General features: G+C 37.0%; 113 protein-coding genes and 2 tRNA genes (2 of these 115 cut by a window edge). 64 read left to right on the top strand and 51 right to left on the bottom strand.

Annotated features, from left to right (window positions below; genetic code table 11):
• From asnB to NU09_RS13785, 4 genes are all read right to left on the bottom strand, one after another.
• Positions 1-1337 carry the 5' portion of an asparagine synthase B gene (asnB, locus tag NU09_RS13800; protein ID WP_129751883.1) on the bottom strand. Its footprint begins 280 nt before the window's first position, so the window shows 1337 of its 1617 coding nt (coding positions 1-1337); its start codon is at positions 1335-1337; its stop codon lies beyond the left edge, outside the window.
• Positions 1338-1578: 241 nt separating this feature from the next.
• Positions 1579-2031: a hypothetical protein gene (locus NU09_RS13795; RefSeq protein ID WP_129751882.1), complete on the bottom strand. Its 453-nt coding sequence runs from the start codon at positions 2029-2031 to the stop codon at positions 1579-1581.
• Between the two features lie 83 nt (positions 2032-2114).
• On the bottom strand, positions 2115-3884 hold the full coding sequence (locus NU09_RS13790) for a TonB-dependent receptor (protein ID WP_129751881.1): 1770 nt from the start codon (positions 3882-3884) through the stop codon (positions 2115-2117).
• Between the two features lie 27 nt (positions 3885-3911).
• Complete coding sequence (locus NU09_RS13785; RefSeq protein WP_129751880.1) at positions 3912-6926, bottom strand: tetratricopeptide repeat protein; 3015 nt, start codon at positions 6924-6926, stop codon at positions 3912-3914.
• Between the two features lie 194 nt (positions 6927-7120).
• On the opposite strand from NU09_RS13785, the gene NU09_RS13780 reads away from it, so the two are divergent.
• From NU09_RS13780 to NU09_RS13760, 5 genes are all read left to right on the top strand, one after another.
• A complete protein-coding gene (locus NU09_RS13780; RefSeq protein ID WP_129751879.1) occupies positions 7121-7804 on the top strand; it encodes a cell division ATP-binding protein FtsE in 684 nt (227 codons plus the stop codon).
• Between the two features lie 2 nt (positions 7805-7806).
• Positions 7807-8037 carry a hypothetical protein gene (locus tag NU09_RS13775; protein WP_129751878.1) on the top strand — a complete coding sequence of 77 codons (231 nt, stop codon included), beginning with the start codon at positions 7807-7809 and terminating at the stop codon, positions 8035-8037.
• Positions 8038-8272: 235 nt separating this feature from the next.
• Positions 8273-9574: an ArnT family glycosyltransferase gene (locus tag NU09_RS13770; protein WP_129751877.1), complete on the top strand. Its 1302-nt coding sequence runs from the start codon at positions 8273-8275 to the stop codon at positions 9572-9574.
• 28 nt (positions 9575-9602) lie between these two features.
• Positions 9603-10484: a glycosyltransferase family 2 protein gene (locus NU09_RS13765; protein ID WP_129751876.1), complete on the top strand. Its 882-nt coding sequence runs from the start codon at positions 9603-9605 to the stop codon at positions 10482-10484.
• Positions 10485-10487: 3 nt separating this feature from the next.
• Entirely contained in the window at positions 10488-11219 is a 732-nt protein-coding gene (locus NU09_RS13760) for a class I SAM-dependent methyltransferase (RefSeq protein ID WP_129751875.1), read from the top strand.
• On the opposite strand, the gene NU09_RS13755 is transcribed toward NU09_RS13760, so the two are convergent.
• From NU09_RS13755 to NU09_RS13745, 3 genes are read right to left on the bottom strand one after another with little or no spacing between them, the layout of a single operon-like run.
• A complete protein-coding gene (locus tag NU09_RS13755; RefSeq protein ID WP_129751874.1) occupies positions 11216-12319 on the bottom strand; it encodes a glycosyltransferase family 4 protein in 1104 nt (367 codons plus the stop codon). The two genes, NU09_RS13760 and NU09_RS13755, sit on opposite strands and share 4 nt — an antisense overlap.
• Positions 12316-12729, bottom strand: coding sequence for a sugar 3,4-ketoisomerase (locus NU09_RS13750; RefSeq protein WP_129751873.1), 414 nt, complete (start codon positions 12727-12729; stop codon positions 12316-12318). The genes NU09_RS13755 and NU09_RS13750 overlap by 4 nt, the downstream gene beginning before the upstream one ends.
• Complete coding sequence (locus NU09_RS13745) at positions 12726-13538, bottom strand: glycosyltransferase family 2 protein (RefSeq protein WP_129751872.1); 813 nt, start codon at positions 13536-13538, stop codon at positions 12726-12728. The genes NU09_RS13750 and NU09_RS13745 overlap by 4 nt, the downstream gene beginning before the upstream one ends.
• Positions 13539-13582: 44 nt before the next feature.
• On the opposite strand from NU09_RS13745, the gene NU09_RS13740 reads away from it, so the two are divergent.
• Positions 13583-14722: a glycosyltransferase gene (locus tag NU09_RS13740; protein WP_129751871.1), complete on the top strand. Its 1140-nt coding sequence runs from the start codon at positions 13583-13585 to the stop codon at positions 14720-14722.
• Here the strand turns inward: NU09_RS13740 and NU09_RS13735 are convergent.
• The 5 genes from NU09_RS13735 to NU09_RS13715 are packed head-to-tail and all read right to left on the bottom strand — an operon-like array spanning position 14719 to position 19999.
• Positions 14719-15990 carry an O-antigen translocase gene (locus NU09_RS13735; RefSeq protein ID WP_129751870.1) on the bottom strand — a complete coding sequence of 424 codons (1272 nt, stop codon included), beginning with the start codon at positions 15988-15990 and terminating at the stop codon, positions 14719-14721. The two genes, NU09_RS13740 and NU09_RS13735, sit on opposite strands and share 4 nt — an antisense overlap.
• A gap of 20 nt (positions 15991-16010) precedes the next feature.
• A complete protein-coding gene (locus NU09_RS13730) occupies positions 16011-16949 on the bottom strand; it encodes a FemAB family protein (protein ID WP_129751869.1) in 939 nt (312 codons plus the stop codon).
• 2 nt (positions 16950-16951) lie between these two features.
• Positions 16952-18433 carry a hypothetical protein gene (locus NU09_RS13725; protein WP_129751868.1) on the bottom strand — a complete coding sequence of 494 codons (1482 nt, stop codon included), beginning with the start codon at positions 18431-18433 and terminating at the stop codon, positions 16952-16954.
• A gap of 2 nt (positions 18434-18435) precedes the next feature.
• Positions 18436-19818 carry a class I SAM-dependent methyltransferase gene (locus tag NU09_RS13720; RefSeq protein WP_129751867.1) on the bottom strand — a complete coding sequence of 461 codons (1383 nt, stop codon included), beginning with the start codon at positions 19816-19818 and terminating at the stop codon, positions 18436-18438.
• The gene (locus NU09_RS13715; RefSeq protein ID WP_129751866.1) at positions 19802-19999 is read right to left on the bottom strand and encodes a hypothetical protein; all 198 of its coding nucleotides are present in this window, start codon (positions 19997-19999) and stop codon (positions 19802-19804) included. Before NU09_RS13715 ends, NU09_RS13720 begins: the two co-directional genes overlap by 17 nt.
• A gap of 153 nt (positions 20000-20152) precedes the next feature.
• On the opposite strand from NU09_RS13715, the gene NU09_RS13710 reads away from it, so the two are divergent.
• The 3 genes from NU09_RS13710 to NU09_RS13700 are packed head-to-tail and all read left to right on the top strand — an operon-like array spanning position 20153 to position 24469.
• On the top strand, positions 20153-22618 hold the full coding sequence (locus NU09_RS13710; protein WP_129751865.1) for a gliding motility-associated C-terminal domain-containing protein: 2466 nt from the start codon (positions 20153-20155) through the stop codon (positions 22616-22618).
• 10 nt (positions 22619-22628) lie between these two features.
• Positions 22629-23915, top strand: coding sequence for a MutS-related protein (locus tag NU09_RS13705; RefSeq protein WP_129751864.1), 1287 nt, complete (start codon positions 22629-22631; stop codon positions 23913-23915).
• Entirely contained in the window at positions 23912-24469 is a 558-nt protein-coding gene (locus NU09_RS13700; protein WP_129751863.1) for a hypothetical protein, read from the top strand. Before NU09_RS13705 ends, NU09_RS13700 begins: the two co-directional genes overlap by 4 nt.
• On the opposite strand, the gene NU09_RS13695 is transcribed toward NU09_RS13700, so the two are convergent.
• On the bottom strand, positions 24466-25071 hold the full coding sequence (locus NU09_RS13695) for a trimeric intracellular cation channel family protein (RefSeq protein WP_129751862.1): 606 nt from the start codon (positions 25069-25071) through the stop codon (positions 24466-24468). The two genes, NU09_RS13700 and NU09_RS13695, sit on opposite strands and share 4 nt — an antisense overlap.
• Positions 25071-25802, bottom strand: coding sequence for an RDD family protein (locus NU09_RS13690; protein WP_129751861.1), 732 nt, complete (start codon positions 25800-25802; stop codon positions 25071-25073). The genes NU09_RS13695 and NU09_RS13690 overlap by 1 nt, the downstream gene beginning before the upstream one ends.
• Positions 25803-25824: 22 nt before the next feature.
• On the opposite strand from NU09_RS13690, the gene NU09_RS13685 reads away from it, so the two are divergent.
• The 18 genes from NU09_RS13685 to NU09_RS13600 all read left to right on the top strand — a co-directional run bounded on the left by NU09_RS13685 (position 25825) and on the right by NU09_RS13600 (position 46123).
• On the top strand, positions 25825-26805 hold the full coding sequence (locus tag NU09_RS13685) for a stage II sporulation protein M (protein ID WP_129751860.1): 981 nt from the start codon (positions 25825-25827) through the stop codon (positions 26803-26805).
• The gene (locus NU09_RS13680; RefSeq protein WP_129751859.1) at positions 26789-27709 is read left to right on the top strand and encodes a hypothetical protein; all 921 of its coding nucleotides are present in this window, start codon (positions 26789-26791) and stop codon (positions 27707-27709) included. Before NU09_RS13685 ends, NU09_RS13680 begins: the two co-directional genes overlap by 17 nt.
• The gene (locus tag NU09_RS13675; RefSeq protein WP_129751858.1) at positions 27702-28463 is read left to right on the top strand and encodes a DUF4129 domain-containing protein; all 762 of its coding nucleotides are present in this window, start codon (positions 27702-27704) and stop codon (positions 28461-28463) included. The genes NU09_RS13680 and NU09_RS13675 overlap by 8 nt, the downstream gene beginning before the upstream one ends.
• A 1-nt stretch (position 28464) precedes the next feature.
• Entirely contained in the window at positions 28465-29661 is a 1197-nt protein-coding gene (locus NU09_RS13670) for a DUF4350 domain-containing protein (protein WP_129751857.1), read from the top strand.
• Positions 29661-30734 carry an AAA family ATPase gene (locus tag NU09_RS13665; RefSeq protein WP_129751856.1) on the top strand — a complete coding sequence of 358 codons (1074 nt, stop codon included), beginning with the start codon at positions 29661-29663 and terminating at the stop codon, positions 30732-30734. The genes NU09_RS13670 and NU09_RS13665 overlap by 1 nt, the downstream gene beginning before the upstream one ends.
• Entirely contained in the window at positions 30734-32062 is a 1329-nt protein-coding gene (locus NU09_RS13660; RefSeq protein ID WP_129751855.1) for a DUF58 domain-containing protein, read from the top strand. The genes NU09_RS13665 and NU09_RS13660 overlap by 1 nt, the downstream gene beginning before the upstream one ends.
• A gap of 42 nt (positions 32063-32104) precedes the next feature.
• Positions 32105-32899, top strand: a complete 795-nt coding sequence (locus tag NU09_RS13655) for a TrmH family RNA methyltransferase (RefSeq protein ID WP_129751854.1) — start codon at positions 32105-32107, stop codon at positions 32897-32899.
• Positions 32900-32985: 86 nt separating this feature from the next.
• Positions 32986-33474: a hypothetical protein gene (locus NU09_RS13650; RefSeq protein WP_129751853.1), complete on the top strand. Its 489-nt coding sequence runs from the start codon at positions 32986-32988 to the stop codon at positions 33472-33474.
• Positions 33474-34022, top strand: a complete 549-nt coding sequence (locus NU09_RS13645) for a cupin domain-containing protein (protein ID WP_129751852.1) — start codon at positions 33474-33476, stop codon at positions 34020-34022. The genes NU09_RS13650 and NU09_RS13645 overlap by 1 nt, the downstream gene beginning before the upstream one ends.
• 100 nt (positions 34023-34122) lie before the next feature.
• Positions 34123-36345, top strand: a complete 2223-nt coding sequence (locus NU09_RS13640) for a RelA/SpoT family protein (RefSeq protein WP_129751851.1) — start codon at positions 34123-34125, stop codon at positions 36343-36345.
• Positions 36345-36686, top strand: coding sequence for a hypothetical protein (locus NU09_RS13635; RefSeq protein ID WP_129751850.1), 342 nt, complete (start codon positions 36345-36347; stop codon positions 36684-36686). Before NU09_RS13640 ends, NU09_RS13635 begins: the two co-directional genes overlap by 1 nt.
• Before the next feature lie 51 nt (positions 36687-36737).
• Positions 36738-37190, top strand: a complete 453-nt coding sequence (locus tag NU09_RS13630; RefSeq protein WP_129751849.1) for a Fur family transcriptional regulator — start codon at positions 36738-36740, stop codon at positions 37188-37190.
• Between the two features lie 111 nt (positions 37191-37301).
• The gene (locus tag NU09_RS13625; RefSeq protein ID WP_129751848.1) at positions 37302-38573 is read left to right on the top strand and encodes an adenylosuccinate synthase; all 1272 of its coding nucleotides are present in this window, start codon (positions 37302-37304) and stop codon (positions 38571-38573) included.
• Between the two features lie 133 nt (positions 38574-38706).
• Positions 38707-40371 (top strand): OstA-like protein, encoded by a 1665-nt coding sequence (locus NU09_RS13620; RefSeq protein ID WP_129751847.1) that lies wholly within the window; start codon positions 38707-38709, stop codon positions 40369-40371.
• A 25-nt stretch (positions 40372-40396) separates the two neighbouring features.
• Positions 40397-41584, top strand: a complete 1188-nt coding sequence (locus NU09_RS13615) for an aspartate aminotransferase family protein (RefSeq protein WP_129751846.1) — start codon at positions 40397-40399, stop codon at positions 41582-41584.
• Between the two features lie 107 nt (positions 41585-41691).
• Entirely contained in the window at positions 41692-43089 is a 1398-nt protein-coding gene (locus tag NU09_RS13610) for a tetratricopeptide repeat protein (protein WP_129751845.1), read from the top strand.
• 90 nt (positions 43090-43179) lie between these two features.
• Complete coding sequence (locus NU09_RS13605; RefSeq protein WP_129751844.1) at positions 43180-43941, top strand: shikimate dehydrogenase family protein; 762 nt, start codon at positions 43180-43182, stop codon at positions 43939-43941.
• Between the two features lie 157 nt (positions 43942-44098).
• On the top strand, positions 44099-46123 hold the full coding sequence (locus tag NU09_RS13600) for a DUF349 domain-containing protein (RefSeq protein ID WP_129751843.1): 2025 nt from the start codon (positions 44099-44101) through the stop codon (positions 46121-46123).
• Positions 46124-46185: 62 nt separating this feature from the next.
• Here NU09_RS13600 and mazG read toward each other — a convergent pair whose 3' ends face one another.
• The 3 genes from mazG to def form a co-directional block, all read right to left on the bottom strand.
• The gene (mazG, locus tag NU09_RS13595) at positions 46186-46959 is read right to left on the bottom strand and encodes a nucleoside triphosphate pyrophosphohydrolase (RefSeq protein ID WP_129751842.1); all 774 of its coding nucleotides are present in this window, start codon (positions 46957-46959) and stop codon (positions 46186-46188) included.
• A gap of 126 nt (positions 46960-47085) precedes the next feature.
• Entirely contained in the window at positions 47086-47523 is a 438-nt protein-coding gene (locus NU09_RS13590) for a DUF5606 domain-containing protein (protein WP_129751841.1), read from the bottom strand.
• A gap of 59 nt (positions 47524-47582) precedes the next feature.
• Positions 47583-48170: a peptide deformylase gene (gene def / locus NU09_RS13585; protein ID WP_129751840.1), complete on the bottom strand. Its 588-nt coding sequence runs from the start codon at positions 48168-48170 to the stop codon at positions 47583-47585.
• Between the two features lie 170 nt (positions 48171-48340).
• Between def and NU09_RS13580 the strand changes: the two genes are divergently transcribed.
• Positions 48341-50572, top strand: coding sequence for an FUSC family membrane protein (locus NU09_RS13580; RefSeq protein ID WP_129751839.1), 2232 nt, complete (start codon positions 48341-48343; stop codon positions 50570-50572).
• Positions 50573-50617: 45 nt separating this feature from the next.
• Here the strand turns inward: NU09_RS13580 and NU09_RS13575 are convergent, their stop codons facing one another.
• The 4 genes from NU09_RS13575 to NU09_RS13560 form a co-directional block, all read right to left on the bottom strand.
• The gene (locus NU09_RS13575) at positions 50618-52129 is read right to left on the bottom strand and encodes a malate:quinone oxidoreductase (protein WP_129751838.1); all 1512 of its coding nucleotides are present in this window, start codon (positions 52127-52129) and stop codon (positions 50618-50620) included.
• Between the two features lie 107 nt (positions 52130-52236).
• Positions 52237-52653 (bottom strand): Holliday junction resolvase RuvX, encoded by a 417-nt coding sequence (ruvX, locus tag NU09_RS13570; RefSeq protein ID WP_129751837.1) that lies wholly within the window; start codon positions 52651-52653, stop codon positions 52237-52239.
• Position 52654: 1 nt separating this feature from the next.
• The gene (locus NU09_RS13565) at positions 52655-53203 is read right to left on the bottom strand and encodes a hypothetical protein (protein WP_129751836.1); all 549 of its coding nucleotides are present in this window, start codon (positions 53201-53203) and stop codon (positions 52655-52657) included.
• 126 nt (positions 53204-53329) lie between these two features.
• Entirely contained in the window at positions 53330-54064 is a 735-nt protein-coding gene (locus NU09_RS13560; protein ID WP_129751835.1) for a class I SAM-dependent methyltransferase, read from the bottom strand.
• Between the two features lie 133 nt (positions 54065-54197).
• Here NU09_RS13560 and NU09_RS13555 point away from each other — a divergent pair, with 133 nt between their 5' ends.
• On the top strand, positions 54198-55013 hold the full coding sequence (locus NU09_RS13555; RefSeq protein ID WP_129751834.1) for a 2,3,4,5-tetrahydropyridine-2,6-dicarboxylate N-succinyltransferase: 816 nt from the start codon (positions 54198-54200) through the stop codon (positions 55011-55013).
• A 44-nt stretch (positions 55014-55057) separates the two neighbouring features.
• Here the strand turns inward: NU09_RS13555 and NU09_RS13550 are convergent, their stop codons facing one another.
• Positions 55058-55825, bottom strand: a complete 768-nt coding sequence (locus NU09_RS13550) for a lipopolysaccharide kinase InaA family protein (RefSeq protein WP_129751833.1) — start codon at positions 55823-55825, stop codon at positions 55058-55060.
• A gap of 58 nt (positions 55826-55883) precedes the next feature.
• Between NU09_RS13550 and NU09_RS13545 the strand changes: the two genes are divergently transcribed.
• The gene (locus tag NU09_RS13545; RefSeq protein WP_129751832.1) at positions 55884-56945 is read left to right on the top strand and encodes a glycosyltransferase family 9 protein; all 1062 of its coding nucleotides are present in this window, start codon (positions 55884-55886) and stop codon (positions 56943-56945) included.
• Between the two features lie 17 nt (positions 56946-56962).
• On the opposite strand, the gene NU09_RS13540 is transcribed toward NU09_RS13545, so the two are convergent.
• The gene (locus NU09_RS13540; protein WP_165357698.1) at positions 56963-57781 is read right to left on the bottom strand and encodes a glycosyltransferase family 2 protein; all 819 of its coding nucleotides are present in this window, start codon (positions 57779-57781) and stop codon (positions 56963-56965) included.
• Positions 57782-57838: 57 nt separating this feature from the next.
• Between NU09_RS13540 and NU09_RS13535 the strand changes: the two genes are divergently transcribed.
• Positions 57839-58576, top strand: a complete 738-nt coding sequence (locus tag NU09_RS13535) for a glycosyltransferase family 2 protein (protein WP_129751831.1) — start codon at positions 57839-57841, stop codon at positions 58574-58576.
• Here the strand turns inward: NU09_RS13535 and NU09_RS13530 are convergent.
• The gene (locus tag NU09_RS13530; RefSeq protein ID WP_129751830.1) at positions 58568-59278 is read right to left on the bottom strand and encodes a polysaccharide deacetylase family protein; all 711 of its coding nucleotides are present in this window, start codon (positions 59276-59278) and stop codon (positions 58568-58570) included. The genes NU09_RS13535 and NU09_RS13530 overlap by 9 nt on opposite strands.
• A gap of 72 nt (positions 59279-59350) precedes the next feature.
• Here NU09_RS13530 and NU09_RS13525 point away from each other — a divergent pair, with 72 nt between their 5' ends.
• A complete protein-coding gene (locus tag NU09_RS13525) occupies positions 59351-60103 on the top strand; it encodes a glycosyltransferase family 2 protein (RefSeq protein WP_242501884.1) in 753 nt (250 codons plus the stop codon).
• Positions 60104-60107: 4 nt separating this feature from the next.
• Here the strand turns inward: NU09_RS13525 and NU09_RS13520 are convergent, their stop codons facing one another.
• Positions 60108-60893: a glycosyltransferase family 2 protein gene (locus tag NU09_RS13520; RefSeq protein WP_129751828.1), complete on the bottom strand. Its 786-nt coding sequence runs from the start codon at positions 60891-60893 to the stop codon at positions 60108-60110.
• A 95-nt stretch (positions 60894-60988) separates the two neighbouring features.
• On the opposite strand from NU09_RS13520, the gene NU09_RS13515 reads away from it, so the two are divergent.
• On the top strand, positions 60989-61912 hold the full coding sequence (locus tag NU09_RS13515) for a glycosyltransferase family 2 protein (RefSeq protein WP_129751827.1): 924 nt from the start codon (positions 60989-60991) through the stop codon (positions 61910-61912).
• A 28-nt stretch (positions 61913-61940) separates the two neighbouring features.
• On the opposite strand, the gene NU09_RS13510 is transcribed toward NU09_RS13515, so the two are convergent.
• On the bottom strand, positions 61941-62849 hold the full coding sequence (locus NU09_RS13510; protein WP_129751826.1) for a hypothetical protein: 909 nt from the start codon (positions 62847-62849) through the stop codon (positions 61941-61943).
• A 169-nt stretch (positions 62850-63018) separates the two neighbouring features.
• On the opposite strand from NU09_RS13510, the gene NU09_RS13505 reads away from it, so the two are divergent.
• The 7 genes from NU09_RS13505 (at position 63019) to NU09_RS13475 (ending at position 69534) form a co-directional block, all read left to right on the top strand.
• The gene (locus NU09_RS13505; protein ID WP_129751825.1) at positions 63019-63987 is read left to right on the top strand and encodes a hypothetical protein; all 969 of its coding nucleotides are present in this window, start codon (positions 63019-63021) and stop codon (positions 63985-63987) included.
• Complete coding sequence (locus tag NU09_RS13500) at positions 63988-64935, top strand: hypothetical protein (RefSeq protein WP_129751824.1); 948 nt, start codon at positions 63988-63990, stop codon at positions 64933-64935.
• A 26-nt stretch (positions 64936-64961) separates the two neighbouring features.
• Positions 64962-66074, top strand: coding sequence for a DegT/DnrJ/EryC1/StrS family aminotransferase (locus NU09_RS13495; protein ID WP_129751823.1), 1113 nt, complete (start codon positions 64962-64964; stop codon positions 66072-66074).
• 2 nt (positions 66075-66076) lie between these two features.
• Positions 66077-66652, top strand: a complete 576-nt coding sequence (locus NU09_RS13490) for an L-threonylcarbamoyladenylate synthase (RefSeq protein WP_129751822.1) — start codon at positions 66077-66079, stop codon at positions 66650-66652.
• Positions 66652-68094, top strand: coding sequence for a CCA tRNA nucleotidyltransferase (locus NU09_RS13485; RefSeq protein ID WP_129751821.1), 1443 nt, complete (start codon positions 66652-66654; stop codon positions 68092-68094). The genes NU09_RS13490 and NU09_RS13485 overlap by 1 nt, the downstream gene beginning before the upstream one ends.
• A 105-nt stretch (positions 68095-68199) precedes the next feature.
• Entirely contained in the window at positions 68200-69240 is a 1041-nt protein-coding gene (locus NU09_RS13480; RefSeq protein ID WP_129751820.1) for a COX15/CtaA family protein, read from the top strand.
• Positions 69241-69351: 111 nt separating this feature from the next.
• The gene (locus tag NU09_RS13475) at positions 69352-69534 is read left to right on the top strand and encodes a CsbD family protein (protein WP_129751819.1); all 183 of its coding nucleotides are present in this window, start codon (positions 69352-69354) and stop codon (positions 69532-69534) included.
• An 81-nt stretch (positions 69535-69615) separates the two neighbouring features.
• Here the strand turns inward: NU09_RS13475 and NU09_RS13470 are convergent, their stop codons facing one another.
• From NU09_RS13470 to NU09_RS13435, 8 genes are read right to left on the bottom strand one after another with little or no spacing between them, the layout of a single operon-like run.
• Positions 69616-70371 carry a LytR/AlgR family response regulator transcription factor gene (locus NU09_RS13470; protein WP_129751818.1) on the bottom strand — a complete coding sequence of 252 codons (756 nt, stop codon included), beginning with the start codon at positions 70369-70371 and terminating at the stop codon, positions 69616-69618.
• A gap of 36 nt (positions 70372-70407) precedes the next feature.
• The gene (locus tag NU09_RS13465) at positions 70408-70734 is read right to left on the bottom strand and encodes a 2TM domain-containing protein (RefSeq protein WP_129751817.1); all 327 of its coding nucleotides are present in this window, start codon (positions 70732-70734) and stop codon (positions 70408-70410) included.
• An 8-nt stretch (positions 70735-70742) separates the two neighbouring features.
• A complete protein-coding gene (locus NU09_RS13460) occupies positions 70743-71048 on the bottom strand; it encodes a 2TM domain-containing protein (RefSeq protein ID WP_129751816.1) in 306 nt (101 codons plus the stop codon).
• Between the two features lie 2 nt (positions 71049-71050).
• Positions 71051-71368, bottom strand: a complete 318-nt coding sequence (locus tag NU09_RS13455; protein WP_129751815.1) for a 2TM domain-containing protein — start codon at positions 71366-71368, stop codon at positions 71051-71053.
• A gap of 2 nt (positions 71369-71370) precedes the next feature.
• Entirely contained in the window at positions 71371-71694 is a 324-nt protein-coding gene (locus NU09_RS13450) for a 2TM domain-containing protein (protein ID WP_129751814.1), read from the bottom strand.
• Positions 71685-73031 carry a 2TM domain-containing protein gene (locus NU09_RS13445; protein ID WP_129751813.1) on the bottom strand — a complete coding sequence of 449 codons (1347 nt, stop codon included), beginning with the start codon at positions 73029-73031 and terminating at the stop codon, positions 71685-71687. Before NU09_RS13445 ends, NU09_RS13450 begins: the two co-directional genes overlap by 10 nt.
• Positions 73015-73437, bottom strand: coding sequence for a hypothetical protein (locus NU09_RS13440; protein WP_129751812.1), 423 nt, complete (start codon positions 73435-73437; stop codon positions 73015-73017). Before NU09_RS13440 ends, NU09_RS13445 begins: the two co-directional genes overlap by 17 nt.
• A gap of 21 nt (positions 73438-73458) precedes the next feature.
• Complete coding sequence (locus NU09_RS13435; protein WP_129751811.1) at positions 73459-74082, bottom strand: hypothetical protein; 624 nt, start codon at positions 74080-74082, stop codon at positions 73459-73461.
• A 136-nt stretch (positions 74083-74218) separates the two neighbouring features.
• On the opposite strand from NU09_RS13435, the gene NU09_RS13430 reads away from it, so the two are divergent.
• The 3 genes from NU09_RS13430 to NU09_RS13420 are packed head-to-tail and all read left to right on the top strand — an operon-like array spanning position 74219 to position 76087.
• Complete coding sequence (locus NU09_RS13430; protein WP_129751810.1) at positions 74219-75070, top strand: fructosamine kinase family protein; 852 nt, start codon at positions 74219-74221, stop codon at positions 75068-75070.
• Positions 75071-75075: 5 nt separating this feature from the next.
• Positions 75076-75597 (top strand): STM3941 family protein, encoded by a 522-nt coding sequence (locus NU09_RS13425; RefSeq protein ID WP_129751809.1) that lies wholly within the window; start codon positions 75076-75078, stop codon positions 75595-75597.
• Position 75598: 1 nt separating this feature from the next.
• Positions 75599-76087 (top strand): hypothetical protein, encoded by a 489-nt coding sequence (locus NU09_RS13420; RefSeq protein WP_129751808.1) that lies wholly within the window; start codon positions 75599-75601, stop codon positions 76085-76087.
• Here the strand turns inward: NU09_RS13420 and NU09_RS13415 are convergent, their stop codons facing one another.
• Complete coding sequence (locus NU09_RS13415) at positions 76088-78241, bottom strand: TonB-dependent receptor (protein ID WP_129751807.1); 2154 nt, start codon at positions 78239-78241, stop codon at positions 76088-76090.
• A gap of 164 nt (positions 78242-78405) precedes the next feature.
• Here NU09_RS13415 and NU09_RS13410 point away from each other — a divergent pair, with 164 nt between their 5' ends.
• The 12 genes from NU09_RS13410 (at position 78406) to NU09_RS13355 (ending at position 92913) form a co-directional block, all read left to right on the top strand.
• The gene (locus NU09_RS13410; RefSeq protein ID WP_129751806.1) at positions 78406-79578 is read left to right on the top strand and encodes a porin family protein; all 1173 of its coding nucleotides are present in this window, start codon (positions 78406-78408) and stop codon (positions 79576-79578) included.
• Between the two features lie 74 nt (positions 79579-79652).
• The gene (locus NU09_RS13405) at positions 79653-80027 is read left to right on the top strand and encodes a VOC family protein (RefSeq protein ID WP_129751805.1); all 375 of its coding nucleotides are present in this window, start codon (positions 79653-79655) and stop codon (positions 80025-80027) included.
• 2 nt (positions 80028-80029) lie between these two features.
• Positions 80030-80419, top strand: coding sequence for a VOC family protein (locus NU09_RS13400; protein WP_129751804.1), 390 nt, complete (start codon positions 80030-80032; stop codon positions 80417-80419).
• A gap of 107 nt (positions 80420-80526) precedes the next feature.
• Positions 80527-81066 carry an IS1096 element passenger TnpR family protein gene (locus NU09_RS13395; RefSeq protein ID WP_129751803.1) on the top strand — a complete coding sequence of 180 codons (540 nt, stop codon included), beginning with the start codon at positions 80527-80529 and terminating at the stop codon, positions 81064-81066.
• Between the two features lie 64 nt (positions 81067-81130).
• A complete protein-coding gene (locus tag NU09_RS13390; protein WP_129751802.1) occupies positions 81131-82189 on the top strand; it encodes a nucleoid-associated protein in 1059 nt (352 codons plus the stop codon).
• Positions 82190-82328: 139 nt separating this feature from the next.
• On the top strand, positions 82329-84212 hold the full coding sequence (locus NU09_RS13385) for a hypothetical protein (protein WP_129751801.1): 1884 nt from the start codon (positions 82329-82331) through the stop codon (positions 84210-84212).
• A gap of 85 nt (positions 84213-84297) precedes the next feature.
• Positions 84298-85197, top strand: coding sequence for an ABC transporter ATP-binding protein (locus NU09_RS13380; RefSeq protein ID WP_129751800.1), 900 nt, complete (start codon positions 84298-84300; stop codon positions 85195-85197).
• 6 nt (positions 85198-85203) lie between these two features.
• Positions 85204-86043 (top strand): ABC transporter permease subunit, encoded by an 840-nt coding sequence (locus NU09_RS13375; RefSeq protein WP_129751799.1) that lies wholly within the window; start codon positions 85204-85206, stop codon positions 86041-86043.
• A 69-nt stretch (positions 86044-86112) separates the two neighbouring features.
• Positions 86113-88872, top strand: a complete 2760-nt coding sequence (locus NU09_RS13370) for a T9SS type B sorting domain-containing protein (protein WP_165357697.1) — start codon at positions 86113-86115, stop codon at positions 88870-88872.
• 57 nt (positions 88873-88929) lie between these two features.
• On the top strand, positions 88930-91425 hold the full coding sequence (locus NU09_RS13365; RefSeq protein WP_129751797.1) for a T9SS type B sorting domain-containing protein: 2496 nt from the start codon (positions 88930-88932) through the stop codon (positions 91423-91425).
• Between the two features lie 125 nt (positions 91426-91550).
• A complete protein-coding gene (locus tag NU09_RS13360) occupies positions 91551-92282 on the top strand; it encodes a hypothetical protein (protein ID WP_129751796.1) in 732 nt (243 codons plus the stop codon).
• A gap of 346 nt (positions 92283-92628) precedes the next feature.
• Positions 92629-92913 (top strand): DUF6252 family protein, encoded by a 285-nt coding sequence (locus NU09_RS13355; protein ID WP_129751795.1) that lies wholly within the window; start codon positions 92629-92631, stop codon positions 92911-92913.
• 63 nt (positions 92914-92976) lie between these two features.
• Here NU09_RS13355 and typA read toward each other — a convergent pair whose 3' ends face one another.
• Complete coding sequence (gene typA / locus NU09_RS13350) at positions 92977-94776, bottom strand: translational GTPase TypA (RefSeq protein WP_129751794.1); 1800 nt, start codon at positions 94774-94776, stop codon at positions 92977-92979.
• Positions 94777-94975: 199 nt separating this feature from the next.
• On the opposite strand from typA, the gene NU09_RS13345 reads away from it, so the two are divergent.
• Positions 94976-96025, top strand: a complete 1050-nt coding sequence (locus NU09_RS13345; protein WP_129751793.1) for an endonuclease/exonuclease/phosphatase family protein — start codon at positions 94976-94978, stop codon at positions 96023-96025.
• A gap of 64 nt (positions 96026-96089) precedes the next feature.
• Here the strand turns inward: NU09_RS13345 and rpsT are convergent, their stop codons facing one another.
• From rpsT to proS, 4 genes are all read right to left on the bottom strand, one after another.
• Positions 96090-96341 carry a 30S ribosomal protein S20 gene (gene rpsT, locus NU09_RS13340; RefSeq protein ID WP_129751792.1) on the bottom strand — a complete coding sequence of 84 codons (252 nt, stop codon included), beginning with the start codon at positions 96339-96341 and terminating at the stop codon, positions 96090-96092.
• A gap of 35 nt (positions 96342-96376) precedes the next feature.
• Positions 96377-96448 (bottom strand) — tRNA-Glu (locus NU09_RS13335).
• A gap of 67 nt (positions 96449-96515) precedes the next feature.
• A tRNA-Glu gene (locus tag NU09_RS13330) sits at positions 96516-96587 on the bottom strand.
• 81 nt (positions 96588-96668) lie between these two features.
• Positions 96669-98144, bottom strand: coding sequence for a proline--tRNA ligase (gene proS / locus NU09_RS13325; RefSeq protein WP_129751791.1), 1476 nt, complete (start codon positions 98142-98144; stop codon positions 96669-96671).
• Between the two features lie 103 nt (positions 98145-98247).
• On the opposite strand from proS, the gene NU09_RS13320 reads away from it, so the two are divergent.
• From NU09_RS13320 to NU09_RS13305, 4 genes are all read left to right on the top strand, one after another.
• Complete coding sequence (locus NU09_RS13320) at positions 98248-99333, top strand: hypothetical protein (RefSeq protein ID WP_129751790.1); 1086 nt, start codon at positions 98248-98250, stop codon at positions 99331-99333.
• A 66-nt stretch (positions 99334-99399) separates the two neighbouring features.
• Complete coding sequence (locus NU09_RS13315) at positions 99400-100896, top strand: OmpP1/FadL family transporter (protein WP_129751789.1); 1497 nt, start codon at positions 99400-99402, stop codon at positions 100894-100896.
• A gap of 148 nt (positions 100897-101044) precedes the next feature.
• Positions 101045-102373, top strand: a complete 1329-nt coding sequence (gene rimO / locus NU09_RS13310; RefSeq protein WP_129751788.1) for a 30S ribosomal protein S12 methylthiotransferase RimO — start codon at positions 101045-101047, stop codon at positions 102371-102373.
• A gap of 82 nt (positions 102374-102455) precedes the next feature.
• Positions 102456-102902 carry a hypothetical protein gene (locus NU09_RS13305; protein ID WP_129751787.1) on the top strand — a complete coding sequence of 149 codons (447 nt, stop codon included), beginning with the start codon at positions 102456-102458 and terminating at the stop codon, positions 102900-102902.
• A 6-nt stretch (positions 102903-102908) separates the two neighbouring features.
• On the opposite strand, the gene NU09_RS13300 is transcribed toward NU09_RS13305, so the two are convergent.
• Complete coding sequence (locus NU09_RS13300) at positions 102909-105110, bottom strand: B12-binding domain-containing radical SAM protein (RefSeq protein ID WP_129751786.1); 2202 nt, start codon at positions 105108-105110, stop codon at positions 102909-102911.
• A 91-nt stretch (positions 105111-105201) separates the two neighbouring features.
• Between NU09_RS13300 and NU09_RS13295 the strand changes: the two genes are divergently transcribed.
• The 3 genes from NU09_RS13295 (at position 105202) to NU09_RS13285 (ending at position 109117) form a co-directional block, all read left to right on the top strand.
• Positions 105202-106881, top strand: coding sequence for a T9SS type A sorting domain-containing protein (locus NU09_RS13295; protein ID WP_129751785.1), 1680 nt, complete (start codon positions 105202-105204; stop codon positions 106879-106881).
• A 147-nt stretch (positions 106882-107028) separates the two neighbouring features.
• Positions 107029-108618 (top strand): bacillithiol biosynthesis cysteine-adding enzyme BshC, encoded by a 1590-nt coding sequence (bshC, locus tag NU09_RS13290; protein WP_129751784.1) that lies wholly within the window; start codon positions 107029-107031, stop codon positions 108616-108618.
• Positions 108619-108697: 79 nt separating this feature from the next.
• Positions 108698-109117, top strand: coding sequence for a nucleoside-diphosphate kinase (locus NU09_RS13285; RefSeq protein WP_129751783.1), 420 nt, complete (start codon positions 108698-108700; stop codon positions 109115-109117).
• A 53-nt stretch (positions 109118-109170) separates the two neighbouring features.
• On the opposite strand, the gene NU09_RS13280 is transcribed toward NU09_RS13285, so the two are convergent.
• Together NU09_RS13280 and NU09_RS13275 are read right to left on the bottom strand one after the other, a co-directional pair.
• Positions 109171-109467, bottom strand: coding sequence for a DUF721 domain-containing protein (locus NU09_RS13280; protein WP_129751782.1), 297 nt, complete (start codon positions 109465-109467; stop codon positions 109171-109173).
• Positions 109467-109886 (bottom strand): lipocalin family protein, encoded by a 420-nt coding sequence (locus NU09_RS13275; RefSeq protein WP_129751781.1) that lies wholly within the window; start codon positions 109884-109886, stop codon positions 109467-109469. The genes NU09_RS13280 and NU09_RS13275 overlap by 1 nt, the downstream gene beginning before the upstream one ends.
• Before the next feature lie 121 nt (positions 109887-110007).
• Here NU09_RS13275 and NU09_RS13270 point away from each other — a divergent pair, with 121 nt between their 5' ends.
• Positions 110008-111090, top strand: a complete 1083-nt coding sequence (locus NU09_RS13270) for a serine hydrolase domain-containing protein (protein ID WP_129751780.1) — start codon at positions 110008-110010, stop codon at positions 111088-111090.
• A 47-nt stretch (positions 111091-111137) separates the two neighbouring features.
• Here the strand turns inward: NU09_RS13270 and ftsY are convergent, their stop codons facing one another.
• The 8 genes from ftsY to NU09_RS13230 form a co-directional block, all read right to left on the bottom strand.
• Entirely contained in the window at positions 111138-112091 is a 954-nt protein-coding gene (gene ftsY / locus NU09_RS13265) for a signal recognition particle-docking protein FtsY (protein WP_129751779.1), read from the bottom strand.
• 97 nt (positions 112092-112188) lie between these two features.
• Positions 112189-112341 (bottom strand): DUF4295 domain-containing protein, encoded by a 153-nt coding sequence (locus NU09_RS13260; RefSeq protein WP_129751778.1) that lies wholly within the window; start codon positions 112339-112341, stop codon positions 112189-112191.
• A gap of 9 nt (positions 112342-112350) precedes the next feature.
• Positions 112351-112533 carry a 50S ribosomal protein L33 gene (gene rpmG / locus NU09_RS13255; RefSeq protein WP_026981158.1) on the bottom strand — a complete coding sequence of 61 codons (183 nt, stop codon included), beginning with the start codon at positions 112531-112533 and terminating at the stop codon, positions 112351-112353.
• A 30-nt stretch (positions 112534-112563) separates the two neighbouring features.
• A complete protein-coding gene (gene rpmB / locus NU09_RS13250) occupies positions 112564-112800 on the bottom strand; it encodes a 50S ribosomal protein L28 (RefSeq protein WP_129751777.1) in 237 nt (78 codons plus the stop codon).
• Positions 112801-112879: 79 nt separating this feature from the next.
• Positions 112880-114127: a competence/damage-inducible protein A gene (locus NU09_RS13245; protein WP_129751776.1), complete on the bottom strand. Its 1248-nt coding sequence runs from the start codon at positions 114125-114127 to the stop codon at positions 112880-112882.
• Positions 114128-114132: 5 nt separating this feature from the next.
• Positions 114133-114477 carry an Hpt domain-containing protein gene (locus NU09_RS13240; protein WP_129751775.1) on the bottom strand — a complete coding sequence of 115 codons (345 nt, stop codon included), beginning with the start codon at positions 114475-114477 and terminating at the stop codon, positions 114133-114135.
• Positions 114477-115088 carry a fumarylacetoacetate hydrolase family protein gene (locus tag NU09_RS13235; protein WP_129751774.1) on the bottom strand — a complete coding sequence of 204 codons (612 nt, stop codon included), beginning with the start codon at positions 115086-115088 and terminating at the stop codon, positions 114477-114479. Before NU09_RS13235 ends, NU09_RS13240 begins: the two co-directional genes overlap by 1 nt.
• 28 nt (positions 115089-115116) lie before the next feature.
• Positions 115117-115343, bottom strand: the 3' portion of a protein-coding gene (locus NU09_RS13230) for a 3'-5' exonuclease (protein WP_129751773.1). Its footprint extends 550 nt past the window's final position; 227 of the gene's 777 nt are visible here — the last part of the coding sequence; the start codon falls outside the window, past its right edge; it ends in the stop codon at positions 115117-115119.

Below are 115343 nucleotides of genomic sequence, written 5' to 3'. Positions count from 1 at the left end.
CCTACACCATCCGAAAACTGTTCTTTTTGCCTCCAAAGCACACTATCCGGAAGATAGGGCTGCTGCGGAGTATCAAAAGCCTTTCTTAAAATGTATTTTTCTATGCCATCATAAGTCTTAGGTTGTTTCTCTTCCGGCTTTATGGTAATGGCAAGCTCAAGAAACTTCTTATCCAGGAAGGGAACCCTTGCTTCTATGCCATGAGCCATTGTCGACTTATCTGCACGCAGTAAATCGGCCGTAAAGAGCTTTTGTACCCTTTCTATTGTTTCTTTCTGGAAATCGGCCTCAGAAGGCGCATTACGAAAATACAGGTAACCCCCGAAAATCTCATCTGCCCCTTCACCCGATAATACTACTTTAATTCCTTTTTGAGCAATAGCTTCGGAAAGGAAGTACATAGGCGTACTCGCCCTTACAGAAGTAACATCATAAGTTTCCAAATGCCATATAAGCTTATCCAGTATTTCTATACCCTGCTCTATTGTAAAATATATTTCATGATGTTGTGTACCTAAAAACTCAGCCACACGTTTTGCAGCAACAGTATCGGGAGCATTAGCATCAAGACCTATAGAGAACGAATGGAGTACTTGCCCTTTTTCTTTCATTAATCTTGCCGCTATGGATGACGTTAACGAAGAGTCAAGCCCACCACTAAGCAATACCCCAACAGGAACATCGCTCATAAGCCTTTTTTCTACAGCCTGGGTAAGCGTTTGTCTTATTGCCTCATAATTCACTTCTTCAACGGCATTGGCAGCATTTTCCCATTTTGGCCTATAGTATTTTACAAACCCTGTTTGAGGGGTATAATAATGCCCCGGAGGAAAAGTAGAGAACGTCTGGCACTGATCGGACAATGCTTTCATCTCAGAAGCAAAATAGATTCTTCCTCTTTCATCCAGTCCGTAATACAATGGTTTTACCCCAAGCGGGTCGCGCCCTGCTATATAATCGTCGCCGTTAACAACAACAAAAGCGAACATACCATCCAGTAAATGACAGAAATCATAACCAAACGTCTCATACAGATGCACTATAACCTCTGAATCAGAATGCGTCCTGAAAGTATGTCCTTTAAGCACTGTATCCCTAAGTTCCTGATGATTGTATATTTCACCATTATGCACCATCCACGCCTTATCAGTACCCTGTATAGGCTGCTTACCTGTATTAAGGTCTATTATGGATAACCGCTCATGACTTAATATATGCCCGTTTTCTGTTACATGTAGATCACTTTCATCCGGCCCGCGATGGGACATTCTTTTAGAAAGCTGCTTAACAAGAGCTTCATCTTTTCCTCTTCCGATAATTGCTAAAATTCCGCACATACTCTTCTGTTTTTATCTCATTCAACTGTTTTAAGTTGCTTTATATAAGACAAATTTGAGTTTTAACTTTCATTTTAAAAACGTAAAATAAATTTCAACTTACATTTTTAAAGAAAAAGAATTTAATTAAAACAATTTTAAAAGTAAAAAGTAAAAATTATATGTTCTCAGATTACAGATTTAAAAAAAAGCCACCCCTTCAGGTAGCTTTTTTTCATTTTATAACATGCCTTTTTGCTATTTAAGCAATTTCTTCGATACTATATTTTGTATTATTGACTTCAATTTCATTTCCTTTCTCACTCCCTAAAAGTTTACTCCCCAGCGGTGACTGAGGCGAGAGTGCAAAAATGGCAGTACCTTCCACCACTATTTTAGGTAGTGCAGCACTTAAAAACAAATACATATTATTTGCCTTTACAAGGCTCCCCAATATAATTTTTGAAGAAACAGTATCAGGTTCTATTTTATCCAATACTGATTTTTGTTCCAAGATTTCCTTTAGCTTATGGTTCAGTTTTTCCTGTTCAAGGTGCATCATTGAAAGGGCTGTTTCATGCTTATCCCCCGCCGATCCCTTCGCGTCGTTAGCGGCTCCTTCTGTAAGGGCATCTATCATATCCCTGAAAGCGTCTTCCTTATCCTGAACCTGTTGCTTATAGTAGTTTAAAACCTTTTGTTTTAATTCTTTCATATATCCCTTATCCCTTATAAAGCAGCAAAGCTACACAGGATTTACTCCCATATAGCCTTACATGTATTTTTTATTTCTTATCCTTAGAAATTAAACTTGTATGATGCCCCTAAAAGGAACTGAAACCCCTGTACAGGATAATTAACCCATTTCTGATAGTTTTGTCCTGCAATATTATTTAGTTTCAAGAAACCTGTAAGCCTTTCATTATACCTGTACCCTACATGAGCATTAGCATCAAAATAGCTGTCTAATGTTACTACTGCACTTGTAGCCAGCGGATCTACAAATTCAGGATTGTTTACAGCAACAAAATCTTTTCTTTCACCTACAAAAAACACGTTAGCACCAGCATACCATTTCTCAGTAATATCCACATCAAGGTTAGCACCTATCTGCATTGACGGCAGGTTCCATGCCTCATCAAGATTTTCTGTAGTATAACTGCTAAATGTACCGTTTACACCAAAAGCTACGCTTTTAGAGATATCGGCCTTAAGCTCACCAAAGAAACTTACCGTTTGCAGTTTATCATATACCAGACCGAATGAATTACCATAATTGTAATTTGCTCGTGGTTCAGCTGGCTGAGGCTGAGGCATACTCATCATATTATTCATAAAGAACGCTCTGTTATCCTCATTCATGTATGAACCGCGTATGTTATAAGCCACATTGCTAGCCAACTTACCTTTTAAACCAACATAAATATCATACTGCTGATCTGTTGGCGAAATTATAAGGTTTGGCGCTAAAAAGTGATTCTCGTCTACAAAATCGGCATACGAGTTTTGTTTTAATGTACCTTCAGCACCTGCATAAGCAATCATTAAGTCGCCCACAACTTTGTAAGATGCCTTAACCTGCGGATATACATAGAACTTGTTATCACTTTCACCCATCAGCTTACTTATACTGTAAAACAATCCGGCACCTAATTGTACCGATAAATCATCGCTCTGGAAAAGCACACTTGGTTGTATTCCTAAGTTAAAATAACTGTAATCTATTTGAGAAGTTAAAAAATCTGCTTCCTCAAAAGTACCACCTACATAATCGGCAATAAAGTCAACTTTTATTTTCTCTTCAAGCACATCGATATCTAAAGAAGGCTTTATATAAAAACGGTTTTCTGCTGAATCATATCCATCCCAAAAACGCTTATATAATACCGAAGCATCCCTAAAGAAACTATCTTCTGCAGCTATCTTGCCTCCTAAATAAAACGTATTATAAGTTTGCTTAGGATCTATCGCAGCGATTTCCTCATCAGTAAACACCTGATATTCTAATGGCAATCCGTACCAGTTATAAACCTGGTTCTGATAACCCATATCGGCATTCCAGCTATAATCTTTCTGCCTGTTACCGTAAGTTAAGTCTAAACCGGTGTTATAGTACTTATCATCCAGCACAACACCATCTATACCTCCCTGTGAAGATATGTGACGAAGCATACCTCCCACATACTCATTACGGTTAAGGTTTTCGGTAACAAAAAGTTCTGCATTAATAGTACCATAGTTACCTATACCTAATGACGCATAATTGTTAAAGGCTGTTTCCTTTTTAGCCCTTTTTACTCCCGCCGCTTTACCTTTTGCAGGGGTAAATGTAGAGGCAACAGGAAAAGAGAATATATTGTATTCAATCTCTTTTTTCTGAGCATTATCCTCATCCTCCATTACAGGAGTTTCCTTTACTTTAAAAGCATCCGAAATTGTTGGTGTATATGGTTTAACCACATTTACCACTTCGGTTCCTATGTTCTCGTCTTTCTTTTGGGCCGTGGCTGCCTGAAAACCTGCCAGGGCTAAAACAAAAGCTATTTTATATTGAAATCTGATTGTCATAACTAAATTTTAAAAGGCTGGTTATACTTAATTTTGGATGGATGAGTTTGTTTTAGACTCTTCTCCTTTAATCCTGTTCAGTTCGGCTTTTGCCTCTTCCACTACATCAGGATAATCTGTAAAGTTCTTAATTACACTCTCCAATATATAAGTAGCCTGGAAACTGTCTTTTAAGCCATAAAAGTTTTTAGCCATAACCACAAGGCCTTTAGCGCCAAAATATTTATAACCCGAATAGTCTTTAGAAAGTTTTTGTATTGCCGCATTTGAAGCGTCATACTTACCTTCTTTATTTTTAAAATAAGCATCATAATAAAGTGCTTCTGCTGCCAACTCACCTTTAGCTATGGTTTGCAGTTTAGCGTAAGCCGCTTTTGCTTTTTCCTCATTATTGGTCTTAATGGCCGAACGTGCAATGATAATCTGTGCATCGCTTTTAATCCTGTCTTCTGTTTTACTGTTTGCAAGCACCTTATCGGCATACACAACCGCATTAGCATAGTCTTTTTGGTCGTAGTAGCACTTCATAAGGTTAGACTGTGCAAAAGTTACATTTTGAGGAAAATCTGCCTCTGTTTCCAATCTCTTAAGCACCGGCAGCGCTTTTTCATAGTTCTTATTCTTAAGATGTATTTCTGCAAGCCTTGCCAGTGATGGCTCTGTAAACTCGTTTCTTGATTTAGAAATCACATAATCATAATTAGGCACCGCGTTGTTTTCAAGCTTCTCTGCATAGTACGACTGTGCTAAGTAGAAGTTTGCCTTTAATGCAGATATGCCGTTAGGGAATTGTGCCAAATAACTTGTTAGTGCAGATATGGCCCCTTTAGTATTGTTTTGAAGGTATTGCTTTTCTGCAGCTTCAAAAGCTGTATTATCAAGGTCAGAATCGCTTACATCAACAAAATCAAGTGTTTTTACCCATGCTGCATATTCTTCCGTCCTTCCGCTGTCTACATAAATAAGGCGAGCCGTACTTACAGCCTCCATAGCCTCAGGAGTATTAGGGAATTCGGCAACTACCTTCTTAAACTTATCAAGCGCCTGTTTATCGTTTTCTGCATTATAATAAATAAGTGCCTGACGCATCATTGCTTTAGATACATAAGAACTGCTTTTATATTCACTTATAAGCCTGTCATACGTTTGAAGGGCTTTTGTTGTATTTTTTTCGGTTACATAAGTATTACCCAGTTCATACAATGCATCATCAGCATATTTAGATTTAGGATACGACTGTACAAATTTGGTAAGATCTTCAATCTTTTTCTCATTTCTGCCTACATAACCATAACTGATACCTTTTTGAAAGAAAGCATAATCGGCATCAATACCTTTCATGTCGATTGCCTTGTTGTAGGCTTCCATTGCGGGCCAGTATTTTGTAGAAACAAAGTAACTGTCTCCCAAACGCAGATAAGCATCGTTAAGCCTTACCTTATCGTCTTTAGCAGCATCGGCATATTTCTGGAAAAACTCTGCAGCCTTTTCATACTCCTTTAGTTTGAAGTAAGTATATCCAAGGTTATAGTTTATATGCTTGTACTCAGGCGTAGATGCAGCCTCATTAAAACCTGTATACTGCTTAAAGCTTAATAAGGCTTCATTAAACAAACCTAATGTGTACTCGGTTTCCGCTTTCCAAAAAGTAGCTCTGGCAGTAAACCTTGGGTCACGCTGCTCTGCAATAGATTTTTTAAACAGGTCTAATGCATCGTGATAACTACCGTCTGTATATAATTCAAGTCCGCGATAAAAAGCCACTTTCTGATAAGCCAGCCTGTTTTCAGGCGACTTGTTCTTTTCAAGCAGCGTTAACGCCTCCTTGTAATTTTTTGACGTAATATAAGAGTCGATAAGTAGCCCCTGTATTTCCTGTTTAAAAGGAGTTTGCGGATACTTATCCATAAAGGCCTTAAGCACTTCCGGAACACTTTGATAAGGGTTACCTATTTCGTAACTCAGCTTAGCATAGTTTAGATAGGCATCTTCCTGAATCTTAGCATCAAAATCCATTTCTGATGCTGTTTTAAACGCATTTAGTGCCTGTTGTTTCTTATCTGTTTTAAGATAACTTTCTCCTAAATGGTAATAAGCGTTTTGAGCTACAAAATCATTACCGTCTATAATTTTATTAAACTGCGCAATGGCATTTTCATAATCTCCCTGCTTGTAGTAGGCATACCCTAACTGATAGTAGTCGGTATTATTCCATTTTCCTTTTTTGCCACGATATTCTTTTAAATAAGGAATTGCCTTATCATATTGCTTAAGGTTAAAGTAACTCTCCCCTATTATCTTATTAAGTTCGGATTTTTCCATAGCGCTTGATTTGGCAAGTTGCGGCTCGCCTAAATCGATAGCTTTTTGGAAATTCCCCAGTTTAAAATTCATGTCAGCCTGAAAATAGGACATTTTCTCTTTGTATTCGTCCTGATCTTCTACCTGCTCAAAATACTCGTTGGCATTTTTATAGTTATCGCTCTCATAAGCCAAATACCCCAAATAATACTTTGCCTGAGAACCATATTCTTTTGAGTTAACTACCTTGTTAAGGTATTTTTCTGCCTGCTTTTTGTCGCCGGCATTAAAAAAACTATACCCTTTCTGGAAGTTATATCTTTCCCTGTCGGCATTAGACATGGAAGCCTCATCGGCTTTGTCATACCATTTTAAAGCCTGAGGATATTTACCCTGATTAAAGTAATAACCCGCCACCTCAATGTAAGCCTGATTTTGCTTGGTACTGGTAGGATAATCTTCCACAAAGTTTTCCATAAGCATATCGGCATTCATCTGCTCCAGTCTTATGGCACAATTTGCTATGTAGTAAGCACAGTCTGCCTGCACTTCCATTTCACTGTTAGTACTCTTGGTTTTTTCAAAAAGAATCTGGGCAGCCTGATACTCCTTTTCGTTGTATAAGGTAACAGCCTTATCAAAGTCTTTAAGGTCGTTTGTGTAGATTTTAGATTGCTGTGCCGATAGACTAAGGGCACAAAACGGTACTGAAAATAATAGTAACCTGTTTAGTTTGCGCATATTGGTTTTTTATTTTATGGGTAGCCAAATATATCAATTCTTATTTTTATTTAACGCGTAAATAAAGAGTTTTAGTATTACTTTAATAAAATGGATACATGTATAGAAAAGGTTAAATTGTATATTGCAAAAAGAATAATTTTTTGAATAAAACCGTTTACTTTATTACTTTTACCAAATAAACAACAAAGACTATGTCTCAACCCGTTCTATCGTTAAAAAACGTAAATGTATACCAGGATAATAATGCCGTACTTACCGATATAAACCTTGATGTTTATCCGGGTGAATTTATCTATATAATAGGTAAAACAGGATCGGGGAAAAGCAGCTTTATGAAAACCCTATATGCCGACCTTAAACTAAGGGAAGGTTACGGCACTTTTGTAGACTATGATCTCGCGAAACTTAAAGAACGTAACATTCCTTATTTAAGGAGAAAAATAGGTGTTGTTTTTCAGGATTTCAAACTACTACCGGACAGGACTGTTTTTGACAACCTGCTTTTTGTACTTAAAGCTACAGGTTGGAGTGAAAAAAGGGAAATGGAAGTAAAGATAAATGAGGTGCTTGATAAGGTAGGCATGAAAAATGCCATACACAAAATGCCTCACCAGATATCCGGTGGTGAACAACAAAGGGTTGCTGTAGCACGTGCCCTGCTTAATGACCCCGAAGTTATTATTGCTGATGAGCCAACCGGTAACCTTGACCCACAAACCAGTGTAGAGGTTATGCAGCTGCTTAAAGAGATTAACCAAAATGGTAAAACCATTATCATGGCAACACACGATTATGCCCTGCTGATGAAGTTTCCTTCCAAAACGCTTAAATGTGATAGCGGTACCCTTTTTGAGGTAGTACAACGAACGGTATAATTATGGACAAAAAGCTATCGCTTACTATTCCATTCTACAACGAAGTGTCCAGAATTGAAAGATATACTTTTACACAGGCTTTTACTAGTAATGCCGACTGTGATTTCTTATTGGTTAATGACGATAGCTCTGACAATACATTTTTAATCCTTAATGAACTTAGCGTCCCAAATTCTAATTCAACTGCTTTAGACCTGAAAAAGAACGGCGGAAAAAACTGGGCAGCGATATAGCCCGCAACTCTTACAGGCATTATTCAGGAAGGGCATTTGCAACCCATTTCCAGCAAACCTATACTTAAAGCCCTTATGTATTATACCCAGTGTGTGCAATATAAACCATAATTGCTTAAAAAACCATTTAGATATTTTAATACGGCCTTAGCATATGGACAGAAAGAGGAGACAGCAAAATAACCTTAAGATTTATTGGGCTTCCTTTTTCAGCTTGTAAAAATATACTTCGTCTATGATAAGTAATATAGTAAATAACCTCACTAAAAAGCCTATTGCTACTATTATCGCTTTTTGCTTTATCAGCAGGCTGATTATTGTATTGCTTTATCAAAACATAACTATTTTTTCCGATTCATCAGGATATACAGAACTGGCAGAACGCTTAGCCAATTTTAGTCTGCAAGGTTATCTGGGAACACACAGTCCCGGGTACCCTATACTTCTTGCTCTTAGCGGAAATTCATTAATTGTAGCCGTAGTTCTTCAGTTTGTTTTAGGAACTATAAATGCCGTTTACCAGTATAAAACTTTACGACTACTAAACTTTACAACTAAAACATCGTTAATTACAACACTGTTATTTAACAGCTTGCTTCATGTAATTTTTTATGAAACCAATATCCTGACAGAAAGCTTTACATTGTTTTTTGTTACACTGATATTTTACTTTATTATAAAAGGACTATATACAGAGTATAAACTAAAAAACAGCATCATATTAAGCCTGCTTATAGGCTTTCTTATACTTATAAAACCGCTCTATATCTTCCTGCCGTTTTTAATTTACGGATTTTATACCCTGAAGAATTTCAGTTTTTCAAAAATCATCAATATTCGCCTTACTTTACTTATCTTCCCTCTGGTTTCTTTTTTAGGTTGGTCATATGTAAATAAGGTTAATACCGGCTACTTTGTTTCAACAACTTTTTGGGGAATTAACATAGCCCAAAACTGCGTATATTTTGCCGAAAAGTGTCCTGAAGAATATAAAGAAATAGGTGATACTTATGCCGATTACAGAGAAAAAATTATAGCTGCAGACAAAGATGTAGCCATGACCATTTGGTTTGCCGGGCCGGAACTTATGGGTATAACCAAATTATCTTACCTGCCCGACTTTTCTGCTAAATTAAGTGAATACAGTAAAGCAACAATAAAGAAAAATCCTATTGACTATTCTAAGCAGATGTTTGTATCATGGAGAGATTTTTGGGACACCTCCATTTACTGGAATTATAAAAGCTTTAAAGTACCACATGCCAATCAGGTATTAAACCTTTTATGGTTGGCACAAAGCTTTTTGCTCTATTTAATTAAGCTAATCTTTGTATTACTTATACCCTATCATATAGTACAGTTTTTCCGTAAAAAAGAAATCACTACTGTAATTATTATTACAACAGTAATTTTTGCTGCATCTATATTACAGGCTATGGTTACTTACGGTAGTAATTCAAGATTTAGCTACCCTTTTGAGTTTTTAATGATTGTTGTTTTACTATTTACTTTTGGAAAAAGGTTTAGACTAACGTAATCTTATTATTTTTGCTAAAACTCTTTTTATGCTATCCATATTAATCCCTGTATATAATTATGATATTAGCCTTCTTCTTCAAAAGATATACGCTGAGGCTAGTTCTTTAAATATACCTTTTGAGATAGTTGTAATAGATGATAAATCTGAAAAGTCGTTTTTAGAAAAAAACAAGACGCAAACCGAACTTATAAATTGCAGGTTCATTGAAAACAAAATTAATTTAGGACGTACAGAGTCCCGTAAAATTCTTGCCGAATCAGCACTTTACAGCAAACTACTATTTTTAGATTCCGATGTTATACCTGTATCAGATAGCTTTATAAAAAACTACATTGACGTTATTAATGAAGCTCCCATTATTTTAGGAGGTTATGAATATCTCAAAAATTCATATTCAGACGAAAATTCTTTAAGATACTGGTATGGGAAAAGCAGGGAGGAAAAAATGGCTGAAGAAAGGAACCTGTCACCATACAGCTCTGTCTTTTCGGGCAATCTGTTAACTGATAAAGTAACTTTTCTAAAAAACAATTACCCTGAAAACCATAACATTTACGGACTAGATATTTATTTTGCCTATAACCTTTATATAAACAAAGTACCTTTGCTGCATATTGACAACCCTATTTATCACTTAGGGCTTGAAAACAATGAAACCTTTTTTAAAAAATGCCTTGAGTCTGTGGACATCCGAAAAAGGCTTTTAGCAGATAAACAGAACATAGAAAAGGTAAATTCCCTTTTAAAGCATTATAAAAACCTAAAGGAATATCATTTAACCGGTTTAGTTTCATTTGGATTTAAAATAACTGAGCCTCTTTTAAAAAAACTTATTTTCCGCAAAAAACCTAACCTATTAAGTCTTGACTTATATAGACTGGGTTATATTTGTTCTTTAAAAGATTAATTAATGTACAGGCTTGCTAAAAAACTTATCTCAAAACTTATCTCAAAACAAACCTTGTTTCGTTATGAATTAACTTTACGCAGGGCTTATGCTACAATATATAGCGGAGATAAACATGAATGCGGTATATGTCATAAAAAACTTAGCAGGTTTATAGTTCTTGAAAACAATAATATACTTTGCCCTAACTGTGGTAGCCTTGCCAGAGACAGAAGGTTAGTAAGCCTCCTAAATAGTGGTTTTCTTGATAAAGGGATAACCGTACTTGATTTTTCACCTTCCAGATCAGTTTATAGAGAATTAAATAAAAATAGTTCCATAAACTATCTGAGCACAGACCTATCCGGAAACTTTTTTGCGAAATATAGTTTCGATATAACTAACCTCGATTTGGAAGATGAATCAGTTGATTTGATAATATGCTATCATATTCTTGAGCATATAGAAAATGACAGTAAAGCCATGAGTGAACTTTACAGGGTTTTAAAGCCTAAAGGAAAATGTATAATCCAAACACCGTTTAAAGACCGAGATATTTATGAAGACTTTAGCATAACTTCTCCCGAAGAACGCGAAATCCATTTTGGACAGGACGATCATGTAAGGGTATATTCCGTTAACGGATTGAAAGAAAGACTAGAAAAAACAGGTTTTTCGGTTTCTGTAAACGAATACAAAGAAGATAACTACCTTGGTTTAAAAAAAGAAAACATTTTAATTACTGCTAAAAATTAAATAAATTGTCTCTCAGAAAGTTTTTTAAATAAACTTTCCCATTTATCCATTATACTATTCAATTCAAACCTTTTAACACTGTCTTTTGCATAAACACCTAATAATTGTCTATGTTTATAGTCCTCTATAAGAAGGTTCAGCTTCTCTGCAAAAGCCTCTTTATCTCCATCCTGTATAAGATAGCCGTTTAAACAGTCTTCAATAATATCAGAAGGTCCTACAGGACAATCATATCCAACACATGGCACGCCACAGGCCATAGCTTCGATTAAAACCATCCCAAAGCCTTCCGATCTCGAAGTAAGTAAACATATAGAGGCTTCCTGATATGCTTTTATGATATTACATTGTGGTTGCTCAAAAACTACATTTTTACTTATATTATAATGTTCTGCCAAAGCCTTAATATCATAATCAGGATTATCCTTTCCATATATTTTTAATATCCAGTCAGGATGTTCTTTTATTACATTACTCCATATCTCAAACATACGGTCATAACCTTTTTCATAAACATGGCGTCCTACCGCTATAGCAATTTTTTCATCTAATGGAGAAAGATTGGTTACCTTAAACCATAAAGGGTTTGGTATTACATCGATGTCTTTAAAACCCCACTCTTTCTTTGCCGCTTCATTAAGCACAACAATTTTATCAAATTTAGAAGCCATATATCCAGTTAAATAATAACTGACTTTTCTGTTAATAGCTTTCAGTATTCCTCGCCCCGTTTCTTCAAGCTCTAAAAGTCTGGAACCGTGTCGTTCATAAATAAGAGGTATTTTTTTTAGTATAAGAGGTACCAAAAACCCTTTAAAACCATTATCACATACAATAACAATATTAGGAGATATTTTATCAGTTAGGCTTTTTATATGTTTTTTATATGAATTAAAGTAATGTAGTTTATTACGATTAGGTGTAATAGTGATGATTTCAACCCTATCGTTAAAATTATATATCATTTCATCATCATCAGCATTTGTGACAACTATTACTACTTCATATCCCTTTTTTACAAGATAATCCGTTTTTACAGACAATATCCTTTGTAGCCCCCCTGCCCCGCTAATACGTGTTGTAATATATAAAAGTTTCATTTTTTGAATTCCAGAAATTCATTAAAATCCCTTATATAGTCTTCTTCAAGGTATACTTCAGAGGCTATAACCAAGCAAACTGCCCCCGATGAGAAATTCTTAAGCTCACGCCATATACCCTTAGGTATAAGCAATCCTTTATTTGGAATATTAAGACTTATAGTTGTTTCATTTTTACCATCATGCAATACCACATCAAAACTGCCACTAAGAGCTATTAAAAACTGTTGCAGATTTTTATGAGCATGTCCTCCCCTTTCTGCACCACCGGGAACGTCATATAAATAATAAACCCTTTTGAATTCAAAAGGAAGAATATCTTTTTCAATTACTGAAAGGTTACCCCTCCTATCCTCAATTCTTGGTAATGAAATTATCTGTAAATCGTTAATTGTTATATCGGTTTTCATAATTGATTCAAGTCTTTTTTTCCCTCCGCAGCAGCCTTTAATGCAGTTTTTATATCTCCAAATTTAATTTTTCCCTGTTTCAGGTCAAAAAATATCTTAACAAATAACCATTTAAAATAATTCCTAGGAAATATTTTATATATAAAAGCACCCTGTATATAATACTTTTCGAAAACTGATATTTTTAAATTAGTATGCTCTTTAGGGTGCTGCAACAAAACCTCCGGTTCCATTATAATTTTAAACCCTTGATTTTTTAAGCTAAAAACAAAGACTCCTTCCTCCCCCATTGTAAACTGAGCACCTAAGCCAAACCTTTCATCAAACTTCGCTTCATCATGCATAACTGTTTTATTCAACACCATTTCTACCGACATTATACTTAAAAGCTGTAATATATCAGGGTTTATTAATCTTGCTTTAGGATATTTTTTAAACACAGTTCCTTCGGGATTTACAACCCTAAAGCCAGCAATTGCAGTATCAGGATTTTCATTAAACACCCTAAGTATCTTTTCCTGAAAATCATCATTATATTTTATATCGTCATCAGCTATAACACATAGCTTCCCTTTTGTATTTTCCAGGGCCAGGTTACGGCTTTTACTGAGTCCTTTTTCAAAAGAATTAATTACCCTTACGTTTGGATAATCAGACTGCAATAAATTGTCCTGGTTTGTCTGGTTAACAACCAGTATAGAATAATCAGAGAAATGAGAAGGAAACATCGGTTTTAAGAAGTCAAGAGAGTTCCGGTTCATGGTAGAGACCAAAATTTCAATATCCGATTTTTTAAAACCTTCCTGCAATTGTTTATATATTTACACAAATATAAAAATTTCCCTACTCACTAATGAAAATACTTTTACTTGGCGAATACAGCAGGCTTCATAATTCCTTAAAGGAAGGGTTAACCACTTTAGGCCATGAAGTAATTATAGTAGGAACAGGGGACAGTTTTAAAAAATTCAATACCGATTACTCAATATATCCAAAGCTTTTTAACGATTATTGGTTTTTGAGAAAATTCAAAAATCTTATATACAAATTAAGTGGATACAATTTAGAGGAGACTGAAAAAGGATATCGTTTTAATAAGCTACTACATAAGTTAAAAGGTTTTGATCATATTCAGCTAATTAATTCCGATGCTATTGAAACACAGCCTAAGCAGGCGTTAAAACTCTACAAAAAGCTCTTAAAGCAAAACAGGCAAATGAGTCTGCTAATTTGTGGTGACGACACCCCTATTATAGAATATTGCCTTAACGGAGATCTTAAATATTCCATTCTTACCCCTTATCTGCAGAAGAAAGCCCCGGCCAACTATTTTAAATACTCTTTAAAATATCTCAAACCCAATTATAAAAAACTTTTTGAATGGGTAAAAAACAATTCCGTTTGCATAGTAACTTCAGATTTGGATTATGAAATACCCATGAAAGCAATGGGATATGAGACCCATTTTATCCCTAACCCCATAAATACTGACACTATAACGTATAACCAACCGGAAATAACCGATAAGATTATTATCTTTTTAGGTATTAACCGATTGAGCTACATAAAAAAGGGAATCAACTTTTTTGAAGAAGCTCTAACCATAATACAGGAAAAATACAGAGACAAAGTAGAGATTATAATTACCGAGAACGTACCTTATAACGAATACATAAAACTCTATGACAGGGCACATATTTTACTGGATCAAACTTATGGTTATGACCAGGGGTATAATGCCTTAGAGGCGATGGCAAAAGGAAAAGTAGTTTTTACAGGTGCAGAGACCGAGTTTACCCAGCAATATAATCTTACAGAGAGAGTAGCAATAAATGCATTACCCGATACAAAGGCAATTGTTAACGAACTATCTTACCTTATTGAAAATCCAAATGAAATAAAAGCGATAAGCCTAAGAGCCAGAGTTTTTATAGAGAAAGAGCATAACTATATTAAAATCGCAGAAAAATATATTGAGGTGTGGAGTACTTAAATAAGTTTCTTTCTAAATACCATCAATAGAAGTACAAAGTATAAAGCATAGGTAAAGGCATGCGCCATTACTGCGCCTTCTACACCATATTGCTTTATAAAGTATGTTGCAGATAAATACAGTGTTACAAATGAAAAAATCTCAGTTGCTATAAATGCCTTTGTCATTTTCTTGGCAAAAAACTCATATCCCAAAATAATAGAACAGGCTTTTAGAAAATCCCCTACTAACTGCCATTTAAAAAGTGGGCCAACAGGTAAAAACTCATCACTTAAAAGAACCTGTATAATTACATACCTTAAAAAAAAAATCAGAAAAAGTCCTACAGCAAAAAGCGGAATCACAGTTTTATAATAACTGTAAATTACAGTTTTAGTTTCTCTTTTGGTTATTGCCGTACTTAGCTTTGGTAAAAAATAAACTGTTAGTAAAGTGGAAATAAACATAAGATAATAGGAAGAAAAGCGGTTCACCGCTTCCCAGTACCCGCCCTCAATCTCTCCGTACATATTGATAATAAGATTTCTTATATACAATGTAAGCACTGTACCTGTTACTATGGTAACAAGAGTCATTAAACTATAATAAAACAGGTTTTTAAGCATTGTAGCCTTAAAAAAAGGCCTCCTGATAAAAGTTATAAGGGATATTTCTCCTCTTATCATAATAAAGGAAAACATAAAAAGTAAAGCCGGGCTGAGAGCTACAGCTATTAACGCTCCACTAAGCTGATGGTAAATAATAAGTACAGCCGAAAGCAATACCCCAAAAACATTTCCCGAAATATTAACCTTTATTACTTTTTTATAATTACCTAAACCATTTAATATAGAAATTAAAAATATATTCCCTGCATACCATGGCATAGCAAAGGCTATCATTTTAAAGACCCATTTATAAGCTGCATCCTTAAAAAATACTTCGCTAAAATAGCCGGCACCAAAAAAAACAATGATACTCAATACTGCTACTACTCCTAACAAAACAAAAAAAACAGTACTTAAAATCTCTTTAAGTTTATTTTCGTTTTTTTGATGCTCAGCCACGTACTTAACAATACCGTTTTGAAAGCCAAGTGTAGAAACTGAATCGGTTATGGAAAGTACATTTCTTAAATTACCTACAAGCGCTAATCCTGCAGGTCCTAAAAATTGAGCTACGATTTTTGAAATTATTACACCTCCTGCCAACCTTACCCCTACACTAAGTGAGTTAAGGGAAAAAACCTTAATGACAGGGTTGCCTTTTATCTTATTGATTAACTTCAAATTCCAAATAATTTTTAGAGCTATTCAGTTATTGTCACCTCATAAAAATCCTGGACATATACACTACAGCCCAGTTCTTCTTTCTGTTTAAGTAATCCGGCATTATATCCGTTTCCTTCTGTAACTGTACCCATATCAAAAAAACGCTTCGTATTACTAAGCTTTTCAATAAGGGTTATAAAAAGGTAGTCCAACGCTCTTAACTCTTCGCCCTTATCGGTAGTAGCACCGTATTGCGACTTTACAACTGTTCCTGAATCAAAAAGGGTTATTCCTGCTACTATCTCATCATTATAATAAACATTATACTGAAATATGTTTTCAGGAAAACGGCTTTGCAATAACTCTATCTCTTCAATAGTATGTACAGGCTTTGTGTTATGTCTCTTTTCAAGTCTTGGAACAAGAACGTCTTTCCAAAAACCTTTAAAGTTATTATCCTGCTTTATCTCCATTCCCAAACTGCTTACCCTCCTGTAATGTTTCATTTTGCTTTTAGAAATTGTAAGCGGAAACGAATAATCAATCGCCAGGTTCATATCCCTGCGGATAATACTAGCCCCTTTCCTAAAAAGAGCATAATCAGCTTCAAAAACAGGATATTTGTGGTATATGGGCAATATCTGTTTTATAATACCTTTTTTAAATCCTTTTTCATTCAAAAATTCAAAGGCAACATTAATAATCTGCTCTGTTTTTTCTCCTCCTGTTTTATTCTCTAACAGAAACCCTCCATATGTAAGCCCCTGATGGGAATATATTATATCGTCTTTACTGTTAGCCGGAAAAAGCGCTACCAGCTTATCATTTTCAAATACAAGTAATGAGAAATCTGTAAAACGGTCGCTATGATACTCCATAAAATCACGATGAAACAAAAACGTACCGTTTTTAGAACTGTTTACGAAATCATTCCATTGTGTATAATAATCAACCGTATATTTCTCAACTCTGTACATGCTTATTTTTCTATCTTTTCAAATACATGTTCTCCTTTATCGTTTATATAAAGATAAAGTCCCGGGGGCTCTTTAAGGCGTAAATAGCTCGCATCTTCCTGCAAATTATTAAGGTAAGACTTATCCTGAGCCAGATAAGAAAACAATACCCTGAAAATATTCACGTTCGTTTTCAGTTCCTTATCGTAAGCAGCAGCTCCGGCATCATTCCACTTTATTGCCAGCAATGCCCCAAACATAGAGTTTATTTTATACTTATTGGTCGTTTTGTAACTGGACTGCAAACTATAGGCAAAACCTGCAAAACCACCATGATCAGCCCCAATAATTATTATTGCATCAGGGTCTTTTTCCTCAAGATAAACTATAACCTTTTCTAACCATATATTAGCTTCCTTAACTCCGCTAAGATACTGGTCCTTTTCTTCCTGTATTGCCTGCTCTTCAGCTATTGGGCGCTGATAGACACTTATATGCCCCGGAGTGAATTTTTCAATAAAGAAAAAGTTACCTTCATTGCTAATATTTTCAGTATTCTTTTTAAGCGATTCAAAAACATCATAATTATCAACCCAACCATCCTTAATAATAGGTATTTCAGAATAAGATATATTACAGTAATCATATCCTAAATCAGGCCTGTTCATTATTAAATAAGGCTTTTCGCTTATAAGATGAGTCTTGTAGTTATTATTCTTAAGTGTTCGTAGTACAGCATTATCTCCCACTATTATTTCCCTTGCCCTGTATTTTTCAATATCGGCTGCACTATAGTGATGTTTCATAGAGAACATTGAGGAATTGGAAAGTAACGTAGAATAATAATTAGACCTTTGATTTTCATACAACTTAAAGCCTTCCTTATCAAGATAACTCCAAAAGGCAGTATTGTCAAAATTATAAATACTATCCCTAAAATTTACGGGGTTAGTATATCCGTCCGGCTGAATGAAATAAATGTTTGGTCGCTTCTTAAAAACTGCCATTTCTATATTATCAGGTTGTTTTTGCCATTCTTTATCGACTTTGGAGAAAACAATCCTTAAAATTTGCATCAGATTAAAAAAGGAAAGGAAAATAAGCAGTATGATAAAAAGCTTGTAATATTTTTTATATTTTCTTGATATAAACCATGCTGCTATTATTATTAGCAACAGCGTACCTTTTTCGGTAAACTTTAAAACGATTAGGTCAAAAATAAAGTAAAACAACATGCCCAGCATCCCAACGAACAGAAAGTTTCTTCTATAATCGCCAAGTTTTACAAGAGGAAGAATCTTGTAACCCACAAATAAAACCGTAACGGGTATAAGTATATAAAATGCCGCAAATAATGAAAGTTGTACTAATGAATTAGCTAAAGCGAAGTTCTTAGAGTAATAGAATAAAAGCAGGTATAAGCCTACGCTAAATCCCGCCAGTATGGGAGTATCCTTTTCAGAATTGATAAAATCTAGAATCTTTTGCCTTAGTTTTTCAATCATGTTTATTTTCTTTTTAGTAAATACATCGTCCTTTTTGTATTAGGGATAAGCTGTTTTTCTTCTATATCAAAATATACACTATACTCTTTTTCAAAATCTGTAATGTTATAACCGTCAAAATGTCCCTTAAACTCACGTTTACTGTTTAAAAGGAAATCTACCCAAGAGTCACCTCTATCCGGAAACTCAATAATAAGATAAGGCGTTAACGAAGCAAACAGCTTTGCCGACATGCTAAACGGTACATTTCCGGTAAGCGATATATGGTGTATAAGGGCCAGTGCCATAGCTACGTCATAATTGCCTTTTTTAATCCTGTCCAGTAACGAATCCCTTTCGGCATTGTTAAGTCCTATTCCGGGAACCGGATTTACCAGGTCACTAACCAACGGGAGTATATTACTTTCTTTGTTTTTTAATACCTGTAGGTAATTTTGGTCTACAGCATTTGGGTCAATATCGGTTACCAGTATTTCTTTTGCCATATCCTTAAGCACTCGTGAAAAAGTACCGTCATTACCACCAAAGTCAATAAGCTTAGAAGCATTTATACCTCCATACCACTTTCTTACCAAATCTTTTTTGTATTCAAAAGCTTCAGCATCATAGTTGGTTATAGTATAATAGTCTTTCCACTCTGTCTTTTCATTAAGTTCAAGATCTTTAATGTAATTGTAGAGTGAATCTAATATTTTGATTTGTGCCTCTTTAGAAATGTTTATTTTCCTTTCTTTTTCTGCACCAACGCTATTACTATATCTGGCATCATACTTAGCCGTAAGATAAATATTGGTATAAATAACCGGGCTAAACCTGCATTTAAAAGGTAACATTTTTGCAGCCTTATCCAGCGGAATACCATCAATATACTGCATAAGCAGTTTAAGCATATCATTACCATGATATTTTGCCAAAAGCAATGGGGCGAAAAAGTGCATTAAAAACTGCCTGTAAGCCCTCCACGGCTCACCATCTGTATAAAAATCAAGAGAAAGGCTGTCTACAAAAACAGGTTTTCCTTTGTAAAATGTAATATTAAATGCTGTGGCATCCTTAAGTGAATAACCGTTTTGAATACAGTATTTCTGCAGTTTTAAGGTATGTAAAGCAGCATGTTTATATTGATTAAAACTCCATTCGTAGGGATAAGAAAAAAACGGAATATTTTCAGGCTTAATTACAATTCCTTTGTCGTCGGCCTTTACCTCTTGATGAGGAATAAGAAGACCTGCTTTAAAAAGCTTATCGTAAAACCCTTTATTTTTAAGCGAATTATATTGCTTAAAGTAAACAGGATTTACCTGTCTTAATACAGTGTCATTGTCTGTAAAAATATATCCCGACGGATCCCTGAACGAAGAAGCATGCCTATTTTGTGTCTGCATCAGATTTGTCTTCTATATCAATATCTCCCATTAGGTCCTGCTCCTGTTTTTTACCAAAAACAGATTTTATTTTTGTGGTAATCCTTTTATAAAATAAAGCTATGGAAGCTCCAACCGCAACAAGCAGCTGCACTATTAAAGCGCCTGTACCGGGATCGAAGTATAAAAATATATGGCTCATAATTCTCTTTTGAACTGGTAAAAATAGAAAATTATCCGTCACATAAGGAATTTATGAGGTTTAATAATCTAAAAGGCTGTATTTGTTATACATTTAAGTAAAAAAAGACAGCTTTATCAAATATTTTCTATTTTTAAGCAAAAATAATATGCCGTGAAAATAAAACTACTCTCCGTTTTTTTAATGTTGTTTGCTGTACCATCGCTATACAGTCAGGTAGATATTGAATTATACGAGCAGTTTAACGGAAAATATGATTTTACTTTTGTAGGTAATACACTCAACCCTATCCCTAATGGTGCCGGGCTAGACTGTAGCATATTAACCTCATCTTCGGCTGAGCTTAACCTAAATCCGGATGACCAGATACTTAAGGCATATCTTTATTGGGCAGGTTCAGGTACGGGTGATTTTGAAATACAACTTAACGGACAGGATGTAGTGGCAACACGTACTTTTCCTGTGGTGTTTGTTAGTACTTCCGATTTAATTCCCCGTGATTTTTTCAGTGCGTTTGCTGATGTTACCTCTTTGGTTCAAACCACAGGTAACGGAACCTATACGGTTTCTGAGCTTGATCTTACTGATGTAATTAATAATGATGTCCCTTCTTCCTCTAACCTGTATTGTCAAAACGGGACAAATTTTGGAGGGTGGGCTATTTTTGTTGTTTATGAAAATGAAAATCTCCCATTAAACCAACTTAATCTTTATGATGGGCTACAGTTTGTCCCTACATCTATAGATATTACTCTACCCAGTCTTAACGTAATAGACAATATTGGGGCAAGCATAGGCTTTATTGCCTGGGAAGGCGATGCTAATATCGCTAACAATGAAATACTTTCCATTAACGGAAACGTATTGGGCAATCCACCATTAAACCCGTCAAATAACGCCTTTAACGGCACTAATAGTGTTACGGGAGCCAGCGATATGTACAATATGGATCTTGATATTTATAATATCCAGAACATGATACAGATTGGTGATGAATCGGCAGAGATAAGCCTGCAATCAGCACAGGATTTTGTAATGGTAAATGCCATTATAACCAAGCTTAACAGCCAGCTGCCCGATGCTACTATTGAAGTTACCGATGTAAGACAACAATGTAATTCGCTAAGTATTGATATAGATTATACCGTTTACAACACAAACAGTACCGATCCGCTCCCGGCAGGAACTCCCATATCAATTTATGCAAATGGCGTTTTGGTTGGCAATACGCAAACTCAAACGGAGTTACCTATAGATGGTAGTGAAAATGGCACTATTACCATAAACCTCCCTCCCGATACACCTGTTAATTTTGAACTGGTGTTTGTGGTGGATGACAACGGAGACGGAACAGGAAACGTTACCGAAACCAATGAAAACAATAATTCCTTTACGGTTAATGTAACACGATGGGTGTCTCCTCCACTACAGCAACCGGAAGACATAACTGTTTGTGAAACTGCTAATAACAGCGGTATTGGTATTTTCGATTTTTCGGCTTATGAAGAAGACCTGAAAAATTTGCCAACGGATATTGTTCGTTTCTATACATCACAGGATAATGCCGATAATGATATTAACCATATTACCAATCCGGAGAATTATACATCAAACGGACCTGCACAGGAAATTTTTGTTCGACTGGAGGATGAGCACGGTTGTTATACCATTGGCTCATTCTTTCTTTATGCAGTAGACTGCCTTTTCCCCGATGCAACCATAACAGCGTATGATGTGGTTAAAACCTGTGACTCCAGGATAATTGAAGTATCTTATACTGTTTACAATTTAGACAGCGACGATATACTGCCAGCCGGAACACCAATATCTATCTACGCAAACGGACAGTTTATAGAATATACCGAAACCTTACTGAATATCCCTATAGATGGCAGCGAAGAGGGTACTATAACACTTACCATTCCTGATGCCCTGCCTATGGATTTTGAACTGACCTTTGTAGTAGATGATACAGGCGATGGCACAGGCATAATACAGGAAACAGACGAAACAAACAATACATATACTATATCTGTATCTTTAGTTGCATCACCAACTATTACAGGACTGGAAGATATTATCTCCTGTAATGAAGGTTACGGACTGGGTACTTTTGATTTTTCTGATTACGTACAGTCATTAAAAAATAACCCTGATGATACGGTTAATTTCTACCTTACCCAACAGGATGCAGAACAGGGTGTTAATCCTATAACTAATACTACAGGTTTTGTTACTACAACTAACCCTCAGGAAATTTTTGTTCGCTTAAATGATGAGTTCTGTTACACTATAGCATCATTTTTGTTGTATACAAAGAACTGTCCGCCGCAAACCTATAATTATGTTACCCCTAACGGCGATGGTATAAACGATACATTTTTTGTAAGAGGACTTAGAAATATATTTCTCAATTTTAAAATGAAAATTTATAACCGTTGGGGAAGGCTTGTATGGGTAGGCGATCACAGTATGGAAGACTGGGACGGGGTTGCTACCGAAGAAAAAGTAGGTTCTGACAATAATACCGTACCGGTAGGCACTTATTATTTTGTGCTGGAACTAAATGATCCTGATTACCCTGAACCTATTGTGGGCTGGGTATATGTAAGCAAATAAACCACACCCGATGGAAATTAAAGACCTGAGTATTAATGAGGACATCCTCAACCTTTTTAATTATACGCTAAACGACGACGCTAAGGCAACCGTAAAAAGCCTGTTGCTTAAGCCTCTCGAAACAAAAGAAAAAATACTTTACAGACAGCAGGTTATAAAGGGTTTCCTGGAAAATATTTCCCTTTTTGAAACCTATTCTTATTCCCGTATAGACTTTAGGCAGGTCTACATTTTTTTGCAGAGCTTTGATGATGAGGAATTCCTTGAAAAAGGGCTAAAGTTAAAACTTCATTTCTCCAAACAGAAACATTCTGATTACCGTAGCCGTTGTGTACAGCTTATCATGCTTTTTCACAGGCTGCACAACCATTATATAAAAAGGATTGTTACAGCCCCTTTCCCTGAAGAGTACAAAAACGACATAAGGCTAATTGATGATTTTTTAAATAGCTTTAAACTGGATTATTATGAAAACCTTATCAGGTCAAATAAGTTTGGGGTTAAGCACATCATCCAGATTATCAATCTTATTTCGGTTAAAAAGAGAAAAAAGGAAATAACAGCTTTTCAGGATGCCTATACCCTGTTTGAAGCCTATATATCTATTGCAAAAGGAATAAGACAACATAAATTTGTCTTTCCTGAAATAACCGGGAAACAGGTAGCCCTTACCCAATTCTATCATCCGTTATTGGCTAATCCTGTAAAAAACTCCTTTGAGGCAAATAACAATGTAATACTAATTACCGGCCCTAACATGTCGGGCAAGTCAACACTTTTAAAAGCAATCAGTATTTGCATTTATTTGGGCAACATAGGCTTTGCAGTACCGGCACAGGGAGCGAAGATACCTAAGTATGATAATATATCGGTATTTATCAATCTCAACGACGACCTGCAAAGCGGCTACAGCCATTTCATGACCGAGATTATAAACCTGAAGAAAGTGGTAGAGCTGTCGGGTACAGATAAACCGCATTATGCCGTTTTTGATGAACTATTCAGAGGAACCAATATTGATGATGCCCTTGAAATAAGTAAAACCACACTAAAAGGCTTGCTTAATTTTAAAAACTCATTGTTTTTTGTTTCGAGCCATCTCCACCAGCTTACCGAAATGGAAGAGATACAGGACGGAAGTATAGCAACCTATTACTTAGACTGCAACCTTAAAGAAAGTACTCCCGCTTTTACTTATGAGCTTAAACCGGGATGGAGCGATATTAAAATAGGCCGTATCCTTTTCGAGAAAGAAGGCCTTAATGAACTCTTACAGCACAAACACACTTTATCATGAATACAAAAAAGTGGCAGGAATTTGCCGAACACATACAGGGAGAATTTGTAAAAAAAAGTTTTTGGCATACCTCAAAAGTAGAAAAGAACTACAAGGGAAACAGAATTGTATTTGAAAACTACACTACCGGAGACGAAACAAGCCAGACCTGCACAAAAGTAACAGCGTTTCTTTATTTGAAGAAAGATTTTATATTTCAGGTATACAACAGCAATTTTTTTACAACTATTGCTAAATACTTCGGGATGCAGGATATACTTGTAGGCAATCCTGAATTTGATGAAAAGTATATCGTAAAAAGTAATGACGGATTTAAAATAAAGCAGTTATTAAGAACTCCTGAAGTGAGAAATGAAATTGAAAACTTTAAGTATATCTATATAACTCTGTCTAACAGCAAAACCTTTTGGAACAGAAAAGCTCCCGAAAACCTATATGAGCTATGTTATAACACCCAGAAAGACATTAAGGATTTTAGGGAACTGGAAACCATTTACCATTTACTTACTGTGGTAATAAATCAGCTGCAGGAAATGTATCTTATTGAAGATTAATCCCTGCTTAAAGGTGGCAGTGACCATTTAAACACAACCGCCATAAGCCTCGTAGCTATAATAACTCCCGATGTAAGTATATAAAGTAATCCGTCGGGTACATGCAGTGCTTTTAGCAGGAAGAAAACACAGCCTCCCAAAATACAGATGGTGGCATATATCTCTTTCCTGAATATTACAGGAATCTCGTTACACAATATATCCCTGGTTACTCCGCCAAAACATGCTGTCATGGTACCCAGTGCCACACATATTACAGGATGCAGGTTTACTTCCAAACCTTTTTCCAAGCCAATAAGTGTAAACACCCCAAGGCCTATGGTATCAAAAAAGAAAAGCGATGTGCGCAGCTTGTCCAGTTTTTTCCTGAAAATAACCGCCAAAAAGAATCCCGCAATAATTACATATACATAATTAAGATCCCTCATCCATCCTACAGGCGACCTTCCTATCAAAACATCACGCAGGGTTCCTCCGCCTACTGCGGTAACAAAGGCAATAACAAAAACCCCAAAAGGATCCATTTTTTTATTAAGCGCGGTTAAAACTCCGGATATGGCAAATGCCATAGTCCCAAAAACATCAATGAGGTAAAAAAACATTACATTTTTTGTGTATAGTAGTTGTAGTCTTTTATAATAGTATCAATAAAAGCCATTGGGCTTTTAGAAACCGATTTAATTCCGGTAACTGCCCCTATCTTATATTCCAGTTTATTGATAACATCAAAATCAGCACTCTTAACGGCTGTTTCATAAGTCTCTTTAATAATCCTCATATCATTATCACTAAGTCTGATAACTAACGGATAAGTAGGCACATAGTCGTCCTTAAGCTCTTTAAGTATGGTATGGTCTATTGTAATTTTGTTTTTAAGATCTATAACGGCTGTACCGGCAGCCATATCTCCCAATCTTTGGGTTTTGTTACTCACTATCATTATAACAAGCCCTATAAAGCTTAGTGGCGGTGTAACCTCTATAATCCTGAAAATCCATCGAAGCACATAGTCTATAAAACCCGACTGATAGCCATCTATTTTAATCACCTTAATTTTTAAAACCTTCTTCCCTACTGTCTGTCCTTCCAAAAGGCTTTCAAGAGTTAGTGCATAAAACAACACCGGTAAAGATATTAGTCCGTTTATAGCTGCGTTTACTGCACGATCATCTCCCTGATACCAGTCTCCGGCATGTAAAACCCCATACATTATAATGTAATAAGCTATAAAAATAACAAAGTCAATAAGATAAGCCAGTATCCTTTCGCCAACAGAGGCCGTGTTAAAATTTATATTTACATTTTGTGTTGTGGTTATGGATAATTCTGACATATTTTTTTATTTTAGCTTCCCTATGAGAGAAGCAGCATTTATAAAACAAAATAAAGAAAAATGGCTTGAATTTGAACAGGCTATTTTTGGTAAAGCTAAAAAAAATCCTGATGAGTTAGCCAGCCTGTATATACATTTAGTTAACGATCTCTCTTATGCTCAAACCTATTACACTAAAAGTAAGACAGTTACTTATCTAAATCATTTAGCTGCAATTACCTATCAAAAAATTTATAAGACCAAACGTGAAGAAGGCAATAGGTTTATAAGTTTCTTTAAGACCGAAGTACCACTTATTGTTTACGAATACAGGAGATATGTACTTTATGCCTTTATCATGTTCTTTATATTCACCGGAATAGGCGTTTTATCGGCCATGAACGATGGTAGTTTTGTAAGGCTTATTTTAGGAGACGGTTATGTAAACATGACTCTGGAAAACATAGAAAACGGCAACCCTGTTGCGGTTTATAAAGATGGTAGTAACTGGGGAATGTGGTTTTACATTACCCTAAACAACCTAAGAGTAGGAATTACATCTTATGTACTGGGGGCTTTTGGAGGCCTTGGCACAGGCTATGTATTGCTATCAAACTGTATCATGTTGGGCTCTTTTCAGTATTTCTTTTATGAGCATGGCGTGTTTTGGGAAAGTGTACGCGGTATATGGATACACGGTTCTATGGAAATTTTTGCTATGGTTATAGAGGCCGCTGCCGGTTTGGTATTAGGGGCGTCTATACTGTTCCCTAAAACATATTCAAGAATGGCTTCCTTAAAAATCGGAATAAAAAACAGTCTGAAAATAGTAATAGGTACCATGCCTTTTACCATAATGGCAGGTATACTGGAAGGGTTTATAACCCGCTATTCACCCGATATGCCTAATTTTCTTAGTGTTGCCATAATACTGGTTACATTATCGTTAATATCATTTTATTTTTTAATATACCCTTATTGGGTTTACAAAAAAACACACCTTAAAGATGTTTCAACTATATAAACAACGTAATTTTAGTGCTCTTATTAATGATACTTTCTCTTTTTTTAAGACACACGGCAAAAACTATCTTAAAAGCTATTTTATTATAAGCGGCAGTATATTACTGGTAATATCACTTGTTACATTTTTGTTAGCTAAGTTCTTTTTAGGTTATACCGAAGGAACAATTTCTATGATAGGTAAAAGCATGTTTGTTATTTTAGGGGCTTTAGCTTATTTTCTTTTCATAGTACTATCTCTTGTATGTTATAGTGTTGCGGTATTCTACCTAAAGGCAATACAGGAAAAAGATGCTCCGGAAACTAAAGATGTGGTAGCTCTGTTGAAGGCTAAGCTGGGAAAAATAATTCTTTTCCCTATAGCTTCACTTATCTCTTTCCTTCCATTAACATTCTTGGTATTCTTTATAACAGCTTTTGTTATGGGGCTTATATTTGCTGCTTTAGGACTTTTCGGTTCTATTTTAGGATTCTTTGTATTTGCTGTAATGGGGTCTTTCATGGCCAGTTGGGTACTGCTTTCTTTTTATGACAACCTAACTAAAGATAATGGCTTTTTTACCTCTATGGGTAATGGGTTCACTATGGTACTTAACGGCTTTTGGAAAAATGTGGGTGCAACTGCTATAATGGGTATTATAGTCTTTGCTGTTATGTTTTGTGTTACCGCTCTTCCGGGACTAATAGGAACCTTTACATTACTGGACCAGGCTAACCCTGAAATGTTTGACGAGAGCATAAGTATTCTTTCCATAATAGGTACAATCTTCTCTGTACTTTTAAGCTTTGCAATAACAAATCTGGCTTTAATAGGCCAGGGAATGATTTACTATAGTAATGAGGAAGAAAAAGGAAACAATTCTCTTCATTCTCAAATAGATTTAATAGGAGGCGAAAGTGAATAAACTGCTTATTTATATTGTTTTAATCTGCTTCCCTGTATTGGTATCGGGTCAGGCTACCGTAAATGACTCTGTTTCTGTAACAACAGAAGTAGCTCTATCGGTTTCTGATACCGTTAACTATACACAAAGGGAATTTGAACCCGGCTTTAAAGAGCGCTATAAGGCCGATGAATTTATTTATGAAATAAAACCTAAACCTAAAACGGCATGGGACCGATTTTTAGAATGGTTAAGAGATTTGCTGGACAGCATTTTCGGGCCTTCAGATGAAGAAGCTGTAGAAGAAAAGAACGGAATAAGCTGGGGAGAAATAATAACTAAATTAGTTGCTGCCATACTTATCATTTTTGTGATTTATGTTGTAGCCTCATCTATTGCCGGTAAAGAAATCTTCTGGATATTTAAACGTTCGGGCAAAAAGATATCAATTAATGAGATTATGAGCGAAGATCTCGCTCAGGTTAACTTTAAGGATCTAATTAACGAAACCAAACAAACAGGTGATTACAGGCTGGCAACACGCTATTACTACCTATGGTTACTAAAATTGCTAACCTACAGGGAAATTATAGAATGGCATCCTGATAAGACCAATTCAGACTATCTGTATGAAATTAATAACCCTGGCCTGAGAAAAGATTTTGAATACCTGTCCTATGTATACGAATATATATGGTATGGAGAATTTGCAATAGATGAAGAAGCTTTTACTAAAGCCGAAAAAGCTTTTATTAAAACCTTAAATACGCTGTAATATGAAGAAACCAATTATTATATGTAGCGTATTGCTTGTTATTGTCATAACACTTATTATCTGGGCAGAAAACGCTGGGCCAAAGTCTATAGACTGGACACCCTCTTACCAAACCAATGAAAAGATTCCTTTAGGCCTTTATGTAATGAATAAGGAATCTAAAACGCTGTTTAAAAACAATAAAGTAACTAAATTCTCAGAAACACCTTATGAGTTTTTAAATGCGCTTTACGATTATGATGTAAGTGATTATACCGAAACCGGAACTTTTATCAATATTGAAGGATATAACTCCATCGATATAGAGTCGGCACAGGAACTATTGTACTTTGCAGAATACGGTAATACCGTTTTCCTTAGTATGAAAGATTTTCCAGAAGTGATATTAGACTCCCTTAAGATAGGAACCTCTTCAGGATATCACAAAAGGGATTCTATACCTTTAACTTTTGCAAACAAGAAACTTTCTTATAAAACCCAATCGCTTTCCGAAGGGATAAGCTTTTTCCATTTTAATAAGATTGACACTTTAAACACTACAGTATTAGGGTATCAGGAAGTAAATGAAACTACTAAGCAGGCAAACTTTATAAAGGTAGCCTACGGCAATGGTTATTTTATACTACATACACAGCCCGCAGTTTTTACTAATTTCCATTTGCTTAGGGGAAAACACTATACATATGCCGAAAATGTCATATCATACCTGCCTCAGGAAAATATTTACTGGTATTCGCATTCTTTCTTTAATAACGGACAAAGCAACTCTATTATAAGATATATACTGTCTCAGCAACCATTAAAGAATGCATATTACCTGAGCCTTTTGGGAATTTTGATATTCATGATATTCAATGCAAGGAGAAAACAAAGAATAGTACCTATAGTACCTCCGGTTAAAAACACTACCATAGATTTTACAAAAACCATAGGTAACCTTTATTTCCAGGAAAGGAACCATCATACCATTATAGATAAGAAAATTATCTATTTCCTTGAACATATAAGAACTGTTTACCTTATAGATACTTACAGCCTTGACAGCACTTTTGTAGAAAAACTTCACCAAAAAACAGGCAAGCCTGTAGAAGATATTGAAAAAGCCGTAAGTTTGATAAAAAGGCACAGGCATAATTTTGACAGCACCGAAGCCGACTTAATAGAAATAAATAAAGCAATCGAAAATCTAAGATTATAATGGAATCATTCGAAAACAATAACGCAGAAAACAATCCGGAGAACCTTACAAACACCGAAAACCTTACTCCGGATACAACAAATACAAACACTCAAAGTGATAATATAAACTTTAGTACAAGGCTTGATTTAACCGAATTACAAAACAGTATTGCACAGGTTAAAGAAGAAATAGGCAATGTAATTGTTGGCCAGCACAAAATGATAGACAGGCTGCTTGTAGCCATACTGTCTAACGGCCACGTATTACTTGAAGGTGTACCGGGTGTTGCAAAAACAATTACTGCTAAATTACTGGCAAGAACCCTTACGTTAGGATTCAGCAGGATTCAGTTTACACCAGACCTTATGCCGTCTGATATTTTAGGAACTTCGGTATTCGATCTTTCAAAGTCTGAGTTCAACTTTAAGAAAGGGCCTATCTTTTCAAACTTCATCCTGATTGATGAGATTAACAGGGCGCCTGCTAAAACTCAGGCTGCTTTATTTGAAGTAATGGAAGAAAGACAGATAACCATAGAAGGAAAAACTCAGTTAATGGAATCACCTTTCCTTGTAATAGCTACCCAAAACCCTATTGAGCAGGAAGGTACTTACCGCCTGCCTGAAGCACAGCTTGACCGTTTCCTGTTCAAGATAACTATTGATTATCCTAAGCTTGAAGAGGAGATTTCTATACTACAAAGAGAAAATGCACTTCAAAACAAGGAGAAGCTGCAGGATGTGAAAAAAATACTTTCTCAGCAAGACATCATTAAATACCAGGGATTGGTAAAACAGATCGTTATAGAACCAAACCTAATAGAATACATTGCTAAAATAGTGGCAAATACACGTGATAACGCTTTCCTTTACTTAGGGGCTTCTCCGCGTGCTTCTATAGCAATACTTAATGCGGCAAAAGGTTATGCTGCGCTAAGAGGAAGGGACTTTGTTACTCCTGATGACATTAAAGATTCTGCCGTACCTGTATTACAGCACCGTGTTGTTGTAGCTCCTGAAAGAGAAATGGAAGGACTTACAAGCGAGCAGATAATCAAACAGATAATTGACAGTGTAGAAATTCCGCGTTAATGAAGTGGCTTAAACAAATATATCTTAACAATTTCTTTTTCTATGTGTTTTCAGGACTCATGGTAGTCTTCATACTCGCATATTTCTACCCTGCACTGTACCGTGTGGCGTGGTTGCTGTTTTATATTTTCCTTGGGTTTACTGCCATCGATTTCCTGATGCTTTTTACCAATCAGAAATTCAGCGCATCCAGAAATACACCTGAAAAATTTTCTAATGGTGACGAAAATCCGGTTACGGTGAGTATTACCAGTGGTTATACATTTCCTGTGTCTGCAAAGGTTATAGACGAGATTCCTTTACAATTCCAGATACGTAATTTTGAAATAAAAAGAAATTTAAGCACCGGTAAGGAAGACATATTTGAATATTCATTAAGACCTGTAGAAAGGGGTGAATACCACTTTGGAAAACTAAATGTGTTTGTAACATCTCCGCTTAAACTGGCGTGCCGCAGATTTTCTTTTGATGAAGGGCAAATGGTACCCACCTACCCTTCTTTCATCCAATTAAGAAAGTACGACCTTATGGCTTTTTCCAATACGCTAATGCAATACGGGTTAAAAAAGATAAGACGTATAGGTCATACCATGGAGTTTGAACAGATAAAAGAATATGTTTCGGGAGATGATATACGTACCATAAACTGGAAAGCCACAGCAAAGAAAAACCAGCTGATGGTGAACCAGTTTCAGGATGAGAAGTCTCAAAACGTTTATATGGTTATAGACAAGGGGCGTGTAATGAAAATGCCTTTTGAAGGCCTTAGCCTTTTAGACTATGCCATTAACGCTACACTTGTACTCTCTAACGTAATCCTTAAAAAACAGGATAAGGCCGGTATGTTTACTTTTTCTAAAAAAGTAGAAAACCGTGTAGCTTCTGAAAGGCGCAACTCTCAGATGCAGAAAATAATGGAAAACCTGTATAATGTAGGCACCGACTTTTTTGAAAGTGACTTCAGTACGCTATATGGAGACATTAAGAAAAATATTAATCACAGGAGCCTCATAATGCTGTACACAAACTTTGAGACTATGGACGGCCTTAAAAGACAGCTTCCATACCTTAAAGGAATAGCAAAAAACCATTTGCTTGTAGTTGTATTTTTTGAGAATACAGAGCTTGATGCTTTTGTACAGAAAAAAGCCGAAAACGTTCAGGAGATATATGATCAGGTAATAGCTGAGAAGTTTGCTTTTGAAAAAAGGCTTATTGTTAGCGAGCTTAGAAAATATGGTATCTACTCTGTACTAACCAAGCCGGAGAACCTTACCATAGAAAGTATAAACAAATATCTGGAGATAAAAGCAAGGGGTATTTTGTAATACTTATACTTTGTACCTTTGCTGCTTTATACGACTGCTAATATGAAACAGATTTCCAGTACTCAAAACCCGTTTATAAAATCGTTAGTGCAGCTTCAGGAAAAAGCTAAGGCACGCAGGCAAAGCGGTACTTTTTTAATAGAAGGCCAGCGCGAAATAATGCTTGCGACAAAAGGCGGCTATGAACTGGAATCGGTACTTTTTGTACCTGAAATGATTAGCGAGGCAGAGGTTAAACAACTGGCAGGAAGGCAGGCTAATCTTACCGAAATAAACAGGGAAGTCTATCAAAAACTGGCTTACCGCGATACTACCGAAGGGATTTTGGCAGTTGCCAAATCAAAATCTTTACGCCTTGAGGATCTACAGTTAGGTGACAATCCGCTTGTACTTGTGGCCGAAGCTACCGAAAAGCCAGGTAATTTAGGGGCTTTATTACGTACTGCCGATGCCGCAAACCTTGATGCAGTAATTATTGCCAATCCTAAAAGTGATATGTACAATCCTAATATTGTACGTTCAAGCGTAGGCTGCCTTTTTACTAACCAAATTGCTACTGCAAGTACACAGGAGGTTATAGATTTTCTTAAATCTAAAGGAATTGCCATTTATTGTGCTACGCTTCAGGATTCAACTTATTACCATACACAGGACTACTCTGCTCCAACCGCACTGGTTGTAGGAACCGAAGCCACTGGGCTTACTCAGGAATGGAGGGATGCGTCTACCAAAAATATTATTATCCCCATGCAGGGCGAGATAGATTCTATGAATGTATCTGTCGCTGCAGCCATACTTATTTTTGAAGCCAAAAGACAAAGAGGGTTTAACCTGTAATTGAATAGTATTTGTATCTTTGAGAAGTAACTATTTTTACTATGCGCTCAAAATTATTAGCTTTATTTATTCTTTTCTGCCTTACTATGTCAGCTCAGGAAAATGAGGGTATCTCATGGAAAGAAGCTTCCATTAATGATAAGATAAAACTATCGTTATCACTGGCAGAATTTGAAGACAGATATAAAAAAGCCGATAGTATAATAGATGGCTACGCCTACAGTTGTGCTGAGAAAGCTGAAGCTGAAGTAAAGCTTTATTACTACAAAGGGATATGTTTTGAACTGCAAAAAGACAACACACTTAAATTCAGCCGTATTGACTTTTCTGTTCGCAAGGCTATGTACTTTGCCATTGATGACGACTGGTTTGACCATACCACCAGCCTTAAAAGTTTTCGCCGTTCTTTCCCTGAACAGGCAGAATATGTGGAAGACGTTTATGATGACCTGACCGGAGAAGAATACCAAAGTGTGGTTATTTTTCCGCGTGACCTTTCGGAAAACTACGAATGGAACTTTAATTTCAAAAACGGAAAACTACACTCTATTACCTATATTGAGAGCTGCAAATAATGCCCGAGCCCAAAGCCTATTACAACCCTGTAAACGGGGAATACACCAAAATACTGGAGAGCGCTGCCGATACCAATGGCGAATATTCGCATCTGGAAGTTTGTCTGAAACCGGGAGGAGGCAATCCGCCCCATTACCACAAAAAATTTACAGAAGAGTTTTTTGCAGTTAAGGGCTTGCTGGGTTTACAGTATGAAAAAGAAGATCTTCACCTACAACCGGGAGAAAACAGATTGGTGCCTATAGGTACGGTACACCGCTTTTTTAATGATACCAACGAAGAAATAATCTTCAGGATCATTTTGCGAAAGGGACAGCCGGGTTTTGAAAACTTTATAAAATCGTTGTTTGGATTGGTAAACGATGGTAAAACAACCAAAAGACAGACACCTAAGAATCCACTTTATGCGGCATTGCTTTTAAAATGGGGCGATACCCACTTAAAAAACCCTTTTTTTTACCTGCTTACACCATTTGCAGGAATGGCATATTTTTTGGCTAAAGTAACAGGTGCAGACACCCGACTGAAAAACAGGTATTGCCGTTAAACACTATAAATTCAGGCTATTGAATTATCAGATATTGTGATGGCAACCCTATTGCAGATGTTAATTTATTTAGTTATTTTTAAGCATATTGTACAGGACTATGATAGAGATAGATATAGAACAGGAAAATAAGGCAATTGCCAAGGAATATAAGGAACTACTCCGAATCAGTTACCAGATACTTACCGAAGAGGACAAGAAGCTGATACGCAAAGCTTTTGACGTAGCAGTAGACGCGCACAAGGACCAGCGAAGAAAATCGGGCGAAGCCTATATCTTCCACCCTATTGCCGTTGCAAAAATTGTAGCTGCTGAGATAGGTTTGGGTGCAACTTCTATTGCCTCTGCCCTGTTGCACGATGTTGTAGAAGATACCGACCTAACTGTTGAAGACATCGAGAGGATGTTTAATCCTAAAATTGCTCAGATTGTTGAAGGGCTAACCAAAATAGCACAGGTTAAAACCGATCAGGAAATATCGATACAGGCAGAAAACTTCCGTAAAATGCTGCTTACCCTTAATGATGACGTGAGGGTAATACTTATTAAGATTGCCGACAGGCTGCACAACATGCAGACTATGGAGTCTATGGTAGACTACAAGCAGGCAAAAATAGCATCGGAAACACTTTATATCTATGCTCCGCTGGCACACCGCCTGGGCTTATATAACATTAAGACTGAGTTGGAAGATCTGGGCCTTAAATATACCGAACCGGATATTTACAATGACATTGTAAGTAAAATGAAGGAAAGCAAGGAGGAACAGGATGCTTACATTAAATCCATTTCTGATGTACTTAAAGATTCGCTTAACGGCGAAGGTATAGACTATGCTATAAAGGGAAGGCCAAAATCCATCTATTCCATAAGAAGGAAAATGCTGGCTCAGGGTGTTACTTTTGATGAAGTTTACGACAAGTTTGCCCTGCGCATTATTTATAAGGCACCACCACAGGAAGAAAAATTCCTGGCATGGAAAATATATTCTATAGTTACCGATCATTACAGACCCAGTCCTAGCCGTTTAAGAGACTGGATATCTTCACCTAAATCTACCGGATATGAAGCCCTGCACATTACTGTTATGGGGCCAAAAGGCCGCTGGGTTGAAATACAGATACGTAGTGAGCGTATGGACGAAATTGCCGAAAAAGGTTATGCTGCCCACCACAAATACAAAGGTGTGGGAGGTGAAGAACACGGGCTTGAAACATGGCTTAACCTTTTAAAAGAAGCACTTGAAAACACATCAGGAAGTGCGGTGGATTTTGTAGAGGACTTTAAACTTAACCTTTACTCTAAGGAAATCTATGTATTTACCCCTAAAGGAGACATCAAATCGTTACCTAAAGGAGCCACATCACTTGATTTTGCATTCAGTATACACTCAGAGATTGGGGTTAAAACAAGAGGTACCCGTGTAAACGGTAAGCTTGTACCGTTAAACCACGTGCTTAACAGTGGTGACCAGGTAGAGGTTATTACATCGGCTAACCAAAAGCCTAATCCGCACTGGTTAGATTATGTAACCACATCGCGTGCCCGAAATAAAATTAAGAACGTACTTAACGAGAGTACCAAGAAAATTGCCGAGGAAGGTAAGGAACTGCTTACCCGTAAACTGCGCCATCTTAAGGTAACGCTTAACGAAACCATAGTAAACGAGCTGGTAAACTACTTTAAGCTTAAAACCAGTCTTGATTTGTTTTACCGTGTGGGTGTTGGTACTATAGATAACCAGCAGCTTAAGGATTATGCCGCGCTTAAGAGCAATACCTTTATGAATTTCTTTAAGGGTAATAAAATTAAGCGTACGCCAAATGTACCGCAGGAACAAGTAACTAAAGACGAGATAAGCAGGAACTATGACCTGTTAGTTTTTGGTAAAGATCAGGACAAACTGGATTATAAGCTGGCTAACTGCTGTAACCCTATTCCGGGAGATGATGTATTTGGTTTTGTAACCATAAACGAAGGGATAAAGGTTCATAAAAAAGACTGTCCTAATGCCATCAGGCTACAATCTAATTATGCTTACCGTATTATGCCTGCAAAATGGATAGACTCATCTCAGGAAGAGTTTAAGGCTACCCTTAAAATTACAGGTATGGATACACTGGGGCTAGCCAACGAGATTACACAGGTAATTTCAAACAACATGCATGTTAATATCCAGAGTATTTCCCTTAGCGGTAATGCCGGCATATTTAACGGGCAGGTTTCGGTAATCGTTCAGAACAATACTATTCTTAAAAAACTTATGGAAAACATTAAGAAGATAGACGGTATTGACAAAGTGACCAGGATACCTAATAATTAATGTGGTTTACTAAAAAACATAGAGAACCTATAAATCCATTTTCTTATCATGAAAGTGGATTTAGTTTCAATGAAGAACACATTAACTGGAATGACATACGCAGAGTAATCGCTTTTAAGGAAGACCTTATAACTGTAGACTGCATATATATTACCATTGAACTGGAAACAGATGAATATTTCAGCATACATGAAGACACACCCTGGTATGATGAATTTATGAAAAAGCTTGAAGAAAATATACAAATAAGTCAAACGTGGTTTTCTGATGTGGCTTTTCCTCCCTTTGAGAGAAACGAAACCGTAATTTATGATAAGAGTAAAATCACTTTTAATCAATAACCTTTTACTTCACAAAATTTAGCTTATCTTTGCACTTTGATTCACAAACTGATGGAAGAAAATAAAAACCAGGAGATTGTAAAAAATGTTTTCACGAAGTTCCTTGAGGATAAGGGACATCGCAAGACCCCTGAGCGTTATGCCATACTTCAGGAAATATACAACAGCCAGGAACATTTTGATATAGAATCGCTTTATATCAAAATGAAGAATAAAAACTACCGTGTAAGCCGTGCCACGCTATACAATACCATAGAACTTCTTTTAGACAGTGGTCTTGTTAGGAGGCACCAGTTTGGCCAAAACCAGGCACACTACGAAAAATCATATTTCGACAAGCAACATGACCACATCATCATGACTGATACAGGAGAGGTTATAGAGTTTTGTGACCCAAGGATACAAAGCATAAAAAAAACCATAGAGGAAATATTTGGTATTGAAATTCATAACCATTCTTTATACCTTTACGGCCAGAAAAAACAGCCTGCAGCCGAAAATTAAATTGCAGTAAAATACGGCATTGGCAAACCAACTCCTAAATAAAGAGGTTGGTTTTTATTTTGTAAAGAACACGACAATAACAGCATAATATAAACAAACAAATAATACGGAATGACTGTAGATTTGCTACTTGGATTACAATGGGGCGACGAAGGCAAGGGAAAAATTGTTGACGTACTCACTTCAAAATATGATATTATAGCCCGTTTTCAGGGAGGGCCAAACGCTGGGCACACTCTTGAATTTGACGGTATAAAACACGTTTTGAGAACAATCCCATCAGGAATTTTCCATAAAAACTCCATCAACATTATTGGTAATGGTGTAGTTATGGATCCGGTTGTTTTTCAAAAAGAACTGGAGGGCCTTGAAAAATTTAATATAGATATTAAAACAAGACTGCTTATTTCCAGAAAAGCACATCTTATTTTGCCTACACACCGTTTACTTGATGCTGCATCTGAAGCTTCAAAAGGTAAGGCAAAAATAGGTTCTACATTAAAAGGTATCGGTCCTACTTATATGGACAAGACCGGAAGAAACGGTATCCGTATCGGTGATATTGAATTAGCTGATTTTGAAGAGCGTTACAGAGCTTTAGCTGATAAGCACGAGGCGATGATTGCGTTTTATGATGTAAACCTTCAGTATGATCTTAAAGAGATGGAACAGGAGTTCTTTGCTTCTGTTAAAGCATTAAAAGAACTTACATTTATAGATAGCGAAGAATACCTTAACAAAGCACTTAAAGACGGAAAATCTATCCTTGCAGAAGGTGCTCAGGGATCGCTTCTTGACATAGACTTTGGTACTTACCCGTTTGTTACTTCATCTAACACTACTGCTGCAGGTGCTTGTACCGGTTTAGGTATTGCTCCAAACAGGGTTAAAGATGTTTTTGGTATCTTTAAAGCATACACTACTCGTGTGGGTAGCGGACCTTTCCCTACTGAGCTTTTTGATGAAGTAGGCGCTACTATGGCAAGAGTTGGTAACGAGTTTGGCTCTGTTACAGGACGTGCAAGACGTTGCGGATGGTTAGACCTTGTTGCACTTAAATATGCAGTACAGGTTAATGGTGTTACCCAACTTTATATGATGAAAGGTGATGTCCTTTCAGGATTTGATACCCTAAAAGTTTGTACAGCTTACAAATACAAAGGACAGGAAATAGACCACCTTCCGTATAACATTGAGCCGGAAAACGTTGAGCCGATTTATGTTGAGAAAAAAGGCTGGAAAGCTGATCTTACAGGAATGACTACTTATGAGGAACTTCCTGCAGAGCTTAAGGAATACATTGAGTTTATTGAAAAAGAACTGGAAGTGCCTATCAAAGTTATTTCGGTAGGACCGGACAGGACTCAGACGATAACAAAATAATACAGTAAGCGCTTTGGGAAACTAAAGCGCTTTTTTTATACACTTTGGTTCGGTTATTGCTTTTACCCAACAGTTATAAACACCTAACCTATTGTATTGTATTTTGCGTAAATTTGCATCAAATTTTTACACCTTGAAAAAACTGTTTTTTACTATTATCTGTCTTTTGATACTTAGCAATACCTCAATATTTGCTCAGGATAAGATCAAGATAATTCATACAGACTTTACAGACCGAAACCAAAAAGATATACCTGGTGCCGCTGTACTCCTTGCAGGTAATGTGCAGGTAGAACACAACGGCTCTAAAATATGGTGCAACAAAGCCTATATTCTTGAAAACGAAAACTACCTGAAAGCTTTTGGTGATGTAAGATTTAACCAGGGGGACACTCTTCATATGAACAGTGAATATGCCGAGTATAACGGAAACAAAAACTTCGCTTATGCTTCAGGCAAGGTGGTTATGCGTTCACCGGATATGACACTATCAACAGATACTATTTATTTTGACAGAAATAAACAGGAGGCCTATTACAACTCATACGGCACTATTGTTAGTGGAGAGAACACCCTTAAAAGTAAATCAGGAAGGTTTTATGCAAACCAAAAGAAATACCAGTTTTTAACAGCTGTTACACTTACTAATCCTAAATATGTATTAAAATCAAATCATCTTGATTATTATACAAACTCAGGACATGCTTATGTTTTTGGACCGTCTACAATAACGAGTAAAGAAAACTATATCTATACCGAGAACGGTTTTTATGATACCAAAAAGAACTTTGCACACCTGCTGGACAACTCTTATATAAAGAACGACACCCAGATTATTAGAGGAGACAGCATTTATTATGACAGGAACAGAGATTTTTCTTCTGCCACCAACAACGTTAAGGTAACCGATACTGTAAACAAGTTTATAGCAAAAGGACATTATGCCGAAGTATACAAAAAACAGGACTCCCTTTTCCTTACCAAAAGAGCCCAAGTGATTACTCTGGTGGAAAAAGACTCGCTATATACCCATGCAAAACAAATAGTTATTACTGGTAAAGAAGGAGAAAGAATTGTAAGAGGATATAACAACGCCCGTTTCTATAAAGTAGACATGAGTGGTAAGTGTGATTCTATCCACTCATCAGAAAAAACAGGGCTTACCCAACTTATTGGCAGACCAGTAATTTGGAATGGAGAAAGCCAGCTTACAGGTGATGTTATGCACCTCATTTCCGACACAAAAACCGAAAAACTCGATTCCCTAAAGGTGCTCAACAATGCTTTTGTTATTCAGTTAGACACCATATCTGCCCGAAAGAATCCGTCTAACCCTAATTTCAATCAGGTAAAAGGACTAAATCTTTACGGTAAGTTTAAAGACAATAAACTACACATTGTAGACCTTATAAAGAATACCGAAAAGATATTATACAATTATGACAAGGAAGACTTAATAGGTATCGACAAAAGTAAAAGCAGCAAGATAAGAATGATATTTGAAGACAACGAGCTGGTTAATGCTATATCGTATACTACTGTTGACGGAACCACATATCCTGAAAAAGATTTTCCTGAGAACGTAAAAAAGTTCAGGGGATTTGAATGGCGGGGCGATGAAAGGATAAAAAACAAAGAGGATATTTTCCCTCCGGAAGAGCAGGAACTGCACGAGCAGATAGTAAAAGAAAGCGAAGAAAAGAAAAAGGAGGAAATAAAACCTATGGAAGTACTTCAGGAAACACTTGACTATGACAAGAACAATCCTAAGCCCAAGCCTCCTGTAACAAAAGAATAAGCGGCATCTCTAAAAAGTTACCACAATGATCAACGATTTTTTTAAGTATCAGGCGCAAACTTCCCCTTACCCGTTAGGAATGGAAGTTTCTCACGCCAAAGGCTCCTATATATATGACACTAACAACAAAGCCTATCTTGACTTTGTTGCCGGTGTTTCGGCCACAAGTCTTGGCCACCAAAACCAAAGGGTTAACAATGCGATTATAGATCAGCTGAATAAATACTCGCATGTTATGGTATATGGGGAGTATGCACAACATCCCGCTACGGAATTGTGCAGGCTGCTAGCAGAAAACCTCCCTCCCAGCCTTAATAAAACATACCTTACCAATTCGGGTACAGAGGCTACCGAAGGCGCTTTAAAGCTTGCCAGAAGAGTTACAGGCCGCAGTCAGCTTATTTCCTGCTATAATGCCTATCACGGCAATACCATGGGCTCTATGAGCGTTATGGGATTTGAAGAGCGCAAGCAGATTTTCAGGCCATTAATTCCGGATGTGGACTTCATTACATTTAATAATGAGGAAGACCTGCAAAAGATAACCACAAAAACCGCAGGTATAATACTGGAAACCATACAGGGAGGTGCAGGATTTGTACAGCCTCACAACGATTTTCTTAAAAAAGTAAGACAGCGTTGTGACGAAGTAGGTGCCGTAATGATACTCGACGAAATACAACCCGGGTTTGGCCGTACAGGAAAACTGTTCGGTTTTGAAAACTATGACGTTGTTCCCGACGTAATTGTTATGGGTAAAGGCATGGGTGGCGGCATGCCTGTAGGCGCTTTTACAGCTTCAGAAAAAATGATGGACCTATTGAGTCACGACCCTAAGCTAGGGCACATAACAACATTTGGCGGACATCCGGTAATTGCAGCTGCGTGTTTGGCTACTTTACAGGAACTGACAGAAACAGACATAATGGCACAGGCACTGGAAAAAGAAAAACTCTTTAGAGAATTGCTCGTTCACCCTCTTATAACCGAGGTGCGCGGAAAAGGGTTAATGCTGGCCGCAATGACGCCAAGACCTGATATTACTGACAGAGTAATATTAAGATGCCAGGAAAAAGGGCTTATTTTATTTTGGCTGCTTTTTGAAGGCTGTGCCATAAGAATTACACCGTCGCTAACTATCTCAAATGAAGAGATTAAGGAAGGATGTGGCATTATTATTGAAGTATTAAATGAGATTTTAGCAGAACAATAACAGGATTAAAATTGTTAATTAAATTGTTCAAAACAAATCGACACATATTCTTATTTAGTGTTACATTTCGTAACTTTAAGAAGGATAATTATTAAACTATTAGGCGTATGAATTTGAGTCACGAAGAAGAAGATCACAGTTTATCCTTATCAAAGTTCGAATCGATGTTGAAAACCAACAAAGTATTCTTCTTTGACTCCGAAGAGTTTGAAGATATTATACTTCATTATCTCGATACCGGAAAAATTAATTTAGCTAAGAAGGCCTTAAAATTAGGTTTGGAACAGCATCCCAAATCAACAGGCTTAAAATTAGTACAGGTTGAGCTTTTAGTGTTCGATGACAAGCTCGATATAGCCGAAAGGCTTTTAAACGACCTTTATGCAATCGAACCTACAAACGAAGAAATTTACATCCAAAAAGCCAATATATATTCTAAAAGGGATCAGCACGACAAGGCTGTTGAGCTTTTAAATGTTGCCCTTAAGTATACTGATGATTATGCCGACGTATATTCACTTATTGGCATGGAGTACCTGTTTATGGATAACCTGGAACAGGCAAAAGAAAGTTTTATAAAGTGTCTTGAAGAAGATACTGAAGACCACTCTGCATTATACAATGTAGTGTATTGCTTTGACTTTTTAGACCAAAACCTTGAAGCAATTGATTTCCTTAACGGATTTATAGACCGAAACCCATACAGCGATGTGGCATGGCACCAGTTAGGCCGCCAGTATTTTGCCGTAAACAATTTTGAAAAAGCTTTATGGGCGTTTGAATATGCCACACTTATAGACGAAAGCTTTCTTGGTGCTTTTCTTGAAAAAGCAAAAACCCTTGAAAAGCTTAAACGTTATGAAGAAGCTATCGCCTGTTACAACATAACAATGGAGCTGGATGACCCAACATCGTTTGCATTACTACGTGTAGGAAAATGTTATGAGCGTTTGGGCAATCATGAAAAAGCTCTTAAGTTTTATCTTAAAACCGTTCATGAGGATCCGCTTTTAGACAAGGCATGGATTGCGATTACTGATTTTTATATCCGTCGTCAAAACTACCAGAAAGCACTATACTACGCTAACAAGGCTATAGGTATAGATAATGAGAACAAGCTTTACTGGAAACGCTATGCTGTAATCAACAAAGCGCTTAATTTTCATGAAGAAGCAGAAGAAGGTTACAGAAAGGCTGTTGAATATGGTGATTACCAACTTGACACATGGTTATTCTGGACAGACACGCTTCAGTTCTTAGGAGAGTATGAAACAGCTATTATTACTTTATTACAGGCTGCCGAGTACTTCCCGGAAGAGTATGAAATAGAATACCGTCTTGCCGGACTGTACTTTTTACAGCATCAGGAAGATAAAGGTACATTTCACCTTAGTAATGGTTTAAGGCTTAATTACAAAAACCATGTATTGCTTGAGGAATTCTTCCCTACCATTTGGGATACTGAAGCGGTACAGCAAACCATTAAAAAGAACAGAGCTAAATAAGTGCTATAAATTAACAATTAAGATACAGCCTGATAACAAAGAAATAGTAATCTTTGTTATCAGGTTTTTTTATATTGAGCCAACTAAAAAATGAAGGGTATTTTGAAATCGAAGTCCAAAAAAATATATGGTCTTGTAGGCAGGGGAATAAGCTATTCTTTTTCCGCTAAATATTTTAATGACAAGTTCACTAAAAAAGAGATGGATAATTGTTATTATCAGAATTTTGATCTGGAATACATAGGTGAACTTCGAAATGTCCTGGACGAAACCAAAAAACTTAAAGGCCTGAATGTAACAATACCATACAAGGAAGATATTATCCCTATGATGGATTCACTTTCTAAAACGGCACGTATTATAGGGGCAGTTAATACCATAACCATATCTAAAAAAGGTAAGCTTAAAGGATATAACACGGATTATTTCGGGTTTAAAAAAGCGCTTAAGCCATTACTGGAATCACACCACGAAAAAGCATTGATACTGGGTACCGGTGGGGCATCAAAAGCAATAGCCTATGCGTTAAGGAAACTTAAGATTGAATACGATTTTGTTTCGAGAACAGCAACAGATGTCATTTTTTCTTATGATGACCTTGATAAGGAAATTTTTGATGAGTACCAGATTATTATCAATACCACCCCTGTAGGCACCTATCCTAATGTAAACGAGTATCCGGCTTTAGACTACAACCTGTTTACCGAAAAGCATATTGCTTTCGATCTTGTTTACAATCCGGAAGAAACTGCCTTTTTAAAGAAAGCTGCAGCTCATGGAGCCACAACTTCAAACGGTTACAAGATGCTTGTTTACCAGGCAGAGAAAGCATGGAAAATCTGGAATAAATAATATTTCAAATAAACGGAATCATTTTATAATCAAAAACTTAACTAAATATTCAAAAACAGACTATATTTAACATAAAATCCTGTTTTTTTTTGAATTTACAAGAGGCTTTACTATCTTTCGGGTGTAAAGCGCAATATAAACCTTAAGCATTTAAAAAATGTTAGAAGAAAAGAATGATAACCTGCATGATGCAGATGGACAGGAACTAAAACAACTGAACAGTGCTATAAACAAAAATGAACTGGCCAACGAACCTAATGCCGAAAACAAAGGCCTTGATGAGTTAGGCGACATTCATGAAACCGAAGGACAAATGCCGTTTGCACCACAAGAAGTGCTAAACGCAGGCCTGGAAGAAGATGGCACACCTAAGAAAAAAACAGCCGTTGAAGCAATAGAAGATTCTAATGCTGAAGACAGTGAAGATGATTCTGCTGCTGACAGGCACGATATACCTATGCAGAATTATGAAGCTTTTTCAATGGAGAAACTTACCGATGAGCTGGAAAAACTCGTTGCTCATGAAAAAGTAATGTCTGTTAAAGATCATGTTGAGGAAATAAAAAAAGAATTCTACTCAAAATACAATCACCTGATTGAAGAAAAGAGAGATGAATATAGCCATGATAATGATGGCGACACATCGGGCTTTGATTATCATTTTCCTTTAAAAAACAGGTTTGACGCTTACTACAACCAATACAGAGAAAAAAGAAACGCTCACTATAAAAGACTTCAAAACGACCTTAAAGGTAATCTTGAAACCAGACTTGCACTTATTGAGGAACTTAAGAACCTTATAGACGGAGACGAAAACATAAGTGATGCGCTTAAGCATATAAATGACATACGTGAACGCTGGAAAAATGCGGGGCCTATACCGCGCGACAAATACAACCACGTTTGGAATAACTTCCATTTTCATATAGAGCGTTTTTATGACCACCTTCACCTTGACAGGGAAGCAAGAGACTTAGACTTTAAACACAATCTTGAGCAAAAGCAAAAGATTATTGCTCGTGTTGAAGAATTGCTTCAGGAAGAAGACATAAACAAAGCCTTTAGGGAGCTACAATCGCTTCACAAAATATGGAAAGAAGAAATTGGCCCTGTATCACGTGAACACCGCGAAGAGATATGGAACCAGTTTAGCGACCTTACAAAACAACTTCACGACAAACGCGAGGCTTCTTATGCTAAGGTAAGAGAGAAGGAAGAAGAAAACCTTAAAAACAAAAAAGAGATTATAGCCAGAATTGAAGAGATTGCTAAAGAAAAAGTAAGCTCTCACAATGCATGGCAGGGACAAATAGAAAAAGTTGAGGCTTTAAGGACTGCATTTTTTGAAGCAGGTAAAGTACCTATTGAAGTTAACGAAGATACCTGGGCAGCCTTTAAAGGTGCCGTTAGGGATTTTAACGCTAACAAAAACGCTTTCTATAAGGACATCAAAAAAGAACAGCAGGATAATCTTGGCAAAAAGATGGCTCTTGTTGAAAAAGCTGAATCATTAAAAGACAGTGATGACTTTAATGCAACCACTCCTATAATGAAACAGATTCAGGAAGACTGGAAGAAGATAGGCCATGTTCCAAGAAAGTATTCTGACAAGGTCTGGAAAGAATTTAAGGCTGCATGTAACCATTATTTTGACAGGCTGCATGCTGTAAGAAACGAAGCCAACAAAGAGGAAATTGATGCGTTTGACAAGAAAAAAGAATATCTTGACAACCTTAAAAGCTTTGAGCTTACAGGCGATCATAAAACTGACCTTGATGCTATTAAACAACACATCGAGAACTGGAAAAACATCGGTCGTGTACCACAATCAAGGCGCCATATTGAAGGTAAATTCAATAAGATTCTTGATGCACTATTTGACAAACTAAGCCTTTCTAAGAAAGATGCAGAGATGGTTAAGTTCAGTAACCGTTTAGAGCAGTTGGCAGACAGCGACGATTCGCGCAGAATTGAAAATGAACAGATTTTCATTATGCGTAAAATTGACGAAGTAAACAGCGAAATCCTCCAGCTTGAAAATAATATTCAGTTCATCTCTAATGCTAAGGCCGACAATCCTTTTATAAAAGAGATTAACAAAAACATTGAGCGCCATAAGGAAGAGCTTAAAACCTGGAAAGAAAAGCTTAAACAGATAAGAAATATCCAACAGGATAATTAAAAAACAAAAAACCTTCTCAAATTGAGAAGGTTTTTTGTTTTTTATAAATAGACACTATCCTTTTACAACTTTTTGGCTTCGTTCCAAAATACATCCATTTCGGCCAGGGTCATATCGGCTAATGATTTTCCTAACTCACCGGCTTTACTTTCCAGATAGGTAAAACGTTTTATAAATTTTTTATTGGTGCGCTCCAGGGCATCTTCAGGGTTAACATTAAGAAAACGGGCATAATTTATCATTGAAAACAATACATCACCAAATTCCGATTCAATTTTATCCTGATTGCTGCCCTGTACCTCATCGTGGAGCTCCTGCAGTTCTTCCTGTACTTTTTCCCAAACTTGTTCCGGTTCTTCCCAGTCAAACCCAACTCCTTTTGCCTTATCCTGAATACGGCTTGCCTTTACAAGTGCCGGCAGGCTTTTAGGCACGCCTTCCAGTACTGATTTTTTTCCTTCCTTAAGCTTAAGCTTCTCCCAGTTTTGCTTAACCTCTTCTTCGTTCTCCACCTTTACATCACCATATATGTGGGGATGGCGGTGTATCAGTTTTTCACATATTTCGTTAGCTACATCGGCGATATCAAAATCACCTGTTTCACTACCTATTTTGGCATAAAATACAATGTGCAGCAAAATATCGCCCAGTTCTTTTTTCACCTCCTGAAGATCGTTATCCAAAATGGCATCACCCAGCTCATAGGTTTCTTCAATAGTAAGATGGCGCAGGCTTTGCAGGGTCTGTTTTTTGTCCCAAGGACAATTTTTCCTTAAATCATCCATTATATCCAGTAACCTGTTAAAAGCCTCTAATTGCTGCTGTCTTGTATTCATAAATAGTATGTTTTAAACAAAGATAAGGGTTTATAAAAAGCTATTTTAGGAGATTCCTAAAAATAAAAAAATCCTGCCGCTTTATGGGATAGCGACAGGACTTCGTTAATTTAGTAAGATAACTTTTTATTCTTCTGATTTAACTTCTTCGGCAGCCGGAGCTTCCTGTGCAGCAGGCTCATCTTTAGAAACAAGACCTTTAGCCTGAAGCGTGTTATACCAGTTAAGTATTTTTTTGATATCTGAAGCATATACCCTGTCTTCATCAAACTCAGGAAGTACTTCCCTAAAGTAATCAGTAAGGGTTGCATTATCTTCTTTATGAGAAATTGCAGGACCGTTATCTTCTTTAGCAGCGATAGCTCTGAATACTTCACTTAAACGAACCTCTCCGTCATAAGTATAAACAGATATCTCTGATAAAAGGCTAACATTGCTTCTTAAACCTACAGTTACTTTTTTACCGTCTGAAAGAGATTCGGCAACAAAGCCTGTACGTGTTTGTAATTTAAGGGCATATAAACCCGGTTTTCCTGAAATTGATAATATTTTTTCGATGCTCATTGTTCTAATTTTTTTTTAAAGGGAGACAAATATCTAATCTTTGGTCATAAAAACAAAAATTATCTGCCTTTTTTGGCAACAAATTTCATTTTATAATCAGGTCTTGTTTTGCCTTCCATTATATTTTGCAGTTTTTTCTGAATAAGTCTCTTTTTAAGCGACGAAATCCTGTCGGTAAAAAGTATACCTTCAATATGGTCATACTCATGTTGTATTACACGGGCTGCAAGTCCGTCAAATACATCAGTATGCTTATTAAAGTCTTCGTCATAATATTCTATCGTAATCCTTTCGTGACGGTATACATCCTCACGAACTTCCGGAATACTCAGACAGCCTTCGTTAAAGCCCCACTCTTCTCCTTCTTCTTTAAGGATAGTAGGGTTTATAAATGTTTTCTTGAAATTACTTAATTGCTCCTGCTCTTCTTTAGAAAGCTCCTCATCCTCTGCAAACGGACTGGCATCAACAACAAAAATCCTTATACCAAGCCCTACCTGAGGCGCTGCAAGCCCTACCCCGTAAGCATTATACATCGTCTCATACATATCAGCAACTATTTGCTTAAGGTTTGGATCGTCCTGAGCCACATCAACACATTTTTTCCTTAAAACCGGATCGCCATATCCTATAATCGGTAATACCATAATCTTATCCCTAATTTATTTTGGATTGAGCGCAAAAATAATAAATAAAAACGATACTCCCTTCTATAAGCCGTTTATAATGGAAAATGCTAAAGTTTTGTGAGAATTGACTCCTAAAGAAATAGAATGAATAAAGCATTTAGTACCTTTGCAAAACCATCCTACAGCGCATGATCGAGAAACTAAGACGCTTTGCAGACAGCACTAATTTTACTAAAGCAGTTATAGTAACCATAGCTTCGGCCATGCCGCTTGTTATACTTTCTCAGTTAGGTTATTTTGAATACGGTATTGCAGTAGCATTGGGTGCCTTCTTAACTTATCCTGCCGATATTCCCAGCAATTTACAGCACAAAGTAAGAGGATTACTTATTACAACCCTTATCGTATCGGGATGTACATTAATGGTAAGCCTTCTGCACCCTATACCCTGGTTATTTTATCCATTTGCCGTAGCAATTATTTTTTTCCTGTCGATGATTTCGGTTTATGGACAAAGGGCTACCATGGTATCTTTCTCAGGATTACTGGCTGTTGCATTATCTACAGGGCACTTGCGTGAAGGTTGGGACATTCCCCTTTATACAGGGTTATCACTAGCCGGAGGACTTATATATACAGGTATATCCGTTTTATTTAAATTGGTAAGTCCGCACCGCTATACCGAACTACAAATGGTAGAATGCCTTAAGCTTACCGCTAAATACATGAAGCTTCGCGGAGACCTTTGGGACAAGGACGCCGACAGGGAAGGTATAATAGAAAAACAGCTTAACCTGCAGGTCGAGATAAACACCATACACGAGAGTTTAAGGGAAATACTTATCCGCAACCGTTCTAATGCGGGTAGTTCAAATCGTAACCGTAAAATGCTGCTGGTTTTTATTTCTTTGGTCGACATATTAGAGTTAGCACTTTCTACCTCGTTTGACCACAGTAAGCTGCAAAATAAATTCAGTGAGCATCCCAAAGTACTGGATACTTACCAAAACCTTGCCTACAATCTAGGTGCATCACTTAAAAAGATTGCCAAAAGCATAGAAAACAGAAAGAAATATATTTCCAAACACAACCTTATAGAAGATTTAGAAAGCGTAGACAAGGCTATAACATCCTATCGTGACGCACTGAACGAGGAAGAAGCCTCCGAAGGTGTATGGATGCTGTCTAACATGCTTCACTATGCTGAAAAGCAGGTTGAAAAAATCAAGATAATAGAGCGTGCTTTTACCACAACAATTAACTTTAAGGATATAAAAGAAAGGGACAAGGACCTTCAAAAATTCCTTACACCGGAATATTACCCTTTCAGGATACTAAAGGAAAACCTAAGCATGTCGTCTACCATATTCAGGCACTCACTAAGGTTAACACTTACTATAATAATAGGCTTTATAATCGGCATTGTATGCAGTTCTGTACTTAAGCTGCAAAACCCGTACTGGATATTACTTACCATTATAGTGATTATGCGCCCGGGATATGGGCTTACAAAACAACGTTCCTTCCAAAGGATTATAGGCACGGTTGTAGGCGGTATAATAGCTTTCGCCCTACTTAGTGTAATTAAGAGTACATCTGTTATTGCTGTACTGGCCATTACCGCTATGGTACTTGGGCTTGCCTTTACCTCTATCAATTATAGTATTGGTGCAACCTTTGTAACCATATATGTGGTATTCCTGTACGGTATGCTTACCCCTAACATTAGGGAAGTAATACAGTACAGGGTGTTTGATACCGCCATAGGAGCAACCCTTGCCTTTATAGCCAACTATTTCCTTTGGCCGGCATGGGAATTTTTAAGCCTGCCTATGTACATCAAGAAATCTATAGAAGCTAACAGGGATTATCTTAATCAGATATCTGTTTTCTATAATGAGAAAGGAAGTGTATCTACTTCTTATAAACTGGCCAGAAAAAGTGCCTTTGTAGAGTTAGGAAACCTTATGTCGTCTTACCAGAGAATGATACAGGAACCTAAGTCCAAACAGAAACAGGTACAACAGGTGTACAAACTGGCCGTACTTAACCACACCCTGTTGTCGTCACTGGCATCATTAGGTACTTATATACAATCACACAAAACCTCTAAAGCTTCCGAAGCCTTTAACGTAGTGGTCGATGCGGTTATTAAGAATCTTGATCATGCCGTAACACTTTTAACGATAGATATGCAGGCCGAGGCTGCATATATCTCTGACAAGGAGGAGTTGGCATTGCGTTTTATAGAACTGAAAAACCTGAGGGCCCGCGAGCTAAAGGAAAACCATATTACTGATGAACAAGAATTCCGTCTTAAAATTGAAGAAGCCCATCTTATAATAGAGCAACTGGTTTGGCTTAACGGATTATCGGAAAAAATCGTGAAGGCAACAAAACAGCTGGAACTTAATAAATAAAAAAATCCCCATGAAAACATGGGGATTTTTTGCAACTGTGAATTTCTATTTTTCATCAAGGCTTTCAAGCCCTAACATCTTCTCAGAATGTTCTCTTACTTCTTTAAGCAGCTCTTCGTTATTGTTAAGCGACTGTCCGTAAGAAGGTATCATTTCTTTAAGTTTAGCCTGCCATTCTGCAGAAGCCACCTCTTCAGGGAAACAACGTGCCATTAGGTCCAGCATGATAGAAACCGCTGTAGAAGCTCCCGGAGATGCTCCTAAAAGCACTGCAAGCGAGCCATCAGCACTGTTTATAACCTCTGTACCAAACTCAAGTTTACCTCCTTTTTCCTCATCTTTCTTGATAACCTGTACACGCTGTCCGGCAGTTTCAAGAACCCAGTCTTCCATTTTTGCATCAGGAAGGTATTCTCTTAACGCCTCAAGTCTGTCTTCCTTAGATTGTGTTACCTGCTCGATAAGGTACTTGGTAAGCGACATATTATGGTAACCCGCAGCAAGCATAGGGCCTATGTTATTTGCTTTAATTGAAGTAGGTAAATCAAAATAAGAACCATGCTTAAGAAACTTAGTACTGAAACCTGCGTATGGTCCGAATAAAAGCTCTCTCTTACCGTTTATCATACGGGTATCAATGTGAGGAACCGACATTGGCGGTGCTCCTACTGATGCCTTACCATAAACTTTTGCATGGTGTTTTTTAATTACTTCTTCGTTTACACATTTAAGCCACTGTCCGCTTACAGGAAAACCTCCAAAACCATTTCCTTCAGGGATATCAGCCTTTTCTAACAGGTGAAGCGATCCTCCTCCTGCACCAATAAATATAAATTTGGTGTATTGTCTGAATTTATCACCCGTTTCAAGGTTCTTTATCTTTAGTTTCCACTTGCCGTTGCCAAGACCTGAACGTCTCATGCTTTTAACATCGTGGCCATAGTGTATGTTTACCCCTTCCTGCTGAGACAGCCATGCAAACATATCGCGTGTAAGTTCGCCAAAGTTCACATCGGTACCTATCTTCATATTAGTAGCGGCAATAGGCTGCTTTTCGTCACGGCCTTCCATTACTAATGGCATCCATGATTCTATGGTTTTCTTGTCGGTAGAAAACTCCATCCCTTTAAAGATTGGGAATTTTTGTAATGCTTCAAACCTTTTTCTAAGGTACTCCACATTTTCCTCACCCCAAACGAAACTCATATGCGGAATACTCCTCACAAAATCCTCAGGGTTAGTAATTCTGTTCTTTTCTACCAGGTAAGCCCAAAATTGCTTTGATACTTCAAACCATTCGGCAATTTTTACAGCCTTTGCAGTATCTATAGAGCCGTTAGACAGCTCTGGGGTATAATTTAGTTCACAAAAGGCAGAATGCCCCGTTCCTGCATTGTTCCATGCATCAGAACTTTCGGCAGCTGCCACATCCAGCCTTTCATAAATATCTATCTTGACCTCCGGCATAAGTTCTTTAAGAAACATACCAAGAGTGGCGCTCATAATTCCTGCGCCAATAAGAACCACATCCGGTTCGTATTGTATTGTAGTGGACATTGCGTAAAATTTGAGAGTGCAAAGTTACTTTGAATCCGTCAAAAAACTATCATAAAGCAACGTCAGTCTTTTGTTAAACTTAATTTTTATTAAAAGCCAACAAAAAGTTATATTTTTTTTCTCACTAAATAATCCTGAAGCAAAATTGTTGCGGAAATCTCATCAATTAAAGATTTATTTTGACGTTGCTTCTTTTTAAGACCACTGTCTATCATGGTTTGAAAAGCCATTTTGCTTGTAAAGCGTTCGTCAGCCCTTTCTAATTCCATATCAGGAAATTGCAGTTTAAATTTCTGTACAAAATCGTTTATCATGGCCGCACTTTGCGAAGGCTCGTTATTCATCTGTTTTGGTTCTCCAACAAGAACTTTTCCTACATTTTCTTTAGCAAAATAATCCTTTAAAAAGTCGATTAGTTTTGGGGTATCAACAGTAGTTAATCCTGATGCTATAATCTGCATTTCATCGGTTACTGCTATACCTGTTCTTTTTTGACCGTAATCTATAGCTAATACTCTTGACATACTATTTTTTCTTTTTAGAACGAATTACCAAAACAACAACTATTATAATTATAACTAAAACAGCAGACAATTCACCTAACATTTCTCCTAATCTATATGCAGAAGACACGCCCGTAAACTGCCCTGGATTATTTTCTGAAATTGAGATACTTTTAAAAAAAATCTCTTTCTCTTTTTCATTAAACTCATCCTGATTAGTATAGCTAATAATATAATTTGCAGTTCCAAGTACTAAAAAAATCGCCTCTACAGCTTTCTTCTTTTTAAACCCGGCTCTTATTTTTAAAGCTTTATAACCCTGAATATCAACCCGGGTTGTATCTATTAGCTTATACCCGCTATTAGCTTCAAGGGTATTGATAAATCCTTTACTCATATACCCGTAATACTTATAAAGACTTTCCTCATCACCAGGCATTATACCTTCTTCTTCTGAATTTAAAATTATCAATTTTTGAAAAACATAATATGAGCCTTCAAATAAAGCGGTTCTCGATTTCATGTCATACATACCAAGTATACTATCCGTTTTTGTTATTTCACCCTGCATTTTTACAGATACAAAATCATCAAATTTTTGTGTAGACAAAGTATCCTGTTGGGCAAAACAGGAAAGAGTAATCATAAAAAAGAATAACACCTTTAATTTCATTTTTTAATATTTTCCCCAAATATATCATTTTAATTGCCCTACCCTTAACAGTAAAGGAAAATAAACCTTTCTATCTCCTTTTCCCCAAACTTCTTTGAGCTCATCCCTTATAATATCAACAGGATTTGTATTATGCTCTTTAATATAATGCTGCACTGCCGACCATGTTTCTAAATACCCTGTAAGCTGCTCAAACTCCCATGTAAACTCATTTACAAACTGAGGGACTTCCTGCTCTTTAAAAGGGAAAGGTATTGTTGTGTAGTTCTCATCAAGATAACGTCGCTCAGGATCCCAATACGGCCCGGTTATATCCTCATAAAAATAGCGGAGTATCTTATCGGCTTCTGCATTGGTATAAAGTAGCCCGTAACCCATTACCGCAAAAACACCATCAGGCTTTAATATGCGGTATACTTCCTTATAAAAAGCATCAAAATCAAACCAGTGTATAGCCTGTGCAACAGTTATAAGGTCGAAGCTATTATAATCGAACTCCGTTTTTTCAGCAGAACTCACACTGTAAGTTATATTTTCTTTTTTGGCAGCATTATCAAGCTGCTTTTGGCTAATATCATTAGCAAAAACTTTTGCAAAATACCCTGATAACAGTGCTGCAACCTGTCCGTTTCCGGTGGCTACATCAAGCGCAAGCTCCCTGTTGTTAACCTGCGAAACTATATATTCAATCATTTCCTTCGGATAGGAAGGGCGAAATTTGGCATACTGACCTGCCTGAGTGGAAAAATTGTCTTTCATAGTATTCAAATGATATATAAAGATAGTGAAACCACCAATAATTTAATAGAATGTGATTAGTTTGTGATATTTGTTTATTCGCTTTTAGTATTGAAAAGCCTATTATTATCTTTGCACAAAATAAATTTTTAAAATGAGCAACTTACAAACCATTATAGAGCAGGCCTGGGAAAACAGAGCGCTGTTACAGGAAGAAACAACTACCAGTGCGATTCGTGAAGTTATTGAACTGCTTGATGCAGGAAAACTTAGGGTTGCAGAGCCTGTTGAAGGCGGATGGCAGGTAAATGAATGGGTTAAGAAAGCAGTGGTTATGTATTTCCCTATCCAGAAAATGGAAACCCTGGAAGCAGGTATTTTTGAATACCACGATAAAATGCCTTTAAAGCGTAACTATGCCGAAAAAGGTGTTCGTGTGGTACCAAATGCAGTGGCACGTCACGGTGCTTTTATCTCTTCAGGTGTTATCCTTATGCCTAGTTATGTAAACATTGGCGCTTATGTAGATGAAGGTACAATGGTAGATACATGGGCAACAGTAGGTAGCTGTGCACAGATAGGTAAAAATGTTCACCTTAGTGGCGGTGTAGGTATTGGCGGTGTATTAGAGCCATTACAGGCTGCTCCGGTTATTATTGAAGATGGTGCTTTTATAGGTTCTAGATGTATTGTGGTAGAAGGTGTAAGAGTAGAGAAAGAAGCTGTATTAGGAGCTAATGTTTGCCTTACTGCCTCTACAAAGATTATTGACGTTACAAGAGACACTCCGGTAGAAATGAAAGGTATTGTACCTGCACGCAGTGTGGTAATACCGGGTAGCTATACCAAAAAATTTGCTGCAGGTGAATATCAGGTTCCTTGTGCACTTATTATTGGTAAGCGTAAAGAATCCACAGATTTAAAAACATCCCTTAACAATGCGCTAAGGGAGTATGACGTAGCAGTATAAATATTATATATAAACTAAAAGGGATTGCTAAGCAGTCCCTTTTTTTATTTCTTTTTACCCTTAAGCTTGCGCTTCAGATATTTCTTTTTGGTTATTTTTCGTTTAAACTCGAGTGTTTTACCAAGCAATATACCGTAAAGTTTATCGGCCGGCTGTCCGCTAAGTTCTGCATACTTTTCGGCAATAATTTTTACCATAGTGCGTGACGGCCAAAGCTTTTTAAAGTTATCCATACGGGTCTCAATGTCCATATCCTCAAACTTCATCCTATTAAGGTCTATCAGGTAAAAATCATATTGTGCATTACCCTTATTCACAATTAATGTATTACCCGGCGAATGATCTAAAAAATTAACCCTGCTTTCATGCATCTTAAAGGTAAATTCAGTAAACTGTTCCAGTATCTCCCTTCGGTTTTCAAACATGGGGTCGTGTATAAGTTCTCTAAAGGTAAAGTCATAATCTATATGCCTGCAAATGTAAAAACTCTCTTTTAGCCCTGTTGCGGTACGTTCTTCTATATAGGCAATAGGAAACGGAGTGAGTATATCGTGCTGTAAAAGGTATTGGGCATACTCAAACGAGCGCCTCGCTTTAGATGGCCTTAGCAACGAATATACTACCGAATTCATGGCATTAGGCCTTTTAAAGTACTTTAAATTGACCTTTTCGTCTCCTAAAAAATTGGTTTTTATAATGTTTCGTGAGCCTTTAACGAGCATTTCCCCTTCGTTGTGGAACTGCTGTACCAAATTGAGTATTAAGTCTTTTTGGGAAGCATAATCGGGATGGGTGTAGATGTTTAAAGGCATAGGATAATTTTGCCTTAAAAGTAGAAAAAAAGTATTACTTTGCAATAGATTTAGTTGTATGAAGAAAGTACTTATTATCCAAAATAAGCGTATAGGCGATGTTTTAATCGCATCGGTAATTGCCAATAATTTTAAAGCAAAATACCCCGACAGTATAATTCACCTTATGGCCTATGATTTTACTGAGGGTGTGGTGATGAACAATCCTAACATTGACAGGTTTATTTCGGTTAAGGAAAAAGAACTTAAAAAATTCCCTGTGCTTTTAGAAACCATACAACAAATAAGAGCTGAAAAATATGATATTATTTTTGACTCTTACTCAAAAACACAAAGCAGGATAATCTGTAAATTCTCGGGAGCTAAAATGACAATCGGCAACAAGAGCCGTAAAAAACTGGGCAATTGGGGGTATTACACCCACCCTACCCGCCCGCTTAAGGAAGGCAACCACATTTGCGGCAAAGCCATAGAAGACCGTATTCACCTATTACAGATAGCAGGTAATTTTGAACCTATAGATTATGAGCCACATATTTTCCTTTCGGAAGAAGAGAAAAAAGAAAACTGGCTAAATAAGTATAGTGACAAAAAAGTTATAGTTTTGGGTGTTTTAGGCAGTACTCCGCAAAAATCGATGCCTTATGAGTATGTAGCGGAAATGTGTGACTTTATAGCCGAACACTACAATGTATACATCTTCTTTAACTACGCACCTCATCAAAAAGAGGAGGCCATGAAGATTTATGAGATGTGCAAATACAAAGAGAATATAATACTTGACGTATACCCGGAAACCATACGTGATTTTATAAAGGTAATGTACCAAGCCGATGCCCTTGTGGCAAATGAAGGTGGAACGGTACATATCGCCAAGGCTTTAGGCAAGCCAACATTTACTATTTTCTCCCCTTATGTAAACAAGGCACACTGGGCCAGTTTTGAGGACGGAAAGTTTCATAAAAGTGTACATCTGCTGGAAATGAAGCCTAACTTGTATGACAGCTTTACCTACGAGCAACGCAAAAAAATAGAGAAAGATCCTCACGAACTGTATAAACAGCTAACCCCTGAAATGATACTGCCAGAGCTGGATACTTTTCTTAAAAACAATCTATAGAGCAAAAAAAAGCATCGTTATTTAACGATGCCATATTCTGTCCATTTTCTTTTCTCGGTTCGGGTCACTTTCCTTATCGATCTGTTTTTGTTTATCGATTCCGGTGTGGCATAGCCTCTTGGGTGATCCAGGTGCAGGCATATAGTACTGTAACGAATCTGTTTTGGTATAATACCATAGTTAACTAGCCTTTCGCCCAGTTCCCTGTCCTGTCCGCCATACTGCATTCTTTCGTCAAAACCGTTAACCGCTTTTATATCCTTAATCCAACCGGATGAGTTATGTCCGTTCCAGCTTGGTTTAGTAGTAGTCAACATATTAAACAGGGCGCTTTTAATACCCATAGCATCTACCTTATTATTTTTAAATGAAGCAGACATACCGTTCTTTTTAAGCCATTCCACATCAAAACACCTGCCTGAGTAGATATCCTCTTTACTAAGTGATTTAGAAAGCTCCATCGGCAGTTTATGGTATCCTCCCGAAAGGAAGTATCCCTCTTCACGATATTTGATGTGCTGCTCCACAAAATCAGGACGCGGTATACAATCGCCATCACTCATTAAAACATAATCAGTAGTACAGGCAAGAAGTGCTTTATTAAGTATTTGCGATTTTTGAAATCCGTTATCTTCGTGCCAAACGTGAATTATAGGGTAAGAAACCTCTTCCCTCATTGCATCAATCATCTCCTTGGTGTCTTCACGAGACCCATCATCTGCAATAACCATCTCAAACTCCTTATAGGTTTGAGTGTTATAACCCCATAGTACTTTCTTCAGCCATTCTACCGAATTATAAGTACTAATTATTACAGAAATATTCTTTTGCATCATGCCGCAAAGATAATTCAATTTTTTTTAGTTTTGTGAAATTCAAACCCACCATAGCTAATGAATAAACTTTCTGTAATTATCCCGGCATATAACGAAGAGGCCTACATAGCAGATGCAATCAAATCGGTAAGGGAAGCATACGAGATTATTGTTATTGACTCTTACAGTACCGACAGCACTAAAGAAAAGGCACTTGCACTGGGATGTAAGGTTATAGAAAGGAAGTTTGATAACTTTTCAGCACAAAAAAACTTTGCCCTTCCTTATGCTACAGGAGACTGGATTTTGTTTATGGATGCCGATGAACGCGTTACACAAAAGTTATGGTTTGAAATTCTGGACACTATTGCCAATCCTAAGCATGAAGGATATAAAATAAAATTCCTGCATTTTTACATGAACAGGTTTTTATACCATAAGGTTGACCGTGTAACCCGACTCGTAAGAAACAAGGACATTAAGTTTACCGGAGATGTTCATGAAAAACTAAATGTAAACGGCAGTATAGACGAACTTAAAAACTTTATGGTTCACTATACCTATAAAGGCTTTTTTAACTGGCTGCAAAAAAAGGATTCTTATGCATGGTTTCAGGCAGGCATGGGTTTCAAAAAAGGAAAAAAAGTTACTTATTTCCACTTGGTATTTAAGCCGATGTACCGCTTTTTTCATACCTACATAATTAAAAGAGGCTTTTTAGATGGTATACCGGGACTTGCACTGGCAAGCATTAATGCCTATGGGGTTTTATCACGTTATGCAAAGCTGCTTTTACTCCAAAGAGGACTAAAATAATTTAAGCTTACCAAACTTTAGTTTTAGCTTAAACTTAAACAGGCTGTCTTCCCCTTTTACGTCTATACGTTGAATTTCATACTTTTCCTTTAACGGAAAAACATTTATACGATTACCTATCTTAAGAGCTATTTTTATTCCGTTTAGCTCCAGCAATTGCCTAAAGTGCGATTTAGCAGGTTCTTTTTTAGGATAGTTGCCATAAGGATAAGCCACGGCAGGATATACCTCAAGGTTATTCTGACTGATAAATTCCTTACAGTTTTTAAAATCCTCATTAATCTCCTCATCACTCATTTGGGCATAGCGTCTGTGCATAAAAGAGTGGTAACCCAGTTCTATCAGTTCGCTGTCTAAAGACTGGAGCTGCTCTACGGTCATAATAGGCTCTGAACCCTTATTCCACAGGTCCGATTTACCCACATAATTAAACGGTATAAAGAACGTAGCCTTAAGGTTATATTTTTTTAATAAGGGCACGGCAAACTTCAACTGATTTACCGTAACATCATCAAAAGTTATAACCATACTTTTATCAGGAATATTTTTATTTTTTTCGAGTTCGGATAAATGAAAAGTAGTATACTTGTATGCGATATAGCTAAACTGCTCTTCCAGCTTTTGTTGCGAAATTGTCAGTCCTTTGCTTTTTTCATTGAAAGCGGACACGTTATGATACATTAAAACTGGTAATTTAGCCATTATTTTTTAAAATTTTAATTGTGTAAAATTATTACATTTGCCAATATATACCATTTTATGCCACAAAATAATTTGAGTCAGAAAATAACCGCACTAGCTATTACTTTTAATGAGGAAGACAATATAAATAGATATGTGAAGAGTTTATCGTTTGCAGACGAGATTATTGTAGTGGATTCTTTTAGTACCGACGCTACTAAAGAACTGGCAGAACATTTAAATGTAAAATTCATCCAAAACGAGTTTAAGGACTTTTCCAGCCAAAGAAACTTTGCCATTGAGCAGGCATCAAACGACTGGATATTATTTTTTGACCTTGACGAGATTGTTACTCCTTCCCTTGAAAATGAAATAAAACAGGTAGTTACCAGTAATGACGGATCTGTAGCTTATTTTGTTAAACGTAAGTTCCACTTTATGGGTAAGCACATACGCTTTGGGGGATGGAGAACCGATAAGGCCATAAGGGTATTTAATAAACAACATTGCAAATATACAGGGCTGGTTCATGAGGTTATAACTGCCAAAGGAAAAGTATCTACCCTAAAGGAAAAAGTTGACCATTACAGCTACAAAAGCTTTGACAATTATAACGGTAAGCTAAACCTGTACAGCAAACTACAGGCAGAGAACCTGTACAGCAAAAAAGTAAGACCAAATGCCTATCACTTTCTTTTCAGGCCATTTTACCGTTTTTGCTGGCAATATTTTTACAGGCTTGGTATACTTGACGGAAAAGAAGGCTTTATACTGGCTTATATACACTCATTTTCGGTATTTAAGCGATACCTGCAGTTATGGATGAAATACAGGAAAGTAGACTAACAAACTACAGGTACTGATCTATACCTTTTTCACAGCGTATTATTTTCTTTTCTATCGTTTCCTGCTGTATCCTGTCGTTTGCCTCAAAATTGTCCCGTGAGTTTATCTTATGGTGAATGTGGAAAACAATACCCGCATAACGCAGCCTTTTTGCCATAACACCATTATTACCCATACGAATAACAAGATCGGAGTCTTCCCTGCCCCAACCTTCAAAACTTTCATTATAGCCGTTTACAGCTATAAAATCATTTTTCCGGTAAGACACATTACATCCCCTGAATTTATCTGAGTATTCTTTATGAGGTTTATACATACCGGCCAAAAAAGGAATATGCAGGCTACGGGTCTTATTTTTTATCAGCTTGGATGAAAAACCAAAGGAGGTAATCTTATTTTCCAACACCTCTTTTACAGCACCTTCAAGTATATTCACTCTAGCTCCGTATAAATACATATTTGGTGCTGCCGCATTAATGTGGTCCTCAATAAAATTGCGGTGCATAATACAATCACCGTCAATTTGTATAATATAGTCGCAGTCACTGCCCGCAACTGCCTTGTTAAGTATCTTGGATTTCCTGAAACCATTATCCTCCTGCCAAAAGTGTTTTACAGGTATGCTTATCTCAGTTTTAAACTGCTCAATAAGCAATTTCGTTTCTTCTTTAGAGCCGTCATCGGCAATAAGCACCTCATCAGGAAGTACTGTTTGCTCTTTAAGGCTTTTAAAAACCACTTGCAGGGCCTGTGGCCAGTTATAAGTAGATATTAATAAAGAAGTACGCATAATCATGTTTTAAAACGGGCTTTTGCAAAACTATTGTTTTTTTTGTTATTACTTTACAAAAAGAATAAATTGCAGTACCAAAAACACCCTCATATATGTTTGATATAGCAGTTATACTTATCCATTATAACTCAGGAACGCTTACTGCCGATTGTGTGAAATCGATAATTAAAAATACTTCCGGCACATTAAATTATCAGATTATAATCGTAGATAATTGTTCTGAATATCAGGATTACCAAAATCTTAAACAGACATGTGAGGCAATTGACTTCACTAACATTCAGTTAGTAAGAAGCAGAATTAATACCGGCTTTGGCGGAGGAAACATGATTGGTGTCCAGCATGCAAACGCAAAATACCTAGCCTTTATCAATAACGACACATTATTTAAAAATGACTGTCTTAGCATATTAAAAGACAATTTTGAAAAAAACAGTGACATTGGTATTGCAGGCGGGCAATCGTTCAAACCAAATGATGACTTTATGATTTCACTGGATCACTTTGCCTCACCAGCCCGTGAAATTTTCGGACGCAGTTTTCTTGAGAAAATAAACCCAAAGCACTATCCTAAACGTAAAAAAAAGTATACCGAACCAGTAAAGGTTAATTTTATTCCGGGTAGCTTTATGTTTGTACGTTCAGTAGACTTTAATGAAGCAGGTGGATTTGATACTAACATCTTCCTTTACTATGAGGAGACCGACTTATGCAAACGCCTAAAGGCAAATGGCAAATATGCATACCTTATCCCTTCGGCAGAGTTTATTCACTATCACGGGGCAAGTACCGGAAAAACGATAGCAATAAAAAAGGAGCTGCGCATTTCGCTGCTTTATACTATGCGCAAACACTATGGCATGGCAGGTTATTTTTCGGTATTGCTGTTTCTGCTTGTCAAATATTTTTTCAGCAGTATTTTTAAACCTAAAAACTGGCCTGTGTTTTTCCTTCTGCTAAAAGGCGCACCACTTTTAGATTCACTTAAGTTAAAACAGAAAATAGCAACAAATTAGCCATAAAAAAACAGGTTAGTAACCTGTTTTAATCATTAAAATACTTTTCGTAATAAGGTTTATAGCCTGGCTTTTTAATTTTGGAATGTTTAAACCACTGACCGAAGTTTTTAAAGAACAGTTTTGTTTTAGACAATTGCAGATTTTCATCTTTAGCAACAAATTCTTTTAAATCTGTAAGCGACTTAGTAGGTAAGTAGCCTAACTCTTTCCATATTCCCGGGTCAAGATAAAAAACATCTTTAATTGTATGGTAATTATCTTTATTAGCCATTTTCCATTTATCAAGGAAAGTCATATTTATTTCGTGCATATGCCCCCAGTTAGCTAATTTAAGCTCAAGTTCCTCTTCGGTTCTGGCAAGCCCTTCGTGCAGAATAAAAGTATCGTGATATATTATCCTTTCTTTTGTGTTCTTGGCATTTTTGTAATTAGGATAATTAGTTGCCAACAATAACTTAGTAGGTTTATTTACATAAAGCAGCCCGTCTTCGAGATATTTATATAAATTAATATGGAAACCGGCAAACTGTATAGGGTGCTTTTCCGGATTATCCAGATAACTGTCATACTTTCTAAGTTTTTTTACAAATCGGTCGAAATCTATAAAATACTCATCGCTATCTACCTGAATAAGCCAGTTGCCTATACCCATTTTTAGTCCCAATAAATGCCTTTCACGTGTATCATTTTGTATGGCATTAAGGGTAGGTATATAAAAGTTGTCTTTATAAAACTCAATTTTATTATCAACATCAAACTCCTCTATCCATTTAAAAAAAGAAGGATCTACCTCAAATTTGTTTCCTGACCAGGTATTAAAATTTTCATCGAGCGCAATAAAAATCCTGTCGGCTCCCTTATACACTGGAGGAATAGCCAGTTTGAGCTTCTCATAATCATATGACAATAGAAATCCAACGTGAATATTCTTCATAATAACATATTTTTAACTTGCCTACAAATGTTAAGGTGGGCAAAAATACCAAAATAATAATGGAATCATAATTTGTTTTAAATTATTATTTTTTAATCAAATACACAGTTAAAAACAATATTTTTGCAGTAATTTATGAATTTAAGCCTCTCTTTAAACACTATTAATAATGAAAATATGTCTTATAAGCTTTGACCATTGGGAATATGACAATCACATCATTAAAACACTTGAAGACAAAAATATTGAGGCACATCATATAAATACCGGTAAGTTTAAGTATAAATATCCGACTCCTTTACACAAGGTTACTAATTTTTTAAGTAAAGTTATTTTAAAGAGGAATATAAAAAAGATAAAACAGCACCAATATATTTTAAATGAGCTTAATAAGTTAGGTACACAGGACAAAATACTGGTTATTAACCCGGAACTTATACCTGTAGCTATTCACAAAAAAATAAAGAACTATACTAAAGAGTATATTGCTTATCTGTATGACAGCTCCAAACGCTACCCTATAGACCATTTGCTTGATAATATTTTTGACAAAATATTATCTTTTGACAGTGATGATGTTGCACAATACGGTTTTTCGCCAATAAGCAACTATATCTATATGGACAAAAAACCGTTACAGCAGCCTAATGAAGCTACTTATGGGGCATTTATGATACTTTCAATAGATGAAAGGCTGCAGACGCTTAACGCTATAGCAAACAGACTTAACATCATAAACATAAATTATAACTTTATACTGGTAGGTAAACATAAACCCGCCGGCCTTAACATTAATATTAATCACCAAAGGGATATTATAAAGCTGGACAGGCTTGATGAATACATGAGTGATGCAAAGGTTTTTGTAGATATTGTGAGGGTTAACCAAACCGGACTCAGCTTTAGGGTATTTGATGCCTTATGCTACCAAAAGAAACTGATAACGACTAACAAAACCATAAAGGATTATGATTTTTACAATCCGAATAATATACTGATTGTAGATGCTGACAATCCTATAATTGAAGCTTCCTTTTTTGAAACGCCTTATGAGCCGTTAGACGAAAACATATACTATAAATACACTATAGACAACTGGGTTAATACTGTATTTTTTGAAAAAGGTGACACTATATAAATGGAAAAGAAACTATTATTTTTAAGTAACGGACGCTACGACCTTTATAAAGTTTTTGAAGAGGGATTCAAAAAATATTCGGGGTGTGAGGTAACCACTGTTTTATATAAAAACTACAAGTACAGGAATACATGGGAAAAAGTACAAAACTTTCTGTTCAAAATATTCCTGAACAAAAACCTTAAAAAAATTAAGGCCAGTGAACAGAACCTATACGGACTGGAAGCTCATTATGATTATCTGGTAATGATTTCTGCCGAACTGGTATTACCTCAGCATTTAAAAAAACTGACTCAAAAAGCCAGTCATAGTGTAGCCTACTACTGGGATTCGTTTGACCATATCCCTGCAGCCCATACCATACAGTATTTTGATGAGGCATTTACCTTTGAGCCTAAAGATGCCAAAGATTATAACATTAACCTTATCACTAATTTTTACTTCCACGAGGAAAGGATAACCGATTATGACTACGACCTTTTCTTTCTGGCGTCATACGATTCAAGATATCCGCTTATAGCTAAAATAGCTACTGCACTGGAAGCCCAAAACCAAAAAGTAGTGATAAAGCAGTATGCCGAAACATTACCCGATATTACGGATGCGCCAAAATCGGTTGAATTTATCGACAAACACATCTCTTTTAATGAAACAAAAGAGTACATGAGAAAATCCCGTATTATACTTGATATACACAAGGATATACAACGCGGGCTATCCTTTAGGGTATATGAAGCCATGGGACTTGGCAAAAAACTGATTACCACCAATCCTGATGTAAAGGATTATGATTTTTACAACCCAAATAATATTTTTATCTGGACTACGGAAACAAAAGCACTGCCTTCAGAATTTCTAAACACGCCTTATGAGGAGCTTCCGGAACATATCTATAAAAAGTACAGTCAGGAAAACTGGGTTAAAACACTACTCAATATTAAGGATTAATAGTATTTTTATATAAAATTTAATCAATGATAAAATTCCTCGACATACAAAAAATAAACCTGCAACATCAGCAGGAAATAGAGGAACGCCTGCTTAAAACCTTTAGAAGCGGGTGGTATTTATTAGGTGAAGAAGTCAAGGCTTTTGAAGAGAAGCTTAGTAATTACATAGGCTGTAGCCATGCCATAGGCGTCGCTAACGGGCTGGATGCACTTCGACTTATTTTTAAGGCTTATATAGAGCTTGGCATAATGCAGCCTGGAGACGAAGTTATAGTGCCTGCAAATACATACATTGCATCAATACTGAGTATTACAGATAACGGGCTTGTACCTGTTTTTACAGAACCCGACATCGATACTTACAATATAGACTTTTCACTAATTGAAGAAAAAATTACCGAAAAGACAAAAGCCATAATGATTGTTCACCTGTATGGTCAGGTGGCATATAGCAATGTGCTAACAGAATTAGCAAAAAAACATAACCTTAAAATTATAGAGGATAATGCCCAGGCCATCGGCGCTAATTGGAATGGTACAAAAACAGGAAATCTGGGAGATGCTGCCGGGTTCAGTTTTTATCCGGGTAAAAACCTTGGTGCATTAGGCGATGCAGGGGCTATTACCACTAATGATGATAAACTGGCAAAAACCGTACGCACACTGGCTAATTACGGTTCGCAGCAAAAATATGTAAACCGATATAAGGGACTTAACTCAAGACTGGACGAAATACAGGCTGCCGTGCTTTCGGTAAAGCTTAATTATCTTGAAACCGAAAACCAAAAACGCAGGGAAATAGCACAATACTATATTGATAATATTACCAACGGGGATATTATCCTGCCAAAAGTCAATTCAGTGATAACAAATCCCGAACATGTTTGGCATTTGTTTGTTGTACGCACTGAAACCAGGGATAAGCTGCAAAAATATTTATCTGAGAATGGCGTGCAGACACTTATCCACTACCCAATACCTCCTTATAAACAAGAAGCTTATATGGAATACAGTGATTTATCTTTCCCGATAACCGAACAGATACATAATGAAGTACTGAGCTTACCAATAAGCCCCGTACTTACCGATGAAGAAATAAAAAAGATTGTTGACATTTTAAACAGTTATTCAAATTAGCCATGAGCACAGATAATATAAATGAAGAGGTACACAATGCCTATGAGATAATTAAAAACGGAGGCATTATACTTTATCCTACCGATACCGTGTGGGGAATAGGATGCGACGCTACAAATGAGGAGGCCGTAAAGAAGATATATGCCCTAAAGCAACGTGAGGAAAGCAAGAGTATGATTGTACTTATGAATGGCGAACGCATGCTTTACAATGTGTTTAATGAAATTCCCGAAGTGGCGTGGCAAATACTGGATCTTTCAGACAAGCCTACTACACTTATACTGGACAACCCGAAAAATGTAGCTAAGAATATCGTAGCATCAGACAATACTTTAGGTATGCGCCTGGTAAAAGAACCGTTTTGCTACAAGCTTATGGAACGCATGAAAAAACCTCTTGTTTCCACTTCTGCCAATATAAGTGGGATGCCAACCCCTAATTCTTTTAAAGAAATAGACCATCATATTTTGGACGGAGTAGACTATATCGTAAATTTGCACCATGATAAAGTTGCCGCAAAGCCCTCTACAATTATCAAGCTTGGCAACGATTTACAGGTAAAAGTGATAAGACCTTAATGGAAAATAATACTTCATACAAAGAAGCTCTAAATAACAGGATATTTGAAATCGCCTCACAGGCCGCTGCCCAACTTAACTTAGAAAGTTATGTAATAGGCGGGTTCGTAAGGGATTTTCTTTTAAAAAGGGACTTTAAAAAAGATATAGATATCGTTGCTGTAGGCAGCGGTATTACACTGGCAAAAGAGGTTTCTTCCCTATTGCCTAACACTCCTAAAGTTCAGGTTTTTAAAAACTATGGTACAGCCATGCTTCGTTTTGAAGAAAAGAAAGGCGACTTTATAGATATTGAGTTCGTAGGTGCCCGTAAGGAATCATACAGCAGCGAAAGTCGCAACCCTGTTGTTGAAAACGGTACACTTGAAGACGACCAGAACCGCAGGGACTTCACCATTAATGCACTGGCATTATCACTTAACAAAAATGACTACGGTAGGCTTGTAGATCCTTTTAACGGAATTGAAGACCTTAAAAATAAAATTATACGCACACCTTTAGACCCCGATATTACCTATTCGGATGATCCGTTGCGCATGATGCGTGCCATACGCTTTGCCGCACAGCTTGACTTTACGATAGAAGAAGAGTCACTGAAAGCGATAAGCAGGAATAAGGAACGTATTAAAATAATATCAGGAGAGCGTATTGTAGACGAGCTTAATAAGATATTGATGACACCTGTGCCGTCTATAGGCTTTAAACTGCTTCATGAAACAGGATTATTACATATTATTCTTCCTGAACTTACCGCACTACAGGGTGTGGAAGAAGTGGAAGGACAAACCCATAAAGACAATTTTTTCCACACACTGGAAGTAGTAGATAATATTGCTCCGAATACAGACGATGTTTGGCTGCGTTGGGCAGCATTACTGCATGATATAGGTAAAGCACCAACAAAGAAATTCAGCAAAAAACACGGATGGACATTCCACGGGCATGAGTTCCTTGGAGGGAAAATGGTAAAGAGGTTGTTTGAAAGGCTGCACATGCCATTAAACCACAAAATGAAATATGTGGCAAAAATGGTTATGCTTAGCTCCCGCCCTATTGTACTGGCTCAGGATATTGTAACAGATTCGGCAGTACGCAGGCTGATTTTTGATGCCGGTGAAGACGTGGATGATCTGATGACACTTTGTGCAGCAGACATCACCACTAAAAATGCTCAGAAATTTAAAAAGTACCACAATAACTTTAAGATAGTACGACAAAAAATAGTAGAGGTTGAAGAAAGAGATCATGTACGTAATTTCCAACCCCCTATATCGGGCGAAGAGATTATGGAAATATTTAACCTGAAGCCTTCCCGTGAGATAGGCCAGCTTAAGGAAGCTATCAAAGAAGCCATACTTGAAGGTGAAATACCTAACGAATATCAGGCGGCACATGACTTTATGATGGCAAAGGCTAAAAAGATGGGGTTAATAAAAAAATAACTGAGCAGCAGAGTAGCTTGTACATGATATAAATCATATAAGCCAAACCGTACTAAAAGTAACTTTGCGACTTTGTAAATCAGAAATTTTGAAACTCAAAGAAAAATGAAACTAAACTTTATAAAAACTGCAAAAACTGCCCTGGTATTGGTTTACCTTGTAATTGTGGCAGGTGCTTTAGTACGTATGACAGGTTCGGGTATGGGGTGTCCCGACTGGCCAAGATGTTTTGGCTATTACATACCCCCTACCGACGTGACCGAGCTTACCTGGAGTCCTAACCATGAATTTGATAAAGGACAGGTCATTATAAAGGATGAGAAACTTTGGGTTGCAAAAGAAACGTTTACTACAGGCGAGAGTTATAACGAAGGTAACTGGGAAGCATACACCAAACACGATTATGCTGAGTTTAATCCTTTTCATACCTGGGTTGAATATGTAAACCGTTTAGTGGGAGCCCTGGCAGGATTAGCTGTATTTATAATGGCTATAATGGCCTTAGTTGTCTACAACAAACAGAAAACAAACATCATACTTCTTTCTTGGATTACCGTATTCCTAATGGGCTTTCAGGCATGGTTAGGGGCTACAGTGGTATATTCAGTACTAAACCCCATAAAGATTACCATTCACATGGTTATGGCTTTAGTAATTGTGGGTATTATTTTATACATACTGCACAAGGCTAAAGAAAATGCGGGCAGCTTTAAGCAGGATAAACTGTTTAAAACCCTTTTGGTAGTATCTATTATGCTTACTATGATTCAGGTTGTTTTAGGTACACAGGTACGCCAGTTTGTTGACGAGCAGATAAAGTCTTTGGGCTACGACAACATGAACATGATTCTTAATAGCCCTGAAGTAACATTCTATATTCACAGGACTTTCTCTTTTGTTGTTTTTGGTGTTAACCTATGGCTATACGTTCGTAATAAAAAGCTTAATCTTGGCTACAGTAAAATAAACTGGATTATGTTGTTGCTGTTGGTTGAAATAGCATCGGGTGTTGCAATGTATTACCTTGACTTCCCATTCGGATCTCAAACTATACATTTAGTAACAGCATCTATACTGTTTGGTATACAATATTACCTTTGGCTGGAAACTACCAGAAAAAAGGTTGTATCTCAACAGGTATACTAAAGCTTTCACATACTTTTAAGGCGGGGTTAAAGTTGTACTAAACCTCTGGTATTAAAAATATTAAGTTGGTAACTTTATGCTAAATAAAAAACAACTTAAAATAAAAAAGCTATGCCTAACAAAGAAGAAATTAAAGGGAACTGGAATGAGTTTAAAGGAAAACTTAAACAAAAATATGCCGAACTTACAGACGATGATCTAATGTATGAAGAAGGCAAAGAAGATGAAATGTGGGGGAAGCTGGAAAAGAAATTAGGTAAAGCCAAAAAGGAGATTTTATCAGTTTTTGAGTAAGCTTATTTCCTTTTAGGAAACTACACATTTTGAAACTGTTCTGTAATCAGAAGATGATTTGCAGAACAGTTTTTTATGTGGTTATCCCAACCATTCCCTAAAATCGTTAACGCGCTCGCGGCTTACAATTACCTCATCTTCATTATAGGTGTTCAGGACCAGTTTAAGGCGGGAATTGGTATACATCACAATATCCTTAATTGCATTTACCGAAACTATGAACTTACGGCTTACGCGATAGAATTTTGAAGGATCCAGTTCGCTTTCCAGTTGTTCGAGAGTACCGTCAAGAAGATAGTCCCTCCCGTCGTTAGTATGGATATACGTGCCTTTATTTTCACTGTAAAAACATTCGGCATCGTCTATATTGATCATTTTAAGGCGCTGCCCCATTTTTATGGTAAAACGCTTTTTATAGTTTTTTTCAAGAGGGTTAACCAGCATCTGTTTTATCTGGTTAAAATCAAACGAAAACTCCTGGCTTGCCGGAATCCTTTCGCGATATTTATTTACAGCTACTTCTAAGTCTTCCTCATCTATTGGCTTTAGTAAATAATCTATACTATTAAGCTTAAAGGCCCTTAAAGCATACTCATCATAAGCGGTAGTAAAAATTATCGCACTGCTTATAGGCACGGCATCAAATATTTCAAACGATAGTCCGTCCGAAAGCTGTATATCAAGAAATATCAGGTCAGGGTGTTCGTTGTTCTGAAACCAGTCTATTGCTTCCTCTACAGAGTGCAGCATGGTACCTGCTTCAAGATTAAGTTTTTGAAGTTTTCTTTGCAACAGCCTTGCAGCAGGCTTTTCGTCTTCTATAATTAAAACATTCATTGGTTGGCGGTTAATTTGTTATAAAAGATTGTATTGTTACTCCCAGCGGTTTTCTTTTTTAGTCTTCTTATTCTTTTCCAATATTTCATTAAGCTTGCGCTCTTCCCAGTCTGAACCAAAAAAGATAGTAGTCCCAAAAACACTGGCAGCATGAAGCATTAATCCCATACCCCAAAAAAGGGCAGTACTAAAGGTACCCCATCGCCAAAAATCCTCACCCGGTTCCATACCAATTGCACGTGATATCAATATAAATGCATTAACAAACAGATAAACGGTAAGGTGCCTGTAAAACCCTTTAATAGATTTTACTTTCTTTTTGGCACGCTCTAACCTTTCTCTTTCTTCAAATGAATTTTCCATAATTAGATTTAAGACTCTTTTTTGTTTTTAGACATTATTTTTTTTATTTGCTTTTCTTCCCAATCTTTTGGCAAAATATATTTTGCTCCAAATACAAACAATCCATGGGCTAATACTGCCGAACCCGCTATAACAATCATGATGAAAAAAGAAGGCTTCCAAAATGTTTTTGGCATCCAGGAGTCGACACACCAAAATATAAAAAACAGGATATTTACTGTTAGGTATATCGCCAGGTGCATGTAAAAACCCTTAATGCTTTCAACCCTTTTATGCACTTTATCTATCTGCTGTTTTTCAGAGGTATCTTTCATAGCTATTCATATTTTGCACGATCCTGTCTTTCCTTTTCCATGAGTTCCCTCAGTTTTCTATCTTCCCATCCCTTACCTAAGAACGGATTGTAACCAAATACCTCCATGGCATGAAAACCAAGCCCCAGCCCCCAACCTATAAGCGAGAAAAAGAACCATAAAAACTCAGGACTAAATCTAAGGTTAATAAAAATTAGTAACGGCATTATTACTATATAGCAGGTTAAGTGATAATAAAACCCGCGAAGCTCTTTTACTTTCTTTCTGGCTTTTCTGTACAATAGCCTTTCCTGTTCTGATTTGTCATAAAAATTATCCATAACTATTGTTTTTTATCGGATTTCTCCTTTTGTATTAATTCTTTCATTTTTTTCTTCTCCCATTTCTTCCCTAAAAAAGGATAAAAGCCAAATACTTTCATCGCATTTAAAAAGACTCCTAATCCCCAACTGGCTGTTATTATAAAAAACCAGTACAGTAATGGCTTGAAAGTGAGATCCAGTAGCACCAGCAAGGCAACAATACTTATCAAATAACAAATAAGATGAATATAAAAAGCTCTTAGATCTCTTACCTTTCTTTTGGTTTTCTGATATAAAACACTATTCTTATCAAATTCGTCGTAATACCTCATTCTTATTGCCATTTGTTGGATTTCTCCTTATCTATAAACTCTTTGATCTTTTTCTCTTCCCAATCCCTTCCTAAAAAAGGCATGAAGTTAAACACATTAAAACCGTGAATTACAACACCTAGTCCCCAGCCTAAAGCCGGAAACAAAAACCAGTAATAGCCGGGAGAGGTAACATAGTTTAATATACCAAGTCCCGGTATGATAACAAGATAAGACATCAGGTTTCCGTAAAACCCTTTTATATCCTCTACCCTTTTCTGGGCTTTGTAATAATCATTTTCTTCATCACTGTAATATACCGGTTCCATAATCGATACCTGTTTTGTTAGTACGGGTAAGTATACCCTGAAATATTCTTCGGTTTGCTCTATCTCCATCTTCCTGTTGGTTAATATGGCATAACGGTTTACTATATTTTGCAAACCAACGCCTTTCCTGTCCTGCAGTACTTCTTTTTTCTGCAGTGTGTTTTCTACCACCAGGTAACCGTCTTTTTCATATATCTTAATATGTAGCGGCCTTTGGGGACTTACTACATTGTGTTTAATTGTATTTTCCAGTAAAAGTTGCAGCGATAGTGGTACCACTTTCCCTTCGGGGTTTATCAGCTCGGTTGGAGCATCATAAAAAAGACTGTTCTCAAACCTCATCTTAAGAAGGTTCATATACGTTTTTGCAAACGAAAGCTCTTCCTGTACACTTACTACCTCTTTATCCCTTTGTTCCAGTACATAGCGGTATATTTTAGAGAGTGAAGTGGTAAAGCGTTGTGCGTTCTCCGGATTCTCTTCTATTAACGAACTTAACACATTAAGGCTATTGAAAAGAAAATGCGGGTCTATCTGGTTCTTTAAGGTTTCAAACTGTGCCGAAGCCGTACCAGCAATTATCTTTTGCTTTTTTACCTGGTTTTCCTGGTAACGCTTGTAAACATAAAACACATGAAAACCTATATCAACTATCAGGGTTATTATAAAGGCTAAAAAATAGTTTGCTATCTTTTCTTCCTTTATAAATCTTGCCATGGTATACCCCTGCACCACAACATCCTCAAAAACGCGCAGGATAAAAATTATAACCAGAGATACCAAAAGCGAACTGCTTACACCAATCACAAACCTTTTTACTGTTATAATTCCCTTACCATACTTTCGGTCAAAAAACTTAAACATTAAAGAGTTAACAGTATAAAGACATATGCTATACAGCATAACAAACATAAAGTTTACTAAAAGCGCTCTGTTCCAGGTAAACGATTTACCGTTTGCCATAAGAAATAACAGGACTATAAAAAAAATTATACAGCCCATTATTATTACCCTGAATAACTCTTTAATTAGTAGTTTCATATTGTTTTGCTGTTTCCTTATCCAGTTTATCCTTATAAACCTTTAATAATTGGTATACTGCCGTTAGTACCCAAAACATACTTATAAATAGCAACCAGTAAACCACTTCGGTTGTCCTTAGAATTGCCTTGTTATAATCCTGTAGCAGTTCCAGTAATTTTTCCTGACTGTTTATATCCTGAATTTCATGGGGATATCCAAAACTCCCTAATACAGCCGTTGGGGGAAGTGAGAACCAAAGCACTGCCATTACTACTCCGGAAACAGTAATCATAACCTGCAGGTTTTTAACACTATCCCGCAAAGGGTCTCCTGTTTTATGCCTTACTATTTTTGTATAAACTACTGCTCCTATAATAAACGGAAGTATTATCCATATCAAACTTATCTTATCTAACCCCAACATCTAATTAACTGTATTATATTATTATTTTTTACACTCTGCTGCTTTTTGCTGTGCTCTGTCCAGTCCCCAGCTAGGATAAAAAGGTGTTTCCGCCTTAAAGTTAGCAAAAAGAGTTAGAGAACGCTCAATTTCAGCACACATAGGTGTAGTATCCTGACCAAAATAAGCTGCTCCTCCCATGTCAAATTCTGCCGAACAAAACACTACACGCGGATTATCTGGTGCTGTTTGCTTTGCTTTTGCATAAATCTGTTTTACCGTTGCAGATAGTTTCATTCCGTTTGTCATTGGGTCATAGGCTATCCAGGCTGTATGTATCATTGCCTGCATTACCATCAGTTCCGGATTATCAGGCGAAACAAGTGTTGCCAAATCCTCCGCGTCCTGTGCTTTGGTTAATAGGGCGTTTACTTTTTCTTTATCCTTTGTCTGGAACGCATCAATCGTATTTATAAGCGCTACATAGTAATTAGGTATCCAATTGTCTTTTTCTGCTGCGGCTATCCTTTCAAACATTGCCGAAGCTTCTGAATTTTTACCCTGCCCCCAAAGATCGAATGCTGTTTGCATTCCTGTTTCATACTGACTTTGTGCGCTAACCATACTACTCACAAATAAAACTATAACTGTAATTAATCTAATCATGACTGTTCGTTTTTTAATTAATAATTGTTTGATTTTGATGAGACAAATATCCAAACAAAAAAACACCTTATAAAAAGTGTTTTACCGAACTGTAGAATAACAGGGATGAGTTGTTTATTTTAATTAATTTTACCTGATGCTTACTAAAAAACTTATATCACAACTTAATCTCAACATAAAAAAGATATCTCCTGTTCATGGTGGGGACATCAATGAAGCTTACCATATTGAGGTGCAGGAAGGTGATTTTTTCATTAAGCTGAACAGCACATCTAACTACCCCGCCCTTTTTGAAAAGGAAGCCAACGGACTAAAAGCATTGTCCGCAACAAATACACTTAAAACACCTGAGGTTATTGCCACAGGAAATTTTGAGAACACTCAATACTTATTACTGGAGTGGATAGCGCCGGGCAGCCCAAACGTAAAGGCATGGAAAACATTTGGGCAACAGCTTGCTACAATGCATCAAATTCCTCAAAATCATTTTGGTTTTGCCGAAGACAACTATCTGGGTACTTACCTACAGGAAAACACCAGTTATAATACCTGGGCAGAGTTTTACGGTAACTACCGTGTACTACCAATGATAAGGCTTCTATACAGTCAGGGGAAGATTGGAGAAGATGTAGTAAATGCTGCTAATAATTTTAGCAAAGAACTTAGTAGTATTTTCCCAACCGAAACTCCGTCATTATTACATGGCGATTTATGGAGTGGCAATTTTATTATTTCGCAATATAATAACACTGTACTTATAGATCCCGCCGTATATTGCGGGCACAGGGAAATGGATTTAGGTATGAGCAGATTGTTTGGCGGATTTGCCCCTCAGTTTTATGAGGCTTACAACGAAGTTTATCCTTTAGAGAAAAACTGGGAACAGCGCCTGCCCTATACCCAATTGTATCCGTTATTATTTCATGCCTATGCTTTTGGCGGGCACTATATACAAAGTATTAAAAACATTCTTAAACCTTTTAACTAAAACCAATGGAAAAGAAAATAATTAAACGGAACAAGACCAAGCTATTCTTTGCCTTTTTAGGTTCAGTACTATTTGTTGTTGCCGGCTTTTATATTCTGGATAAACCTATGAAATTTTTACCCGGACTGGAAAATGTAGTGGGCAGTGCAGCTATCGTATTTTTTGGAGCATTATCAGTATTCGCTTTTCTTTTCCTTATGAATAATAAACCTGCGGTTATTGTAGATGAAAGCGGTATAACCGATTATTCAACAAGTATAGGTGTAGGACATATAAAGTGGGAAGACATTACAGGATTCACTATCAGGAAGGTATTTAATCACCGCTTTATAATAGTACATGTTAAAAATCCTGAGGTATACATTAATAAGGCATCGGGTACTAAAAAATGGTTACGCAAACGCAACAATGCCATGTACGGATCGCCAATAAGTATTCCTGACAACAATATTAAACACAATATTGACGAGCTATACAACCTTTTCCTTTTGGAATGGGAAATAAGAAACGGGGATAAAATTGCTTAATATGAAAAAGATAGTCGTCCTATTGGCCCTACTGCTGCTTGCCGGATGCCAAAAAGAAGAGAAAAAACCAGAAGCGGATTTTGATATGTTTGTGTTTTCTTTTGCTACTGATGCTGCTAATTTCAGCATCAAGTTTACACCCGGAGACAGTATTTATATGAAAACTTCTCCTGTTGATTATTTCTATTCTGTATTAACGGAAGAAAAAACAGACTCTGTATACTCAATCATTAAAGAAATTAACTTTGCTGAATATGATACCGTGTATACTAATGAAAATATTGTTGACGGAGCCTCATTTAAATTTTATAAAGCCAAAAACGACACAATCAACTGGATATATGTGTATGAGAATAAAACTCCTAAAAAGCTATATGAAATTGCCGATAAAATAATTGAATTGCAAAAAGGACAACGCTGGACTCCCTTTATCGGGAAACAGGACTTTGGCAATCTCGATTACATTGAATTACCAAATCCTGTTAACTAACTATAAATTATCAAGTTGATTGGTTTTTTTATCATCACTGATGGTCCAAAAGAAGCCTACAAAAAAGAATCTGTCTGCCGGTTGGGTAATGGCCTGTCTTGCAAACTGTCCGTTTAAATCGGGTGTATTGGCATAATTGTACCCAAATACATTTTCGTAACCCAATACATTTGAAACTGAAAAGTATAATATTTTTTGCGGACTTAATAACCATGCCCAACTAACACTTAGGTTATTATAGCTTTTGGTCATGCTGTTCATAAACTCAGTTTCGTTAGGGTTATCATAAGGCCTGCCGGAATTGAAAGTGTAAGTAACTCCTAATTGCGATCTTAAATCATCTATCCAGTATCTTGTTACTACAGAGAAGTTATGTTTTGCCACATAGCTTGGTGTAACAGCATACTCGTAATTCCTGTAATCCCTTTCGGTATCAATAAATGAGTAAGACAGCATGTAATCGAAATATTTTATATTATAACTATCTCTCCAAAATAAATCTATACCCTTTGCATATCCCTTTCCTCCGTTATTGTATACAGAATTGTACATAGGCGTATCGGTATCATATTTAATCAGGTTGCTATAGTCTTTATAATAAACCTCTGCTCTAAACATCCTGCGTTCGTTATTATACAGATAGTTCAGAATATAGTGACTGGTTTTTTCATACTCAAAGCTTTTAAAATACTTCAGGTAATCTGATATTGGTGTTTGATGAAAATCACCATAAGCTAAAGAGAACTGTCCTCTTTTACCTGCCTTATAAGCTAATGATACACGTGGCTCCACAACCGTTTCATCAACTATTTCAGAATAAGAACCCCTTACCCCTGCTTTAAGTGCCAGGTTTTTAGAGAAAAATATATCGGCTTCGGCATAAGTGGCTGCTATAGAATTGTTGTAACCGCTATTAAAAGTAAAGTTTGTTGGTTCTTTATAGTCCTCATTAAAATTGGTAATAAAATAGTCGGCACCAAAGCTTAACTTAAACCTACTGCTGAAATTCTTCCTAAGCTTCATTTTAATATGCGAGCTGTTTTCCTTATCCTCCACCATGTTACCTGCGGGTTCTACATTAGTATAACTGTAACCATAGCTAAGTCCTGTTTGTAGCGACCATGCGTTACCAAGAGTACCACTGTATGAACTGTTAAGATAAAAATTGTTGTTTTTTAGGGCCACCCTAACCGGATCCGGTTCATTAATATCTTTTTGGTTGATATCAAAGTCAGAATGATCAAAAGCGGCATATACTTTTAGCATACCTGTATTGAATTTATATCGGTAAACTGTCTCGCCCGATAAAGACTGTACGGGTTTATTCCAGTCTATATTTTGAGGTACTATCCACTGATAAGGCTTAAGGTTTATATAATTTGCATTGAAGCTAAGAGAGCTCTTTTCCCATTTTTGGGTATTACCTAGCCCAACACCTACTGTCATTAAGGCGATATCGGTTTGTTCCTGCTCCGGTTCTTCAATAGTATTAAGTAATAGTACACTTGAAAGCGCTTCACCAAATTCTGCCGAATACCCACCCGTAGAAAAGGTAATCCCTTTAAATAAAAACGGAGAAAAACGGCCTCTGGTAGGCAGGTTATTGGTTGTAGCTCCATAGGGTTGTGCTACGCGTATACCGTCCACATAAGTCTGGGTTTCATTAGCCTCACCTCCCCTTACAAAAAGCCTTCCGTCTTCGCCTACGGTTTGCGTACCCGGTAATGTTTGCAGTGCTGCCACTATATTACCTGCCGATCCTGCAGTAGTAACAATATCCAGAGGTTTTAAGGCAGTTATTTTACTGTTGTCACCTGCAGCAAATGTACCTGCCGAAATTACTACTGCATCAAGAGTGTTTACACCTTCCCGAAGTTTAAATGTTTGTGGCTGGTAGTTTTCAACAGTAATAGCCTGTGTAACTTTTTCAAAAGACAAAAAGGTTATTACCAGTGTCTGGTTCCCCATTGTAGTGGTTTCAAAAGAAAAGTTACCTGCTTCATCGCTTACTGTCCCGTCATAAGTACCTTCAAGATAAACATTAGCTCCCGGTAGCGGGCTGCCTTTAGTATCCTGCACTGTACCTTTTATTACGTTTTGTGCATTAAGGCTGATTGCTGTAAATAAAAAGAGAAAAATAACTGCTCGTTTCATAATTGATTGATTGTTTTGATGGAGCAAATTTGCAACGGCTTTTACACCTTTCATAATTAATAATACCCAACTGTAATTTTTAAAGGATGAACTGTAATTTCATTTCTTAACAAAATTTTATACTTTCGCCATTATTAACCAACAGCAATTACACAACTACTTTCATGAAAAACTTTTACACCTTACTTTTAGTTCTTACTTCTTTTATTTCCTATTCTCAAATAACCTACAAGCAGGGATACTTCATCAACAACAATGGTGAAAAAACAACATGCCTTATTAAAGACATGGCATGGAAAAACAGCCCTCTTGATTTTGAATACAAACTGGCTGAAAATAGCGAATCATTAACTGCAACAGTAAATAATGTGGCAGAATTTAATGTTGATAACAGTTATAAGTTTAAACGTTTTACTCTTGATATCGAACTGTCTAGCAATTATGTAGATAAACTGGACGTCACATCGGAACCTGTATGGCAAAAGAAAACCCTTTTCTTAAAAGTATTACTCGAAGGAGATTTAGATCTTTATCAGTTTGAAGATGGGAATATCGTTAAATATTTTTATGGTACAGGTGATAAACAAACTGCCACACAACTTTTATTTAAAAAATATGTTGTTGATGGCATGATTAAGGAAAATAACAATTATCGCCAACAACTGTTTAACCTTATGAGAGACAGGATAAACAATGTAAACAGATTTAAAAACATTGATTATAAAAAAAGTTCTCTTACGAAGCTTTTTAGCGAATACAACGGAGAAAGCAATAATAACTATACCCTAAAACATAACAAGAGCAAAATAACCTTAAAGTTCACTCCTGCTGTAGGCTTTACTTCTTTCGCATTTAAAAATGCGGTTAATAAAACTTATAATTTTGAAATGGAGCCTTCACAAACTTATTCAATAGGGGCAGAAATGGAATATATACTACCTTTTAATAACAATAAATGGAGCTTGTTTATTAATCCATCTTACAACTTTTACAACAGTAGCTATAAAAACAAAAACTATAGTGTAGAAACCGATTATAAATTTTTACAGGTACCTATTGGTGTAAGATATAGCATGTTTTTTAACAGCGACTCAAAAGTTTTTATAAATGGATCTTACAATCTTAATTTCTTAACGGGTAACTCTAAGATAACCTACAACAACAGCGAACTGGAAATAGGTAAAAACAGCTCATTTGCTTTAGGTGCCGGATATGGCTTTAAAAACTATAGCATTGAGGCACGTTACATTCTAGACCACAGTATATTAGGCCCTTACACCGTTTGGACTTCCGAATATAATTCGCTAAATGTGATATTGGGTTACCGTTTCTTATAAAGAAAATTATAAAGTACTTTTAATTGTCATACTAAGGCTCTACTTTTATAGCAGAGCCTTAAATTTTTTATATTATGAATATACCAAACAACTATTTACCGGTAATGCCTTATCTGGTACTGGATAAAGCTTATGAGTTCATGGAATTTTGCAAATATGTTTTTGGCGCCACAGAACAGATGATAGTACCCGGTCAGGATACAAGGGCAATTATGCACGGCGAACTGAAAATACACGATGCCATAATAATGTTTGCAAACAGTAATGAGAACTGGAAACAAAAAACCTCGGGTACATTTATTTTTGTTACAAACGTAGATGATGTTTATAAAAAAGCCATGGAGTCCAAGAGCATTTCGCTACAGCAGCCCGTTAAGCAGGATTACGGATACTCGGCAGGATTTGAAGATCCTTTTGGTAACCATTGGTGGATAACACAGGGAGAATAATTATGCTTAACATTAACCGTATACATCATATCGCCATAATTTGTAGCGATTACTATAAATCAAAACATTTTTACACCAACATATTGGGCTTTACCATTGAAGCCGAAAACTACAGGCAGGAAAGGCAATCTTATAAACTGGATCTCTCACTAAAAGGACAGTATACCATTGAACTTTTTTCTTTCCCTAATCCGCCTGCCAGGGTTTCACGTCCCGAAGCTGCCGGATTAAGACATATAGCCTTTGAAACCGATGATATAAACACAGCTGTTAAATGGCTTAACCAAAATGATATAGCGACCGAACCTGTTAGGATTGACGAGTTTACGGGGAAAAAATTTACTTTCTTTTCAGACCCTGATAATCTGCCTGTTGAGCTGTATGAAAAATAGTTTGCAGGTGGTTTGTAAATATGTATATATCTAAAATTTCTAAAATTCCAAAAAGCAAAATCAGAATTAATGGTTTACCTTTGGGGTTTACAAAAAACACTTAAACTATGGTTTATAAATTCAGAGTAATACTTGATGCTGAGGAAGATATTTTTAGGGATATAGCTATCCTTGAAGAAGATACGCTGGAAGATTTACACAATGCAATTGTTAATGCTTTTGGTTTTGACGGCCTTGAAATGGGCTCTTTTTATACCTGTGACGACGAATGGGCTCAGGAAGACGAAATTCCGCTTTTTGATGCAGGTGATGTGCCGGGAGAAATGAAAACAATGGCAGATTATACGTTAAGTTCAATTTTAGACAGTGAGAATACAAAAATCATTTATGTCTATGATTTTTTAAACATGTGGACATTTTTTGTGGAACTTGGTGCCATTGAAGAGCCTGAAAGCGGTGTTGCTTATCCTGAACTTTTATTCTCTCACGGAGAAATGCCTTCTAACGCACCGGATAAAGAGTTTACGGCTGATGAAGATGATATTTATGGGGAGTTTGAGGATGATTTTGATGACGATGATCTTGACATGTTCAATGACGACCAAAGCTTTGACGACATGAGCTTTGATGACGGACAGTGGAATTAAACTAAACAAAATCAAAACAAGAACTCAGGACCTAAGTACCTAAGAACCTAAGCATCTTTATAAAATGATAAACCTTTTTAACACACAAATTGAAACCCTTTCTGTACACAGAGTAGGAAACAAAAGCCGTAACGAAGCTATATTTTTATCAGAACAGCCATACAGCCTGAACGATGAGATAACTCCGCTTTTAAAAGAGTATTTCTTTAAGCCGTTTAGGGATAAAGAGGAGAATTATTTTCAGTTTGCCCATGATGTGGATTTAGATTACCACGATATGTACAACCTTGCCACAGAAATATTCACAAACCCAAGCGAGGCACATGAAGTTTCTAAAAAAATAACCAAGCATCTTTTTGAGCAATCTAACCACCCGCATATTAAAAACGGTGAGGTTTATGTTACTTACCTAACTAACCTTTCTATAGATAATAATGTGGTAGATGCTGTAGCCGTATTTAAAAGCGAAATAAAAACCGACTTCCTTCAGTTTGAAGAAAAAAGCAGCAACCTTGAAATCATATTACAACAGGGTATCAACCTTAATAAGCTTGATAAAGGCTGTATTATCTTTAACTACAAGAAAGAGGAAGGTTATAAAATACTTACTATAGACAGTAACAGGTATGATGCCCGTTACTGGCTGGAACACTTCCTTTCGGTAGATGCTTTTCAGGATGAGAACTTCATCACTAAGAAGTACCTTAAATTCTGCCAGGATTTTGCTAAGGATGTAGTGCTTCCTGCAGAAGACAAAAAAGAGGAAGTAATGTTTATGAACCGTTCTGTAAACTACTTCGCTAAAAACGATGAGTTTGAAGAAACCAATTTCCTTAACGAGGTACTTGATAACCCGGATCTTATACCTGAGTTTAAAAACTATAAAGTAGAAAAGGCTCCTAAGTACAGCATTGAGGACGTTACTAACTTCCCTATTGCTAATGCAGCGGTTACCGATGCCCGTAAAAAAATAAAGAACGTTATTAACCTGGATACCAACATCCAGATAAAAATGGACTTTGTAAACCCTGAAAGTGCAGAAAAATTTGTAGAAAAAGGATGGGATGAGGAAAAGCAGATGTACTACTATCTGGTTTACTTTAACAAAGAACAGAAAAGCTAATAACCACAGTTATATTTAAAGAGGCCTCGAGCCTCTTTTTTTATTGTTAAATGAATTGTAAAACATACGGCTGACGGTAATTTTAGCGTTTTATTAGCTTTTAATTTCATAACTTTCATTGTAAAACTTTTCTCAGAAAATGACCAAAAAATTACGGTTACTTCTTTTTATAACCTTATTTTTTGTGGCTATACCTATGGCTGCACAGGTCGTTCCTACATTAGATTCTCTTCCTGTACAAAACGATACCGTTAAGCAAAAAAGAGAGGAAATGTACAAAAGTATACAGGAGTATTCCAGAAAGAGAAAGTTTACAAAGTTCATGCACAAGCTTATCTTTCGTCCGGTAAGGGAGCAGGAAGCGTCAGGCACACGTAAAAAAACTAAACAAAACGCTCCTGAGATGCAAAGCTCTTTTGCTAAATATAACGGTAAAACTATCCGAAAAATAAAAATAGTAACCCTCGATCCTTTTGGTAACTCCATTACCGATACCCTTAGAAAACCCTCTAACTGGGCCGAAAGAACCGGTAACAGCATCCACTTAAAAACAAAAGAAATGACCATCAGGAATCTTTTACTTTTTAAGGAAGGGAAGCCTTTAGACTCCTTGTTAGTTGAGGAGTCAGAACGTTTAATACGTGCACAACGCTATACCAGAAGAGTAATTATTTCAGCAAAACCAATAGAAGGAAATAGTGAATATGTAGACGTGGAAATACGGGTACTCGACTCTTGGAGTTTAATCCCTAACGGATCGGCGTCCTCATCACGCACTTCTTTTGAGCTAACCGAGAGAAACTTTTTTGGCTTAGGCCACGAATTTAAAAATGAATTCGACAAGGAACTAAAAACCGGGCAATCAGCCTATTTGGGACAGTATACAGTTCCCAATGTAATGAATACCTATACCAAGCTACAGGCCACCTACCAAACAAATACCGATGATAGTTATTTAAAGAGATTTAGCCTGCAAAGAGAATTTTTCTCTGCCTATACACGCTGGGCAGGAGGTTTTATGTGGGAAGAAAGCCTGGTAAGGGATTCGCTCCCTAACAGTGCCGGTGTTTATGCCATGCAAAACATGAAATGGGAAGCAAAGGATTTTTGGGGAGGTTATGCCTTTAAGATATTTAAAGGCTTTACCGAAGAAGACCGAACAACTAACCTTGTAACAACTGCCAGATTATATAACAGGCAGTATAAGGAAAAGCCTTTTTTCCAATATGACTCCGTAGGCTATTATGGCAACGAAAAGCTTTACATGGCAAGTATAGGTTTAACATCACGTAAATTCGTTCAGGATAAATTCCTATTTAATTATGATATCGTTGAGGATATTCCCATTGGGCGTACTTACTCCTTTACCGGAGGTATGCAGGATAAAAACAGGCAGCGAAGAGTTTATCTGGGTGGACGATATGCCTTTGGTAACTATTACAAATGGGGATATATGAGTATTAATGCCGAAGTAGGTTCTTTTTTCTATAAGGATAAAACACAGGAAACCACACTAAGGTTTGATTTGCTTTATTTTACCAATATGAAGCAGTGGGGTAATTGGCGTTTCAGGCATTTTATACAGCCAATATTGGTATTTGGTGATAACAGGGCCGCAATTATTAAAGATCAGCTAAACCTTAGTGGTGACGGCGGTATACCCGACTTTAACGGCGCTAACCCTTTAGGTACTAAAAAGTTCACCCTAAAATTACAAACCCAAAGTTATGCTCCTTGGGATGTTTTTGGCTTTAGGCTTAACCCTTTTGCTAATTTTACAATGGGGGTAATAGGTGATGAAGAGCTTAACCTTTACAAAAGTAAAGTATACACTCAGTTTGGCATAGGGCTGCTTATAACTAATGACTACCTTGTATTTAACAGCTTCCAGCTTTCGTTAGCTTTCTACCCTACTATACCAGGTAACGGAGACAATATTTTTAAAACCAACAGCTTTAAAAACAACGACATAATGCTTCCCGACTTCCAGATTGGCGAACCTAAGGTGGTACCTTACGAATAAACATTCTGTTAAAAAAGTTTAACTTTAGGGGTAACAAAAAAGTAGACAGTTCGTCATATTAACAATAACCCTAAAACAGTAGCTTTTGGAAACTATACTGACCATCAATAATCTGGATAAAAAATTCGGGAGGGTACATGCGGTAAATAACGTAACCTTTGATATTAAAAAAGGAAATGTTTATGGCATACTGGGCCCTAACGGAAGTGGTAAATCTACCACACTTGGCATAATACTTAACGTTGTAAATGCAACATCCGGCAACTACAGTTGGTTTGGCGGTAATATGGAAACCCACGATGCTCTTAAAAAGGTAGGTGCCATTATAGAAAGACCTAATTTTTATCCGTACATGTCGGCTTACGAAAACCTTAAACTGGTTTGTAAAATTAAAGGAGCTCCATTAGAAAAAATTGATGAAAAACTGGCTCTTGTTGAACTGCTGGACAGGAAAGACAGTAAGTTCAGGACTTTCTCACTGGGCATGAAACAAAGGCTTGCTATCGCTTCTGCCCTGCTTAACGATCCTGAAATACTTATACTGGATGAACCTACAAACGGGCTTGACCCACAGGGTATTCGCCAGATTAGGGATATAATAAGACATATAGCATCATTAGGCACAACTATCCTCCTGGCTTCCCACCTTTTGGATGAAGTTGAAAAGGTTTGTACACATGTTATTGTTTTAAGAAAAGGTGTTGTTTTATATACCGGTACGGTTAACGGAATGATATCTAATGAAGGTTTCTTTGAACTTCAGGCAGATGATAACTTAGAACTGCAAAATATACTTATACAGCACCCTGCTGTAGACAAGATTGAAGATAATGAAGGTAAACTTATGGTTTATCTTAAAGCCCCTCTGGAAGCGGCAGAACTTAACAGGCAATTGGCAGGGCATAATATTTACCTTAACCATTTAGTGAAACGCCAGAACAGTCTGGAAGAACAATTCCTTCAATTAACATCGCCTTCAAAATAAGCCATCATGAAAAGACTTTTAACCATAGAACTACAAAAACTCTGGAAAAACAGATCCAGCAAAGTACTTATAATAACTTATTTTGTACTACTAAGCTTTTTAGCATTTATATCAAGTATTAAGATTACCCTTTTTGGTGCAGAAATTAAACTGGCCGATCAGGGAGTATTTGACTTTCCTTACATATGGCATTTTAATTTCTTTATTGCCGCCATACTTAAAATTTTCCTTGCGCTTATAATTGTATCCATGATGTCTAATGAATATACATATGGAACATTAAAACAAAACCTTATAGACGGATTAAGCAAAAAAGAGTTCTTGACTTCTAAGGTACTTACCGTGTTATTATTTTCGGCAGCCTCTACAGTATTTGTATTTATTGTTACTATACTTTTGGGATATAGCTTTTCTTCTTATACTGAAGCTTCCATTGTATTCTCGGAAATGGGTTATGTATTCACATACTTTTTAAAGTTGGTAGCATTCTTCTGTTTCTGTCTTTTTGCGGGAGTGCTTATAAAACGTTCGGCATTTGCAATCGGTTTTATTGCATTATGGTATGTAATAGAAAAAATAATCCATTTTTCTTTAATGAAATGGGTCTTTAGTGATGATAAGTCACTACAGGCAGCAATTAACTTCATGCCACTGGAATCTATGTATAACCTTATAAAAGAGCCAATTACTAAATTCAAATCATATAAGGCAATAGAAGGTCAGGTAAGTGGTGCCATAAACGAACGTTTTTATGGTGTACACTGGTATGAAATTGTTATAGTTTTAGCATGGATTACCATATTTATAACATTATCCTATAAGATTTTGAAAAAGAGAGATTTATAACATAAACAGCAGGAAGGTTTTATAAATTTTATATAAATTTACCAAAAGCTTAACATTCCTGCTGTGAAATTGAAATTTACATATTTATTATTCTTTCTTTTTAATATTACCGTTTGGGCACAAAGCGATTGCCCCGACGCAATTATGGTTTGTGGTGGTATGGACTATTATGGACTTACTGCCGAAGGTGTTGGCGATATAATGGAACTTAGTACCGCCACTAACGATTGTCATAGTCAGGAGCACCACAGCGTTTGGTTTAAAATTCAGATAAAGGACGGAGGTACGTTAGGCTTTATACTAACTCCAGAGAGTTCTAACCTTGTTGTAGACTTTGATTTCTGGTTCTTTGGCCCTAATCTTGAATGCGGTAATCTGGGAGACCCTATACGATGTTCTACAACAAATCCTAATGCTGCCGGCCTTAGTTATAACACAACGGGGATGAATGAAACTGAAATCGATGTTTCTGAAGGTCCCAATGAAGATGGTAATGCATTTATACAATGGGTAGATGTTGAGGACGACGACATTTACTACCTTGTAATAGACCGCCCTCATGGCTTTAGTAATTTTTCTATAGAATGGACAGGGACTGCCACCTTTCATGAGGTTCCGGTTTTTTTAAATCCAAATAATATTCCTTTAAACATTGTTCAGTGCGATGGTGATGATGGTGTATATGACCAGTCGGTAACTTTTGATTTAACCGTTTATGAAGAAATGTTTATAGGCGACCAGACGGATGTTGAACTTACCTATCACACCAGTTTGAATGATATGACTTTAGGTGAAAACCCTATGGCTAATCCCGCTGAATTTTTTAGTGATGTTTCAACACAAACCGTTTATTTAAGGATGACCAACCCTATAACCGGATGTTATGACGTATTGACGTTTGATGTTGAAATACCCGTAATAAGCGGAAACTCACAAGATATAACACTTTGTGACACAAACGAGAACGGTATCCGGGAATTTGATTTATCGGTTAATGATGATGGCATTACAGGAGGAGAGCTCGATTATACGGTAACTTATTTTACATCTCAGGAAGATGCCGAAAATAACATCGGAGCCATAGGTCCATTATACGAAAATCAGGTTCCGTATGAAAACGAGGTTATTTGGGCCAGACTAAACAAAACCGGAGAAAGTTGTTTTGACCTCTCTGCATTTACTATAAGCATATATACTTTTGAAATACCTCCTTCACAAATCACTTTGTGTGATAATGACGGTGTAGACGATGGCTTAACAAATTTTGACCTCACCATTAACGAAGACAGTCTTTCCGGCGGCGCAACCAATGCTTCATTTGCTTACTATGCATCCGCAACGGATCTGCAAAACAATATCCCTATTGCAAATCCATCAAATTATACAAACACTTCAAATCCGCAAACACTGTATGTAAGAATGACCAACACCGATACAGGATGTTTTGCAACACAGTCATTCATCATAAATACATCATCAGTAATAGCAGGCACACCTCAAAATCTCATGCTATGCGATGATAATGTAGACGGTTTTCAGTTATTTGATTTAAGTATAAACCAGACTCTCATTCAAAACGGAGATATAAATACTGTAATAAGCTACCATACAACTCAGCAAAATGCCTTAAATGGTGTAAATCCTATAGCTACACCTTATCAAAACATTGTGGCCTATGCAAGCCAGACAATATGGGTTAGGCTGCAAAGAACCAATAATCCTGACTGTTTCGACATTACATCATTTACTATAAATATTATGCCTCTGCCTGTATTTAATAATCCGGACAGCATAGTTTTAGATTTGAGTCAGTGTGATGATGACGGTGTAGACGACCAGTCTAATGAGTTTGACCTCACCACCCACGAAAATATGTTTACTGGCAATCAAACGGATATTGTTTTCTCCTACTACGAGAGCATGGATGACCTTAACGACGGAAATGCGATTGCAAATCCGCAGGCCTATGCTAATACTACCAATCCGCAAACTATATATATACAGATATATAATACAATAACCGGATGCTACAGTTTACCAGAAAGTTTTGAGATAGAAATAATAAATCCTGTTGTTGCCGGAGAACCTGAAGATTTATGGCTATGCGACAGAGATGAAGACGGATTTCAGCTATTTGTATTAAGCCTTAATGATGCACTTATAAAAAACGGCGAAGATTTTAGGACAGTTACCTATTATGCCTCTCTTGAAGATGCTCAAAATGAGACCAACCCTCTTAACGACGTACATCAAAACAGCGTACCTTATACAGGGCAAACTATTTGGGCAAGGCTGGAAAGCACCAACGGTTGTCTAGGCTACGACATTGTTTCCTTTACTATTAGTGTACCCCATTTACCCGATATTGATTACACAATAAAAATAGACGATTTTACAACGCATGACAATGCAATAGCAATTGATATTGCTAACTGGGAAAACTTTGAATATTCTCTGGATGGAATAAACTATATAGATATGCCTTACTTTGGTAATCTTATCCCCGGCGTTTATACCGTCTATATCCGTTCTAAAGATGGCTGTAGTGAGACTAGCGAGGAGGTTGTTCTACTTAATTATCCTAAGTTTTTTACACCTAACGGAGACGGCATCCATGAAACCTGGCAGGTTTTCTTTATCTATTTCCTTCCTAAGTCTAAAATTTCAATATTCGACCGTTATGGCAAGCTGGTAAGCAGCTTTTGGGGAGACAGTATCGGTTGGGACGGCATGTATAACGGCAGGCCATTACCTTCTACAGATTACTGGTTTTTACTTGAACTTGAAGACGGAAGAAACATAAGGGGACATTTTGCTATGGTCAGGTAAGTTTTTTTTGTAATTTTATAAATCATTTAACGTTAGTCCGTTAAATATTTTTCCGCTATGAAAAAAATCACCGTATTGTTATTCCTGTTTTTTACAGTATTTGCTTTTGCCCAAAAAGAAGCCAATTACTGGTATTTTGGCAATAATGCAGGTATACATTTTCTTGATGATGGTTCTGTTGTCCCTTTAGGAGACAGCAGTATGACAACTAACGAAGGCTGTAGTTCAATTTCGGACGCACAGGGCAACTTACTTTTTTATACAGACGGGCGCACAGTTTGGGATAAAAACCACATTATAATGCCAAACGGAAACTACTTGGGCGGAACAGGTTTACTTGGCGACCCTTCCAGTACACAATCGGGTATTATAGTACCAAAAGCCGATGACCCAAACATCTACTACATTTTTACTGTAGACGAACCCCATCATGAAAATACTGCTACTTACCCTAATCCTTTTCCAGGACCATATGCAGACGGTAGTACTATTCCCGCTTCAGACGACGGACTCAACAATGGATTTAACTACTCTATAGTAGACCTTTCGGTAACTGGAGCCAACGGGAGTGAAGGAGACATAACAACAAGAAATGTACATCTTGTTACCTACAATCCTGCAATCATAGACGAGATTAAATACAAATGTTCTGAAAAGATAACCGCAGTAAAAAATGCCGACGGTACAGGATACTGGGTAATTACACAATTTATAGACCGGTTTTATGCTTTTTTAGTAGATGCCGATGGGGTTAACGAAACACCTGTAGTAAGCCAGTTATTACCTGTAATACCAACTTCAGGATACAGGAGAAATGCCATAGGTTGTTTAAAAATATCGCCTACAGGAAATAAACTTGCCATTGCCCACATGCAGGCAGGCACAGAGACCGGAGGGTCAGAATCAAACGGTATGGTATACCTGTATGATTTTAATAACAGTACCGGAGTGGTATCTAACCCGTTACTTATAAAAGAAAATACATTGCCTTATGGTGTAGAATTTTCACCATCAGGTAAAAAGCTATACGCATGTTATGATACGGCAAACGTTATTAGCGGAATTTATCAGTATAATCTTGAAGCCACTAATATTCCGGGGTCAGAAATTTTTATTATAGACACTCCGCAATCCGGGACACTTCAGTTAGGCCCTAATGGTAAAATTTACCGTGCCGTTGTAAGCTCGCAAAACCTGGATGTTATTAACAATCCTGAAGAAACAGGAGCTGCCTGCGGCTATCAGCAAAACGGTATAACATTAGCTAACGGAACAAGCTGTTTTTTTGGACTGCCACCGTTTATTACCTCCTTTTTTTATGCCAGTATAGAGATTGAAAACACCTGCCTTGGTGACACTTCTGAATTTACTCTTGCATTTACCAATCAGTTTGACAGTATAGAGTGGGATTTTGGTGACGGAAGCCCTACATCTGCAGAAATTAATCCTACTCACGTTTATACCGATGCCGGCACTTATAATGTGGTAGCTATTATTGAATATACGGGAGAGAGTTTTACCTTTTCTCAAAATGTTACTATTGCAGAAGTTCCTGTAGCCAATACAGCCGATAATCTTAGAGAATGTGACACAGGGAGCGATGGTATAGAAAACTTTACACTTGGCGACAATACAAATGCCATTTTAGGAAATCAGGATCCGCAGGATTATGAAGTATTTTATTATGAATCGTTAACTAATGCGCAATTATCATCGGGTGCTTTAAATCCGGACAGCTATAACAACACGTCCGATCCTCAAACCATTTATGCCCGCGTACAAAACAAAAACAACACAAACTGTTATGCTATAACAACGTTTACCATAGGTACAATGGGTGTTCCTGGGATAGATGATACTGCCGAAGCAAGAATATGTGCCAATACGGGTGATCCTGTTACATTAAGTACGGGTATTACAGGAGCACAATATACTTATGAGTGGTCTAACGGACGCACTACCCCTACTATACAGGTAACGCGTTCGGGTACTTTTTCTGTTGAAGTGACTAATGCAAACGGCTGCTCTAAAACGCAAACCTTTACAGTTATTCCGTCAGACGTTGCGATAATAGAAGATATTGACATTACAGACCTTACAGATAACAATACAGTAACCGTTCATGTTTCTCCAACCGGAGGAGTTAATACAACCTATGAATTCAGTATAGATAGACCCCACGGTCCTTTTCAGGAGTCCAATCACTTTGAGAAGGTAGAACCCGGGCTACATACTGTATATGTATCTGATGTTAATGGTTGTGGTGTAGTGTTTAAGGAGATATCTATACTATCCATACCTAAATTCTTTACTCCAAACGGCGATGGTGTTCATGACACTTGGGATATTGTTGGTATGAATTTTAAATTTTATCAAAACAGCACTATATACATTTACGACCGCTATGGCAAACTTATAGCCAATATAGACCCTAAAGGTTCTGGTTGGGACGGTACCTACAATGGCCACCCACTACCTTCTACTGATTATTGGTACGTTGTGGAACTTGATGATGGACGAACAGTTAAGGGACATTTTAGTATGATAAGGTGATAAATATTTTATATTTGCTCCCTTAACTTTAACACCTTAACATGAAAAAACTTTTATTATCAGCTATTATAGCATTATGTATTACATCCTGTTCTAAAGATGACTTATCAACAAATTTAACAGGAATGAAAGTTACACAATATCAAAATGGTTCTGTTATATCATCCAGTCATTATGATTACTCAGACGGAAAAATAACAGAGATAAGATGGTACAGTTCAGGAAATTTTTTAGCGGGCGTAACTAAATATGGCTATTTTTCAAATGGCTTATTACTTAGTCTTACCAATTATAATAACAGCCAGTCAAGAATTGATAATTTTACATTTGTCTATGATAATGACAATAGATTAATTCATCAAAAGTACCAACGTAAGTATATTTCAGAACAATATACTATAACATATACCTACAATAATGACAATACAATAACTGCTGACCGTGCAGGAGCAGACCCGTCAACAAAAACCTTCTATCTTAATAATGAAGGGCTGATATACAAAGAAGTTTCGGAGGTAGGAGATTATGAAATAATTTTTGATGGAAAAAATCCAGTTTCTGCTAACGACGATATCACTTTAAAAACATTTGAGTATGACGAAACACATAATCGCGCACTTTTAAATGACCGTAACGGGAAAGACCACTATATGCCCAACAATGTATTAAGAGCAAACAGCCTTAATAAAGAAAGAAACAGTACAGCCGATAAATATCTTATTAGAGAATCAATTGAATCGGAGCTGAACTTTGCAACAACTTATGAATATAGTTTTAACGATGCAGGACTTCCTACCAGTAAAAAGGAATTTGAAAACGGAATACTGAAAAAAGAAACAGAATATAAATATCAATAATAAAATCCCGCCGATTGGCGGGATTTTATTTTATATCATTGGTGCTTAACAAGTACACCTATAATTTATCTATTTTTATAAAAATTATTATTATGAATTTTTATAAAAATTTTATCCATGCCTTGCCTGTTCTCTTCTTATCATTTTTCTTAATCCTAACAGGTTGCGACAAAAATGATGATACTGATAACTCATTACCACCTGCTACACAAACGGAAACATTTTTGCATGTTATGTAAACGGGAAAATTTTTAAAGGAGCACCTACAAACACATATTATCAGCTTGTTGAAGGGAAATATTATTTTGCCATTGGTTGCGAAAATAAAAATGGTCAGCCCCAATTCATGTATATTCAAAGTGAAAACCTGTCAATTACAGAAGGTTCGACTTATATTCTTAAAAAAATAGAAGACGGTAACGCTTATTCAGGAATTGCCTACATCATTTCTCCAACAGAATATTATAACTCATTTACAGATGACGAATTTACAGGCGAACTAACCATTACAAAATTTGATATGGAAAACTATATTGTTTCCGGCACTTTTTGGTTTGATGTGCAACATCCTGTTACAGGAGAACGGGTTAAAATTAGAGACGGCCGTTTTGATGCTCAGTTCGGATTATAAATACACCTTAGAAATAAAACATAAAAAAATCCCGCCGATTGGCGGGATTTTCAATTTATATCATTAAGCGATTTTAAAACGCTTTCTGTCATTTTCATTCAGGTAGATTTTACGTAAACGTAAGCTCTTAGGCGTTACCTCTACATACTCATCTTTCTGGATGTATTCTAATGCCTCCTCTAACGAGAATTTGATAGCAGGAATAATTCTTGCTTTATCATCAGCACCAGACGAACGAACGTTAGTTAACTTTTTAGTTTTAGTAACGTTTACAACCATATCATCACCACGAGAGTTCTCACCAATAACCTGACCTTCATAGATATCTTCGTTAGGATCAACAAAGAATTTACCTCTGTCCTGAAGTTTATCAATAGAGTAAGGGATTGCCTTACCGTTCTCCATAGAGATTAATGAACCGTTGATACGTCCCGGAATCTCACCTTTAAACGGTTGGTACTCTAAATAACGGTGTGCCATGATAGCCTCACCTGCTGTAGCCGTTAGTAACTGGTTTCTCAAACCGATGATACCACGTGAAGGAATGATAAACTTAACTATCATACGCTCACCTTTAGGCTCCATACTTAGCATCTCACCTTTACGCATAGTTACAAACTCAACTGCACGTCCAGAAAGGTTTTCCGGTAAGTCGATAGTAAGTTCCTCGATAGGCTCACATTTAACACCATCAATTTCTTTGATGATAACCTGTGGCTGCCCAATCTGAAGCTCATACCCTTCTCTTCTCATAGTTTCTATAAGAACTGATAAGTGAAGTACACCACGGCCAAATACCATGAATTTATCAGCACTGTCAGTCTCATTAACTCTAAGCGCAAGGTTTTTCTCTAGCTCCTTGCTTAATCTTTCTTTAATGTGTCTTGAAGTAACAAACTTACCTTCTTTACCAAAGAAAGGAGAGTCGTTAATCGTAAACAACATACTCATTGTAGGCTCATCGATAGCAATGGTTGCTAATGCTTCCGGATTTTCAAAATCAGCAACAGTATCACCAATTTCAAAACCTTCAAGACCTACAAGTGCACAAATATCTCCTGCTTCAACTCTTTCTACTTTTTTACGGCCAAGCCCTTCAAAAGTGTGAAGCTCTTTTAATTTAGATTTAACCACTTTACCATCACGCTTAACAAGAGAAACATTCATTCCTTCTGTTAAGACACCTCTTTGTAAACGACCGATAGCAATACGACCTGTAAAGCTTGAGAAGTCAAGAGAGGTGATAAGTAATTGCGGAGTACCTTCAGATACTTTAGGAGCAGGAATATGCTCAAGTACCATATCAAGAAGCGGCTCTATGTTCTCAGTTTTGTTTCTCCAGTCAGTACTCATCCAGTTTTGCTTAGCAGAACCGTATACTGAAGGGAAATCAAGCTGCCACTCTTCTGCACCAAGCTCAAACATAAGGTCAAATACCTTTTCATGTACTTCTTCCGGAGTACAATTCTCTTTATCCACCTTATTAATAACCACACATGGCTTAAGGCCAAGGTCGATAGCTTTTTGAAGCACAAAACGTGTTTGCGGCATTGGCCCTTCAAAGGCATCAACTAAAAGTAATACACCGTCAGCCATGTTAAGTACACGCTCTACCTCACCACCAAAGTCGGCGTGGCCCGGAGTATCGATAATGTTGATTTTCGTTCCCTTGTAAGCTACCGATACGTTTTTAGAAGTAATGGTAATACCTCTTTCACGCTCAAGGTCGTTGTTATCAAGTATCAGGTCGCCTGTGTTCTCGTTTTCGCGGAATAACTGGCAATGGTACATAATTTTGTCAACCAGCGTAGTCTTACCGTGGTCAACGTGAGCAATAATTGCAATGTTTCTTATAGACGCCATCTTTCTTTTTTTGAAGCTGCAAAGGTACACTTTATTTTGATATAAAAAACACTAAAAACGAGACACTTAAGATTGTTATAATCTTTATCACACCTAAAATTAACATTAGTTAAATTACAATTAACAGTCTTCTTATTACAAAAGCAAATAAGTATATTTGAAGTAACTCAGTACTTTAGCATAACTTATCGCTTAATAAATGAATACTTTTTTAATAATTTTCACAGCCTTAATTATCCTCTTCACCATTATACCACTTGTAAGAAATGATTACTGGACTTTCAGGATTTTTGATTATCCGCGGCTGCAAAAGCTAACTCTTTCTGTTATCTGCATGGTCCTAATAATATTTTATTATGATGGCCCGGTAATGGAATATGCAACTATACTTTCTATAATATCCCTTAATATTATTTACCTGCTTTATCATATATTGCCGTTTACGCCTCTTGCAAAAAAACAGATGCTTACAGCCAAACGCACAGATAAAGCTAACACTATAGATATAGTGATTGCAAACGTATATCAGGAAAACCGTAATGCAAAGGGATGCCTTACAGAAATAAAAAAGGCAGACCCTGATATTGTACTGCTTATAGAAACCGATAATTTTTGGGCTGATGCTACATTGCAGTTAAAAGAAACTTATCCTTACAACAGACTTGTACCGCTTGAAAACACATATGGAATGATCTTATACTCCAAACTGGAACTTAAAAACACCGAAGTAAAATATATGGTAGAAGATGATATCCCCTCTATCCACACCAAAGTACTATTAAAAAGCGGTGAAGAAATTCAATTATATGCACTGCACCCTACACCACCGGTACCAAACGAAAATATGCAATCTACCGAAAGGGATAAGGAACTTTTGCTTGCAGCAGATTTATGCAAAAAAAGTAAACTTCCGGTAATAGTAATGGGTGATCTAAATGATGTGGCATGGAGCTATACTACAAAACTGTTTTTAAAAATGAGCGGTATGCTGGACCCAAGGATAGGACGAGGTTTTTTTAACACCTTCCATGCGCAGTACCCTTTTATGCGGTTCCCTTTAGACCATGCATTTGCATCTCCGCACTTTAAGTTTGCATGCATGAAACGGCTTAATAACTGCGGTTCAGATCATTTTCCTATATATGTAAGCCTACAGCTTGACAAAGGTGCCCAGTTTGAACAACACGGTGAAAAACCTGATAGTGATGATATAGCTGAAGCTAGTGAAAAGAAACAAAAAACAACATAACAAAAAAAGCTCCCGGTAATCCAGGAGCTTTAATTTTATATCTTAACAAGTAGTTATTCTCTTATTAAAGAGCTGCTACGTGCTTAGTTAATTTTGATTTTAAGTTTGAAGCTTTGTTAGCGTGGATGATGTTTTTCTTAGCTAACTTATCAATCATTGAAATAACAGAAGATAATTTTTCTGAAGCTTCATTCTTATCTGTAGCTAAACGTATTGCTTTAATAGCATTACGAGTAGTTTTGTGCTGATACCTGTTCAACACTCTTTTCTTTTCGTTGCTTCTGATTCTTTTTAAAGCTGACTTGTGATTTGCCATTTTGTTAACTTAAATATCTTGTTATATAAAATTTGTAGTCCGTAGGGGAATCGAACCCCTGTTACCAGGATGAAAACCTGGCGTCCTAACCCCTAGACGAACGGACCATTGTTTTGTTACTCTGAAGTCCTTTTTGGATTATTCTCAGTAAAAAATATTAGAACTTCAATTTCGTAGTCCGTAGGGGAATCGAACCCCTGTTACCAGGATGAAAACCTGGCGTCCTAACCCCTAGACGAACGGACCGTTTTTGTTTCATTATTGCGGTGCAAATGTACAACTATTTTTTATTTACGCAATAGCTGAAACAAAAATTTTTTATTTTTTTTAGTACGCCTTTGCAAACAGCACTCGTCCCTTTGATGGCGCACCTGTAAGCACACATTTACCCTCTTCTTCTACCCTGTCAAGAGCTATACATCTGATTGTAGCCTTAGTAAGTTCTTTAATACGTTCTTCAGTCTCTCCTGTACCGTCCCAATGAGCCGCTACAAAACCACCTTTATTGTCTAAAACATCTTTAAATTCTTCAAAAGAATTTACTTCAGTAATATGTGAATTTCTGTACTCAATAGCTTTATTAAACAGTTCAGATTGTATTTTTTCAAGAAGATCCTGAATGTAATTTGCGATATCAGCCTTAGCCACTACCTCTTTTGTAAGGGTATCTCGGCGCGCAACTTCAAAAGTTCCGTTTTCAAGGTCTTTTGGACCTACGGCAATTCTTACAGGAACACCCTTAAGTTCATACTCATTAAACTTCCATCCCGGTTTATGCGTAGTCCTGTCGTCATACTTAACCGAAATATTAAGTTTTCTTAGCTGAGCCATTAATGTTTTAACCTCTGCCGATATTTCTTCAAGCTGCTCATCGCTCCTGTGAATAGGAACAATCACTACCTGTATAGGCGCAAGGTTTGGCGGAAGCACAAGTCCGTTATCATCACTATGCGTCATTACAAGAGCTCCCATTAAGCGTGTGGAAACACCCCAAGAAGTTGCCCAAACATAATCCTGTTTACCTTCCTGGTTGGCAAACTTAACGTCAAATGCTTTAGCAAAGTTCTGCCCTAAAAAGTGCGAAGTACCTGCCTGTAGTGCCTTACCATCCTGCATTAAAGCCTCAATACAATACGTCTCCTCTGCTCCGGCAAAACGCTCATTAGCTGTTTTCACCCCTTTTATTACAGGTATAGCCATAAAGTTCTCAGCAAACTCGGCATACACATTCATCATCTGTTCAGCTTCGGCAATTGCCTCCTGCTTAGTTGCGTGTGCGGTATGCCCTTCCTGCCATAAAAACTCTGCTGTTCTTAAAAACAAACGTGTTCTCATTTCCCAACGCACTACGTTTGCCCATTGGTTAACAAGAATAGGCAGGTCGCGGTACGATTGTATCCATTTCCTGTAGGTATCCCATATAATGGTTTCTGAAGTAGGCCTTACAATAAGCTCTTCCTCAAGTTTAGCATCCGGATCTACTTCTATCGTTTTTCCGTCTTCACTTGTTTTAAGCCTGTAATGAGTAACTACAGCACATTCTTTTGCAAAACCGTCTACATGGCTCGCCTCCTTACTAAAATAAGATTTGGGTATAAATAAGGGGAAGTAAGCGTTTTGGTGTCCTGTTTCTTTAAACATCCTGTCTAACTCTGCCTGCATTTTTTCCCAAATTGCATAGCCGTATGGTTTTATTACCATACATCCCCTAACCCCTGAATTCTCAGCAAGGTCTGCTTTTACAACCAGTTCATTATACCATTTGGAATAATCTTCTGATCGCTTAGTTAAATTCTTACTCATTTCAATTAAATTGGCACAAATATTGTTTTCTTAAAATATATTACTAACTGTTTGGCAAAACTAACTATTTTTGTTAGTCCAACAATAAAAAAAATGCAGCGTTATGAAAACTAACTACTTCACACTACGTACAATCTCCCTGCATACCTTGTTAGGGTTTTTGACCCTTACCGTAGTCTCGTGCGGTTCTTACCAAAACACCTCTTCTTATAATGACGGTATTTATGGTTCAGTTCCCCGTGACAGCAACAACAATCCTGTTTATACTTATAATGACGGAAACGTACAACAGTACAGAGACGGAAATGTTTCAGGACAAAACACAAACTATAAAGGTTACTTTGAATCTTTAAAGAACGAATACCCTGTATATGATGATGATGCAACTACACAAAACGACTCTGTTGTTAGTGTTACCAATTACAACAACGCATATACAACTAACTCTTACCCGGGTTGGGGTGAAAATCCAGACAACATAACCGTAAATGTTTATGACGGCTATGGCTATGGTGGTTGGGGTTACCCTTACTATGGCTGGGGCTATGGCGGTTGGGGCTATCCCTACTATGGAGGCGGTTGGGGCTGGGGCCTTGGATGGAACTCATGGGGCGGATGGAATGTTGGCATCGGATGGGGCTATGGCTATGGCGGATGGGGTTACCCATACTATGGTTGGGGTGGCTACTACGGAAACTGGGGCTATTACCCTTATGGACATGCTTACTACTACAATGACTACAACGGACGTTACCCATACAGCGCAGGAAGATCTAATGTTGCTTATGGAGGAAACAGAAACGGTGTAGGAGGAAGAAGCAATGTTGCCGGCAGAGGCTATCAAACAGGACGAAGCAATGTAGCCGGAAGAAATTCTTCATATACCCCTAACAGATCTTCTATGTCAAGAAACAGTTCTACAGTAAGATCAAGAGGCAACAACACCAGCGACAGAAGTTCTTACTCTAACTCATCAAGAGCTACCAGAAGCAGCAGTAACAGAGAATATACTCCTTCAAGCAATACAAGAAGCAATAATAATTATACTCCTTCAAGAAGTAGCTCATCACCAAGCAGGTCATACAGCCCTTCTCCATCCAGAAGCTCAGGCGGCGGATTTGGCGGCGGTAGATCCGGTGGTGGTGGCGGTGGAAGATCCGGCGGCGGTGGCGGCGGAAGAAGAGGATAATTAACCAATAATACGGCTCCATGCTATTTGACAAAACAGTATGGAGCTTTTCAAAATCAATTGACTATGAAAAAATATCTATTCCTTGCTGCTTTTTCATTAACTGCAGCAGCTTTACATGCTCAGCAGGATCTCAATACCCCTGAAGATGCTGTAAGATATGCAACAGGTAACCTTACAGGTACTGCACGTTTCCGCGCGTTAAGCGGTGCTTTTGGAGCACTGGGTGGCGATCTTTCTGCCATTAATGTAAATCCGGCAGGTTCGGCAGTTTTCAATTACAACACAGGTACGGTTTCGTTAACCAATTTTAATATTTCTAACGAATCCAATTACTTTGGTACAAACACAAAAAAGAACGACAGCTCACTGGAATTAAACCAACTTGGTGCTGTTTTTGTTTTTAATAACTCTAACGAAAATGCTACTCTTAAAAAATTTGCTATAGCATTTAACTATGAAAATACCGATAATTTTGACAACAGTATTTTCTCTGCAGGTTACAACCAAAACAACTCTATAGACAGGTATTTCCTGCGATACGCTAACGGCATTGGCAATGAAGGAGGAATTCCGCTAAGCGCACTTAATAACGCTTACTATGAAGACCTGAACTTTATAGACCAGCAGGCTTACTTAGGATATAACGGGTACATGTTTAACCCCGATGTAAATACTCCGGATAACACTACTTATTCCAGCAATGTTCCGGCAGGACCTTACTATAATGAGAACAGTGTTTCTACAAGAGGATATAATGGCAAAGTAGCCATTAACTTTGCAGGACAATTTTCTAACTGGCTGTATCTTGGAGCTAACCTAAATGCACATTTTACCGATTACATCAAGACTTATAGTGTGTATGAAGATTATCAGAGCCCAACTACAGGCTTAGCTGCTGTCCGTTTTAATAACGAAAGATATACATACGGCGGAGGTTTCTCTTTTAACTTGGGCGCTATTGCCAAAGTTACCGAAGCTTTCCGTTTAGGACTTGCCTATGAGTCTCCAACATGGTACAGACTTCAGGACGAAATTACACAAAATATAATTGTTCAAAATGATGGCAGCCGCGTTGTTACCGATCCGGGAATGACATTTATTATGGATGATTACGGACTTAAAACACCTGGTAAATATACCGGAAGCTTAGCTTATATTTTTGGGCAGTCGGGACTTATAAGTATCGATTACTCACTTAAAGACTATAGCAATACCAAGTTTACAAGCAGGGGTTACGACATGATTAACGACCAGCTTGGAAGCACTCTGGATTTAGCAAGTGAATTCCGTGCTGGTATTGAATACCGTATTAAAAGTGTAAGTATTAGAGGTGGTTACCGCTTTGAGCAAAGTCCTTATAAAAATGGTTATACAATGGGCGACCTTACCGGATATTCCGGAGGTTTAGGTTTTAACTTCCGAGGCTCCAGATTAGACCTGACCTACTCTTACTTTAACAGAAAATCGGCTGCGCCTTTATTAACCGCAGCATTAACCGATTCTGCAAGAATAAACAGCTGCAACAATAATGTTACTGTTTCATATTCTATGGATTTGTAAATTTTCATCTTACATAGTTACTTTAAAAAAACCGCCCTTACAAAAGAGAGGCGGTTTTTATTTTATAGCCCTTTCCACATAAATTTTAACGCTATATACTCCTGTTTATCAATAAAAAGCGTAATTTTGCACTCCAATTTTCAAGTACATGAGAACCAAATCGTTAAAGAAAAATAAAATCAACGTAGTAACACTTGGGTGTTCTAAAAATGTTTATGATAGCGAAGTGCTTATGGGCCAGCTTAAAGCAAGCGGTAAAGACGTTACCCATGAAGCGCCTGCACATGAGGAAGGAAATATTATTGTTATAAACACTTGTGGTTTTATTGATAATGCAAAGGAAGAATCGGTTAACATGATCCTTAATTATGTTGACAAGAAAGAACAGGGACTGGTAGATAAAGTATTTGTTACCGGATGCCTTTCTGAACGATACAAACCGGATTTGGTTAAGGAAATACCTAATGTAGACCAGTATTTTGGCACGACAGAGCTTCCGTTACTTTTAAAAGCCCTTGGAGCCGACTATAAGCATGAGCTTTTAGGAGAGCGTTTAACTACCACCCCTAAAAACTACGCTTACCTTAAAATTGCTGAAGGATGCGACCGTCCGTGCAGTTTTTGTGCAATCCCGTTAATGAGAGGGAAACACGTTTCCCAACCAATAGAAAAACTGGTTAAGGAAGCTGAAGGCCTTGCAAGAAACGGAGTTAAGGAACTTATACTTATCGCTCAGGACCTTACATACTACGGTCTTGACCTTTATAAAAAACGTAACCTTGCCGAGCTACTTGAAAACCTTGTAAAAGTTGAAGGTATTGAGTGGATCAGGTTACACTATGCTTTCCCTACAGGATTCCCGATGGACGTGCTTGAACTGATGAAGCGTGAGCCTAAAATATGTAACTACATAGATATTCCGTTACAACACATCAGTGATAACGTACTTAAGTCTATGCGTCGCGGTACCACTTATGAAAAAACAACCAGACTATTAAAAGAGTTTAGGGAAACGGTACCGGGAATGGCTATAAGAACTACCCTTATTGTAGGTTATCCGGGAGAGACTGAAGAGGATTTCCAGATACTTAAAAACTGGGTTGAGGAAATGCGTTTTGAGCGTCTTGGATGCTTTACATACTCACACGAAGAGAATACTCATGCTTACCTTCTTGAAGATGACGTGCCTGCTGAAGTAAAACAACAACGCGCTAACGAAATAATGGAAATACAGTCGCAAATTTCATGGGAACTTAACCAGGAAAAAATTGGGCAGGTTTACCGTTGTATCATCGATCGTAAAGAAGGAAACCACTTTGTGGCAAGAACTGAGTTCGACAGCCCGGATGTGGATAATGAAGTACTTATTGATGCTTCTCTAACTTACCTTAAAACAGGAGAGTTTACAGATATTAAGATTACCGATGCCACCGAGTTTGACCTTTATGGTGTACCGGCAAACATGGCTACAGAATAATACCTAAAAGCTAAAGTTGATGAACTTTAGCTTTTTTGTTTAAAAAATCATTAAGTTTGACCTTATTATAAAGTATTGCATCATGAAATATTTTAAAATTTTGGCTATTGCCTTTCTTCTTTTTACAGGACACGAAGCCATGGCTCAGTACGGCTACGGTTACGACCCTTATTACAATTCAGGTTACAGACCCGGTGTTGACCGAAGAATAGATACTCAAAGAAGCAGAAAAGCGATTAAAAAGAAAGAGGATGAAAAGCCTAAAGACCTTTCGGAAGTAATGTCTGAATATCTTGCCAAAGAACTTAAGCTGGATGATTTTCAAAAAGCCGCTGTTAAGGTAATTTATGATGACCACAAAGACCAGATACTTGAGCTGTCTAACAACGAAAGTGATACACGCCAGGTGTTAAGAGATAAATTTAATGCGATAAGTGAAGAGATTGATAAAAAAATCCTTCCGTTATTATCTGAAGATCAGAAAAAATCATATCAGAAGATTATCGACGACAGAAACAAACAAAAGTAATTACAGTTACAATATAAGCAACCCGTATTCGCGTAAAGTGTTTACGGGTTTACTATACCAAAACAGTTCAAAATCTTCCAGCCCTACATCTTCGTAGCTTTGCTTTACCTGCTGGAATCCTGTTACCTTATTATCCGGAGTTACTGCAATTTGATGTAGTAATGCTACCAACCATTCGCCCTGTTCCTTATTAACCTGAATGGTATAACTCTCCTTTTTATCGTGAAAAGTAAATGCGGCTAACTCAAAAGTGCGGCCTTTTTTGTTTTTTGTAAAGTAGGATACCGCTGGCTTCCCTCCTATCCACACCACTTTTGCGGTAGGCTTAACCGTAAAACTATCATCCTCATGCAGTACATTATAAATATAATCGTGCTGCACTTTAGTACGCGGTACCTTAAACTCAAACCAATCCTGTAACGGATAATCAAAGCAAATACCGTGCATGTAGTTAAAGAGCGACTTCTTAAGTCCGTAACTAAATTTATCGTGGTTAGTTCCTGTTTTATCTATGTGTACAATATCGTTATTGGCAAAAGCCCCTATCGCTTCGGTTTCCTTTAATACACCAAACTTTTCAGGATACATACCAACAGGGCTATGGGCAGTCATAGCAAACTGGTGCCAAAATCCCGACTGTAGTATTCCCAGTTCAAACATTTGCCTCACCATCTCAAGCGAATCTACAGTTTCCTGTGCTGTTTGTGTAGGGAAACCATACATAAGGTAAGCATGCACCATAATGCCGGCTTCGGTAAAATTGCGGGTTACCCTAGCCACCTGGGCCACCGTTACACCTTTTTGTATAAGCTCCAACAATCTGTCCGAAGCTACCTCAAGTCCTCCTGAAACTGCTATACAACCGGATGCTTTTAGTAATCGGCATAAATCTGCAGTAAAGCTCTTTTCAAAACGGATGTTAGTCCACCAGGTTACTGCCAGTTTTCTTCGGATAATCTCTAAAGCTACTTCCCGCATTAAGGCGGGAGGTGCTGCCTCATCAACAAAATGGAAACCGTTTTGCCCAGTTTGAGCCACAAGTTCTTCCATTCGGTCTACCAAAAGCTTTGCGGCAACAGGCTCATATATCTTTATATAATCTAATGATATATCACAAAACGTACATTTACCCCAATAACAGCCGTGAGCCATGGTTAGCTTATTCCACCTGCCATCACTCCACATACGGTGCATAGGGTTTACAATCTCAATAACCGAAATATAGTCGTCAAGCAATAGATCAGAATAGTCAGGAGTACCTACTTCACTCTGTTTATAATCCCTGCAGGCCGAATTATCAATATAAGTTACCTTTCCGTCTACCAATGTAAAAGTGCGCTTAAGTTCGTTCAGGCTTCTTTTACCTTCAAGATGTTCCACAAGGCATTCTACCGGAGCTTCCCCGTCATCCAGCGTAATAAAATCAAAAAACTCCATTACACGTCCATCCGAAAGAGAGCGCAATTCGGTATTAGGGAAACCGCCTCCCATACTGATTTTTACATGAGGAAATATCTTTTTAATGTACTGCGCACTCCTGAAAGCTGCATATAAATTCCCCGGGAACGGCACCGAAAAACCAACAAGCATCGGGTTTACGTCCCTCATCCTTTCATGCAGTATATCAATCAGCAGTTCATCAATATAAGTATAGGGCTGTTGCAGGCTTTCATACAACTCATCAAACGAATTTGCAGAGCGCCCTAACCTCTCCGCATAACGGCTAAACCCAAAATGCGGGTCGATGCAGTCTACAATAAGGTCGGATATATCTTCAAGATATAGCGTGGCCAAATGCTTCGCTTTATCCTGCGTACCCATACTGCCAAATGCCCAGTCCAGTTCTTCAAGCTGTGCAAAACGTGATGCCTCGGGTAAAAAATCTTCCTGGCATATCAGGTGTGACAGCGTAGGGTTCTTACCCTGCAAAAACAGCATTACGGCATCTATGGTTTTAAGGTATTCATCCTTAAGCGCTATAATACGTTGTGAGTTTGGAGTTAGGATTTCAGTATTTTGTTCTATGCGGTTAAACAAATCGGTAAGCCCCTGTTTTGAGAAAAGCTTTAAAATCACCTCTATACCCAAATCGGCCTGAAAACAGGGTATATCCTTAGTATTAAGGAATCCCTTAAGATATGCCGTTGCAGGATAAGGCGTATTTAACTGGGTAAAAGGTGGCGTTATTAAAAATACTTTAGCACTCAAAACAGTAATGGTTTAGCCTGCAAAAATAGTTGATATTTTTGGTATTTTCACTTATAAAGCTTTTAGTATATTTGAGCTAATTTTTACATCAATGAAAAAAACTTACATACTTTACATCTTTATTTTTTTCCTTTTTTCAAATTCATTACCTGCACAGCAATTTCAATGGGCTAAACAAATAGGTGGCGATTATTTGCAAACCGTGCAATCAATAGACGTTGATACCGAAGGAAATATTTACCTTTTAGGCGAAACAAAAAACCAAACTACAGATTTGGATCCCGGTACCGAGGTTTACAACCTTACCCACTCTTCATCATTTACTAATAATTATGATACTGATCTTTTTTTAATTAAACTCGACAGCGATGGAAATTTTGTTTGGGGAAAAGGACTTGCCGACGTTTATTCCAACTCCAATCAGGCTCGAAAAATAAAAGTAGGTCCCGACGGAAATATATACACTATTATTGCAGTACGTGAATATCCACTTTACAAACAAATTATTCATAAACATGATACTGACGGAAACCTGCTATATATAAAAAAACTTTATGACCTAAACGAAGAAAACACTTCTGGTTTAGGAGCGCTTAGCATTGATATAGATGACCTTGGTAATGCTTATATATGTGGAAATTTTTATAACACCATTCATTTAGACAATAACCAGCCTGAATTCGATCTCTCTTATCCTGGTCATGGATCTTTTATTATCAAAATAGATTCTCAGGGGGAAATCACATGGGCTAAACCTTTTACCGATGACCAGGAAAATGGTTCAATATTAAGAAAGGTAATATTGAGACCCGATGGAAATTTAAATTTTCTGGTTAACAGATATGTACAAAATGAAAACCAAACCGGATGGGATCCTTTACAAACCCTATATAATATAAATACGGAAAACGGAGAGGTTTTATGGCAAAAAGAATTTGAAAAACAATATGCCAGTGATTTCTCAATAACTTCAAATGGGGACATTGCTATTTTAGGAAATTTTGAAGCAGGAAGTTTTGATGTAGATCCTGGAGAAAATGAACACATACTAACCTCAGAAATGTATAATAACAGGTATATACTATGGTTATCTCAAGAGGGTGAGTTTATTGATGTAATTCCTTATTATTTTGACTGGAACGGACCAAAACTTAATACAATAAGTTTTGACCAGGAAAATAATTTTTACCTGTCGGGTTATTTAGAATATGAAGTTATAATAGATGTAAACCCTGATCCAGAAGATGAATTTCTGATAAGTAATAATTATGCATTACAATATCCTCTGGTTATTAAATTTAATAGCAATAAAGTCTTTGAAACTGCCTATAAATTTGGAAGTGGAGGTTTATTAAGCATCACAGAAATTATTCCTTATGATGATATGATATTTATGGGCGGACGATTTACTGCCGGAGCAGATTTTGATCCGGGGCCAGGAGAATTTATAATGAATTCTTCAACTAATGGAGTACAGTATCTAGATGGTTATCTATTAAAGCTGGGGACTGAAACTTTGGGAGTTAATGAAAATACTATTCAAAGCGGCACTATCGTAGCTTATCCTAACCCGGCATCAGAAATTATTACAGTAAAACTAGATCAGGTAACAGATAAAAAGGAATTAAAAATCATAGATATAACAGCTAAAGAAGTATACAACCATTTTATTGATTCAGAATTAAATATAAACATAAGTAATTTAGAATCAGGAATATACTTTATTAAGATTGAAGGTATTACTTCGAGCCAAAAGTTTATAAAATACTAAAAATGTTTTTATAAAAAAGCCATGATATTCAATCATGGCTTTTTATTTATTACAATTACTCCAACTTTAAACGCACTATTAGTAAGAACTGCATATAAAGTTTGCATTTATTTTTTCGCTAACTTTACAGGAAAATAATTTACTACAATGCCGTCAGACTGTATCAGCTTTCAAAGTTCAGGATATTTTACCCCACTAATAACTGATTACCTTAACCAAAAAGAAAACCTGAAGCCGTTATACAACCGCTTCCCTACCCTGGAAAACTTTAAGCAGCAGGCACTGGAAAAACAGCAAAACTACAATAGTGATTTCCGTAATGTTATAGTAAATGCCCTGCGACAGCAGTATGTCGGATTCAATATATCCAACAGTACAAAGCAAAATATTGAACTACTTAATAAGAACAATACCTTTACCATAACAACAGGCCATCAGTTAAACCTGTTTACGGGTCCGCTTTACTTTTTATATAAAATTGTAAGCGCCATAAACCTGAGCAGGCAATTGGCCGAAACCTACCCCGAATACAATTTTGTGCCTGTTTACTGGATGGCTACCGAAGATCATGACTTTGACGAGATTAACTACTTTAACTTTAAGGAAAAGAAAATAAACTGGAACAGGGAAAGTTCAGGCCCTGTAGGCCGATTATCTACCTTGGGACTGGAAGCAGTACTTGAGGTTTTTGAAAAAGAATTAGGCCCAGGAAACAATGCATCATGGTTAAAGGAGCTGTTTAGGGAAGCCTACATAAAACACAGTAACCTTACAGATGCCACCCGCTATCTGGCCAACAGGCTTTTTGGTGACACAGGACTGGTAATAGTAGACGGAGACAGCCCAAGCCTCAAAAAACTGTTTGCTCCGCATGTTAAGGAAGAGCTTTTACATCAGACATCACATACTAAAGTTGCCGAAACGGCACATTTATTAAAAGACTACAACATACAGGTGAACCCAAGGGAAATAAACCTGTTTTATTTAGAGGATAGCATAAGGGAACGTATTATTTTACAGGATGGCACCTATTATGTAAACAATACCGAAATTAAATTTAGCGAGGCAGAAATACTGGCTTTACTGGAGTCAAATCCGGAAAAATTCAGTCCTAATGTTATTATGCGTCCGCTTTATGAGGAAGTTATCTTGCCTAACCTGTGCTATATAGGCGGAGGAGGTGAGTTGGCGTATTGGTTGGAATTAAAAACCTATTTTGAGTCGGCTGGGGTTGCCTTCCCTATATTACTGTTACGTAACTCGGTATTACTTGCTACCCAAAAGCAGGCTGATAAAATGGACAAGCTAAACCTAACCTGGACCGATATGTTTATGAAACAGCAGGAGCTTGTTACTAAAAAGACTCACGAATTCTCTGAACTAGGCCTTGACTTTAGCGAACAGAAAGAGTTTTTAAAACAGCAGTTTGCAAATTTGTATGATATGGCCGCAAAAACTGACGCTACCTTTACCGGAGCGGTAAAAGCTCAGGAGCTAAAACAGCTGAAAGGACTTGAAAATCTGGAAAAGAAATTGCTTAGGGCAGAAAAGAAAAACCATGCCGACAAGCTGGAGCGCATTACGCAACTTCAAAATGAGCTTTTCCCGGGCAGGAGCCTGCAGGAACGTAAAGCCAACTTTTCACAATTTTACCTTGAATTTGACGGAAAGCTTACCGAAAAACTGTTTGCCGACTTAAAGCCTTTAGAGCAGGAGTTTAACATTGTGGTTTTGTAAAAAAGAATAAAAAACATTAATAATTTATTAAACTTATTAATGTAAAAACCACTACTTTTGCAGCAAATTTAAAAAGACTATGGCAACAAACAGGACATTTACAATGATTAAGCCGGATGCTGTTGAAAAAGGACACATCGGTGGTATTTTATCTATGATAACTGAAGCAGGTTTCAGAATCGTTTCTCTAAAATTAACTCAACTTACTTTAGCTGATGCTCAGGCATTTTATGCAGTACACAAAGAAAGACCTTTCTTTGGTGAACTTGTTGAGTTCATGACAAGAGGACCTATCGTAGCTGCTATCCTTGAGAAAGAAAATGCTGTTGAAGATTTCAGAGCTTTAATTGGTGCTACTAACCCTGCTGATGCTGCTGAAGGTACAATCCGTAAAAAATATGCTACATCTGTAGGTGAAAATGCGGTTCACGGTTCAGACAGCGATGAGAACGCTGCTATCGAGAGCAACTTCCACTTTGCAGGAAGAGAGCAGTTCTAAGAATATAATCACGAACTGAAATATAAAAGCCGCTCAATGAGCGGCTTTTTCTTTTATCTTAAAACAACTTCCTTTACAACTTCCCTTCCCAGTTCCTCATTAATCATCTTCACTATCTTTTCCTTCCCAAAACTAAGTTCTTCACGCAAAACTGCCGAAGTCAACGCCACATAAAGCGTAGTACCTTTTAGCATAATTTCACTGGTGTAATTATTTACCCCGTTACCCATAAGGTTTTTCCATGCATCACGTACATCAATCTTATCCATACCTTTTTGAAGGTTATTCTTCTGGATAATTTCTTTAAGCACATCACCAAGTGAACTGTGGTCGTTTAGTCGTTTTGCCATTATTTTATAGTAAAGGGTTCGGGTTTGTGGTAATGGTATTCAATATCCTGTTCATTTTTCAAAACAAGGTTCTCATCATCAAGCTCAATTATCTGCTCTTTCCATTTAGCATGATCGGTAGTATAGTTAATGTATGTCTTACCGTCTTCTTCGCTTACTGCAATCTTTTCTGTCAGCTCATTGGTTCTGTATGTACCGTCTACCTGAGGCATTACCTTTTGACGGAAACCTTCTTTTCCTTTCAGCTCAAAAAAATCTATCGTAGGATTAACTGTATACTCTTTTTCTCCTCCATCAGGCATTATAACCTCCTTAATTTCCCAGTATCCGTTAAGTTTATACAGATCAGCCTCTTCAATTTTTTGAGAACAGGAAACAGTTGCTAATGCCATTAGCAAAAAAAGGCACAGTTTTTTCATGATATCTTTTTGTTTTGGTTAGCACAAATTTAATCATTTAAAAGTGTCATCAAATGTTATAACGGTAGTTTAACGAAAACAAGTATTTAATATCTTTAGCATCAGCTAACAAAAAAATTATATGAGAAAATTATTTCCTTTACTACTTACAGGTATACTGTTTTTTAGCTGTAGTTCATCAGATGACAGCAACAATCAGGATACAAATCCTACTCCTGAAGAAAGCATGTATTTCCCTGACAACAATACTGATGTTTGGGAAACTACCAGTCCGGCTTCATTAGGCTGGAATGAAAGTGCAGTACCTGCGCTATTACAATACCTTGAAGAAAAACACAGTAAATCGTTTATGATACTTGTAAATGGTAAGATTGTAATGGAAAACTATTTTGACGGGCATTCAGCCACTACCCCCTGGTATTGGGCAAGTGCCGGAAAAACCCTTACTTCTACAATAACAGGAATTGCCCAGCAGGAAAATTTCATCGACATAAACAACAAAGTATCTGACTATTTAGGAACAGGCTGGACAAGCGCTAATTTGGATAAAGAGAACCTTATAACCTGTAAGCACCTGCTTACCATGAGTTCCGGTCTTGATGATTCTTTGGGAGATGATGTTTCTCCCGAAAATCTGCAATATGTTGCCGATGCCGGCACCCGATGGGCCTACCATAATGTTTATGTTAAACTACAGGATGTTGTGGCACAGGCTACGAACCAAACCTGGAGCGGTTATTTCAATTCTAAACTAAGGGACCCTATAGGAATGACCGGCGCATGGATAGATAGTGGCGATGACCTAAGTGTTTACTGGAGTACTACACGAAGTATGGCTCGCTTTGGTCTCTTAGCTTTAAATAATGGTGAGTGGAAAGAGACCCAAATAATAAACACAACCTATTTTAACGAGGCTATATACACCTCTCAGGATATCAATAAAGGCTATGGCTACTTATGGTGGCTTAACGGTAAACAGAGCTACCACCTGCCGCAAACACAGTTTGAGTTTAACGGTAGTATTATCCCTTCCGGCCCTAACGATATGTATATGGCATTAGGCAAAAATGACCAGAAGATTTATGTAATACCATCAAAAAAGATGGTGATAATAAGAATGGGTAATGCTGCCGATGGCGAAAACTTTGCGCTTTCCGGATTTGATAATAACCTATGGCAAAAGATAAATGCTGTTATAGAATAAAAGAAAATCCGCTCAATGAGCAGATTTTCTTTTATTTGAGTTCTAATCTATTTAAAGAAAGAGTCTACAAACTCATACTTGTTAAATACCTGTAAGTCCTCAATTCCTTCACCCACACCAATGTACTTAACCGGTATCTGGAACTGGTCTGAAATACCAATTACCACACCTCCTTTTGCCGTTCCGTCTAGTTTGGTAACGGCAAGTGAGGTTACCTCTGTTGCAGCAGTAAACTGTTTAGCCTGTTCAAAAGCATTTTGACCTGTAGAACCATCAAGCACAAGCAACACATCATGAGGTGCATCGCCCACTACCTTTTGCATTACCCTTTTTACTTTGGTAAGCTCGTTCATCAGGTTTACTTTATTATGAAGCCTTCCGGCTGTATCTATAATAACAACATCCGCATTTTGCTTAACCGCCGACTGTAACGTATCAAAAGCAACAGAAGCCGGGTCGCTACCCATTTGCTGTTTTACGATTGGTACATTCACCCTGTCGGCCCAAACCTGCAGCTGATCTATAGCGGCAGCTCTGAAAGTATCGGCTGCACCAAGCACAACATTATGTCCCGCTTTTTTAAACTGGTAGGCAAGCTTACCAATGGTTGTGGTTTTACCCACTCCATTTACACCTACCACCATTAATACATACGGCTTTTTATCTGCCGGAACTTCAAAATCTGTAGCCTCTCCTGTATTAGTCTCCGAAAGCAGGCCTGCAATCTCTTCTCTTAATATTGCATTAAGTTCATCAGTACCTAAGTATTTGTCTTTAGATACTCGCTCTTCTATACGCTCAATAATTTTAAGGGTAGTATTTACACCTACGTCAGATGATACAAGTATCTCTTCAAGATTATCAAGTACCTCATCATCTACTTTAGATTTACCTGCTACAGCTTTAGATAACTTAGAGAAAAAAGAAGTTTTAGTTTTCTCAAGACCTTTATCTAAAGTTTCCTTCTTTTCAGAAGAAAATATTTTTTTAAAGAAGTTCATATGCTTTTTTAGTCTCGTTTTTCCTTTGGTAAATATAGAAAATAAAAAAGCTACTCCCGTTACTGAAAGTAGCTTTTCTATATATGTTTAGGACTTATTATTTCTTCTTAAGAAAATCATCCACTAATTCTGGAGCCATTACGCTCTCAACAAAAGTATAAGCACCTGTTTTAGGAGACTTTACCATTTTGATAGCTTTAGTTAGCCTTTTAGAAGCTGTCTGTAACGATGCTACGGTTTTCTTTGCCATGACGTAATATTATTTTATTTCTTTATGAACAGTTACTCTCTTAAGGATAGGGTTGAATTTTTTGATCTCTAACCTGTCCGGAGTGTTTTTCTTATTTTTAGTAGTGATGTATCTTGAAGTTCCTGGTACGCCAGAAGCTTTGTGCTCAGTACACTCTAAAATTACCTGGATTCTGTTACCTTTCTTTGCCATCTTGCTATATATTTATTTAGGTACGGATTATTATTTAATGAATCCTTTAGCTTTAGCGTCTTTTAAAACAGCAGCTAAACCATTTTTATTAATTGTCTTGATAGTAGAAGCAGCTACCCTAAGAGTAATCCATCTGTCCTCTTCAGGAAGATAAAAACGCTTCTTCACTAAGTTTACACTAAACTTTCTCTTAGTCTTGTTCATTGCGTGGGAAACGTTATTTCCAACCATCGCTTTTTTACCAGTAAGGGCACAAACTCTTGACATTATTTATCGCTTTTATATCGTTATTCAAAATCAGGGTGCAAAGTAACAAAAAATAAAACTATTACACAAACATAATCAATCAGTTTTTTAAAATTTCCTGATAAATTTTTTCCAAAGCTTTATTTGCCGCCCTTTCTATAACCTTTTCACGGGGCTGACCAAAGTCAAACTTCTCACTGTAAACCCCTTTTGGAGTAGCTATACCTATAAAAACGGTACCCACTTCGGCATCGGAATCTCCCTTTGTGGGACCCGCATTTCCGGTGGTTGCCACAGCATAATCTGTCCCAAAAATCTTCTTTGCCTGCAGTGCCATCGCTTCGGCCACTTTAGGGCTTACCACACTAAATATATCTATAAGCTGTTGGTCTATCTTGAGTATATTAACTTTTGCTTCGGTAGCATAAGCTACTGCACTTCCTTTAAAATAAGCCGACGAACCCGGCATAGAAGTTAGCATTTGTGCTATCCTCCCTCCCGTACAGCTTTCAGCAGCTGCTATAGTAACTCGATGTTCTGTTAAAAGCTTCGCTAAAATAACTTCCAGTGATTCTTCCTCTTCATAACCCACTATAATATCGCCTATTATAGCTTTTAGTTTTTCGGATTCTTCCTTAATGCTTTCCTGTAAAAATTCTTCGTTAATACCTCTTGCAGAAAGGCGGAGTCTTACCTTACCCGGACTTGGTAGATAGGCAAGTTTAATAAATTCCGGCAGGTTGTTTTCCCAGTCTTCAATACGCTCGGCAATAAGGCTTTCTCCCTGTCCGTAGGTATTTATGGTTTTATGAAGAATATACGGTCTTTTAAACTTGGAAATAAGCCTAAGCACAACCTCATTCTCCATTAGGTATTTCATTTCATAAGGAACACCCGGCAGGGATACAAAAACGGTATTTTCGTTTTCCATCCATATACCCGGAGCAGTCCCTACCCTGTTAAACAGCACAGTACCTCTTGAGGGCACAAGTGCCTGGTCTTTATTCATCTGCGAAGCCGGACGGTTCATAACCTTCTGTATCAGTTCTTCAACATGTATAAGAACCGCTTCATCAGTCACAAGGTCATCATTAAAATACTCTGCAAGGGTCTTTTTTGTTATATCATCCTTAGTAGGACCAAGCCCTCCCGTCATAATTACCAAGTCTACCTTGTTTTGAAGCGTTTCCAGCGTTTCCAGTATATGCTCACGACTGTCGCTAATGGATAGCATTTCAACCACCCCTATACCTATTTTATCTAAAGACTTTGCGATAAAAGCAGAATTGGTATCCACAATCTGCCCTATCAGGATCTCATCCCCAATGGTAACAACTGCTGCTTTCATAATTCTTAAAGGCCGTAATCTTTTTTTATTTCTTTTAGCGCATGGTCTATCCTCTCCTTAAGACTCTTATACACCTCTTTTATTTCCTTTTTCTTACCCTCGCTCCTGCTCCATGTCTCTATAGACAAAACATCTTCATAAGCAAGGTCCATACCCAGCATATCAAGCGTAGGCTTTATTTTATGTGCAGCATGGTATACCCTTTCATAATCCTTTTCCTTTAGTCCCTGCCTTATGTTTTTAATTTCCGGCGGAACCTCTTCTGTAAAAAGTACCATTATCTGCCTCGCAAAATCCACATCGTTATCGGAAATCGCATATACTTTGGATAAATTATAGTGTAAAGCCATTATTTTACCTGTATCCTGAATAATTTTTTACCTTCTATCGAACCTTCCAGTACATCGTCGGGATTAACCTTACCCACACCTTCCGGCGTTCCGGTAAAAATAACATCCCCCGTTCTTAATGTAAAATATTGCGAAACGTAAGCAACAAGCTCATCAATCTTCCAAAGCATGCTTTGGGTATTGCCTTTTTGTACTACCTCATCATTTTTGGTAAGCTCAAAGTTTATGGTATCCAACGATCCTAATTCTGATTTTTTAATAAAATCTCCAATTACAGCCGAACCGTCAAACGCTTTGGCTTTTTCCCAAGGCAGGCCTCTTTCCTTAAGCTTTGCCTGAAGGTCTCTTGCGGTAAAATCGATACCTAAACCTATTTCATCATAATACTTATGAGCAAATTTAGCATCTATATATTTACCTACCTTATTTATTTTAACGAGCACTTCCACTTCATGATGTACATCGTTACTAAACTCCGGTATAATAAAAGGAAACTGTTTTTGCACTACTGCCGTGTCCGGCTTCAGGAAAATAACAGGCTCATCGGGCCTTTCGTTTTTAAGCTCCTCTATATGGCTGGCATAATTCCTGCCTATGCATATTATCTTCATGCGTATGCGTTATCTTGTGGGGATTATTTTATACTAATTTATTATTTAATTTTCTCAATTTAATAGCTGTGAGCACTTTTTTAGTATATAAAGGAAAATCGGCATTCTGAATCCACCCGAAATAACCCGGCTCCTGCTCCAGTATTTTCTCCACTTTTGCGCCTTTGTGCTTACCAAAAGTAAATATCTCTTCCCCGTCATCATCAAGAACTATAAAACCTGCAAAATCTACTGCTTTTTTACGGGTCGTAAATT

Origin of the sequence: Flavobacterium beibuense, assembly GCF_004151245.1 — a bacterium.
In the GTDB taxonomy this organism is placed as follows: Bacteria; Bacteroidota; Bacteroidia; order Flavobacteriales; family Flavobacteriaceae; genus Flavobacterium; species Flavobacterium beibuense_A.
The sequence above is the reverse complement of the archived record's forward strand: the minus strand, read 5'-3'. Positions and strand labels throughout refer to the sequence as shown.

Excerpts from the sequence above, each read along its gene's own strand:
- NU09_RS13770 (WP_129751877.1), top strand. The coding sequence starts at position 8,273 with ATGATAAGTAATATAGTAAATAACCTCACTAAAAAGCCTATTGCTACT.
- NU09_RS13670 (WP_129751857.1), top strand. The coding sequence starts at position 28,465 with ATGAAGAAACCAATTATTATATGTAGCGTATTGCTTGTTATTGTCATA.
- NU09_RS13280 (WP_129751782.1), bottom strand. The coding sequence starts at position 109,467 with ATGGCAAAACGACTAAACGACCACAGTTCACTTGGTGATGTGCTTAAA.
- NU09_RS13405 (WP_129751805.1), top strand. The coding sequence starts at position 79,653 with ATGAATATACCAAACAACTATTTACCGGTAATGCCTTATCTGGTACTG.
- NU09_RS13540 (WP_165357698.1), bottom strand. The coding sequence starts at position 57,781 with ATGATGCAAAAGAATATTTCTGTAATAATTAGTACTTATAATTCGGTA.
- NU09_RS13560 (WP_129751835.1), bottom strand. The coding sequence starts at position 54,064 with ATGAAAGACAATTTTTCCACTCAGGCAGGTCAGTATGCCAAATTTCGC.
- NU09_RS13355 (WP_129751795.1), top strand. The coding sequence starts at position 92,629 with ATGTATATTCAAAGTGAAAACCTGTCAATTACAGAAGGTTCGACTTAT.
- NU09_RS13505 (WP_129751825.1), top strand. The coding sequence starts at position 63,019 with ATGAAAATATGTCTTATAAGCTTTGACCATTGGGAATATGACAATCAC.
- NU09_RS13500 (WP_129751824.1), top strand. The coding sequence starts at position 63,988 with ATGGAAAAGAAACTATTATTTTTAAGTAACGGACGCTACGACCTTTAT.
- NU09_RS13495 (WP_129751823.1), top strand. The coding sequence starts at position 64,962 with ATGATAAAATTCCTCGACATACAAAAAATAAACCTGCAACATCAGCAG.
- NU09_RS13475 (WP_129751819.1), top strand. The coding sequence starts at position 69,352 with ATGCCTAACAAAGAAGAAATTAAAGGGAACTGGAATGAGTTTAAAGGA.
- NU09_RS13720 (WP_129751867.1), bottom strand. The coding sequence starts at position 19,818 with ATGCAGACACAAAATAGGCATGCTTCTTCGTTCAGGGATCCGTCGGGA.
- NU09_RS13730 (WP_129751869.1), bottom strand. The coding sequence starts at position 16,949 with ATGTACAGAGTTGAGAAATATACGGTTGATTATTATACACAATGGAAT.
- NU09_RS13425 (WP_129751809.1), top strand. The coding sequence starts at position 75,076 with ATGGAAAAGAAAATAATTAAACGGAACAAGACCAAGCTATTCTTTGCC.
- NU09_RS13740 (WP_129751871.1), top strand. The coding sequence starts at position 13,583 with ATGAAAATACTTTTACTTGGCGAATACAGCAGGCTTCATAATTCCTTA.
- NU09_RS13520 (WP_129751828.1), bottom strand. The coding sequence starts at position 60,893 with ATGCGTACTTCTTTATTAATATCTACTTATAACTGGCCACAGGCCCTG.
- NU09_RS13485 (WP_129751821.1), top strand. The coding sequence starts at position 66,652 with ATGGAAAATAATACTTCATACAAAGAAGCTCTAAATAACAGGATATTT.
- NU09_RS13440 (WP_129751812.1), bottom strand. The coding sequence starts at position 73,437 with ATGTTGGGGTTAGATAAGATAAGTTTGATATGGATAATACTTCCGTTT.
- NU09_RS13450 (WP_129751814.1), bottom strand. The coding sequence starts at position 71,694 with ATGGCAATAAGAATGAGGTATTACGACGAATTTGATAAGAATAGTGTT.
- NU09_RS13390 (WP_129751802.1), top strand. The coding sequence starts at position 81,131 with ATGATAAACCTTTTTAACACACAAATTGAAACCCTTTCTGTACACAGA.
- NU09_RS13725 (WP_129751868.1), bottom strand. The coding sequence starts at position 18,433 with ATGATTGAAAAACTAAGGCAAAAGATTCTAGATTTTATCAATTCTGAA.
- NU09_RS13545 (WP_129751832.1), top strand. The coding sequence starts at position 55,884 with ATGAAGAAAGTACTTATTATCCAAAATAAGCGTATAGGCGATGTTTTA.
- NU09_RS13655 (WP_129751854.1), top strand. The coding sequence starts at position 32,105 with ATGAAACAGATTTCCAGTACTCAAAACCCGTTTATAAAATCGTTAGTG.
- NU09_RS13755 (WP_129751874.1), bottom strand. The coding sequence starts at position 12,319 with ATGAAACTTTTATATATTACAACACGTATTAGCGGGGCAGGGGGGCTA.
- NU09_RS13375 (WP_129751799.1), top strand. The coding sequence starts at position 85,204 with ATGAAAAGACTTTTAACCATAGAACTACAAAAACTCTGGAAAAACAGA.
- NU09_RS13305 (WP_129751787.1), top strand. The coding sequence starts at position 102,456 with ATGAAATATTTTAAAATTTTGGCTATTGCCTTTCTTCTTTTTACAGGA.
- NU09_RS13320 (WP_129751790.1), top strand. The coding sequence starts at position 98,248 with ATGAAAACTAACTACTTCACACTACGTACAATCTCCCTGCATACCTTG.
- NU09_RS13235 (WP_129751774.1), bottom strand. The coding sequence starts at position 115,088 with ATGAAGATAATATGCATAGGCAGGAATTATGCCAGCCATATAGAGGAG.
- NU09_RS13660 (WP_129751855.1), top strand. The coding sequence starts at position 30,734 with ATGAAGTGGCTTAAACAAATATATCTTAACAATTTCTTTTTCTATGTG.
- NU09_RS13750 (WP_129751873.1), bottom strand. The coding sequence starts at position 12,729 with ATGAAAACCGATATAACAATTAACGATTTACAGATAATTTCATTACCA.
- NU09_RS13515 (WP_129751827.1), top strand. The coding sequence starts at position 60,989 with ATGTTTGATATAGCAGTTATACTTATCCATTATAACTCAGGAACGCTT.
- NU09_RS13715 (WP_129751866.1), bottom strand. The coding sequence starts at position 19,999 with ATGAGCCATATATTTTTATACTTCGATCCCGGTACAGGCGCTTTAATA.
- NU09_RS13400 (WP_129751804.1), top strand. The coding sequence starts at position 80,030 with ATGCTTAACATTAACCGTATACATCATATCGCCATAATTTGTAGCGAT.
- NU09_RS13790 (WP_129751881.1), bottom strand. The coding sequence starts at position 3,884 with ATGACAATCAGATTTCAATATAAAATAGCTTTTGTTTTAGCCCTGGCA.
- NU09_RS13465 (WP_129751817.1), bottom strand. The coding sequence starts at position 70,734 with ATGGAAAATTCATTTGAAGAAAGAGAAAGGTTAGAGCGTGCCAAAAAG.
- NU09_RS13445 (WP_129751813.1), bottom strand. The coding sequence starts at position 73,031 with ATGAAACTACTAATTAAAGAGTTATTCAGGGTAATAATAATGGGCTGT.
- rimO (WP_129751788.1), top strand. The coding sequence starts at position 101,045 with ATGAGAACCAAATCGTTAAAGAAAAATAAAATCAACGTAGTAACACTT.
- NU09_RS13600 (WP_129751843.1), top strand. The coding sequence starts at position 44,099 with ATGTTAGAAGAAAAGAATGATAACCTGCATGATGCAGATGGACAGGAA.
- NU09_RS13615 (WP_129751846.1), top strand. The coding sequence starts at position 40,397 with ATGATCAACGATTTTTTTAAGTATCAGGCGCAAACTTCCCCTTACCCG.
- NU09_RS13665 (WP_129751856.1), top strand. The coding sequence starts at position 29,661 with ATGGAATCATTCGAAAACAATAACGCAGAAAACAATCCGGAGAACCTT.
- NU09_RS13765 (WP_129751876.1), top strand. The coding sequence starts at position 9,603 with ATGCTATCCATATTAATCCCTGTATATAATTATGATATTAGCCTTCTT.
- NU09_RS13685 (WP_129751860.1), top strand. The coding sequence starts at position 25,825 with ATGAGAGAAGCAGCATTTATAAAACAAAATAAAGAAAAATGGCTTGAA.
- NU09_RS13430 (WP_129751810.1), top strand. The coding sequence starts at position 74,219 with ATGCTTACTAAAAAACTTATATCACAACTTAATCTCAACATAAAAAAG.
- rpmG (WP_026981158.1), bottom strand. The coding sequence starts at position 112,533 with ATGGCAAAGAAAGGTAACAGAATCCAGGTAATTTTAGAGTGTACTGAG.
- NU09_RS13695 (WP_129751862.1), bottom strand. The coding sequence starts at position 25,071 with ATGTTTTTTTACCTCATTGATGTTTTTGGGACTATGGCATTTGCCATA.
- NU09_RS13420 (WP_129751808.1), top strand. The coding sequence starts at position 75,599 with ATGAAAAAGATAGTCGTCCTATTGGCCCTACTGCTGCTTGCCGGATGC.
- NU09_RS13360 (WP_129751796.1), top strand. The coding sequence starts at position 91,551 with ATGAAAGTTACACAATATCAAAATGGTTCTGTTATATCATCCAGTCAT.
- NU09_RS13640 (WP_129751851.1), top strand. The coding sequence starts at position 34,123 with ATGATAGAGATAGATATAGAACAGGAAAATAAGGCAATTGCCAAGGAA.
- NU09_RS13295 (WP_129751785.1), top strand. The coding sequence starts at position 105,202 with ATGAAAAAAACTTACATACTTTACATCTTTATTTTTTTCCTTTTTTCA.
- NU09_RS13580 (WP_129751839.1), top strand. The coding sequence starts at position 48,341 with ATGATCGAGAAACTAAGACGCTTTGCAGACAGCACTAATTTTACTAAA.
- NU09_RS13490 (WP_129751822.1), top strand. The coding sequence starts at position 66,077 with ATGAGCACAGATAATATAAATGAAGAGGTACACAATGCCTATGAGATA.
- typA (WP_129751794.1), bottom strand. The coding sequence starts at position 94,776 with ATGGCGTCTATAAGAAACATTGCAATTATTGCTCACGTTGACCACGGT.
- NU09_RS13705 (WP_129751864.1), top strand. The coding sequence starts at position 22,629 with ATGGAAATTAAAGACCTGAGTATTAATGAGGACATCCTCAACCTTTTT.
- NU09_RS13785 (WP_129751880.1), bottom strand. The coding sequence starts at position 6,926 with ATGCGCAAACTAAACAGGTTACTATTATTTTCAGTACCGTTTTGTGCC.
- NU09_RS13680 (WP_129751859.1), top strand. The coding sequence starts at position 26,789 with ATGTTTCAACTATATAAACAACGTAATTTTAGTGCTCTTATTAATGAT.
- NU09_RS13535 (WP_129751831.1), top strand. The coding sequence starts at position 57,839 with ATGAATAAACTTTCTGTAATTATCCCGGCATATAACGAAGAGGCCTAC.
- NU09_RS13645 (WP_129751852.1), top strand. The coding sequence starts at position 33,474 with ATGCCCGAGCCCAAAGCCTATTACAACCCTGTAAACGGGGAATACACC.
- bshC (WP_129751784.1), top strand. The coding sequence starts at position 107,029 with ATGCCGTCAGACTGTATCAGCTTTCAAAGTTCAGGATATTTTACCCCA.
- NU09_RS13270 (WP_129751780.1), top strand. The coding sequence starts at position 110,008 with ATGAGAAAATTATTTCCTTTACTACTTACAGGTATACTGTTTTTTAGC.
- NU09_RS13550 (WP_129751833.1), bottom strand. The coding sequence starts at position 55,825 with ATGCCTTTAAACATCTACACCCATCCCGATTATGCTTCCCAAAAAGAC.
- NU09_RS13395 (WP_129751803.1), top strand. The coding sequence starts at position 80,527 with ATGGTTTATAAATTCAGAGTAATACTTGATGCTGAGGAAGATATTTTT.
- NU09_RS13650 (WP_129751853.1), top strand. The coding sequence starts at position 32,986 with ATGTCAGCTCAGGAAAATGAGGGTATCTCATGGAAAGAAGCTTCCATT.
- NU09_RS13245 (WP_129751776.1), bottom strand. The coding sequence starts at position 114,127 with ATGAAAGCAGCAGTTGTTACCATTGGGGATGAGATCCTGATAGGGCAG.
- NU09_RS13530 (WP_129751830.1), bottom strand. The coding sequence starts at position 59,278 with ATGGCTAAATTACCAGTTTTAATGTATCATAACGTGTCCGCTTTCAAT.
- ftsY (WP_129751779.1), bottom strand. The coding sequence starts at position 112,091 with ATGAACTTCTTTAAAAAAATATTTTCTTCTGAAAAGAAGGAAACTTTA.
- NU09_RS13455 (WP_129751815.1), bottom strand. The coding sequence starts at position 71,368 with ATGGATAATTTTTATGACAAATCAGAACAGGAAAGGCTATTGTACAGA.
- NU09_RS13435 (WP_129751811.1), bottom strand. The coding sequence starts at position 74,082 with ATGATTAGATTAATTACAGTTATAGTTTTATTTGTGAGTAGTATGGTT.
- NU09_RS13385 (WP_129751801.1), top strand. The coding sequence starts at position 82,329 with ATGACCAAAAAATTACGGTTACTTCTTTTTATAACCTTATTTTTTGTG.
- NU09_RS13780 (WP_129751879.1), top strand. The coding sequence starts at position 7,121 with ATGTCTCAACCCGTTCTATCGTTAAAAAACGTAAATGTATACCAGGAT.
- NU09_RS13315 (WP_129751789.1), top strand. The coding sequence starts at position 99,400 with ATGAAAAAATATCTATTCCTTGCTGCTTTTTCATTAACTGCAGCAGCT.
- NU09_RS13590 (WP_129751841.1), bottom strand. The coding sequence starts at position 47,523 with ATGAGCATCGAAAAAATATTATCAATTTCAGGAAAACCGGGTTTATAT.
- NU09_RS13510 (WP_129751826.1), bottom strand. The coding sequence starts at position 62,849 with ATGAAGAATATTCACGTTGGATTTCTATTGTCATATGATTATGAGAAG.
- NU09_RS13260 (WP_129751778.1), bottom strand. The coding sequence starts at position 112,341 with ATGGCAAAGAAAACCGTAGCATCGTTACAGACAGCTTCTAAAAGGCTA.
- NU09_RS13575 (WP_129751838.1), bottom strand. The coding sequence starts at position 52,129 with ATGTCCACTACAATACAATACGAACCGGATGTGGTTCTTATTGGCGCA.
- NU09_RS13775 (WP_129751878.1), top strand. The coding sequence starts at position 7,807 with ATGGACAAAAAGCTATCGCTTACTATTCCATTCTACAACGAAGTGTCC.
- NU09_RS13345 (WP_129751793.1), top strand. The coding sequence starts at position 94,976 with ATGAATACTTTTTTAATAATTTTCACAGCCTTAATTATCCTCTTCACC.
- NU09_RS13410 (WP_129751806.1), top strand. The coding sequence starts at position 78,406 with ATGAAAAACTTTTACACCTTACTTTTAGTTCTTACTTCTTTTATTTCC.
- def (WP_129751840.1), bottom strand. The coding sequence starts at position 48,170 with ATGGTATTACCGATTATAGGATATGGCGATCCGGTTTTAAGGAAAAAA.
- NU09_RS13415 (WP_129751807.1), bottom strand. The coding sequence starts at position 78,241 with ATGAAACGAGCAGTTATTTTTCTCTTTTTATTTACAGCAATCAGCCTT.
- NU09_RS13635 (WP_129751850.1), top strand. The coding sequence starts at position 36,345 with ATGTGGTTTACTAAAAAACATAGAGAACCTATAAATCCATTTTCTTAT.
- NU09_RS13565 (WP_129751836.1), bottom strand. The coding sequence starts at position 53,203 with ATGCAGGGTGAAATAACAAAAACGGATAGTATACTTGGTATGTATGAC.
- mazG (WP_129751842.1), bottom strand. The coding sequence starts at position 46,959 with ATGAATACAAGACAGCAGCAATTAGAGGCTTTTAACAGGTTACTGGAT.
- NU09_RS13610 (WP_129751845.1), top strand. The coding sequence starts at position 41,692 with ATGAATTTGAGTCACGAAGAAGAAGATCACAGTTTATCCTTATCAAAG.
- NU09_RS13480 (WP_129751820.1), top strand. The coding sequence starts at position 68,200 with ATGAAACTAAACTTTATAAAAACTGCAAAAACTGCCCTGGTATTGGTT.
- NU09_RS13285 (WP_129751783.1), top strand. The coding sequence starts at position 108,698 with ATGGCAACAAACAGGACATTTACAATGATTAAGCCGGATGCTGTTGAA.
- ruvX (WP_129751837.1), bottom strand. The coding sequence starts at position 52,653 with ATGTCAAGAGTATTAGCTATAGATTACGGTCAAAAAAGAACAGGTATA.
- NU09_RS13760 (WP_129751875.1), top strand. The coding sequence starts at position 10,488 with ATGTACAGGCTTGCTAAAAAACTTATCTCAAAACTTATCTCAAAACAA.
- NU09_RS13240 (WP_129751775.1), bottom strand. The coding sequence starts at position 114,477 with ATGGCTTTACACTATAATTTATCCAAAGTATATGCGATTTCCGATAAC.
- NU09_RS13795 (WP_129751882.1), bottom strand. The coding sequence starts at position 2,031 with ATGAAAGAATTAAAACAAAAGGTTTTAAACTACTATAAGCAACAGGTT.
- rpsT (WP_129751792.1), bottom strand. The coding sequence starts at position 96,341 with ATGGCAAATCACAAGTCAGCTTTAAAAAGAATCAGAAGCAACGAAAAG.
- NU09_RS13555 (WP_129751834.1), top strand. The coding sequence starts at position 54,198 with ATGAGCAACTTACAAACCATTATAGAGCAGGCCTGGGAAAACAGAGCG.
- NU09_RS13605 (WP_129751844.1), top strand. The coding sequence starts at position 43,180 with ATGAAGGGTATTTTGAAATCGAAGTCCAAAAAAATATATGGTCTTGTA.
- NU09_RS13690 (WP_129751861.1), bottom strand. The coding sequence starts at position 25,802 with ATGTCAGAATTATCCATAACCACAACACAAAATGTAAATATAAATTTT.
- proS (WP_129751791.1), bottom strand. The coding sequence starts at position 98,144 with ATGAGTAAGAATTTAACTAAGCGATCAGAAGATTATTCCAAATGGTAT.
- NU09_RS13630 (WP_129751849.1), top strand. The coding sequence starts at position 36,738 with ATGGAAGAAAATAAAAACCAGGAGATTGTAAAAAATGTTTTCACGAAG.
- rpmB (WP_129751777.1), bottom strand. The coding sequence starts at position 112,800 with ATGTCAAGAGTTTGTGCCCTTACTGGTAAAAAAGCGATGGTTGGAAAT.
- NU09_RS13365 (WP_129751797.1), top strand. The coding sequence starts at position 88,930 with ATGAAAAAAATCACCGTATTGTTATTCCTGTTTTTTACAGTATTTGCT.
- NU09_RS13275 (WP_129751781.1), bottom strand. The coding sequence starts at position 109,886 with ATGAAAAAACTGTGCCTTTTTTTGCTAATGGCATTAGCAACTGTTTCC.
- NU09_RS13460 (WP_129751816.1), bottom strand. The coding sequence starts at position 71,048 with ATGAAAGATACCTCTGAAAAACAGCAGATAGATAAAGTGCATAAAAGG.
- NU09_RS13700 (WP_129751863.1), top strand. The coding sequence starts at position 23,912 with ATGAATACAAAAAAGTGGCAGGAATTTGCCGAACACATACAGGGAGAA.
- NU09_RS13625 (WP_129751848.1), top strand. The coding sequence starts at position 37,302 with ATGACTGTAGATTTGCTACTTGGATTACAATGGGGCGACGAAGGCAAG.
- NU09_RS13470 (WP_129751818.1), bottom strand. The coding sequence starts at position 70,371 with ATGAATGTTTTAATTATAGAAGACGAAAAGCCTGCTGCAAGGCTGTTG.